Source organism: Rhodococcus sp. SJ-2, from assembly GCF_053750035.1.
Map to the genome: position 1 here is coordinate 171,647 of NZ_CM132340.1, position 114,062 is coordinate 285,708.

Below are 114,062 nucleotides of genomic sequence, written 5' to 3' on the forward strand. Positions count from 1 at the left end.
AATGACCGGCAGCCCTGCTGCGGACGCCTCCAGGAACACGATGCCCAGACCTTCCTCCTCGAGCCCGGCCCTTCGGGTGCGGCACGGCATCGCGAAGATGTCGGCCGCAGCGAGCACTGCGGGGATCTGAGAGTGCGGAAGACCACCCTCGATGGTCACCGCATCGGATACGCCGAGCCGTCGGGCGAGCGTCCACAGGTCACGACGTCGAGGACCGTCGCCGACCAGCACGAGTCGGGTGTCCGGGTGACGGTCACGGATCATCGGCATCGCCCGGATCAAGGCGTCCTGCCCCTTCCTGCGCACCAGTCTCGCAACACACACGATCACAGCTCGCCGTGTCCGATCGGAATCATGCCCACTCGGCACCGCGAACAGGGCGGGGTCGACACCCGGCCGCAGTTGCGTGAAGCACGTCCGGTCGGGCACGACAGGTCGCAGCGCTGCCGCGGTGTGATCGCTGATATACGTGAAGACATCCACACTGCCAGCCATGTGCCGCAACCATGCCCGAGTCGGTGGCAATGTTGCCCACCATGTTTCGTGCCCGTGACTGGATGCGACGATGCGCTTCACACCCACCTCACGCAGCGAGTGTGCAAGAGACGAGAGCGGGGCCGCAGCGGCGAACCAGACACGATCACACCCGTGCGCGACCGCGATCGACTGCACCGTCCGTGCCACACGACGAGTGGGGACAAGCATGCGCGAACGATCTCGGATCACCCGAAACGGCATCTGGGCGTCGAACCGAGACGCGCCGGGTTCCGCAGAGGTATAGACGACCACGTCGGACGGATCGAAACGACGTACCATCTCGAACGCGAACGTCTCGATACCACCCAGCCTGGGAGGAAAATCGTTGGTCACGACCAGGATGCGGTTCTGCGTGTTCACCACGCCGCCGCCCGAATGATATTCACTGGTGCCCGCTTCGGGCGACAGGTCGATTCGAGGGCGATCACTGCGGCAACTCCACCGAGCATCAGCGGGTAGACGAAGTACCCGAACCGGGAAGTGGGTGCAAGCAGGAAGAGGACCGTGAGGCCGACAGAGGCGAACCCGGCGGCGCGCACGAAGGAGTCCGGAGGATTCCGCACAAGCATGACAGCGGCACAGATCCCCGCCCCGACCAGAACGACCAACGCGAGCGTCGCGCCGTACGACACCAGACGAGCGAGTGCTCCACCGACGAGCGAGTGTCCGGCCGGTGTCACGACATCCGTGCGCCCGAGCGGAAAGAACAAAGTGTGCTGCACGAATGCCGCCGGATCGGTGAAGGCCGGAACGTGAAACACTATTGCCAGCGCCGCACACGCCGACCCTGCAGACAGGGCTGTTCGTCCGCCATGGCGCGTAGCCAGCAGGGCGAGTGCGACCACGAGGACCGGAACCGCGAGCGGTTTGAGAGCGCACGCGAAGGCGAACGAGACCACCGTCGTCGCTACGCGCCCTCGGGTCGCCGCCGCGAGACCGAGGAGCGCCGCACCGACAACCGGAAGGTCGACTCCGCCGACTGCCATCGGCAGTGCGATCACCGGTGACGCGATCAGCACAGTGAGCCGGACCCAGGAGTGGTGCGTGAGCGGCCGCGCCAGGATCATCTTCGCGGTCAGCAGGACACACGCAACGAAGAACAGCGCGAACCAGATTCGCGGGTCACCGATCCTGTTCTCCGGGAACAGTTGCGAGGGTATGCCGAAGAGCGTCATCGCCGGGCCGTACGGGTTGTACTGGTCGAGCACCGACGGATCCGGAGCGTAAGGGCTACCCGTTGCGACCAGAGATGCGGCCGACTCTGCGACCACCGACACCTCGAGCTGGGCGGTGTTCGTCGCGATCAACGCCGTTCCCGGCACGAGAACAGCACCGATCGCGGCGGACACGGCAGCTGCCGTGATGCGTCCTTTCACCGTAAGCATGGCCGCGACCACGTATCCGGCGACTGCCCACAAAGCCCATACACGATGCGGATGCAAGTGTGTGAGTGCCGCGTAAGCGAAAGTGCCCACGGACATGGCCCCGTACATCAGAACCCAAGGGCGAGCAAGGAAAGCCGCCGGAACGAAACGTACCGGGCGGCGATAATGTGCGTGCTCGAGAAGCATGCGGGAAACGCTACGGCGGTAGAGTCACCCGAACATCCCCTGTGACAGCGATTTTCGATCTAGCTCGATCGAGCTACAGCAGCTCGGTCAGACTCGCCCCTGGAGATGCTCGAAGTAGAACACGACCGCCTGGGTCCGGTCGCGCAGGCCCAGCTTTCCGAGAATCCGGCCGATGTGGGTTTTCACCGTCTCCTCCGCCACCGACAACTCCGACGCGATCTCCGGGTTCGACATGCCGCGCGCCATCACCTGCAGGACCTCCCGCTCCCTCGGCGTCAACACCGACGCCCGAACGGATTCCACGACCGCAGTGCCCCTGCGCCTGGTGAATTCGGCGATCAGACGGGTGGTCACCGACGGTGCGAGCATCGACTCCCCCGCCGCGACGGTGCGGACCCCGGTGATGAAGTCCGATGCGGGCGATTGTTTCAACAGGAATCCACTTGCCCCGAGACTCAGTGCATCGTAGACGTAGTCGTCGAGGTCGAACGTGGTCAGCATCATCACCCGGGTGCGATTGTCCGGTCGCGTGAGTACCGCTTCCGCTGCCCCGATACCGTCGAGCCTGGGCATCCGGATGTCGAGGACCACGACATCGGGTTCCAGTGCCGCGACGAGTTCGACTGCTTCCGTACCGTCCGCGGCACTGCCCACCACTTCGATATCGTTCTGCGAGTTCAGAACCGCGGCGATTCCGTCACGGACGAGTGCCTGGTCGTCGGCCACGACCACTCGAATCGTCACCGCTTCTCCCCGAGTTCGTCGTGTGTTCCCGCAGGATAATCGAACCCGACATCGACGACGAACCGTCCGCGATCGTCGGGACCGATCTCCGCGGTGCCCCCGTACGCTGCGGCTCGCTCCCGCATTCCGATCAACCCGTGCCCACCACCGTCGTGCACCGAGTGACCGGACACGATGGCGTTACGCACCGTGAGACGCGCGCGTCCGGCAGCGATCCGAACTTCTATGGTCACAGGCTGCCCGGCCGCATGCCGATGCGCATTGGTCAGCGCTTCCTGGACGATGCGGTACATCGCGGACGAGATCTCCGGCGGCACGGTTTCCGGCGCGCCGACCATGCACACGTCCACCTGCCTCCCCGACGATCCGCGCCAGCCCGCTATCAGGTCGTCGAGCCGGTCGAGTACGGGGGCTTCCGATCCGCCCTCGGCTTCGGGCTCTCGGAGGACGTCGACGACGCTGCGCATCTCGGTCAACGCGGTCGCGGCAGCCGTGTGGATATCGTCGAATGTGCGGTGGACACTCACAGGCAGCTCCGGATGCGTGAACGTCGCGGCCTGTGTCTGAACAGCGATCATCGACATGTGGTGGGCAACTACGTCGTGCAGCTCTCGCGCGATACGAGTGCGCTCGCGGGTGATGGCTTCGCGGTGTTCCTGCTCACGGCGCAGGCCTCGTTCCACGACCAGATGCGTCTCGGCGGCGCGCAGCCGCCGAAAGACCGTGCCGGCAGCCACGATCCCCGTGGCGGCAACAGCGATCATCGCCACCGCATGCAGCGGCAGGCCGACCGTCCACATTGCAGGAAGGACGACCAGGATCAGTGAAGTCGATGTTGCTGCCGATACCATCCGAAGCGGCCGGCCCAACGCGAGTGCGATCAGTGCCACGCCCGCCGAGATGCAACTCGCGACCGGCCACGGCACAACTTCGTCCTGGACCAGTCCCGAGACCGTGCCCGCGACAAATCCGAAGGTCATCAGCTGCCATGTCACCAGCGGGCTCGCGAACACGAACACCAGCGGAAGCACTTGTACCGCCCCGAGCAGGTACGCGGCCACGACCCACGGCACCATGTCGGTCAGCTGCCCGACCGACGTGCCGAACAGTACGGTCAGCAACAACACGGAGCCGACGAGTCCGATCGTTCCGCTGGGCCCGCGCGGGCGCAGCGGAGCGTACGACCTCTCCGGTGTCCACGCCTCGACAGCGGCCTGGACCAAGGCACGGGAGACCACCCGGACACGTGACGACGCGGCGGCCGCCCTCGATCTCGTATGGAGCACACCCGACACTAGAGCGAGTGTTCGCTGTCGGACATCCCTCTGGAGAGCTATTTCCTTCGCGAGGGGTTCGCCTCGCGAAGGAGCTATACGGCCGAGCCGAGCACGAGGTTGGTGAGTACCCGCACACCCACAGGGAGTGCCCGCTCGTCGAGATCGAACGTCGGCTGGTGGATGTCGAGTTCCGGGCCCGACCCCGACCACACGCCGAGCCGCCCCATCGCACCCGGGATCTGTTCCAGGTACCACGAGAAATCTTCCCCGCCGCCGGATTGCGGCGTATCGGAGAGCATGCCGGGGCCGGCAGCGTGAATGGCATCCTCGAACATCCGCGCGGAAGTTTCGTCGTTGACGACGGGCGGGACACCGCGGCGGTAGTGGAGTTCGTAGCTCACTCCAGTGGGAGCGAGAAGGCCGTGCACTATCTCGCGGACCATCGGTTCGAGCAACTCCCAGGTCTCGTGGTCGCCCGTGCGCACGGTACCCGCGAGCATGCCGGTGCGTGGGATGGCGTTCGGGGCCTTGCCCGCGCTGACCGCACCCCACACCATGACGGTGCCGGTCCGCGGATCGATGCGCCGGCTGAGCATACCGGGGAGTCCGGTGATCACGGTGCCGAGCCCGTAGACGAGATCGCCCGTCAGGTGTGGACGCGACGTGTGCCCGCCGGGTGAATCGAGCACGAGTTCGATGGTGTCGGCCGCCGAGGTGATCGCCCCGACCCGCATCCCCACTTTGCCGACCTCGAGCCGCGGGTCGCAGTGCAACGCAAAGATTCTGGACACCCCGTCGAGACCTCCGGCCGCGACGACATCGAGCGCACCACCGGGCATGACTTCCTCCGCGGGCTGGAACACCAGCCGGACACCGACAGGGAGTTCGGGAACCGACGCGAGCGCCAGACCCGTCCCGAGCAACACGGTGGTGTGTGCGTCGTGCCCGCACGCGTGCGAGACGCCGGGAACGGTCGACGAGAAGGTAAGACCTGTCATCTCCTGAAGCGGGAGGGCATCCATATCGGCGCGCAGGGCGATGCGTGGCCCGTCCTTCGGCCCGAGATCGCAGATCAGACCGGTTCCCCGTGGGAGCACCTTGGGTGCGAGTCCGGCAGCGGTCAGCTCGGTCGCGACGAGTTCGGTGGTGGCATACTCCTGCCTCGCCAACTCGGGGTTCGCATGGATGTGGCGACGCCACGCGATCAGATCGCCGCCGTGCTCGTCGAGCCACTTCTCCACGTAGGGGTTCATCGGCGGCCCGCCCCTTCGAGCAGCCGCGCACGCTGAGGGGCGTCGATGGCAACTCGGGCTGCGGTCGCGGCGAGTGCACGAGCGCCATCGAGGAGAGCACGGTCGGCAGACTCGGTGATACACGCGGCCGCGAATGCTTCCTGGTGTGTGACGGCGCCACCCGAGTCGAGGCCGATGACGGGGTGTATTCCTGGCACGACGTTCGTCACGTTTCCCATGTCGGTGCTGCCCAGCGGGCGGAACCCTTCCTCTTCGACGGGCAGCGGTACGCGCCCTAGACCGATGATCTCTTCACGATATGCCTGCACCAGCCACGGGTCGGGAGTGAGTTCGGTGTAGGTGGGTGACACGGTTCGGATGCTGTGGGTACAGCCGGCGGCGAGGGCGCCGGCCTCGAAGCAGCGTCCGGCGCGTTCGCGGAGGTCGTCGAGCAGGCCTGCGCTGGTCGCGCGCAGGTAGTAGAGCATCTCGGAGTGCCCGGGCACGATGTTCGGTGCTGCCCCACCGTCGCTGACGATGCCGTGGATCTGCTGTCCCGGCATCAGGTGCTGTCGCATGAGACCTACCGCGACCTGCGCGACGGTCGCGGCGTCGGCCGCATTGCGCCCGTATTCAGGTGCCGCGGAGGCGTGCGCTTCCTGTCCGATGTAGGAGACGGCGATGTCGGCGAGTGCGAGCGAGGTGGCCCCGGTGATGTCGAAGGGACCCGGATGGACCATCAGGGCGGCACCGACACCGTCGAACTCGCCCCGCTCCAGCATGAGGACCTTGCCGCCCCCGGTTTCCTCGGCCGGAGTGCCGATCACACGCACGGTCACGCCGAGTTCGTCCGCGAGCGCGGCCAGTCCGATTCCTGCACCGACCGCCGCGGCCGCGATGATGTTGTGTCCGCAGGCGTGCCCGATGCCGGGGAGCGCGTCGTATTCGGCGCAGAACGCGAGCACGAGCTCACCGCTGCCGTATCGGGCATCGAATGCGGTGGGGAGGTCGGCGACGCCAGTGCGGACCTCGAACCCGGCGTCGCGCAAAACGTCGATGATCTTGGCGGCGCTTCGGTGCTCGTCGAACGCCAGTTCCGGCTCCGCGTGGATCGAATGCGACAGTGCGATCAAGCTGTCTGAAACAGTTTCGATCGCACTGTCGGATTCGGTCGTCACATTGCCCAGTCTGTCATGTTCGGACAGGCGTGTTCGACGATGCCACGCGATCCTGTCGGGTGGTCAACCCAGGCGGAAGTTCGACTCGTCCGTCTTCGTCCGGAGTGCCTCGATCAGCGGTGCATGCAGCCCTTGCTTGATTCCGCCCAGATTCTTGCCCCGCGTCGAGGTCAGTGCCGCCGCCTTCTCGACAGCGGCGGCAAGGACACCGTCGCCGTCCACGTGCTGCTCGGCGATGCCTGCGGCGACTGCATCGACGCCCCCGAACCGGCGGCCCGTTGTCATCGCGTCGACCGCGGTTTGTATGGGGAGGCGCTCGCGCATCAGGGCGGACATGCCGACGGTGAACGGCATGTTCAGGTTCACCTCGGGCAGGCACCAGAAACCGCGGTCGGCGCGCATCACCCGGAAGTCGTGGGTGAGGGCGAGCATCGCACCCGCTCCGAAGGCATGGCCCTGCACGGCCGCGACCGTGGGTGCCTGGAAGGTCAGGAGCCGCACGAAGAGTTCGTGCACCGAATCCAGATAACCGGGGAGGTCCGCCAAGTTGCCGAAGATCCAGTCGGTGTCCAGGCCGTTGCTCCAGAACTTCCCGGTTGCGGCGGTGACGAGGGCGGTGGGGCCCTCGTGCTCCTCGACCTCGTCGAGCCTGCGGTGCAGTTCGGTCAGCATGTCGGGGTGGAATCGGTTCTCGTTGATCTCTTCGCCCTGGTTGCCGAGATAGAGGACGAAGACGTCGCCGTCACGTTCGAGGTATGGCATGACCACGAGAATACCCCTTCCTTACTCGTGAGTAACTTCTGTTGTGCCGATAGGGTCTGACCTCATGGAAACCCCCGAGATCCTCGATCCCGCCGCCGCGGCGAAGGCCGCAGCCGATGCTGTCTCAGCAGCCAAGACCGCGGCCGACGTCGTCGCCGAACGCACCGGCATCACCGCGCACAGCATTGCCGTCGTCCTGGGTTCCGGCTGGCGCGCCGCCGTCGACCGCTTCGGCGAACCCAACGCGAGCATCCCGATGAGTGACCTGCCCGGCTTCGCACCTCCCACCGCTGCCGGGCACCCCGGTACCGTCCACTCGTTCACGGTCGGGGAGAAGGCGGTGCTCGTTCTCGCCGGACGCACCCACGCCTATGAGGGCCATGACCTGAGCAGGGTGGTCCATCCGGTGCGCACCGCGGTCGCGGCGGGAGCCCACACAGTGATCCTGACCAACGCGGCCGGTGGCATCGATCCCGAATTCGAGGTGGGACAGCCCGTGCTCATCTCCGACCACCTCAATCTCACCGGACGATCACCACTGGTCGGAGCCCAGTTCGTCGATCTCGTCGACGCGTACTGCCCCGAATTGCGCGCACTCGCCCGCGAGATCGACCCCACGCTGCCCGAGGGCGTCTATGCCGGTCTGCCCGGGCCGCACTACGAAACTCCCGCCGAGATCCGGATGCTGCGTGTGCTCGGCGCGGACCTCGTGGGCATGTCGACGGTGCACGAGACAATCGCCGCGCGTGCGGCAGGGGCGCGCGTCCTCGGACTTTCGCTGGTCACCAATGCGGCGGCGGGCATCACGGGCGCCCCCCTCGACCACCAGGAGGTCCTCGCCGCAGGGCGAAACGCTGCGATCCGCATGGGTGATCTGCTGCGCGACCTGGCAGCCAGGTCATGACCCTCCGGTTCGGGACAGCAGGGCTGCGCGGACCCGTCGGCGACGGACCGGACTGCATGAACGTCGCAACCGTCGTGCGCACGACGGCGGGCCTCGCGGCATGGCTGGTCGAGCAGGGCTGCCGCGGCGGCGCAGTAGTCGTAGGGCGCGACGCGCGCACCGGATCCGCAGAGTTCTTCGCCGCGACCACCGAGGTACTCGCCGCCGCCGGGTTCGACGTCGTCGCCCTCCCCCGACCGCTTCCGACCCCGGTCACCGCATACGCCGTTCGCGAGATGAATGCGGTTGCAGGAGTACAGATCACCGCGTCACATAACCCGGCGTCCGACAATGGTTACAAGGTGTACCTGGCGGGAGGAGCCCAGATCGTCTCGCCGGCCGACAGACAGATCGAGGCAGCGATCGACGACACGCCGGAGGCCGACTCGGTTCCTCGTGCAGCAGTGACGACCTCGGGCGACGACATGGTCGACCGCTATCTCGCGCGGGTGTCGACGCTGCCACGCTCGCCGTACCGGAGCCTGAGAATCGCGTTGACGCCGTTGCACGGCGTCGGAGGCACAACCGCGGTCGCTGCGCTCCACGCGGCAGGCTTCACCGATGTGCACGTCGTCGCCACGCAGTTCGAACCCGATCCCGCGTTCCCGACGGTCGTGTTCCCGAACCCGGAGGAATCGGGGGCCGTCGACGCCCTGCTCGACCTCGCCGCAGACGTCCACGCCGACATTGCGATCGCGTTGGATCCGGACGCCGACCGGTGTGCGGTCGCAGTGCCCACCGCGTCCGGGTGGCGAATGCTGCGCGGCGACGAAACCGGTGTGCTGCTCGGCGACCGCATCCTCGAGAACGCACCGGCCGGGTCGCTCGTGGCGACGACCATCGTTTCCTCGACGCTGCTCGGCACGCTGGCTGCCGCGCGCGGAGCCCGATTCGCCCAGACTCTCACCGGCTTCAAATGGCTCGCCCGCGCCGGTGAGGGTCTGGTCTACGCGTACGAAGAAGCGATCGGGCATTGCGTCGATCCCGAGTTCGTGCGCGACAAGGACGGAATCGGTACGGCGGTCGTGGTCGCCGACTATGCGGCCGAGTTGAAGGCATCGGATCGAACCTTCGTCGATGCACTCGACGACCTGCATCGCGAGTTCGGGGTGCACGTGGGCGACCAGGTGTCGTTCCGTGTCGCCGATCTCGCACAGATCGACACGATCATGTCCGGGTTGAGGCACTGCGCCCCGTCCGAACTGGCATCGCAACCGGTGACCGTGACCGACTTCGCCGCCGACCCGGGGCCGTTGAACACCGACGCGCTCGCTTTCGAGGGCGACACGGTCCGCGTGGTGGTCAGGCCCTCGGGCACCGAGCCGAAGCTCAAGTGCTACCTCGAAGCCGTGTCCCGAGGCGGCGATCGCGAGGCCGCGAGTGCCTCGCTGGAGGCATTACGCCACTGGGCAACCGGCCTGATTCCCGAGTAGGCGCGCGTCAGAAGCGGTGCGGTGCACCATAGGTGACGACGACATCATTGGAGGAGGTCACCGCCTTCGCATACGGCCGCAAGGTGACCGGACCGAGCGCACCGGAGACCGAACCGTGGATGCCCGCGAACCGCACTGTGGCCGTGTCGCCGTCGAATTGGTGATCTTCGATGATCGGTATGTCGGTGATACCGCCAGGCTGGAGGTCGACCTCCAGTTCCTGTTCCGGGATGATCGAGGCGTCCCAGCCGGTCGCGGTACCGAGATCGACGCCCACCGCGAGGTCGGGGATGATCTCCACACCCAGGTTGGCGGTATTGTCTCCGCCGATGTTCAGCCCCGGGGTGACGACGTGGGCGACCGCGCCGGGAAGCGCGGCCGGATAGCCGATCTGATACCCGACGGTAAGCTTCGTCCCCGTCGCTCGAGCCGCCTCGTACCCGGTGATCCGGACGGTTGTCGTTCCGTCGGCAAAGAATTCGACGCTGAGCGGTGAGCTGTCGAGTGGGGGGTACCACTGGATGGACGTGTCGGCCTGAGCCACTTCGATTGCGCGGCCACCGTCGAGCGGAAGGACCCTCGCATTGTCGACAGCGGCGCTCGCGGCTGCCGGGTTGGCGAACACTCCGAGAACCGCGGCCGCACCGAGTACGGCCACTCGGAAAGCTGGTTTCTTACATGCGTAGGACAGTCTGTTGCGCATCGCATTTCCCTGTTCCGCAGAGGTAATTCGTCGCAACGGACGTTGCGAACAGCCAGCAGCGTAACGATGTCGCAGCCGCGACATGGCAAAGCCGGTCACCGTTCAATTACGAATCAGAAACACTCTTGCGTCACACCAGACCCATCGAACACATTGGTAACATACCCCCGGCGGTATCAGCGCGGTCCGAACTGCCGGTCGCCCGCGTCTCCCAATCCCGGCACTATGTACTTCGCCTCGTTGAGCCCCTCGTCGATCGACGCGGTCACCAGACGTACCGGATGCCCCGACGCGGCAAGCGTCTCGACTCCCTGCGGCGCAGCCACCACGCACACCGCGGTGATGTCGGTCGCGCCGCGCGACGCGAGCATGTCCAGCGTCTGCACCATCGAGCCACCGGTCGCGAGCATCGGATCGAGCACGAACACCGGCAGCCCCGACAGGTCCTCGGGTAGCGATTCCAGATACGGCACCGGTTCGAAGGTCTCCTCGTCGCGGGCAAGCCCCACGAACCCGACCTGCGCCTGCGGTATCAGGGCGTGCGCTTGCTCGACCATGCCGAGCCCGGCACGCAATACCGGAACGAGCAGCGGCGGTTGCTTCAACCGGACGCCGGTCGTGACGGTGACGGGAGTGCGAACCTCGAACGTCTCGAGCGGGGCCTCGCGCACCGCCTCGTAGATCAACATTTGAGTGAGTCGGCGCAGGGCGTGCCTGAATGCAGCATTGTCGCTGCGTTCATCCCGAAGAATTGTGAGCAGGGAAGCGGCGAGCGGGTGGTCGACCACGAGCGAGTCCATGAATCGAAGGATAGAACGACGGAACCGAAGTGCCGTCCGGTGCGTCGAAACAATGTGACACACATTATGTGACACAGATCCATCGGTGAACGAGGAGACGAGCGGTGCCCCACCCACAGACCGACACTGGAACACTCCATGCTGATACAGCGGTGATCGCGGGCTTCGGTCGCGTCGCCGCGGAACTCGCCGACCAGGTCGACCAGGCCGGACTCCGTACCGGATCGAGCGACCCGGCCGCGCTCATACCCCTGCTCGGACCGGTCGGTGCCGACTTCCTCGCCGCCTTCACCGCCGCATACGACGGTCACTCTTGCGAACTCGATCGGATTCGCGAGGCTTTCTCGGGAATGAGCACGATGGCGACGCTGACCGCGGCCGCCTACGAACGCACCGAGAACGAAACCGTCATTGCCCTGCACGGCAGCACCGACGTGCTGGGCAGCTCCGAGGGCGCCCTGTGATGGCCGGGGTGGGCGCAGACACCCTCATCTCGCCCCTTCATGATCTGCTCGGAACCCTCGGTTCCGACGCGCCTGCAGGCTACGACCCGGGCAGCGGCCTGCGCGCGGGATGCGCGATGGCAGAAGAAGCCCAAGCCGGCTGCCGGAACGCGCTCGCTGAGCTCTCGTGGGGGTGGACCGGCACCGCCGCCGAAGCGGCAATCGGCAGCGCCGAGCGGATTCTCGCCGACACCATCGGCGCCGTCGACCGAGGCATCGAGCTCGCCACGAGCGCGCTCGAGGCGACCGTCACGGTTGCCACCGGGGCGGCCGAGTTGAAGCGCATCATCGATTCGTTCGTCAGGCTCGCCCAGCAGGCAGCACCCGCGCTGGCTCTCCCGCAGGGCCAATTGATGCTGATCACCGCTGCAATCGAGCACATCGTCGAGGGTCTGGACGTTCTCACCCGAGTGACGTCGTCCCTCTCCGAACTCACCGCGAAGGTGACAGCATTGCTCCCCGAGCCACCGACGGGAGTTCTGCCTCCGGCAGAGAGTGGCACCGTACCGGCCGCACCAGGAGGACGGCCGGCGGAGTACGGCGAGATCTCCACGATGAGCGGCTCGGCAGCCGAGGCCGGCGCAGGGGTCGCGGTGGCGTTGCCCGACGGCTCTGTCGCGCATGCTCCGAACCCGACCGCTGCCGAAGCCGTTCGTCGCGCGCTCGGCCAACAGGGGACGCCGTACGTGTGGGGTGGTACCACTCCCGGCCGCGGACTCGACTGCAGCGGCCTGACCCAGTGGGCATACGGGGAAGCCGGTGTCGCGATTCCGCGTCTCGCACAGGAACAGGATGTCGGTACGCCTGTCGACGCCGGGTCCGTGCTTCCGGGCGACCTCGCGGTCTGGGACGGGCACGTCGCAATGGTGGTCGGTGGCGGGATGATGATCGAAGCAGGCGACCCCGTCTCGGTGACCCCGATCCGCACCACGAACGGTGGGATGGGCTTCCAGGGCTTCTATCGGCCCACCGAGTGACCGAACCTTTCCCTGGCCCGGTGGGAACCGATACGCCGCCTGATGCGTCCAACCGTGTATGGACACCAACAAGACAGTCCCGGTGACAGCAACAGCACAGAACACTGCAGGCACGATCCGAGTCCGCTCCACCGACGAAGGCCTCCCGATCGATCTGCGGATCGACCCGCGTGAACTGCGGTTCCCAGCCGCACAACTCGCCGAAGCCATCGTGGCGCTCAATCGCCAGGCAGCGCTCGAAGCGGCGATTCTGCGGCGCGAGCAACTCTCGGCACAGGGCGTTCACAGCGACGTCCTCGACCGGATGGGCATGCCCACCCGCGCCGACCTCCCCGATATCGAACGCGACCACGAAGGTCACGGCCCGCACCCGGCCTTCATCCACCGCCCTCTGTGACCGGCAACCCGGCACCACGAGTCCGAAGGACAGCAGCTCATGAGTGAACAACAGGTCGAGCAGATCGTCGACCGTGTACGCACACAGCTCGGCGCGCTCGAGCACACACTCGACGGACTCCGCACGGTGCGGGGTTCCGCGAAGAACGTGGACGGCAGCATCGTCGCGCACGTCGACGGTCGCGGCGCCTTGACACGCCTGGAACTGGCAGAATCAGTGACCCGGCGCGACGCGGCCGCGCTCGGATCCGAGATCCTCGCGACCGCTCACGAGGCCGCGCGCCGAGCCGGCGCGGAACGTGCCCGTCTGCTCCAAGACCTGCGGAGTGCACTCGCGTGACGCTTTTCTCCCCTCCCCCGCTATATCTTCGACGCCGCAATGGCTAGGCTTCGCGCCATGGCTGGAGACATCGTCCCGATCGAACTCGGTCTCACCCACGGCGACCTCGTCACCTTGTGGGCGCCGAAGTGGCGCGAAGGTGATGACGAGTGGGAGGCCTTCCTCGGCCACGGCGACGACCTGTACGGGTTCCCGTCGGTCGCGCACCTCGTCGCGTTCGTGCGTGCGAACAACGACAACGATCTCGTCGAGCATCCGGCGTGGCCTGTCGTGTCGAAGCTCGCCGCCGTCGAATTCGAGCCCGACGAGGCCCACGCATTCGATCTGGTCGGAGTCCCGGAGCTGGTAGCGGGCGACCTCGACCCGGTCTTCGTCTCGGAGCTCCAGGACACCTTCGACATCGTCAGCATTCTCGGCGACGTGTGCGAGCTCGATGTGGTCACCAAGTTCTTCGAACGGCCCGAAGTGGACACGGTCCTTCGCTACGGTGTCGCGGCGTTCGACGACCGCACCGGCGCGGATCTGTGGAACGAGCTCGGTGCCGCGGTGGTCCAGGATTGGGACGACGTGATCGACGCACTCGACGCGGTCGTCACGACCCCCGACACAGATGAGGCAGCCGTCTCGGAGATCGAATCCGAACTGGTCGCGGTCGACGAGAACGATGTCGAGGCGGACGACGCGGTCGATGATGCCGAGGACGACGAATACGAGTACGTCGACGACGAGGCGGGCGACGACTTCTGGACGTCCGTGGGCATCGATCCCATCAAGATCATCACCAGCGAGGGCACGTGGTTCACGCTGCGGTGCTATCTAGACGATGACGCCGTGTTCCTCGGCTCCGAGGGCTCGATCCTCGTATTCGGGTCCGAACGCGCGCTCGGCCGGTACCTTGCCGACAACCACGACCATGATCTGGCACCGCTGGAGACCTACGAGACCATCAGGCACGCCGCCACCGACGGCTCACTCGAGGTCGCGGTCACCGAGGACAACGTCTACGTGCTCACAGGCATCGCCGACGACATCGTCGAAGGCGTAGCCGCGGTCGATCCCGAGCAGATGGAACTCGCCGTCGAGCTGTTCACCGATGCCGCGAACTATGTCGGCGAGGACGCAACCGACGCCGCCCTTGCCGGGTCCACCGAGCTCGGCTGGTTCGTCAACTACGTGATCGAACCGGATGCAAGCAGGCCCGCGCCGAGCGCCCCGTTCGATGCAGAGGCCGTCGCGTGGCGCGACCTCGAGCGTGAGTTCGAGGCCCATCTACGCAAGCTGTGAGGCTCTCCGCGCGGACCACGCGGGGCGGTACCTACCGGGTGCTCACCCCACGAGCACTGCGTATCCGGGCTTGATCACCTCGTCGATCAGTTCGAGGCGCTGGTCGAACGGGAGGAACGCCGATTTCATCGCGTTGATGGTGAAACGCTCGAGATCCGACCACCCGTAGCCGAACGCCTCGACGAGCCGAGACATCTCCCGCGTCATCGTGGTGTCGCTCATCAGCCGGTTGTCGGTGTTGACGGTCACGCGGAAACGCAGGCGGGCGAGCAGGTCGAAGGGGTGTTCCTCGATCGTTCGCACTGCACCGGTCTGCACGTTGGAACTGGGGCACAGCTCCAACGGAATTCTCTTGTCCCGCACGTAGTTCGCAAGCAGACCGAGGGTTGCCTCGCCATCCGAGCCGACGGTGATGTCGTCGACGATGCGTACGCCATGCCCGAGACGGTCGGTACCGCAGAATGCGACCGCCTCATGGATCGACGGCAGGCCGAACGCCTCACCGGCGTGAATCGTGAAGTGTGCGTTCGCGGCGCGCGTGTACTCGAAAGCATCGAGATGTCTGCTCGGAGGATTTCCGGCCTCTGCCCCCGCGATGTCGAATCCGACGACCCCGCGGTCGCGGTACCGCACGGCCAGTTCGGCGATCTCCCGAGAACGGGCAGCATGCCGCATCGCGGTGAGCAGGCATCCCACCCGAATGCGTCGCCCACTTGCCGCTGCTACTTCCGACTCCCCGGCCCGGAATCCTTCGAGGACATGCTCGACCACACGGTCGAGACTCAGACCCCGCTCGAGATGCTGTTCGGGCGCGAACCGCACCTCGGCGTAGACGACGCCGTCGCCCGCGAGATCGACGACGCATTCCCGCGCGACCCGCTCGAGACCTTCGGGAGTCTGCATCACGGCAACGGTGTGCTCGAAGGTCTCCAGGTAACGTTCGAGCGACCCGCTGTCGGCGGAGTCACGGAACCACGAGGCGAGTCCGTCTGCGGTATCGGCAGGCAGTCGATGACCACACTCCCCGGCGAGTTGAAGGATCGATTCGGGCCGCAGCCCGCCGTCGAGGTGGTCGTGCAGGACCACTTTGGGCGCGATCCGGAGCCGCGCCCCGCTCGGCTGCTCGTTCATGTCTCGGACGGTAGTCGCCTACTCGGTGATCCGCTCGATGACGAGCGGGCGCCGCTCCGGCGGCTCTGTTCCGATCTGCACTCCGTCGCGCAAACTCGTGAGCGCGGTCGGGAACGCCTGTGGCGTGTCGGTATGGAGTGTTGCGATCGGCTGGCCCGCACGGACCGAATCGCCGAGTACCACGTGCAGTTCGACACCCGCGCCTGCCTGCACAGCGCTGCCCTGATGCGTGCGGCCCGCACCGAGCCGCCACGCGCAGAGTCCGACGGCCATGGCATCGAGGCCGATCAGGATCCCGTCCGACTCGGCGTACACGGTCTCGGTGCAGGACGCGGTCGGTAGCGACGCATCGGGGTCACCGCCCTGAGCGACGATCATCGAACGCCAGCGGTCCATCGCAGACCCGTCGCGAAGCCGATCGGCGGGGTCGATATCGTCGACGCCCGCCGCTGCGAGCATGTCGCGGGCGAGCGCGAGCGTCAGTTCGACGACGTCCTCGGGACCACCGCCTGCAAGTACCTCGATCGCCTCGCCCACTTCGAGGGCATTACCCACGGTGCGCCCGAGCGGTGTGTCCATCCGAGTGAGCAGGGCAGTGGTGCTCAGACCGGCATCGGATGCGAGTTCCACCATCGTCCTGGCGAGCTCGCGGGCTTCTCCGAGTTCCTTCATGAACGCCCCGCTGCCGACCTTCACGTCGAGAACGAGTGCTCCCGCGCCTTCGGCGATCTTCTTGCTCATGATCGAACTGGCGATCAGTGGGATCGATTCGACGGTGCCGGTCACGTCGCGCAGCGCGTAGAGCTTCCGGTCGGCAGGCGCCAGATCCGCGCCGGCGGCGCAGACGACGGCCCCGACGGCAGGGTCGGTGAGGATCTCGGCCATCTCGGCGGTGCTCAGCTCGGCACGCCACCCGCGAATCGATTCGAGCTTGTCGAGCGTGCCCCCGGTATGTCCGAGACCGCGACCCGACAGCTGGGGCACCGCCACGCCGCACGCGGCCACCAACGGAGCGAGCGGCAAGGTGATCTTGTCCCCCACCCCACCGGTCGAATGCTTGTCGACAGTACGCAGCCCCAGGCCGGTGAAGTCGAGCCGCCGGCCCGAGTCGATCATCGCCGTTGTCCAGCGCGAAGTCTCGGTGCGACTCATTCCGCGGAAGTAGATGGCCATGGCAAGCGCGGACATCTGCTCGTCGGCGACGATCCCGTGAGTGAACGCTTCTATCACCCAGTCGATTTCGGATCCGGTCAGTTCGAAGCCGTCGCGCTTGCTCCGGATGATCGAGGCGATCTCAGGCATGGCCACCCCCCTCGGGGCCCACCGCGGCGAGGTGCTCGGGACCGAAGGCATCGGGAAGGAGTTCCGACATCGAGCGGGGACCGGTTGTGGTGTCGATGAGCAGACCGGGGCCACCATGCTCGAGAAGGACCTGCCTGCATCGGCCGCATGGCACCAGTATTTCCCCGCGACCGTCGCACACGGCGACCGCTCGAAGACGCCCTCCACCACCGGAGATCAAGTTACCGACGAGTACGCATTCGGCACAAAGACCCAATCCGTGTGAGACATTTTCCACATTGCACCCGCTCACAGTCCGGCCGTCCACAGTGAGAGCCGCAGCCCCCACCGGAAACCTCGAGTAGGGAGCATAGGCACGAGCCATCACCTCATGTGCTTTGGCGCGCAAGGACTTCCAGTCAATTTCCGGCACGGTTTCCCATCCTTCCATGGTGGCCTACGCAACGCTTCGACGCCCCCACCGCCCGTGATCACAGTTGGAAAGGCAAACCTAACTTATGATTTCACCCCCGTACGAATCAGCCGGGAGATTAGTTCCCGGCTTTGCGATGGGTTTAGAGTCGAGCCAAGTCGGTTCAGGTTTCACGTCGGGCCCGGTACTGCGGATTTCCACAGCGAGAGCGGCTCGACGCGTCCACCATTGACGTTGGAGGCACAGCACTCGATGAGCAGCACGACTGAAGCCGCCCCCGCACCGGCGGGGCGCACACGGTCGCTATACCGGGGGGACCCCGGCATGTGGTCCTGGGTTCTACACCGGATCACCGGCGTGGCGACGTTCTTCTTCCTATTCGTCCACGTCCTCGATACCGCACTCGTCCGGGTCAACCCCGAGACCTATGACGCGGTCATCGACACCTACAAGAACCCGATCGTCGGCCTGATGGAGCTCGGCCTGGTGGCCATGGTGCTCTACCACGCTCTCAACGGCTTGCGCGTCATGCTGATCGACTTCTGGTCCAAGGGCCCGAAGTACCAGCGCATGATGCTCTGGACGATCCTGGCGATCTGGTTCGTGGTGATGATCCCCGCGACCATTCGCATCTTCTACAACATGTTTGCGGGGCACTGACATGACCGAAGCGAAGACCCTGGGCACGTCGTACGACCGCCCGGCCAGCCTCGACAATCCGCGGTCTCCGCGTCGCGCAGCGAAGAACAACTTCGAGCTGTACGCGTGGATGTTCATGCGCCTGTCCGGCGTCGCACTGATCATCCTGGTGCTCGGCCACCTGCTGATCATGCTGATGCTCGACGACGGCGTGCACCGCATCAACTTCGCCTTCGTCGCGGGTCGATGGTCCAGCCCGTTCTGGCAGGTTTGGGACCTGTCGATGCTGTGGCTCGCACAGCTGCACGGTGGCAACGGACTGCGCACCGTCATCGCGGACTACGCACGCAAGGACTCCACCCGGTTCTGGCTCAACACGATCCTGGTCGTGTCGATGATCCTGATCATGGGTCTGGGTACCTACGTGATCTTCACCTTCGATCCCAACATCGTTGCGAGCTAGGGGAGCCAAGACTTCATGCAGGAACATCGTTACGACGTGGTCATCGTCGGCGCAGGTGGCGCCGGAATGCGCGCCGCGATCGAAGCAGGCCCCCGGGCCCGCACCGCGGTTCTGACCAAGCTCTACCCCACTCGCAGCCACACCGGCGCCGCACAGGGTGGCATGTGTGCTGCCCTGGCGAACGTCGAGGAAGACAACTGGGAGTGGCACACATTCGACACCGTCAAGGGCGGCGACTACCTCGCCGACCAGGACGCTGTCGAGATCATGGCGAAGGAAGCCATCGACGCGGTCCTCGACCTCGAGAAGATGGGCCTTCCGTTCAACCGCACGCCCGAGGGCAAGATCGACCAGCGTCGATTCGGTGGCCACACCCGTGACCACGGCAAGGCCCCGGTCCGTCGTGCGTGCTACGCAGCCGACCGCACAGGACACATGATCCTGCAGACGCTGTACCAGAACTGCGTCAAGCACGACGTCGAGTTCTTCAACGAGTTCTACGCGCTCGACATCTCTCTGACGGAGACCCCGGACGGGCCCGTCGCGACCGGCGTGATCGCGTACGAACTCGCCACCGGTGAGATCCACGTCTTCCACGCGAAGTCGATCGTGTTCGCGACCGGCGGTTCAGGCCGCATGTACAAGACGACGTCCAATGCCCACACCCTCACCGGTGACGGCCTCGGCATCATCTTCCGCAAGGGCCTGCCGCTCGAGGACATGGAATTCCACCAGTTCCATCCGACAGGACTCGCGGGCCTGGGCATCCTGATCTCCGAAGCCGTCCGCGGTGAAGGTGGCATCCTCCGTAACGCCGATGGCGAACGCTTCATGGAGCGCTACGCCCCCACCATCAAGGACCTCGCACCCCGCGACATCGTCGCGCGCTCGATGGTGCTCGAGGTACTCGAAGGCCGCGGCGCCGGGCCGAACAAGGATTATGTCTACATCGACGTGACCCACCTCGGCGAGGAGGTGCTCGAGGAGAAGCTTCCCGACATCACCGAGTTCGCACGGACCTACCTCGGCGTCGACCCCGTCACCGAGCTCGTTCCGGTGTACCCGACCTGCCACTACGTCATGGGTGGTATCCCCACCAACGTCCAGGGCGAGGTCCTGCGCAACAACGACGAGATCGTCAGGGGTCTGTACGCGGCCGGCGAATGCGCATGCGTGTCGGTGCACGGCGCCAACCGTCTCGGCACCAACTCGCTGCTCGATATCAACGTGTTCGGTCGTCGCGCCGGAATCGCTGCCGCCGAATACGCGAACAGCTCCGAGCACGTGGATCTGCCTGAGAACCCCACGAAGTACGTCGACGACTGGCTCGACCTCATCCTGCACCAGGGTGGCAGTGAGCGCGTCGCCGATATCCGCCGCGACCTCCAGCAGTCGATGGACAACAACGCATCGGTGTTCCGCACCGAGGAGACGCTGACACAGGCGCTCAATGATGTCCATGAGCTGAAGAAGCGCTACAAGGAGATCACCGTCCACGACAAGGGCAAGCGCTACAACAGCGACCTGCTCGAGGCCCTCGAGCTCGGCTTCCTGCTCGAAATGGCCGAGGTGACCGTCGTCGGTGCCCTCAACCGCAAGGAATCGCGCGGCGGTCACGCCCGCGAGGACTACCCCGACCGGGACGACGCGACCTACATGAAGCACACCATGGCTTACAAGGTGGGCGAGGACCTGATCTCCGACATCCGCCTGGACTACAAGCCGGTGGTCCAGACCCGGTACGAGCCCATGGAGCGTAAGTACTGATGACAACTATCGAGAAGAACGACAGCGTCTCCGCGTCCGAGCTGCCTCCCGTGCCCGAGGGCGCGACCATGATCACGCTCAAGATCGCCCGGTTCAACCCGGAGGACGGCAAGGGCCAGCACTGGGACTCCTTCCAGGTTCCCGCGCTTCCCACCGACCGCATGCTCAACCTGCTGCTGTACGTGAAGGGCTACCTCGACGGCACCCTCACGTTCCGGCGCAGCTGTGCACACGGTGTGTGCGGGTCCGACGCGATGCGGATCAACGGCGTCAACCGCCTGGCCTGCAAGATCCTCATGAAGGACATGCTGCCCAAGGACGGCAAGCCGGTCACCATCACGATCGAGCCCATCCGCGGCCTGCCCGTCGAGAAGGATCTCATCGTCGACATGGAACCGTTCTTCGACGCGTTCCGTGCCGTCAAGCCGTTCCTCATCGCGACCGGCAACGAGCCGACCCGCGAGCGCATCCAGTCACAGCACGACCGCGCACGTTTCGACGACACCACCAAGTGCATCCTGTGCGCTTGCTGCACCACCTCGTGCCCGGTGTACTGGAGCGACGGCAGCTACTTCGGTCCCGCTGCCATTGTCAACGCTCACCGGTTCATCTTCGACTCGCGTGACGAAGGTGCCGCCGAGCGGCTGGACATCCTCAACGACAAGGAAGGCGTGTGGCGCTGCCGCACCACCTTCAACTGCACCGACGCATGCCCTCGCGGCATCCAGGTGACGAAGGCGATCCAGGAAGTCAAGCGCGCGCTGATGTTTGCACGCTGACAGCAGACCACCACTGCAGCCCCGACGAAGGCCCGCACACTCGTGTGCGGGCCTTCGCTGTATCTGAAACCATGTCCTCTCAGCCGGGAACGACTACGCCTCGGCCGAGGATGGTGCCCTCACGCAACCTCCGGTACGCCTCTGGACCTTCGTCGAGGGTGAAAGTCTCGGTGTGGATGTCGAGCCTGCCGGCTCGCGCGAGGGCGATCACCTCCATCAGTTCAGTACGTGACCCCCAGTACGGGGTCACGACGGAGGCACCGAACGGAACGAGGAAGAAACCGACCTTCGCGTGGGCGCCGGAGTGGATTCCGACGATCGAGATGTGACCGTCGATCGCCACGACCTGCTGGGCCATGTCGATCGTCGCCTGGGCTCCGACGAAATCGAACACCGCGGTCGCGCCCTGCCCACCGGTGAGGTCGCGGATCGCAGCGGCCGCTCCCGCATCGGATCGGATCGCGGCATCGGCGCCGACGGTGCGGGCCAGTGCGAGCCGGTCGTCGTCGAGATCGACCGCGACGACCCGGGCCGCGCTGATCGCCCGCAGGATCTGGATACCGACGTGACCGAGTCCGCCGACACCGACCACCACCGCGGTGGACCCGGGTCCGAGGAGCGGCAGCACCCGGTTGATCGCGTGATACGGGGTCAGACCCGCGTCGGTCAGCGGCGCCGCGGTGACCGGGTCGAGATCACCGATGGGCACGAGGTGCCGGGTCGAATCGACGATCATGTATTCGGCCATGGATCCGGGGAAACCGAGCCCCGGCGGGGTGATCCCGAGGTCCGAAGCACGGGCGCAGTAGTTCTCGCGGCCGCGGGCACACGCATGGCAGTCACCGCACCCCCACGGCCCGTACACGGCGACCGCATCGCCGACCGCGAGGTTGCCGACTCCTGCACCCAGTTCGGCGACGGTACCGGCTCCCTCGTGGCCGAGGGTCAGCGGCAGCCCGTATCCGTAGGCATCGGTGGGGAGATCCATTACGAAGATGTCGGAGTGGCACAGGCCCGCAGCGGTGACCTTCAGCAAAACCTCGCCGGGACCAGGGGAAGGCGTGGGAATCTCTACGACGACCGGTTCCGCACCGATCTCGGTGTACTGGACGGCTTTCATGGTTTCGACGGTACGGCCGATCGGCAGCGGTGGCAGGTGATCTCACCGAATCGACCGGCCCTGTTCATCGAAGCGGTGCGTAGGCAGTCGGGGCCGCAGACCTGAATCCGGCGCCTAACCGCGCGAACGCCGGTTCCGGACCCGCGATCCGAGCAGTGCGCCACCGAGGACACCGGCCCCCACCAGCGCGATCCCGCCGCGCACCCCTGTCCCCTCGTTGACCTGTACACGCGGGGTGATGATCGCGGAATCCGGCGCCGGGACATACGCGAGTGCCAAGTTCGCCTTCGTCGACGCGGCGAATGCGGTGCAGAACAACACCAGTCGCGCAGTGATGTTTCCGAAAACCAGGATGCCGAGTATCGGACCGAACGCGACACCTGCGGGGCCCTGGAGAACACTCTCGAGGTAGATCGAGCCGGCCTGTTTGAGGATTTCGAAGCCGATTCCCGCGATCACACCGCCGAGGATCGCGCTGCGGAAGGTGACCGGCTCACGGGGCAGCCGGGCGATGACCCACGTGAACACCGCACTCGTGGCAGTGACCGCAATGAGAAGAGCGACGATACGCAGAAGCACACCCACACCGACGATGTTCTCGATGTTCAGCAGTTCCACGATCCACCGCATCACCGGCCCGCTGCTGACCGCGGACAATCCCAACGACACGACCATCGCCAAACCCAGGCTGATCAACGCACCGCCGTCCTTGAGCTTGACGACGAGAAAGTTCCCCTTCTCGCGCGGATGGTCCCACATCGCGGTGAGGGCATCCCGCAGGTTCGCCATCCAGCCCAGGCCGGCGTACGACGCGGTGATCAGACCGATGACCCCCACCGCGCCGCGGGAATCGATCGCGGAATCGATGATTCCCTGGACGGTGCCACCGAGTTCACCCGGAATGTTCTCGGTGATCGCCGCGCTTATCTGCTCGAGCATCTCGGGCCGACCGGCAAGGACGAAACCGGCTATCGAGAACCCGACCATGATGACCGGAACGATCGCAAGAACCGTGAAGTAGGTCAGGCCCGCAGCGTAATAGTCGCCCTTGTTCTCCTGATACCGCACACCGGACCGCACCAGATGGTCGAGCCACGGTCGGGCCGCACGCTGACGCTCGAGAAAACTCGGCTTCTTGTCGCCGTCCGGCTCACCGACCATCTGGGTCTCCTTACGGGTCAATTCCGGGGTAGGAATCCCACCTTGTCATAGACCTGCGTCAGCGTCCGGGAAGCGACCTCGCGTGCCCGCTCCGCTCCGTTCGACAGGATTCGGAGCAGTTCCGCTTCGTCTGCGAGGTACTCATCCACCTTCGCGCGCAGCGGAGTCACGAACTCGGTGAGGACCTCGGCGGTGTCCCCCTTCAGATCGCCGTAGCCCTTGCCGTCGTACCCGGCGACGAGTTCGTCGACCGAGCGGCCCGACAGTGCTGATTGGATGGTGAGCAGGTTGCTCACGCCCGGCTTGTTCTCCGGGTCGAATCGGATCTCACGGTCGTTGTCGGTCACCGCCGACTTGATCTTCTTCGCCGAGATCTTCGGGTCGTCGAGCAGATTGATCAGGCCGGCGTCGGTGGCCGCCGACTTGCTCATCTTCGACGTCGGGTCCTGCAGGTCGTAGATCTTGGCTGTGCCCTTGACGATCTGAGGCTCCGGAACGACGAAGGTCTTTCCGAACCGCTTGTTGAAACGCTGCGCGAGGTCGCGGGTGAGCTCGAGGTGCTGGCGCTGGTCCTCACCGACGGGGACCTTGTGGGCGCGGTAGAGAAGGATGTCCGCGGCCATGAGCACCGGATAGGTGAACAGGCCGACGCTCGCATGATCGGACCCCTGCTTGGCCGACTTGTCCTTGAACTGCGTCATGCGGCTCGCTTCACCGAAACCGGTGAGGCAGTTGAGCACCCAGGACAACTCGGCATGCTCGGGAACCTGGCTCTGCACGAACAGCACGGAGCGCTCCGGATCGATCCCGATCGCAAGCAGCTGCGCTGCGGCAACGAGGACCCGCTGCCGCAGCTCCTTCGGTTTCTGCGGCACCGTGATGGCGTGCAGGTCGGGGATGAAGTAGAAGGCGTCGTTCTCGTCCTGCGCCGGAACCCACTGCTGCAACGCCCCCAGAAAGTTCCCGAGGTGGAACGAATCCGAGGTGGGCTGGATGCCCGAGAGCACCCGGGGCCTGGCGGCCGGCCGGGAGTCCTGCGCTGTGGTGTTCTGATCTGGCGTCGACATGGCCTCGATACTTTCACGCACCGGATCCGGCCGCCGCAGGAGGTGTCAGTGGAATCGGACGGTCACCGGCGCATGATCGGACCAGCGTTCCGCATACGTCGCGGCGCGTTCGACCCGGGCGTCGACGACCCGCTCCGCCAGCGCGGGCGTCACGAGGTGGTAGTCGATGCGCCAGCCGGCGTCGGTGTCGAAGGCCTTACCGCGGTAGGACCACCAGGAGTAGGGGCCTGCGACGTCGCCGTGGACGTCACGCACGACGTCGTGCCATCGGCCGGTGGCGAGCAGATCGCCCACCCAGTCGCGTTCTTCGGGCAGGAAGCCCGATTTCTTGACGTTGCCCTTCCAGTTCTTGATGTCGCGCTCGGTGTGGGCGATGTTCCAGTCGCCGCACACCACCATGTCCCGACCGGCCGAAACGACGTCGGAGGCGCGCTCTCCCAGATACGCGGAAAAACCCTTCATGAAGCGTTCTTTGTCGTCCTGCTTCGGGGTTCCGGCTTCCCCAGTGGGCAGGTAGAGGCTGCCGACCGTCACGGCCCCGAAATCCGCCTCGATGTAGCGGCCCGAGTCGACGTACTCGTCGACGTCGAAACCCACGCGGACGGCGTCCGCCGGCGTGCGCGAGAGGATCGCAACCCCCGCGCGTCCCTTCGCGGACGCCTCTGATCCCGTGACATGCCAACCGGCGTCCAGGGCGGGCGCGATCGCGGCGTGGAACTGCTTCTCGGTCGCGCGTACTTCCTGGAGGCAGACGATGTCGGCAGCGGAGGTTTCGAGCCAGGCCAGCAGGCCCTTTCCTGCCGCAGCGCGCACGCCGTTGACATTCACGGTGGTGATGGTGAGGGACACGCCGCACACCGTATCCGACTCCACAGACAGAGCGGAAAGCACGGGATGTCCCCGATGGGGCGGCCCGTCTCGTCGCGCGTACTGCTCGTCGACGCGTCGGTTCTCGACGCGGCAACGCTACTGCGAGGCGCGGGCCTTCTGCAGGTTCTCGTCGAGCGTGCCGAGGAACTCCTCGGTGGTCAGCCACGATTGTTCGGGACCGACGAGCAGTGCAAGGTCTTTGGTCATGCTGCCTGCCTCGACGGTCTTGATGACGACGTCCTCGAGTGCCTGCGCGAACTCGATCACCTCGAATGTGCTGTCGAGTTTGCCGCGGTGCTCGAGACCGCGTGTCCACGCGAAGATCGACGCAATGGGATTGGTCGATGTCGGCTTGCCCTGCTGATGTTGCCGGTAGTGCCGGGTGACGGTGCCGTGTGCGGCCTCCGCTTCGACGGTCCTGCCGTCCGGAGTCATCAACACGGAAGTCATGAGTCCGAGCGAGCCGTAGCCCTGCGCAACAGTGTCGGACTGGACGTCACCGTCGTAGTTCTTGCAGGCCCAGACGTAGCCGCCTTCCCACTTGAGGGACGACGCCACCATGTCGTCGATCAGGCGGTGCTCGTAGGTCAGTCCGGCAGCGTCGAATTCCGCCTTGAACTCGTCCTCGTAGATCCGCTGGAACTCGTCCTTGAACATGCCGTCGTAGGCCTTGAGGATCGTGTTCTTGGTGGACAGGTATACCGGGTAGTTGCGCTGCAGACCGTAGGACAGCGAGGCGCGTGCGAAGTCCTGGATGGATTTCTTGTAGTTGTACATACCCATGACGACGCCGCCGTCCTCGGGGATCCTGCACACCTCGTGCTCGATCGGTTCGGAACCGTCGTCCGGCGTGTAGGTGATGGTGACGGTGCCTGCGCCGGGGACCTTGAAGTCTGTGGCACGGTACTGGTCGCCGAATGCGTGACGGCCGACGATGACCGGCTTCGTCCAACCCGGAACCAACCTGGGCACGTTGGAGATGATGATGGGTGCACGGAAGATGGTGCCGCCGAGGATGTTACGAATAGTGCCGTTGGGTGACCGCCACATCTTCTTCAGGCCGAACTCCTCGACCCGCGCCTCGTCCGGGGTGATGGTCGCGCACTTGACACCGACGCCGTGCTTCTTGATGGCGTTCGCGGAATCGATGGTGACCTGGTCGTCGGTCGCATCACGGTTCTCGATGCCGAGGTCGTAGTACTCGAGATCCACATCCAGATAGGGATGAATGAGCTTGTCTTTGATGAACTGCCAGATGATGCGCGTCATCTCGTCGCCGTCGAGTTCGACGACCTTACCCTCAACCTTGATCTTGGACATACGCGGTTCGTGTCCTCCTTGGACGGCAGTCGAGTCCCCGAGCGGCCGCACTTCCGGAATGCGACCGCCTTCAGCTCAGGCGTCTGAGCATGGCTCCGCACGCGTCGGGTACGGAGCCAAACAGAACAAGCGTACTGCTATTCGATGCACGCACAACCCCGGCTGCGGCCCCCCAAGCGCTACTGACCGGTAACTTTCTTGCTGCTCGGGCGCAGGCGGAGGGAAGGTCGAGAGCCGCGTGTCGAGCCCTAGGATCCAGCCGTTAGACTGCCGACGAGGTCATGAGTGCCAGCGCGAAGCCCCGGCTTGCTGGTCGGCAACCCTCCGGCCAGGGTGGGGTGCTCCGGGTGAGGACACGGTCGTCGGCGCACCGCAGACGACAAGCCGGCTCTTGGGAGGTTCGAAATGCTGATGGACTGTCGATACCGGCTCTCGTCCCAGTGCCCCGACATGGCAAGCAGGACACATTGACCATCACCACTGGCCTCGAGGCGGTCGCATCTTGACAACAGGTACCAACCGTCGACGGATCGAGCTTCCCGCAGAAGACGGAAAGCTCGACACCATCGACATCGGCAGCATCACCCTCGAAAGCGGTGACATCCTTCCCGATGTCACCGTCGCTCTGCAGCGGTGGGGCGCGCTGTCACCCACCCGCGACAACGTCGTGCTCGTCGAGCACGCGCTGACCGGGGACTCACACATCACCGGACCGGCCGGACCGGATCACCCGTCGCCAGGCTGGTGGTCCGGCATGGTCGGCCCCGGCGCGCCGATCGACACCGACCGGTGGTGCGTGGTGGCCACGAACGTCCTCGGCGGATGCCAGGGCACCACCGGCCCGGGCAGCACCGCGCCCGACGGCAAACCGTGGGGCTCCCGTTTCCCGCGGATCACCATCCGCGATCAGATCACCGCGGAAGCTGCCCTTCTCGACGCCCTCGGCATCGAGACATTGGCCGCGGTGACGGGTGGATCGATGGGCGGCATGCGTTCGCTCGAATGGGTCGTCTCCCACCCGAGCCGGGTGCGGGCGGCACTGGTCCTCGCGGTCGGCTCCCGCGCAACCGCCGATCAGATCGGTGTCCAGAGCACCCAGATCGCTGCCATCATGGCGGATCCGGACTGGCAGGGCGGCGACTACTACGAGACCGGCCGCCGACCCGAGGCCGGGCTGGGTATCGCGCGGCGCATGGCCCATCTCTCGTATCGCAGCGAGGAAGAACTCGACTCGCGGTTCGCCAACCTCCCTCAAGACGACGAGGATCCGTGGCGTGACGGACGCTACGCCGTGCAGAGCTACCTCGACCACCAGGCAGCGAAGCTCGTCAAACGGTTCGACCCCGGGACCTACGTGGTACTGAGCGACGCGATGAACCGGCACGACGTAGGCCGCGGTCGCGGTGGCGTCGAGGCCGCATTGGCGAGCACGCAGGTACCGACGATCGTCGCGGGCGTCGATTCGGATCGTCTCTACCCGATTCGATTGCAGCAGGAGATCGCAGACGGTCTCCCTCATTGCGCCGGGCTGCGCGTGCTCGAATCACGCGACGGACACGACGGCTTCCTCACCGAGGCCGACGCGGTCGCGAAGCTGCTCGTCGAGTTGATGGAGCTGGCGAGCGCGTAACAGCGCTCGCCGGCCTGTTCCCCCTACCCTGTGCCCAGGGGGTCGATCGAGACAGCCAGTCCGACGATCGCCCCACCCATGGCGAGCATCGCTGCCACGTCGAAGCGTTTGCTTCGCACCGCGAGCACTCCCACCTGATCGGAGTCGAGAGCCCAGCGGAGAATCCCCGCGAGGATCATCGCACCACCGAACACGAAAGCGCCTCGGCGCCAGCGATCGGCCAGCACGAGGACCACCGCTGCGGCGATCACCAGGGTGACCGCCAGCAGCGGCAGGTTCAGTCGTGTGAGTCGCACCGAACTGTCCATCTGCTGGTTGCTCAGAGACCGGCGTCGTGCTCGGCGCGTTCGACGACGTTCGTCAGCAGAAACGCGCGGGTGAGGGGTCCGACACCACCGGGATTGGGCGAGAGGAACCCGGCAACGTCGCGGACGTCGGCGGCGACGTCGCCGCGCAGGCCGTCGGCTGTGCGCGAGACACCCACGTCGAGCACTGCTGCACCGGGCTTGACCATGTCGGCGGTGATCAGACCGGGCACACCCGCTGCGGCAACGACGATGTCGGCGCGCTTCACCTCGGCGGCGAGGTCCTTGGTGCCGGTGTGGCACAGCGTCACTGTCGCGTTCTCGCTGCGACGGGTCAGCAGGAGCCCGATCGGGCGGCCCACGGTCACGCCGCGGCCGATGACCACCACATGGGCGCCGTTGATCGGCACCTCGTAGCGGCGCAGCAGGTGGACGATGCCCCGCGGGGTGCACGGCAACGCCGCCTCCTTGCCGAGCACCAGACGTCCGAGGTTGACCGGATGCAGTCCATCCGCATCCTTGGCAGGGTCGATCCGCTCGAGGGCGGCGTTCTCGTCGAGGTGCCCGGGCAGCGGAAGCTGCACAATGTACCCCGTGCATGCGGGGTCGGCGTTGAGTTCGTCGATCGCCGCTTCGAGCTGTTCTTGGGTGATGTCGGCGGGCAGATCCTTGCGGATCGAGGTGATGCCCACCTTGGCGCAGTCGTTGTGCTTGCCGCGCACGTACGCCGCCGATCCGGGGTCGTCGCCCACCAGGATCGTGCCGAGGCCGGGCGTGATGCCCTTGTCCTTCAGCGCTGCGACGCGGACCACCAGGTCCTCGAAGATCTCGTCGCGGGTTGCTTTGCCGTCCAGGATGGTCGCAGTCACGTCACTCATTCTTCCAGGTATCCACTCGCTCGCGGCGGGCGGTGCCACATCGTTCCGGACGGGGAACAACCGCGAGAGTCCACCTGATTGCCGTCGGGGGCTCCGGCGCGGTACAGATCTTCGAACGCCGACGCGAGACGGCGTTCGTAGTCCTCGGGGTCCGGCATCGACGAAACACTCACCAGGAACGTCAGATTCAGAGTATTTCCGAGCGATGTCACCGAATGGACGAGGGCGGAGGTCCGGCTGAGCATCGGTGTCCCCAGCGCTTCCACCACCGGGCTGCCGCCGAAACGGAGGCCCCCGACCCGGCCGCGGGGCACATTGGTCACCGCGGTGTTCGCCAGAGCGACGACGTCGCCGCTCGACTCGATCTTCCGGTTGCGGGCACGCCGAATCGACACCTTCAGGTCCACTGCGGGCGAAGCATCGACGGGTGCGGTGGTTGCCGCCGTCTCCGGACGCGCGACACGCTGCTTCTCCAAGTTCGACGATTCCCGGACGAGGCGGAGTCGCTCGAGCGGGTCCGCATGGTCGGTGTGCAGGTCGACGTACATGAGCGTGACCTCGTTCGCCGCACGGGTCTTCCCTCCCTCGACGCCGGACCTGCGCCGGGTCGACCGGGGGACGATCGCCGCGAGCGACGCCGGCGGGATTTCTCCGTGCTGCTCGAGATACGAGTGCAGACCGCCCGAGACCACGGACAGGATCACATCGTTGACGGATGTTCCGGTGGAGCGAGCGACGGCCCGGACGTCGCGCAGATCCATGCGGACCCGGCCGAACTGCCGCGACCCGCTGCCACCGGTATCGAAACGCGTTCGTGGACGGCACGGCGCCGGTGGGGTGATCGTTCCCGCTGCGGTCAGCGTGGTCAGCGCCTTCCGCGCGCGGAGCGCAGCGAGCACAGCAGGTACCATCCGCATGAACCGGAACGGCAGTGCCGATACCGCCCGGACCACACCGGGAACCGAGGAGAGCGCCTCGGTGCCTGCCGGCTTCGCGTCCGGATCGTCGAACAACGCGCGGGCGATCTCGGCTGCTCCCAGTCCGTCGGTGAGCGAATGGTGTATTCGCAACGCGACGATGGTCGACGCCGCAGGCAGCTCGTCGACCCCGCTGACATCGGTCAGGACATGCACCTCCCAGGGTGGCCTTGTCAGGTCGAGGGGCGCCTCCTTCATCGACGCCAGGCGCCTGTGCAGTTCGGTGCGGGAGGTGTGGCCGACCATCGTGAAACGAATGTGGTGCTCGGGGTCGACGTCCGCCTCGACCCAGTACGGGTAGTCGAGATCGGCGGGAACTCGATGCAGGCGGCGACGAAGCGCCGGCGTCCGTTCCAGCCGATCGAGGAACCAGGTCACCGCCTCGGCGTTGGTGCCGATCGGATTCGCGTCCTGTTCCGTGTCGCACACATAGAAACTCAGCATTACCGCAGGTGGGTCTTCTGGGTTCGCCTCCTCGACGAACACGTGGAGGGCGTCGCGCGGAGCCAGACGGACCCCGTATGTGCGTGTCATCGCGATGGTTCGCCTCCGCGGTCTCGCTGTGCGTCTGCCCGTCCGATTGAAACAGCTCTCGGCCGAGGCCGCATCCCCCCGCGTGTGTCCGGTCTCGAACCGGCTGGCAAGCTGGAACGAGTGTTCCGAGTGATGTTCCATGAGCCCTGTATCCCCCCGAATACGGGTAATGCGATCAGGATGGTCGCCGCGACCGGCGACGAGCTGCACCTCGTGGAGCCCCTCGGATTCGATCTGTCCGAGCCGAAGCTGCGGCGGGCCGGGCTCGACTACCACGATCTGGCGTCGGTGACGGTGCATGCCGATCTGCAGGCGGCGTGGGAAGCACTGAAACCGGAGCGTGTCTTCGCGTTCACGGCGCACGCCACGACCAGCTACGCCGACATCGAGTACCGCTCGGGCGACGTCCTGTTGTTCGGTCCCGAACCGACCGGGCTGTCCGGCGAGGTGCTCGCCGATCCGCATGTCACCACACAGGTCCGCATTCCGATGTTGCCCGGACGCCGCTCGCTGAACCTGTCGAACGCCGCCGCGGTGGTGGCCTACGAGGCGTGGCGCCAGCACGGGTTCGACGGCGCAGTCTGACCGGTCTGTTTCAGCTGCTGACCACCGGCAGAATCGCCCGATCCATGACATCGGCCAGTTCGTCCCAGGGAACGGTGATGTCCACGAGTCCGATGGCGTGCGGGCCCACTTGATAATCGCCGAACCGGATCTGCATACCCTCGGGCGTCGGGAGCCAGTCGGCGAAGTTGTTCTCCTCGGGTGCGATGCCCTCGCGGACGTAGTCCGGACCGGCCGCGGTCTCCGGAAGGAGCAGCGCCGACTGCTCGGACAATCGGTCGAGTCCGGCCTGCAGGTCCGGGAACAGGTCCTGCAGCGTGACGGGGGTGGCGTTGTCGGTGTCGACAACAACGGTGGACACGAGTGCTGTGGGGTGCGCGCCGGGTGGATTCATGTTGTAGGACGTGATCAACAGTCCGGCGACGACATGCTCACCGATCCGGGTCACCTCCTGTGTGCCCGTGGCGAGCGTGTAGCGCTCGGTCCCGCGGCCGTCGATCAGGTCCTGCAACGCGGCCTGCATGGACTCGTTGAACTCGTCGACGACCGCGGGGTCCCCGCCACCGATCTGGGGGATCTCGACGGCATAGTCGACGCGATCGGTCGATCCGGACACGAGAAGGGTCTCTGCACGATACGGCTGCTGATCGGCTTCGGTGGCCGTTGTGGTGCCGATCGAGGTCGAGGTGTTCTCCGTGATCTGCGGAGATGCCGTCGAGGATCCCGCCACTGCAGTACCGCTCTCGGCGGTGCATGCCGTCAGCACCAGAACGACTACAGCGCAGGCACCGGCAAGGAGCGGGAGGCGGCGATCACGCATGTCGAACGCACTGCTCACACCGGACCTGCACTGACGCTCAGGCACCACTCTCGACGGGGCGGCCCGACTGCTGCCAGCCGTCGGTGCCACCGGCAACGGAGACGGCGTTGATGCCGCGACCGGACAGATAGTCGGCGGCCTGCAGGCTGCGTCCTCCCACCGCACAGATGATGTACACGGTCTCGGCCGCGGGGATCTCCTCGACCCGTGCCACGAACTCGCTGAGCGGTATGTGCGTCACGCCAGGAACCCGCACCTGGATGTACTCGTCGAGTTCGCGCACGTCGATGACGGGCGCACCCTCGGCGAGTGCGGTTTCCAGTGCAGCCAGATCGACTTCACGCATCGTTGTCGGTCCTCTCGTCGGGGGCCTCGCCGGGATTTCCGGCGGAAGACCGTCCCGATCGGGCGATCCACCGGACCACCAGGTAGATGATTCCGGCGCACACGATCAGGAACGCCAACCACGGTAGCGCGATACCCGCTGCGACCACCGCGGCCCCCAGGGTCGCCCACAGGCCGTTCCACCCCTCGACGATGCCGTCCCAGAAACTGTCACTGTCCGACGGGCGCTGCTGTGTGCTGATGTCGACGGTGAGAGTCGACAGGTCGACCATGTCGGCCAGCTGCCGACGCTGGGCTTCGAGGCTGTCGAGGTCGGCCTGCCGCTCGGCAAGGGCGTTCTCCGCTTCGATGATGTCGGCTGTGTTGTCGGCCGACTCGATGAGAGTACGCAGCCGGTCGACCGAGGCGCGGAGCGCGCCGACGCGCGCCTCGAGGTCGGTGTACTGCAGGGTGACGTCGTCGCGGCTCGTGGTCAGGCTCGTGACGCGTCCGAGCTGCCGCACGTCGTCGATCACGGCGTCGAGCCCGTCCACAGGGACACGGACGGTGAGCACACTGCTCGACTCGGGTCGTTCGGTGATCGAATCGATACGGCCGTCAGAGTCTTCCACGATGGTGACCACCTCGCGACCGGCTGCGACGGGATCGTCCGCGGTGAGCATGATACGTCCGGTCATGACCTCCTTCCGGTCCGGCTCTGCCTCGTCTGCGGGCGACGAGGAACGGGCGCCGTCGGTGAGCGCCGGCGCAGATTCCGACATTGCAGGCCCCGAATCCATCGCAGGTCCCGAATCCCTCATCGGCCCCGAGCCACCGTCACCTCCCTCACCGCACGCAGCGGCGACGAGCGCGACCAGCGCGAGGAGCGCAACCATCAGCAGGCGTCTCATGGGGCGCGATGCTATCGAAAGTCGCGGGATTTCACCGGTGTCCGTAGATCCATCTGCTGCAGTCGGTCGGCCAGCACCGTCACGACACCGTCCGCGTTCTGGACTCGTCCGCGCACCAACAGCGCGGGGGCAGTGTGTGCGAGGGTCCGGTATCTCGCCCACAACCCCACCGAGCACACCACATTCACCATGCCGGTCTCGTCCTCGAGGTTGAGAAAGGTGACACCGGCTGCGGTCGCCGGACGCTGCCGATGGGTGACAGCACCGCCGACGAGCACCCGAGTCCCGTCCGGGATCTGCAGCAAGCGCGACGCGGGGATCACCCCCAGCGTGTCGAGCCGGTCGCGCAGAAACTGCGTCGGATAGCTGTCCGGTGAGACTCCGGTGGCCCACACGTCGGCGGCGGCGAGCTCGACATCGCTCATGCCGGGCAGGGTGGGGGCCGGGGCGGACGCACCGATGCCCGGCAGCCGGCCCGCGCGTTGCGTCGATGCCGGACCGGCCGCCCACAGCGCTTCTCGCCTGGTGACGCCGAAACTCGACAATGCACCGGCCGTCGCGAGGGCTTCGGTCGCAGCCGTGGAGAGTTCGATGCGGGCGGTCAGGTCGAGCAGGGAGAGGTACCGGCCGTGTGCCTGTCGTTCCTCGATGATGCGTGCGGCAAGATCGTCGCCGATGTGTCGCACCTCCCCCAGCCCGAGGCGCACTTCCTGGCCTCGATTCTCGACGGTGGCGTGGGCAAGGCTCGCGTTGACGTCCGGTCCGTGCACCACGACACCGTGTCGCCGGGCGTCGGCTACCAACGATTGCGGCGAGTAGAAACCCATCGGCTGAGCTCGGAGCAGACCCGCACAGAATGCCGCGGGGTGATGCAGTTTGAACCAGGACGAATAGAACACCAGCGAGGCGAAACTCTGCGAATGGCTTTCGGGAAATCCGAAATTCGCGAAGGCGTACAGCTTTTCGTAGATGCGATCGGCGACCTCCCCTGTCAGTCCGTGCAGCTCTCGCATGCCCTGATAGAACCGCGCGCGCAGACGTTCCATCTTCTCCGGGGATCTCTTCGACCCCATCGCGCGACGCAGCTGGTCGGCTTCCGCAGCGGTGAAACCGGCGACATCGACGGCCATCTGCATCAATTGTTCTTGGAACAGCGGGATCCCGAGAGTGCGTTCGAGCGTTTTCTCGAGGCACGGATGGTCGTAGACGACGGGTTCGAGGCCGTTGCGCCGCCGGATGTACGGGTGCACGGATCCGCCCTGGATGGGTCCGGGGCGGATCAGCGCCACCTCGATGACGAGATCGTAGAAGTGCCGCGGTTTCAGCCGTGGCAGTGTCGCCATCTGCGCGCGCGACTCCACCTGGAACACGCCGACGGAATCCGCGCGGCGCAGCATCTCGTAGACGGCGTCCTCCGACAGATCGAGCTGCGCGAGATCGACGGGGATGCCTTCGTGTTCGGCGACGAGGTCGATCATGTAGTGCAGCGCAGAGAGCATGCCGAGGCCGAGCAGATCGAATTTGACCAGTCCGGCGGCGGCGCAGTCGTCCTTGTCCCATTGCAGGACGGTGCGACCGGCCATCCGTGCCCATTCGACGGGGACGACATCGGCGACGGGACGGTCGCAGATCACCATCCCGCCCGAGTGGATCCCGAGGTGTCGCGGCAGACCCTCGATCTGGGCTGCGAGCCGAAGCACCGGATCGGGGATATCGGTCGCGGTCGCGGTCTCGGATCCGGGGCCCACTCCGCCCCAGCGGCTGACCTGCTTGCTCCACGCGTCCTGCTGGCCCTGCGCATAGCCGAGCGCCCGCGCCATGTCGCGCACCGCGGACTTGCCACGGTAGGTGATGACGTTGGCCACCTGCGCGGCATGGGTGCGCCCGTATTTCTCGTAGACGTGCTGGATGGCCTCTTCACGGCGGTCGGATTCGATGTCGAGATCGATATCCGGTGGGCCGTCACGTTCCGGCGACAGGAACCTTTCGAACAACAGACCGTTGCGGACGGGATCGACGTTGGTGATGCCGATCGCATAGCACACGGCAGAATTCGCCGCAGAACCTCTTCCCTGACAAAGGATGTCGTTGCTCTTACAGAACTGCACGATGTCGTGGACGACGAGGAAGTATCCCGGAAAACCCAGTTGCTCGATGATGGCGAGTTCGTGTTCGATCTGCCGGTAGGCGTCCCGGTAGCGTTCCGGGGGTCCGTATCGGCGCAGGGCTCCGCCGTAGGTGAGTTCGCGAAGCCATGACTGCTCTGTGTGTCCGTCGGGTACATCGAACGGCGGCAGTTTCGGTGCGATGAGGCTCAGGTCGAAGGCGCATTCGCGGCCGAGGTCAGCGGCGGCCTGCACAACACCGGGAAACGCCCCGAACAGACGTGCCATCTCCGCGCCCGATCGCAGGTGGCCGCCGCCGACCGGGGGCAGTCTGCCCGCAGCGGCGTCGAGGCTCTGCCGGTCGGAGATCGCCGCCATGGCCATCGCGAGCCGTCGCCTGCCCGGAACGGAGAAGTGCGCAGCGGTACTCGCCACGCACGAAAGTCCGTATCGTCCGGCAAGTTCCGCGAGGACGGTGTTGCGTTCATGGTCGTCGGGCAGGCCATGCCAGGCGAGTTCGACGGTGACGCGCTCGGTTCCGAAGCGGTCGACGAGTTCGCGCAGCGCACGGTCGGCGCCATCGGGGCCGTCCGCGTCGAGGGCCTGCCGTACATGCCCCCTGCGGCATCCGGTGAGGATCTGCCAATGTCCGCAGGCAGCGTCGGTGAGTGCGTCGTAGTCGTAGCGGGGCTTGTTCTTCTCCCCGCCCGCCAGGTGCGCGGCGGCGATCTGTCGCGACAGGCGCCTGTACCCTTCGCTGCCCCGCGCGAGGACCAGCAGGTGCGCGTCGTCGAGACCGAGTTCGGCTCCGAACACGGTGCGCATGCCGAGTTCCCGCGCGGCCTCCGCAAACCGCACGACGCCGTAGAGGCCGTCGTGGTCGGTGAGCGCGAGGGCATCGAGGCCGAGACGAACAGCCTCTTCGACGAGTTCTTCGGGCGTAGAGGCGCCGTCGAGGAAGCTGTACGCCGAGTGCGAGTGCAGCTCGGCGTACGGCACGACGGGGCCGCGCGGCAGCTGCACCTTCCCCTCGTAGCCGGGGCGAGTACGGGACCAGGCAGGGGCGTCGTTGCCGTCGCCCGGATGCATCGGAGCGGAGCGGCCGGACAGGACACGTTCCATCTCCGACCAGGTCGGCGGACCGTTGTTCCACCCCATCTTCACCTCCCGCGACACCGACATTCCTATCGTACACATGTTCGAATAGTAGGGAGCGAGCCAAATTGATGCCAAAATGAGCCATAAACCATTGCTCTGGTGCCAAGCGTGTGCCACACTGGCATCATGGATTTGAACTCGTACGTGAACAATCTCGGACGCGAATTCGCCACCCTCGCCGAAGCCGGCGGCGACGAATCCCGGGCACTGGTCGAGCGCCTGACAGGATCTCTCGAATCGGCAATCCGGATGACCATCCTCGAAGCACTGTCCGCCGCCGCCGACGAGATCACCCTCGACCTGGCTCCCGGCTCGGTGGAACTACGACTCCGCGGCCGCGATCCGCAATTCGTCGTCACCGCACCTCCCGCCGAACAGGTAACCGTGGCCGACGAGACCTCGGCACCGGCGAGCAGTGCGCCGATCCCCGAAGACGGGCCGACCGCGCGGATCAATGTACGTCTCCCCGAGCAACTCAAGACCGCAGTCGAAGAGGCCGCGGCCGAGGAAGGCCGCTCGGTCAACGCCTGGCTGGTCCGCGCTGCATCGTCCGCACTACAGCAACCGACCCGCGACCAGCACAACGACATCCGGAGCAGACCGACCAAGCAACGATTCACCGGTTGGGTTCGCTGACCGCACCACTACCACCACACCGCATCTCCGGCCTGCGGAGATGCTTCACCCACCTATGACCAGGGGACAACTATGCCCATTTTCGAGACACCGGAACCGATCTCCGTCACGGTCGAACTCAGCGTCGGCAACGTACGGATCACTGCGAGCGACCGCACCGACACCGTCGTCGATGTCCGCCCGAGCAACGAATCAGATGAGTCGGACGTGCAGGCCGCGCAACGAATCCGCATCGACCTCGAGCACGGCGCGCTCCGGATCACGGGGCCGAAGGCGCGCCTCTTCGACTTCTCCAACAAGACCCGATCAGTCGAGATCTCCATCGACCTACCCAGCGATTCACGGCTGTCCGGTGAGGTGCAAGTGGGAAACCTCAGTGGCACAGGTCGGCTCGGGGAGTGCCGATTCACGACCTCCGCAGGGAATGCCCGGCTCGAGCAGACCGGCCCGCTGCGCGCCGACACCTCGGCCGGTCACATCACCGCCGACCGTGTCGCGGGGAACGCCGAGATCCGTACCGGCACAGGAGAAATCCGCGTCGGTGAGATCGACGGCTCCGCAATCGTGAAGAACAACAACGGAGACACCGTGATCGGCGAGGTCACCGGCGACGTCCGGGTGCGCTCGGCGAACGGAGACATTTCGATCGACCGGGCCACCGCACATGTCGAGGCGAAGACGTCCAACGGCAGCATCCGCCTCGGCGAGATCGTCCACGGCTCGGTCGAACTCGGCACCGCAATGGGTGACCTGGAGATCGGTATTGCCGAGGGCACCGCTGCATGGCTGGACGTGAACACCGGATTCGGGCAGGTACACAACCTGCTCGACGACGCCACCGCACCCGAACCCTCCGACGCGACCGTCGAGGTTCACGCTCACACCTCGTTCGGAAGCATCACGGCCCGCCGTTCCTGATCCAGCTCACACATCGAGGGAGTACCCATGACCACCACACATTCCGTACCCGCAATCGAGGTGACCGGGCTACGCAAGTCGTTCGGAGACCACGTCGTACTGGACGGCATCGACCTCACCGTGCCGCAGGGAACAGTGTTCTCCCTGCTCGGCGCCAACGGTGCAGGCAAAACCACCACGGTCCAGATCCTGTCCACCCTGATCAACGCCGACGCCGGGTACGTCAGCATCACGGGCCACGACGTCGCCCACGAACCCGACGCGGTCCGAGCCGCGATCGGCGTCACCGGTCAATTCTCAGCGGTCGACAACCTGATGACCGGACGGGAGAACCTGCAGTTGATGGCAAACCTGCAGCACCTCTCTCGCAGCACCGGGCGACAAGTCGTGGCCCAGCTGCTCGAACAGTTCGACCTGATCGACGCGGCCGGCAAGCCGGCATCGACCTATTCGGGCGGGATGCGGAGGCGACTCGACCTCGCGATGACCCTGGTCGGCAGTCCGCAAGTGATCTTCCTCGACGAACCGACCACCGGCCTGGACCCGCGCAGTCGCCGGAGCATGTGGAAGATCGTCCGCAACCTCGTGTCCACCGGGGTCACCGTCTTCCTGACCACTCAGTATCTCGAAGAAGCGGACGAACTGTCCGATCGGATCGCGGTCCTCGACAACGGCAGGCTGGTCGCAGAAGGCACCCCCGACGAGCTCAAACGCCGCATTCCCGGTAGCCACGTCCGCCTGCGATTCGCCGACCCGAGCAACCTCGACAAGGCCGAACGCATCCTCGACCAGGCCTCCCATGAGCAGGACGCGCTCGCCCTGCGGGTGCCCGGGGACGGCAGCATGCGCTCCCTCAAAACCCTGATCGACCGTCTCGACGACGAATCCATCGACGTCGAGGAACTGTCCGTACACACACCCGATCTCGACGACGTCTTCCTCGCATTCACCGGCGGCACCCTCGACGACAGTGCCCTCAACGACAAGGTGACCCACTGATGAGTACTCCAACACTTACCGGGAAGACCCCCGCCGATCTCTCGTTCCATCCCTTGCGTGACTCGGCAACGATGCTGCGTCGCAACCTCAGGCACATGCAACGATATCCTTCGATGACCGTAACGCTCATCGGGATGCCGATCGTGTTCCTGCTGCTGTTCGTCTACGTGTTCGGCGGCACACTCGGTGCTGGGATAGACGGAACATCCAGTGGCCGAGCCGAATACGTCAACTATGTCACGCCCGCAATCATCCTGATGACCATCGCCGCCGCGGTCCAAGGAACCGCAATTTCTGTCGCGATGGACATGACCGAAGGCATCATCGCCCGGTTCCGCACCATGCACATCGCCCGCGTCTCGGTGCTGACCGGACATGTGCTCGGCAGCCTCGTCCAGACCATGCTCAGTATCGCGGCCGTCCTCGGTGTCGCGCTGCTCATCGGCTTCCGGCCCACGGCCGGACCGGGCGAATGGCTCACCACGGCCGGCTTCCTGATCGTGGTGGCGTTCGCGCTCATCTGGCTCTCGGTCGCGCTCGGGCTGGCGAGCAAGAGCGTCGAGGCCTCGAGCAATGTCGGGATGCCGCTGATCCTACTGCCCTTCCTCGGCAGCGGGTTCGTCCCCACCGACTCCATGCCCGCGGGGCTGCGGTGGTTCGCCGAGTACCAGCCGTTCACCTCGATCATCGAAACCTTGCGCGGTCTGCTGATGGGCACCCCGATCGGAAACCACGGGTGGATCGCGCTCGGCTGGTGCGCGCTGATCGCCCTCGGCGGGTACTTGTGGTCGAAGAAGTTGTTCAACCGTGAATACACACGCTGATCGAATCGCGCTCTGGTCTTTCCTCCAGTTCCAAGGGTTTCTGCACGTTCACGACCAACGGAAACCCGTGGGGCAGGAGGAAGGTTCAGTTGACTCTCAGTACCCGGCGCTCGGCTCGACCCGAGCGAGCAGCTCCTCCCCCGCAATGAACCTGCGCACGTTCTCACGCAGCGTCGGCGCGAACGCCGCGGTCAGACCGCTTCGAGTGTTCGCAATGTGCGGGGTGATCACGACGTTGTCGAGATCCCACAGCGGGTGTCCATCGGGCAGGGGCTCGGGTTCGGTCACGTCGAGGACCGCCCCTGCGATCTTCTCCGCGCGCATCGCGTCGACGAGTGCATCCGTGTCGACCAGGTTGCCGCGCGCAACGTTGACGAGCCATGCAGTGTCAGGCATCGCCTCGAGCACAGCGGCGTCGACGAGCCGATCGGTGTCCTCGGTTGCCGGAGCCGCAATCACGAAGTGATCGGCCATGGACCACACTTCCGCGGTGCGACTCGACGGCAGTGTCACCTTCGCTCCGTCGACCGGCCGACCCGAACGGTTGACCGCCACCACTTCCACACCGAGAGCGTGCAACCGCGGGATCATGGCGCGGCCGATCCCACCGGCTCCCACGATTGCCACGGTCGACCCGTGGAGCGTCCGGACCCGCGGATCGATCTCGTCTTTCCGCCAGCTCGTCGCTCCGAGTGACGTGTGGAACTGGCGCAACCCTACGAGCAGCCCCCCGACGGCGTATTCGGCGACGTTGTCGGCGTACACGCCCGAGGCATTCGCCCAGATGCGCCGGTCGTCGATCAGCCCGGCCCGGAAGAACGGCTCGATGCCTGCGTAGGTGAGCTGCACCCAACGGATGTGATCGGGCAAATTCTTCGGGAAATCGTCGGGACCACCGTCCCACACCAGTGCGTCGGCGTCGTCGAACTCGGCGAGCGCGGCACCGCCGTCGACGATCGCGGTCGCAAGGTGATCATCGTGACCGGGTCCCAGGTGAATGCGCATGGATAGAACCCTATCCCCGCGCGGCGCCGTCATCGAGACAAGGACGCACCGGAGGTGTTCCGGACGTCCTATTTGTCGCTCACACCCAGACTCCGGCTCAGTGCGAGCACTGCGTCGCGGCGGCCCAAGGCGCCGAACGGTGAGCCGCCGGTCGGGTTGTCGGCACCGCAGATCCACGTGGGTCCATCGGACAGGTGCTCGAGCGCTTCCTCCGCGACGTCGTGGGGGTCTGCCAGATCGCGGCGCGCTTCACCCGCAGCGCCGAGCGCTCGATGCATCGACGGGGTGTCGGTCGCGCCGAGTACGAGTCCCAGAACATCGACCCCGCTACCGCGCCACTCGGCCCACAGACTTTCCGCAAGGATGAGATCGAACGCCTTCGTTGCACCGTAGGTCGCGAGGGTGGGGCCCCCGACCCATGCGGCACCTGAGGTCACGAGGACGACGGCCCCCCGACCCCGCGCCACCATCGGGCCGCCGAACCTGTAGGTCGTTTCGAGCACACTCGTGCAATTGCGATGGACCAGCGACAGGTGGGTATCGAGATCCTTGTCGAGGAACGCGCTACTGCGATCGTCACTTCCTGCGTTGTAGACGAACAGCCCGATTCCGAGATCGGCTGTCGCGGTTTCGAGCCGTGCCGGAGCGTCGGAAGTGCTCATGTCGAGCGCGACCGTGCGCACCTCGACACCGTGCCGCGCTCGGATTTCGGTGGCACACTCCTCCAACACGGTTGTTCGTCGTGCCACCAGCACAACGTTCATGCCCCGGCCTGCCATGCCGTGAGCGAACGCGGCACCGATCCCGTCGGAACCGCCGACGACGATGCCCCAGTGCCCGTACTTGCCTGCCAAGTCTGTCGTCATCGTTCAGTCGCTTTCGGTGGACGGGGTGAGCATCTCCCGGTGTTCGGCGGTGCCGTCGAGATTGGCGTTGATCCGTTCCTCGATCCGCCAACCTTTCGGCGTACGCACCCAACGCCAACTGTTCGCAGAGACTCGCGCCACCCAGAATCGGTCGGCGTCGGCATCCCAGCGGATGTTGAGCGCGTAGCTACGGCCGGTGGCGTGGTCACCGTCGACCACGATGTGCGGCACGGTCAGGACATGACCGCATCCGTCTCGGAGCAGGCTCTGGTGGCCGTCGCCGTGAACCATGCCGACGATCTCCTCGTGCCCGCGCATCCGCCGCTGCGGAACGGCGTCGAAGATACCGTCGTCGGTCCAGAGTGCAGCCGCCGCCTCCCCTGACCCGCTGTCGACCGCGGGTCCGTACTGGGCGACCAGCTGCATGATCTCGACCTGGTCACTGAGCGCGCGAACCTCGGCGGCCAGCGCGGCGACCATCTCGCGCAGTTCCTCGACATCGCTCATCGACAGTCCTTTGCGTCGAAATGTAGGCCCGATGCGCAGATGCGACACGCCAGAGATCGGACGAGGAGTTCGCCCGATCCGGATACTGAATCGTCGACGACCCGGGTTTCGGCCCTTCCATCTCGCAACCCAGCAGCACGCATCATCTTCTCCCTCCGAAGGATTCGGTCCTGCCATGCACGGTAGCGACTCCGCCTCAATTACAGAAGAGCTTCTCCTGTAATTGAGGCGGAGTCGGACGAGGACCGAGGGTTCTCCCCCAGTCGAAGATCAGGCTCCGGACCTGATGTGCTCCCGCTCTCGGACGACCACGATCGAGCACGTGAAACTACTGGTGCGGATCGTGTCGGCCCTGTTCGCCCTCGGCGTGGCGCTGATTCTCGGCGCGGCGGGTGCCGGGCTCTTCTTCTGGAACACAGCCTCGATCGACACGACAGGACAGGTGGCATTCGACCGGCCGCTGCATGTTCCTCCACTCGCCGACAGCACGGTGGCCGATGACGGCACCCGCGTGTTCGACCTGACCCTGCAGCGCGGTACCAGCGACCTCGGGCACGGCCCCGACACGGAGACCTGGGGTGTGAACGGCAACTACCTCGGCCCGACACTGCGCGCCACGCGCGGTGAGAACATCCGCGTGAACGTGACGAACGAGATCGGCGAGACGAGCACCCTGCACTGGCACGGAATGCACCTTCCCGCCGCAATGGACGGAGGTCCTCACCAGAGAATCGAACCCGGTGCCACGTGGTCGCCGCACTGGGCGATCGACCAACCTGCTGCGACGCTCTGGTACCACCCGCACCTGCACGGCTCCACGGCAGCGCACGTGTACCGCGGTCTGGCAGGCATGTTCCTCGTCGACGAGCAGGGCGGCCCCGCACTCCCGGACGAGTACGGGGTCGATGACCTTCCGGTCATCGTGCAGGACAAGAAGTTCGACGGCACCCGGCTCGACGAGGACAACACGATGTTCGCCAACGTCGGAACCCTGGGCGACGAAATCCTCGTCAATGGCACGCCCGGCGCTTTCCTGGACGTGACGACCGAACGCATCCGGCTGCGGCTGCTCAACGCATCGAACGCGCGGATCTACAACTTCTCGTTCGACACCGGTCTGCCGTTCCGTCTGATCGGCACCGATGGCGGACTATTGGAGGCACCGGTGACACTCCGCAGTCTTCAACTCTCCCCCGGCGAACGAGCCGAGATCGTCGTCGAGGCGCCCGCCGGAACCCGGAACGTGCTCCGCAGTACCCCACCCGATCTACGCGCCGATCTCTGGCAGACCCGATTCTCGGGCGGAGACGACAGCGTCGACGTTCTCGAACTGCGCGCCGCCGACACTCTCGAACCGAACGAACTGGTCCCGGCACGACTGGCGACGCTGGACGATCTCGGCGAACCGACCGTCACGCGCACCTTCGACCTCACCAGCGCAACCGAGATCAACGACCTCCCGATGGACATGAACCGCATCGACGAGGTCGTCGTTGCCGGCACCACCGAATTGTGGGAGGTGACCAACATCAGCGGGATGGTCCACAACTTCCACATCCACGACGTGCAGTTCCAGGTCGTCGAGGCGACCGGGATGCCTGCCGACCATCCGACGCTGACCGGCAGGAAGGACACCGTCTACGTCCCGCCCGGCGCCACTGTGCGACTGCTCATGCGGTTCGGCGACCACGCCGACCCCGACGTTCCGTACATGTACCACTGCCATCTGCTCCGGCACGAGGACGACGGCATGATGGGCCAGTTCGTGGTCGTCGGCGCCGAGGAAGTCGATCAGGTGGGCGTCCTTCCTCTCGGCTCGGCCCACGGCAGCGCGAGGCACAGCGCAGAGGACCACAGCGGGTGATCGCGTGTGGGCCTCGTCGCACAGTGGAGGCTCCGGAATAGATCCTCGCGCGACCGCGTTGACCCATTCGGATCGGCGCGCCGGTACGCCCCGGAGCCAATGTGAATTGCCTTCGTGGAATACCGTCCGGCTGGAACCACGTTGCGCCCCGTGCCGTGAGGCACCCGACGCGCCGGTCCGCCTCTCTTCTCCGCCCCACCGACGATCACCTGCGTCCTGCTCGCGATTACAGTTGCCGTTCGGCAACACCGAGCAGACCGGGAGAACGTATGAATCGCTGGGCCGAGATCGTCGTGACAAGAAGCCGGTGGGTCCTCGCCCTCGTCCTACTCGTCGTTCTCGTTGCAGGTGCATGGGGCATCGGTGTCTTCGGCAAGCTCTCCAGCGCCGGCTACTACGTCGCCGACAGCGAAGCCATGCAGGCGCAGCAGATCATCTACGACACGTTCGGGTCGCAGACTGCCGACATCATCGCGATGTACACCGCCCCCGAGGGCAGGACCGTCGACGACATCCGGCCCGACATCGAGCAGACGCTCGCCGCGTTCGACGAGCAGTATCCGTCCGAGGCCATCACGACCTACTGGACGGCACCGCCACCGACGAATCAGCTGTTGCTCTCGACAGACCAGCAGAGCGTGGCGGCCACCATCACGCTCGGCACGAGCTCGGGTGTGACGTCGGCCGACTTCCAATCGGCCCTCGACAAACTCGAGGTGCCCGGCGTCGAGTCCCAGTTCGCGGGCAACACCGTCGTCTCCATCGAGTTCACTCACACGCTCGAGCGCGATCTCGTCAAGGCCGAGGCCATCGCGATTCCGATCACGCTCATCCTGCTCGTCCTCATCTTCGGCGGTGTCGTAGCCGCGGCTGTCCCCGTCTTCGTCGGGGTGCTGGCCATCTTCTCCTCCCTCGCGACGCTACGGCTGCTCTCGACGGTCACCGAAGTGTCGTCGTACGCCCTCAATATCACCTCACTGATCGGCCTGGGGCTGGCGATCGACTACGGATTGTTCATCGTCAGCCGATACCGCGAGGAACTCGCCTCCGGATCCGATCCTGCTGCCGCGACGAAACGAACGATGCTGACGGCGGGCCGCACCGTGATGTTCTCGGCGGCCCTGCTCATCTGCGCATTCGCGGGCATGCTCGTCTTCCCACAGGCTGTCCTCCGATCGCTCGGTCTCGGAGCGATGGCCTCGGTGTTCAGTGCCGCCGTCCTGTCGCTGACGGCGGTGCCTGCCGTGTTGGCGCTCCTCGGGCACCGCATCAACGCGTGGACCTGGGATCGCGAGGCGTCGACACGCAGCGAGGCCCGTGCACGCAAGTTCTGGGGCAGCGTCGTACACAAGGTGATGAAGCGACCCGCCCTCATCGCAATCGCCATCACCGCGGGCCTGCTGTTCCTCGCCACCCCGGTCCTGAAAGCTCAGTTCGGCGAGGTCGAGTACACCGCGTTGCCCGAGGACAGCGCCGCACGCGCGGCGACCCAGACGCTTCTCGACGAGTTCCCGAGCACGGGCAACGGCCCGACACTCGTCCTGCGCGACGACGGCGGACAGGCCGTCGACGCCGATGCCCTCCGCACCGTGTCGCGTGAGGTCGCAGGCATCGAGGGGATTTCGCAGGTCGTCACCGTCGGGCAGCAGGACGACGTCGCCGTGGTGCAGGCCATCTACGCACAGGGCGTGGACGGTACCGACAGGGCCAGTGAGATCACCGACGAGTTGCGGTCGATCCCCGTCCCGGACGGCTCGGAACTGCTCGTCGGCGGCAGCCGGGCGTTGGTCGACGACGCCAATACCGCGGTCTCCGACGCACTGCCGTGGATGGTCCTGATCATGGTGGTCTCGACCCTGATCCTGCTGTTCCTCGCGTTCGGATCGGTGGTACTGCCGATCAAGGCCGTGCTGATGGCAGGTCTGAGTCTCGCCGCGACCTTCGGCGTGCTCACGTGGGTGTTCCAGCTCGGGCACGGCGCATCGCTGATCAATGTGGTGCCCAACGAGTTGGAGCCGACATTCGTCGTGCTGATCCTTGCTGTGGTGTTCGGGCTGTCCACCGACTACGAGGTCTTCCTGATGTCGCGCATGGTCGAAGCGCGTGCAGCAGGGGCAACGACTGTCGAGGCCGTCGAGTACGGCATCTCACGCACCGGACGTGTGGTCACGTCCGCGGCCCTGCTGCTGATCGTGGTGACCGGAGCATTCACCATCTCGGGATTGTCGATCATGCGATTCCTCGGTGTCGGCATGATCATTGCCCTGATCATCGATGCGACCGTCGTGCGCATGCTGCTGGTGCCGTCGCTGATCAAACTGATGGGCGAGACGAACTGGTGGGCTCCGCAGTGGATGAAGAAGGTCCACGAGAAATTCGGGCTCGGGCACTGAAAGGTTCGTCGGCCGAACTTCCTACAGTTGCGTGAGCTTCGTGGCCACCACGGGCCGCACTGGCTTGGGCGCGGCACCGCAACTCGCGGGTCGCTCCGAGAGCTCCCTGACCTCGACGTCGACCCGCCATTCCCGTCCGTCACGGTGCCGCACGAGCGGTTCGGTTCCGGTCTCGTCGACGGTGAAGGCATCGATCGACAGGTCGCCCACAGCACCCCGTACCGCGAGTTCGGCAACCTGACCTGCTGCTCCCCACGTGCTGCGGCCACGCGCACCGAGCGCGGGAACCTCACCGCGTACGGCCGCGCGCACCACCTCGACGCTCTGCTCGGCGTCGAGACGACCGTATGAGTAACCGGTAGGCAGCAGGATCATCGACGGAGCGAATCGGTGCCCGCCGGTGTGCGAGCATTCCCAGACCGCGTCCGAGAATTCTTCCTTCAGCGCCGACGCGACAGGGCGTCCGAGCACCGCACAACACTGGTCGCGCTTTCCGTGCGCGCAGACGAGTACGGTCGGGCCGGACACCGCCTCTCCCAGCCTCGGCGGGGGGCCGGCCACCACGCGCGGCACGATATCGAGTAACTCCGCCGGGTCGGTGATCTCGAGTCGTTCGCACCACGCATTGCCCGGCTCGGTACGAGCGAGGAGGACGGTCTTCGTCGGTCGCGGGACATCGCGGCCCGGACGCCGGATGAACATGATCCGTGCCCCCGCCGCAGCCGCGCGGGCCGAGAGCTCACTCGACAACTCTGCGCCGAGCGCGGTGCCGTCGAGTACGTCGCGACCCCACGCCGACGGGAACTCCAGACATACATAGCCGGGGGCTGTCGCGGTGGTGCCGGGCAAAGGCTCGTCGACGGCGGACAGCGCAGAACAAGTGGAGGCAGCGGTGGTCACGCCGCCATTGTGTCCCGCCCGCACATCCGAAGAAAGGCGGGCGGCGACGGTGTCAGCGGGTGCGCCGCAGTCGCCTGATCCCCGCCTGCGTCCAGATCCTGAGGAAGCCCTGGGACAGATAGGCGAGGCAGCCGAGGGCGAGCGTCCACTTGGTGACGCTGATCGTGGATGCGGCGCGCACCGTGTCGTCGGTGATCTTGTCGCGGTGGTCGAGCAGGTACAGGCCGGCGACATTCTCCGCGTAATCGCCTGCCGCAGCGATCACGGGCGCGGTGAGCAGAATCCTGCGCACGGCCGGCGACAGCGGCCGATGGTGGTCGAGTGCGCGCGCACCGGCCCGCAACGCCACAGCGAAGGTCAGCGGATGAAACATGTCCCAGTAGTAGTGCTCCCGATAACGGGAGAGTTCGGCTGGTCCGAGACTATCGAGGATCTTCCGGTACTTCGATGCCGAGAACGTCGTCTGCACCGTACCGACGGTCAGCGCGGTGGAACCGAGGACGCGGGCGATGTTCGCCTGCGAGACGACGAACAGAGCGGAGGTCGCGAGAAGCTTCCGGTCGGGCGAGGACAAGGACATGACCCGATCGTATGCCAGTCCACTCCGAGGCGAGTGACTGAAGAGTGCCCGCGTCGGAGGGACCGTCTCGTGAGCTCGGCGCAGAGTGTGCGCTATCGTGTTCGCACTGTCAACGGCCCGGGGGGGGGAGACGATGGAAGACACCATCAGAGCCGACATCGACGAGATGCGTGTGGTATCTCATTCTTTCGATTCGAATGCGGAGGTTGTCAGCCGCATCGACACACGCGGGGTGGTCGCGGGAGCGGCCGACGGATTTACCGGTGGCGCGGCAGTGGTGACGGCGCTGGGCTCGACCGAGGCCGCGATGCGGCGCGCGATCTCGATGATCGCCGATCGCGCGTGGTCGTTGGCCGATACCCTCGATCGCGTCAGTGCGGATTACGAGCACACCGACGCATACTTGGCCGCGGAACTCGCTGCGGCCGTTCCTGAATGATCCCACAGCTCGGTCACGCCCGACGCTGGGCCCCTTCCGTGCTCGCCGACTGCGCGAAAGCCGTCGACGACGCGGCCACCGGCCTCGACGCGTCCCGCACCCGACTCTCCGGAGTCTCGTCGGCTCTGTGGCACCACTGGGAGGGTCGGGCAGCCGAGGCATGCGAACGCCACCTCGACCACGAACAGCGGCACATCGGCACCGTAATCGGCGAATTCGAAGCCCTGGCCGCGCTGATCCGCAGAGCGGAGGAGTCGCTGTCATGGATGATCCTCACCGTCCACAACGCGATTGCTGACGCCGAACGTGCCGGTTTCACTGTCGACGACTCCGGTACGGTCACCGGAGGGACTGCTGATCCGGAACCCGGTGAGCGCACGGCCGCGGAGCACTCCGACGCAATTCGCACCCACCTCGTCGGCCTCGGAGAGATCGACGACCACTATGCCGCGCTCATCGTTCAGGCGGTCTCCGAACTGATAGACGTGACACCACGAGCCGCCACCTTCTCACCGGACGAAGCAGCGCGCGACTGGAAGATGTTCGACGACGGCGAGCTCACCGACGGGGAGGTCGGCCGCCTGCTATCCAACCTGACGGCCGCAGGACTCGATCCTTCTGCGCTCGCCGACCTTGCGGCAGGGAAGGAGATCCGCACGCTCCCCACCGGAGCAGTCCAGTACCTCGAAGACCTGTATCGGGAGGGCGGTGTCGACGGATTCCTGGCCCTCCATCGCGCCCTCACGGACGACGGTGGGCCGCAGGCGGTAGCTGCCGCGGAAGCCTTGAGTTCGGGTGTTCTGATCGTGTCGCACGAGCAGGTCTTCGACGCGGACGGCGCACAAGGCGGCTGGGAGCGACTCCCGGACGATGTGCGAGCGCTGACCCAACTGAGGCCGTCCACACCAGCTGCCACGACACTCGGCGAATTCCTCGAATCCGTGTCGCCGTTCGAACGCGAACGACTCGAATCCGTACCCGGCGCAGCCGCAGCCGCACACGCCGAACACCTTCTGGATCCCGACGGCACCTACGCCCGCCGGGTGGGGCAGCAGAACGATTTCTGGGCGGCCGTCGCGGCGTCCGAGGCGGTACCCGGATCGCGCCTCGGCGTCGAACTCGTCCAGGCGGCCTCCACACAGGTGGGTTTGTTCGATGCGCCGGACCACACTCCGTTCGCGTCCACGTCACGATCGGCACCGGCCGGTCTCGGCGAACCCCTGCTCGATGTGGCCACCCGCAACAATGACGTCAACACACGAATCCTCACCGGAGATCTCGACGGCGACGGTATCGCTGACACCCAACGCGACGACATCCTCACCCCGTTGTTCACCCACGACTGGGAGGACGACGGCGCAGCACTCGGCCGAATGACATCGTGGATGACGGATGAGGCCATCGGTGCGACCGACCCGAATGACGCCGACACGGTCGCACGGCGAGACCAGGCCGACCGCGCCGCACTCGGACTGGCGCAGTACATCTCGCACGCCGAGAATTACGAGCGGCTCATGGATGTTCACGGTTCCGACACGTCCGATCTGGGTGAGGCGAACCCTGCCCTGCTTCACGCCATGAGCAGCGGTCTTGTCGGCTACATCCCGCACCTCGCCGGAATCGATACGGACAGCAGCGAATGGACCTTGCGCGCAGTCGAATCCAGCGACGACGGAGACAAGCGGTTCGTCCACGCTCAGCGCGTCTTCTCACTGATGTCGACCGGAGCCGATGCGAACACGACATTCATGGGTGGTGCGTTGACGTTCCAGGAAGCATACGACCGGGAGTTCGTGCGCAGCCTCGTCGAACCCGACAAGTACGGCATGATTTCACCGAATACCGCCGCGGCCGGGAACACCGCCCACATCCAGGCTCTGATCGACACCGGCATCTACAATGCCGCCCTCGAACAGACCCGAGACCAAGAGAACATCCAGAATCTCGTCGCGGAACGCCGCAATCAGGCATACGACACCGGCTACACGATGATGCGCAACACGATCGCATCGTTCGTTCCCGCAAACTTTACAGCCGGCTTGACGATGGACATGCTGAACCCGATGGTGCGCGACCACTTCACTATTCCCGAAACACCCACAGAGAACAGCGCGTTCACGCTGAACGACTCGACAATATCCGCGGAGAACGATATGAGAATTACGCGCTATCTTGTCGAAACAGATGGAATCCCCTCACATCCGTCCGCAGTCGAGAATCTCGCCGCAGCGGGGATCCTCTCTGCCGACGGAACACCAGCTACAGAACGCACTGATCCCCTCAGTCACCCCACTCAGGAAATTCGAAAGATGATCACGACTGCACTGAATGCCGAATACGGCACTGACTATTCGAACAATTACAACGAGGAGTATTTGATCAGTTACCGCGATGTTGCGCCCACCGTCAACTTTGTCCGGTAATTCCACATGAAGTGGATCGTGAAAGTTTCGGGTACCTGCGCAGTTCTCCTTTGCGTTGGATGCTCCCCGGTCGAACCCCCTCCAGGGATTCCATCGAAGCCCTCCGATACTGCGGGTTTCGAAGCACAGAACCTCTCGCACCGATGGACCGCCGGCCCTGGAGTCAGTTTGGAATCCCCTGAGATCCAGACCGTCCGTGCGTTCCAGGAGTCGGAGGATTTCTACTACAGTTCAGGAAGCGCCTCTTCCACATATCCCGGCTTCGTCGACGCCGCGCCATACAATGTGCCCGAAACTACGCAGGCATTTCCCCGAACCGGAACCATTCACAATCATATCATCGACATCAGGGCACTCACCGACCGGATGGGACGTGATACCACCCGCGTCACCTTCTGCGAAGATCGGTCGGGCACGGCCGAACCCACGCAAAATACATGGACCGTGCGAGATCCGGGCAGCAGCATAACGGTTATCGCAGTCACCCGAACCGATCCCCCGAACGTGGTACCAATACTCGATCACAATATGAGAACTGCCCATCCGAATTGGAACGCACTGAAAGGATGGACCATCGAACAATCTGTCGATTTCGACGACTGGTTCTTCGATACCCGCGATCCGGTCGACCGACAGCTGGTCGACTACTGCACAGACGTATTCCAACGGTCCGACCCGCTCGCCTTCCCTGGCGACGTCCTCACCACCGCGCCGGAGGTCGAGCCCTTCACACCGGGTTGGCCAACCGCCCTCGACAGCACCACCGAATGAGCAGACCGCCACACCCGGATGGTCAGTCGGCGAGAAAGGGCAGCACCGTCGCCGCGAATTCTCCCGACCGATCGCGATGGATACTGTGTCCGCACAGAACCTCCCGCACCACACCTGAGTTGGCTCATCTCGTTAGTGCGTGAGTCACTGGCCTGAAATCCGGTCCAGAATCTCGCGGATCTCGGGCTCGACCTGCGGTGGGAACGTATGCCGGGTGCCGTTGATCGCGATGGTCGCCGAACGCAACGGGCGCAGCTTCTTGACGACGTTGCCGATCGCCAACCCGGTACGTTCCTGAACCAGACGCGAGACGGCCAACGCCGCGAACACGATCGTCAGATGCGCCTCGATCGAATCCTTCGTGCGGTGAAAGATCGGCCGAGCCCGCAGATCGGTTTTCGACATTCGGAACGACTGCTCCACATGCCACAGATCATGATATTTCGCGATCACCTCGCCCGGATCCATCAGTGAGGCAGGAGCATTCGTCACGTACCCTTTCAAGCCCGAGAGGGAGCGAGCACGTTCGAGGGATGCGGTATCGAGGCTGCGGCCCTGCGCGGTGGTCTTGACGAACCGTGTCGACTTCGGCGGTGTACCGCCGTCGACGACGGCCCGGGCGCGGGCTTCCTGCGCATTCAACGTCTTCTCGTCCCGCGCCGCTCGTGCGGTCGAGTACTGCCACACCGCCCGCCACGCATTCGGATGATCGGCCGGACTCCACACCGGTTCGGCGCGTTTGCGGACGTTGTTGACCTTCGATCGACCGTGCCTGGGGGTGATCGTGTCGACGATCTGACCATTGGTGAAAGCATTGCCGTGCCAATGGAAGTGGGAGTCGAGATCTCCGGGTGCTTTCGTCACCCGGGAACCGACGATGAACTTCAGGCCCGCGTCATCGAGATCGGACAGATTCGACGCCGACAGCATCCCGGCGTCGGCAGCAACGACCATCTCCACACCGGTGATGTCGTGGCGTTCCTGGAACTGGCGCACGATCGGCACAATGGTGTGGGTTTCGGCATGGTTGCCTTCGAAACATCCGATTTCCAAGGGAAATCCGGTGCGGTCCACCAGGAGCCCGACCACGATCTGCGGGTCCACACGTCGTTCCTTGCTGTAGCCGACTTTCCGTAGGGCGTCTTCTTTTTCGGCTTCGAAGTACAAGGTGGTGACGTCGTAGAGCAGCAGACTCAGACCTCCGGTGTCGGCGGCGTGGGCGAAGCACCGCTCGGCGATGACGGCCCGGTAGTCCTTGTCGAGGACCAAACGCAGGTGGCGTTTGATGGTGGCGTAACTCGCTGGGGTGGCGCCGAGGTCACGCAGGACTCGGCCGGCATCGAGTTTCGAGCCGGGTTCGACGATGCGGGCGATCACCAGGTCCCGGAACACCTCATCGTCGATCCGGTCGAATCCGAGCTGGTCGTAGGCGGTGCGCAGGGCTTCCCGCAACAGCACCGACGCGGTGGTTTCGGTTCGGCCCGGCGCATCGAGCACCGGTCGTTGTTCGTCGATTGGTGCCGGCAGCAACGTTCCTTGCCCGGTCGGAAGGGTGTTTTCGACGGGCAGTTGTGGGGTGATGCCCAGGTCGAGGGCCTGTTGGTCGGGTTCGAGCCAGGCTCGGGCGCGTTCGAGGAGCATGCCGAGTTCGATGTCGGTGTGGGCGGATCCGATGTGTTTGACGATTTCCTGCCGGCCGCCGGTGTAGCGGGCGATCTGCACGGCGGTGGCTCCGGACTTGGTGCGGACTCGCCTGATGAACGCCACTCGATGAGCGTAGACGGGCTCGGTTAGTGCGTGAAATCAGCCATTCAGCGTCGAGAAGCACCTGGTCACAGCGCTGTGGTCAAGATTCTCGGCCTGGAGTGAGCCAAGTCAGGAGGGCAGCACCGTCGCCGCGAATTCTCCCGACCGATCGCGATGGATACTGTGTCCGCACAGAACCTCCCGCACCACACCGTCCGGAAGCAGCGCAAGGGCCTCGGTGAGCAGTCGCGGGTCGACCATGCTTCCACGGCGCGCACCGCGCAGCAGCATCGTCGGAGACTTCATCGACGGAAGTTGTTCCCACCACACCGGATTCGACGTGTGGAACTGAGATACCACGGAGTCGATCATCGATCGGTCGAACGAGAACACTGCCCGCGGGTTGAGCACCATGCTGGTGGCGGCGTGCCACAGTTCGGCGGGCGTCGGGCGGTGCGCAGGAACTTCGGGAACCGGATCGCTCGCGCGCAACGGTAGCGGCGCCTCCTCCAGGACGAGCCGTCGCACCAGCCCGGGCTGCTGCTGCGCCACCAGCGAACCGGCGTGGCCACCGAGGGAATGCCCCACCAGATCCACAGTGTCGAAACCCAGGTGCTCGCACAGGCCTGCGATATCGGCGGCGAACTCCGAGAACCGGTACGACGTCGCGCGAGCGCTGCGGCCGTGTCCGCGCAGGTCCACAGCGACCACCCGGCGCCCGGCGGCGGTGAGCCGCCGGGTGAACCCGTCCCAGGTGCGCGCGTCGCCGCCCATGCCGTGCACCAGCACGACCGGCACCCCCTCAGCAGTTCTGCGAGGCGCCGAATCCCGGTAGGCGATCGCGACATCGTTCGGCGTCGCGGTGAGCACTGAGGTAGCCACGATATCCAGCCTAATCAGCCGGTCTGCTCAGTCGTAGACACCCTCCACACTCCACCCGTCTGCTCCGTGGACGATCAGCAGGGCCCGGCCTCCATCGAGCTGCACCTGCAGTCGCGCGATGTCGCGGGCGGTCTCGGGATCCCACCAGTATTCGTCCACCGGCCAAGGTCCCGCCCATCCGGTCACCTGCCAGCTGCGACTTCCCCATCGCAACTGCGTCGGCCGACCGCTGAGCAGACCCCGTTCGGTGATCGTCACCTCCTCACCCACGTCGTCGTCCAACGCGATCGGCGGCGGCACGTGCATCACCATGGCCGGGGCCGGGGGCGGTAACCGTCCGGGCCAGGGCGCGTCCGGATCCGACGAGGGCACCGCCTCTTCCCCCACCGGGACGAGAGTGATTCGCTCAACGGGTCCGCGTCCACCGCTGAGCACCCCCACCCGGACCGCATCACCTCCGAGCAGACCCTGCACTCGGACCAGTGCCCTCCGTGCCCGTTCGTCCTCCTCGCCGATACCGCCCCACAGGCCCAACTGCAAAGTGCCGGAATCCACCACTTCCACGGGCTCGAGACGCAACATGGTGATTCCAGTGGTGGCGCGATCGGCGCTGCGTCCGGTAAGCCAGCCGTCGAGTTGCCAGCGCACCCGGTCCGCGGTCCCTTCGGGGGTCAACGGCCCGGCGCAACGCCACGTCCGCGCCAGTTCTTCACCGCTGCCGGCGTGGGCCGACACGAGGAGCCGCGTGCACGCCACACCGGCCGCAGCAAGTCGGGTGTGCAACAGTTCGGCGAGCATCCGGCCGAGGAACGCCGCGGTGTCCACCCGCTCGATCGGGGGATCGCACACGTGCTCCACCGTGAGATCGGGAGGCACCGCACGTCCCGACGGCGGACGCTCGGGTAGTCCACGCGCACACCGGTGCGCCACCACTGCGTCAGCGCCGAACCTCGATGCCACATCGGATACCGGCAGCGCCGCAAACGCCCCGATCGTGCGCACCCCCAGCCGACGTAGCAGATCGACCAGGTCGGCACGCTCCGGCGCAGCCAGCGCCGGTTCCACTGCCAACTGAGAAATCGGCAGCGGAGCAAGGAACGCAGGGCCGTCGCCGCTCGACACCAACGCAGCCCGACGGGCAGCGAGCACTGCGGTGGACAGTTCGTCGGCAACACCGACCTGGCATTCCACTCCCACGGAAGCGACCTCGTCGACGAGACGTTCTGCGGCGGCCTCTTCCGATCCGAACCATCGCACGACGCCGCGCGCCGCGAGTACAACGAGGCCCGGGCGCAGCACCTCGGCGCCGGGAGCGGCCGCATCGATCGCCGCGACCACCGGCTCGAAGAGCCGAGCATCCCGATCCGGATCGTTTTGTGCCACATGAAGTTCAGGGCATCTTCCTTGAGCTTCACGACGCACCGAGCCACGGACCACACCGGCCGCTCGGGCCGACGCCGAACATGCGACCACCCGATTCGCGGACACCACAGCGATCGGTGTGGTGGCAGGAATGCCTGCCGCCGCAGCCGCAGCCACCGGGGGCCAGTCCGGGCACCACACCGCCACGACACGCGACGTCGACCGGCCACCTCTGGTCACTGGATCATCCCTGATCACTGGGCCACCACGAGGTTCGGAACGGAATCGACGGTCGACACCGCATCTGTTCGCCGCCGCTCACCGGATACCCATCGCACGCCATCGGACTCGGCACAGACATCGATACGCGCAGTTCGGGGACCGGCGGCACGTCCCGAGGCCCGCACCGACAACCCGATACCGCACAACCGCGCCCGTCCCGGTCCTGTCAGTCCTTCGTAACCACTCACCTGTGCCTCGAGGCGCACCTGCGCGCCGTCCCAACGCCCGTCGGTGACCACCAAGACCGCACCTTTGCTCCGCACACGAGCCGCGACGACGCGGGTCCGCGACGGCGGAACCGACCTTCCTCCCAAACCGAGCACCACCAGGTCCAGCCCATCGAGCAGCACGGCCGCGACCTCCACCGGATCGGGCCCTGGGTCGGGGATCATCGCCACCCGGCTCAGCCGGGCTCCCATTTCCGCCGCCGCGAGCAATCCGAGTCGCCGCTGACCGATGACGGCTGCGTGCCCACCCGCTGCGGTCACCGCCGCCACCATGCCCAGCAGCAACGATGCCGACCCCGACACGGACACCACGGTGCCGCGAACCAATCCTCCACGTGGGAGCAGTTCGGTGAGAGGTTCGGGCACCGGCAGCACCCGCTCGACCGGACTGTGCACCGGAGCAGGCGCGGAGGTCTCCCCTTTCGCCGGAACCGCGGAGATCTGGCGCCTCAGCGCCTCGATCCGCTCCGTTCTACTCGGCCCTCCACTGTCGCCGACCGTTTCTTCATCGACCGGAAATTCGGCCACTTCACCCACATGCACCCCTGTCATCCGCCTGCCGCATTCGCTCACGACCTGCCGACCACGGGGAAGACGTGGCCCAGCCCGAATTGAATTCGAACGTATTTTCGAACTTGTCCAGTAGACCCGATGCCGGCACCTGCCGTCAAGTGATCGCCCCCACCGTGATCCGTCGACCCGCCGAGGTATCCGGCGGGATCGATTACCCTCGTGAGGTGGCAGAACGGGAACGAGAGGGAAGGGTCGTCGGTCCGGATCACCTGGTGGCCGGACGATATCGACTCGATTCCAAGCTCGGTGGCGGAGGCATGGGCGCCGTATGGCTCGCCCGCGACAATCGACTCGGGCGGAACGTGGCCGTCAAGCAGGTGATCTCCACCGCAGATCTCGACCCTGCCGCCGCCGAGGAGATCCGCAGGCTCGCTCTCCGCGAGGGCCGGGTCGCCGCCCAGCTCACCCACGAGCATGCGATCTCCATGTACGACGTCGCACTCCACTACGGCGAACCGTGGCTGGTCATGGAGCACCTGCCGTCCCGCAGCCTCGCTCAGGTCATGAACGCGATCGACATCTTGCCGCCGTACGTGGTCGCGCAGATCGGTGCCGATGTCGCCGATGCTCTCGCAGCCGCCCACGAGGCAGGCATCGTGCATCGCGATGTCAAGCCGGGCAATATCCTCATCGCCGAACGCGGCAACGACGCAGGCGTCGTGAAGATCAGCGACTTCGGCATCGCCCGCGCCAAGGGCGACAACGATCCGTCCAGTGTGATCATCGGTACCCCCGCCTATTTCGCACCCGAGGTCGCCCGGGGAAGCGATCCCACCGAGGCGAGCGACGTGTTCTCCCTCGGCGCCACCCTCTACACCGCAATCGAGGGACAGCCACCGTTCGGCTACGAAGCGGACTCGATCGCACTCCTGCACCGCGTCGCCCGTGCCGAGATCATCCCTCCGACCAGAACCGGGCTCCTCACCGACACCCTGCTCGCCATGCTCGAACCCGACCCGGCACGCAGGCCGACGATGGTCGAGGCACGCAATCGCCTCACCGAAGTGGTGCTCGGCCCAGGCGGAAACCCGGCTGTGCTCCGCGGCAGGCCCATCGTGTCCCAGGACGGCACCGTTCCGTCCTGGGCCCAACGTTCGACTCCGGCCGACGACCAGACACGCCCCCGAAGTTCGTTCATGGATCAGCCTTTGACCATGCCCACGACACCGAGGGCCGGAGGCACCGGCTCGCCGTCCTCGTGGCCGGCCTCTGTACTCGACCGTCTGATTCCCAAGGGTGACCTCCCGGAATCGACGCAGGAGAAGGTTCTCGCATATGCACCCATGGCGATGGCGGTGATGGGGGCGATCATCCTCATCGCGCTCGTCATCGCGCTGGTCATCGCGTTCCTCGTGGCCTGATCCCCGCCGTGGCCTGATCCCCTGCAGCGTGTCGGTGCCGTGTGCCACTGTTCGTCAGCCCGGCGAAACCAGCACGAGGAGACCCAATGACCACATCCGATCCGACCACACCCGATCCGACCATGGCCGCCATCACCGAAGCCGTCACCACGGGCCGCTCCGGCGACACCGTCGCCGCGCGTGTCCGTCTCGAAACTCTGTGGGAGGAAATCGGACCCGAAGGCGACGCGCTGCACCGCTGCGCTCTCGCGCATTTCCTTGCCGATCTCTACGACGATGCCACGATTTCCCTCACGTGGGACGCCCGGGCACTCGAGGCCGCCGATTCTCTCGACGACACCCGAGTGCAGCAGGAGCACGCGTCGCTGCAGATCCGTGGGTTCTACCCGTCGCTGCATCTCAACCTTGCCGACGATCACCGCCGCCTGGGCAATTTCGATGCCGCTACCGAGCACCTCACCGCAGCACGGATCTACCTCGACGCCCTCGCCGACGACGGGTACGGCGCCACCGTCCGATCCGGCATCGACAACGTGACACGAGCGCTCGCGGAGAGGAGCACCGAACGCCTCGTCACACATTGACGGGCTTGACCGACTCCCCGCCCTTTATCAGTCGATACGCCGTCGATGCGCCCACCGGGTAAGCGCATTGCGGTTGGACTGCTGGGTTTTGCGCAGCACATTCGACGCGTGCGTCTCGACGGTCTTCACCGAGATCACGAGTTCCTCGGCAATCTCGCGGTACGTGTATCCGCGGGCGAGCAGTCGCAGCACCTCGAGTTCGCGCGGAGTCAGTGAATCGAGTTCGGGATCGAGCGGGGGCTCCGGCGCAGTCGACCTGCCGGTGAACGAATCCAGCACGAACCCGGCCAAGCGTGGGCTGAAGACCGCGTCTCCCCCCGCCACCCGTCGTACCGCGTCGGCGAGATCCGGGCCGGAGATCGTCTTGGTGACGTAGCCGCGTGCTCCCGCCCTGATCACCGCGATGACGTCCTCGGCTGCATCGGACACGCTCAGCGCCAGGCACACCGACGCCGGATCGATACGGCTGAGCACTGCGACACCGCCACCGTCGGGCATGTGCACGTCGAGCAGCACCACATCGGGTTTCGCGGCGCCGATCCCTGCGACAGCCTCCGCAACACCGCCGGCCTCACCGACGATCTCCATGTCCTGTTCGCGTCCCAGTTCGGCTCGGACGCCGGACCTGAACACCGCGTGGTCGTCGACGAGAAAAACCCGGAAACGCCGGGTCGGTTCGGAGATCTCGGACGGTGTCGCCGAAGTCGAACTCACTGGGGCTGCTCCTCGTGGTGGGGCTGTGTCGCCTCCCACTCTAGGGTCGCCTCCTCCGTACCTGCCCTCTGCGGGGTCGTCTCTGTGGCGTGTCCCCCACCGGATCGGGGCATATGAATGCGGACCTCCGTGCCCTTCCCGAGCGCGGTCTTGACCACGGTGCGTCCACCGCGTCGCTCGATCCGCGCGGTGATCGACCGCGCCAGGCCATGCCGGTCTTCCGGCACCGCGTCCGGGTCGAAACCGACACCGCGATCGCGGACGAACACACTGATCTCGTGGGGTTCGACCTCTGCGAACAGGTCGATGTTGTCCACTTGCGCGTGCTTCGCTGCGTTGACAAGGGCTTCCCGTGTGGCACCGAGCACCGCTGTGAATGCCTCCGCTGATACGTCCTCGTCATCGGGCGCCACGTCGCCGACGATCACGGGAGCCACGGACACGCCGCGCTGGTCCTCCACTTCCCCGGCGATGGTGCGCAGTGCTTCGGCCAGGGACGTACGCGGAGTTTCGTCGCCGCCGAAGAGCCAGCGCCGCAACTCACGTTCCTGGCTGCGCGCGAGCCGCACGACCTCCTGCGGACTGTCCGCCTGTTTCTGGATCAGCGCCAACGTCTGCAACACGGAATCGTGCAGATGCGAGGCGATCTCGTCGCGTTCCTCAGTGCGGACCCGTGCCGCGCGCTCGGTCTCGAGGGCTCTCCACATGCGAATCCACAACGGCACGGACAGCAGGGCGGCCCCGACCAACGTGACGATGACAGCGAGCAGCGACGATCGCAGCGCCTCGACGTCCACCTGAGCGAGGACGACGACACCGAGGCCGGTGACCACGAGGGTGAGACCTCCGAGGACGCGCGCCCACGCGAGCACTGTCGGTTTCGCAGGCAGACCGAACACCGAACGGGGCCCTTCGGCGTCGAACTCCCGCCAGACGAGGGCCGCGCCCACCGACACGACGACGACCGGCGCAATCGCCGAGGCCGCACCTCCGCTGAACAACCACGACAACCCGATGGCAAGCGCGATACCCATGACTGCGAGTCCCACGGCGCGACGGCGTTCCGTTCCGGACGGCCGATCCGTGTCGGCTCCGGGCGGAACGAACATCCACAGCAGTCCGTAGGCGACGATGCCCAGTCCGCCGAGCGCGGCGAGCACCGTGAATGCGACACGTACCTTGGTGACGTCGATATCGAGATGGTCGGCGAGGCCGCCTGCGACCCCACCGACGACTCGACCGCCGACCCTCCGTTGGAGGCGATCGACAGGCACGGGTAATCCGGATACAAGGTCCACTCGTCGATACTGACACGATGTAGCGCCCCGGGGCATCGGGGAACGACCCTGAGGTCGAAGCCTCCACCAACGGTCACGAAATCAGGGTTCGCCCCTGATGTGCGGAACGACCCGGACCGACAGGATGGAGGCCATGACCACGCGAACCTTCCCAGAACAACTCACAGATATGTGGCGCACCCGCCCTGTGCGGTTGCCCGAGCAGGGACACGTCGCCGGTGTGTGCGCAGGTATCGGTGTGCGGTACGGCATCGACCCCGTGCTGGTGCGGATAGCGTTCGTCGTGTCAGCGCTCTTCGGTGGTGCAGGCATCGTGCTGTACCTGGCGGCGTGGGTACTGTTCACCCGGCACGGCGACCAGGTCTCGGCGATCGAATCACTCGTCGGCCGCGGCCACAGCTCCGATTCGAGCAGCAAGGTGATCGTCCTTCTCGTCGCACTCGCCATCGCTGCGAGCGCGGTCGGCCCGGTCGGTGTCGGCTCCGGCGGGTCCGGCTTCATCAGCATGGTCCTGATGCTCGGTGGTTGGTGGTTACTGTATCAACGCCGACCCGAGCCTCCCGTCCTTCCGCCGCCGGCCACCGGGTTCTCGTTCCACCGCAACATGTTCCCGGCGCCGCCGTTCGGTCAGCCGTTCCAGATGCCGTTCACAGATCCGACGTTCACCCCGCCCTCCCCGTCACCGGACACATCCGAAACGACGACCCGGCGTGACGACATCGGCGGTACCACCGACGGTCCCGGCCCCGGCATCCCGGAGAACGACAACACCGTCTCGTTGTCGAAATCGAAGGACGCCCCCGCGCCGGAGGGCATCACACAGACCCGGGGGGAACAGCCGTTCCAGTCCGGCAGTGCCACACCACCCGCTTGGGATCCGCTCGGTGTCGCGCCGTTCGCGTGGGACCTCCCCGAACCGGCACCGACGCACTCACCTGTCCCCGTCGAGAAGAAGCCGCGTTCGCGTCTGACCACGACAATCCTCGGGTTCGCCGTGTTGGCAGCGGCAGCTGCCGGGACGGTCGCCGTCTCCACCGACGTCCAATGGCTGACCCCGGCACGGATCGCGGCGATCGCTCTTGCGGTGATCGGTCTGGGTCTGCTGCTCGGTGCGTTCCTGCACCGCGGATACGGTCTCCTCGTGGTGACCGGTCCGCTGATGGGGTTCGTCATCCTCGGATCATTGGTCGGGCCGCTCGACATCCAGTCGTCGGGCGAGCAACGATTCGAGGCGCGTACGGCCGCCGAGTTGAACTCGGAGTACTCCGTCCAGCTCGGAGACCTACAGCTCGATCTGACGAACCTCGATCTGACGCAGGACCACGCGATCTCGATCGACACCCGGCTCGGCGACTCGCAGATCTTCTTGCCACCGAACCTCGACGTCGACATCACGTGCAGCTCGACCGCCGCGTCCCCGTGTGCCATGCAGGGATTCGACGGTGGAGACGACGGCCCCGGAGGACCGGTCCTGTCCATCGACATCGACACCGTCATGGGAAACACGGAGGTGCATCGTGGCTGATTTCGACACCACATTCGACGCTGGAACCGACGACGCCGGCGCAACCGACAAGGCACGACGCGGGCCTTCGATCCTGCTTCTGCTCTCTGCGATCGCAGCGCTGGTGGTCAGTGGATGGGCCCTCATCGGTCCCTTCTCCCTCGACTTCCTCGGCGCATTCGACACCGGATGGATTCTCGTCGGTGCCGCGATCGTCATCGGCGCAATCCTCGTGCTGATTCCGGGGCGCCGGAAGAACCACCACTAGGAATGACAATGCCTGTGCCCCGGACCGTGACGGTCCGGGGCACAGGCATCTCTCACGACACCTGCGGTGTCGTCACTCCCACTCGATGGTTCCCGGCGGCTTGCTCGTCACGTCGAGGACCACGCGGTTGACGTCGGCCACCTCGTTGGTGATACGCGTGGAGATCCGCTCGAGGGTTTCGTAGGGCAGGCGCGTCCAGTCGGCAGTCATCGCATCCTCACTGGAGACCGGACGCAGCACTATCGGGTGACCGTAGGTGCGTCCGTCGCCCTGAACGCCGACGCTGCGCACGTCGGCGAGCAGCACCACCGGGCACTGCCAGATCTGACCGTCCAGACCTGCAGACGTCAGTTCCTCGCGGGCGATCGAATCGGCATGGCGCAAGATCTCGAGACGCTCGCGGGTGACCTCACCGATGATGCGGATACCGAGACCGGGGCCCGGGAACGGCTGACGGCCCACGATCTCCTCGGGCAGACCCAGCTGACGACCGACCGCGCGCACCTCGTCCTTGAACAGCAGGCGGAGCGGTTCGACGAGTTCGAACTGCAGGTCTTCGGGGAGCCCACCGACATTGTGATGGCTCTTGATGTTCGCGGTTCCGGATCCTCCGCCGGATTCGACGACGTCGGGGTACAAGGTGCCCTGTACAAGGAACTCGACCTTCTCGCCCTTCGAGGCACCTTCACCCAGGACCTCCGACACTGCACCTTCGAAGCTACGGATGAACTCGCGACCGATGATCTTGCGCTTCGTCTCGGGATCGGTGACGCCGGACAGTTCACTCAGGAACGTTTCGGACGCGTCGACGGTGATGAGCCGAGCCCCTGTCGCTGCGACGAAGTCGCGCTCGACCTGCTGCCGTTCCCCCTCACGCATCAGACCGTGATCGACGAACACACAGGTCAATCGGTCACCGATGGCGCGCTGCACGAGCGCCGCAGCCACTGCGGAATCGACACCGCCGGAGAGCCCACAGATCGCGCGTCCGTCACCGACCTGCTCGCGGACCTGCTCGACGAGTGCATCGGCAATGTTGGCGGCGGTCCACTCGCCGGGGATGCCCGCGATCTCGTGCAGGAACCGGCTCAGAACCTGCTGGCCGTGCGGTGAATGCAGCACTTCAGGGTGGTACTGGACGCCGGCGAGACGACGCGCACGGTCCTCGAATGCGGCGACGGGTGCGCCTGCACTCGTGGCGGTCACCTCGAATCCCTCGGGTGCCACGGTCACGCCGTCGCCGTGGCTCATCCACACGGGTTGCGTCGCGGGCAGACCGTCGTGCAACACACCGCCGGACACGGACAGGTCGGTGCGGCCGTACTCACGGGCTCCGGTGTGCGCGACAGTGCCGCCGAGCGCATTCGCCATGGCCTGGAAGCCGTAGCAGATGCCGAACACCGGAATGTCCAGGCCGAACAGTTTCGGGTCGAGTTGCGGAGCACCGTCCTCGTACACGCTGGAGGGACCACCGGACAGGATCACCGCAAGGGGTTCCTTGGCCGCGATCTCCTCGATGCTCGTGGTGTGCGGGACAACTTCCGAATAGACATTGGCCTCGCGCACACGTCGTGCGATCAGCTGTGCGTACTGGGCTCCGAAGTCGACGACGAGTACGGGTCGGGACTGCTGGGTTTGCGACACCCGAACAGTCTAAGCGGCCGCGCCCGGACATCCGGACGCGGCCGCTCAGGTCCTGCACAGATCACATCTGCCGTGGTGCTCAGGCCGCTCCCGAACCGCCGGTGATCTCGACGATCGGCAGGGACAGCGCGCCGGGCGCACCTTCTGGAACGACGGGGTTCTTCGGCGCGATCGGCTGCAGCCGACCGTACGATTCACCCTGTACGGGACGCAGATCCTGCTCACCCTTGTTCGGCCACAGCGACGCCGCACGTTCTGCCTGTGCCGCAATGGTCAGGGAGGGATTGACGCCGAGGTTCGCGGAGATGGCAGCCCCGTCGACGACACTCAGCGTCGGGTAGCCGTACACGCGGTGGTACGGGTCGATGACACCGTGCTCCCGGTCGGCTCCGATGACTGCGCCGCCGAGAAAGTGCGCTGTCAGGGGGATGTTGACGATTTCGCCCCAGGTGCCGCCGGCGATACCATCGATCTTCTCCGCCATCCGGCGGGTCGCCTCGTTGCCCGCCGGGATCCACGTCGGGTTCGGCTCCCCGTGGCCCTGCTTGCTGGTCACCTTGCGCCGTCCGAACACATTCTTCTTGGTGTAGGTAGTGATGGAGTTGTCGAGGTTCTGCATCACCAGCGCGATGATGGTTCGCTCACTCCAGTCCTTCACCGAGAGCATCCGCAGCATCCTGGTGGGGTTCTTCGCGACCTGACCGAGGAACTTCACCCAGCGCGGGACCGGGCCGTCGCCGTCGGTCATCAGCGTCTGCAGCAGACCCATGGCGTTGGAGCCCTTGCCATACCGGACGGGTTCGATGTGAGTGTCCGAGGTGGGATGGAACGAGGAGGTGATCGCGACCCCGTCGGTCAGGTCCATCTCGGGATCGACCTTCAGTTTGCCCGCTCCGACGATGGACTCGGAGTTGGTGCGGGTGAGCTCCCCGAGGCGGTCGGACAGTTTCGGCAGGGCCCCGGTGTCCTTGAGATGGTGCAGCAGATGCTGTGTGCCCCAGGTCCCTGCAGCGAGCACGACGTGCGATGCTGTGAAACTCCGTTTGCCCTTGCGCACCAGCGCGCCGGTGCGTTCGGTGTGTACTGTCCACGTGCCGTCCGCCCCTTCGCTCAGATCGGTCACGGTGGTCATGGGGAGGATGTCCGCACCCGCACTCTCGGCAAGGCCGAGGTAATTCTTGACGAGGGTGTTCTTCGCTCCGTGGCGGCACCCCGTCATGCATTCGCCGCATTCGATGCAACCGGCACGATCCGGGCCTGCGCCGCCGAAGTACGGATCCGGGACAGTCCTCCCGGGTTCACCGAAGTACACACCCACCGGCGTCTGGATGAACGTGTCGCCCACGCCCATGTCGTCGGCCACTTCCTTGATCACCTTGTCCGCCGCGGTCATACGGTGGTACTGCACGACGCCGAGCATGCGTCGCGCCTGGTCGTAGAACGGGGTCAGTTCGTCGTGCCAGTCGGTGATGTCCGCCCACTGCTGGTCCTGGAAGAACGCGGCGGTCGGCTTGTACAGCGTGTTGGCGTAGTTGAGCGATCCACCGCCGACACCCGCTCCGGCGAGGATCAGGCAGTCGCGGAGGAGATGGACCCGCTGAATGCCGAAGCATCCGAGTTTCGGTGCCCAGAGGAATCGCTTCAGATCCCAGCTGGTCTTGGCGAAGTCGGCGTCGGCGAACCGGCGACCGGCCTCGAGAACGCCGACCTTGTATCCCTTTTCCACCAGTCGCAATGCGGTGACACTGCCACCGAAACCCGACCCGACGATCAGGACGTCGTAGTCCGTGACCCGCTGTCTACCCATTGGAGTACCTCCGCCGAACCTGCATTGTTACCGGCCAGTATGCACGCCCCGCATGTGACTACGCACACAAGGGCATCCTAACTGTTACGGATGGTTGCAGAAACTGCAGGTCACTCGAGGCAAAAGTGGCCGGATGCGACATCTGTGCACTACAACGCACAGATTGTCACATCCGGCCACAACGGCACGGCGGATTCGGTCAGGCGCGCACAGACAACCCGACCTTCTGGAATTCCTTGAGATCCGAGTATCCCGACTTCGCCATCGCCCGTCGCAGACCACCGACGAAGTTCAGCGAACCGTACGGATCGTCGGACGGCCCGGTCAGCACGCGCTCGAGGCTCGGCCGCTCGTCGAAGGCGACCTGGAGTGCGGTACCCCGAGGAAGGGACGGATGTGCGGCTGCGGATGGCCAGTACCATCCACTGCCCGGCGCCTCCGCAGCAATGGCGAGCGGGGCACCCAGCATCGCAGCATCAGCACCGCAGGCGATCGCCTTCGCGAGGTCGCCGGAGGTCTCGATGTCGCCGTCGGCGATGACGTGGACGTACCGGCCCCCGGTCTCGTCCAGGTAGTCGCGGCGGGCCGCAGCAGCATCCGCGATCGCGGTGGCCATGGGGACACCGATCCCGAGCGATGCACTCGTGGTGGTGGCTCCGTGCGTCGACCCGAAACCGACGATGACGCCCGCGGCGCCAGTGCGCATCAGGTGAAGAGCTGTGCGGTGATCGCTCACGCCCCCCGCGACCACCGGCACATCGAGTTCCGAGATGAACGTCTTCAGGTTGAGCGGTTCGCTCTCGCCGTGCGCCACATGCTCTGCCGAGATGATCGTGCCGTGCACGACCAGAAGGTCGACACCCGCCTTGACCAGCTCCGGCGTCAGTGCCCGGGCATTCTGCGGACTCACACGCACTGCGGTGGTGACACCCGAGTCGCGCACCTGCGCGACGGCCGCGGCAAGTAGATCGCCCTGCAACGGCGCTGCGTGCAGCTCCTGCAGGTATGCGATCGCTGCGCTCGGATCCGGATCGCTCTCGGCGATGTCGACCAGCCGGGCGATCACGGCATCGACATCGGCGTGCCGCCCCCACAGCCCCTCACCGTTGATCACACCGAGGCCGCCGGCCTTGCCGAGTTCCACCGCGAACGCCGGGGACACGAGCGCGTCTGTCGGATGTGCGAGCACAGGAATGTCGAACCGATAGGCGTCGAGCTGCCACGCTGTCGACACCTCCTTGGACGAGCGGGTACGACGCGACGGCACGATGTCCACATCGTCCAGCTCGTACGTGCGGCGGGCTGTCCGGCCCATGCCGATTTCAACGAGGTCGCGCACGCGCGCCCCTTTCTCGTGAGAATGCGGTTGCCCCGTCGACCGAGACGAGACCTACTGCGAACGCACCGAACCTAGCGGGCAGCGTAGTTCGGTGCCTCCGCAGTGATGGTGATGTCGTGCGGATGGCTCTCCTTGAGCCCCGCGGCGGTGATCTGTACGAACTGGGCGCGCTGCAGTTCTTCGATGGTCGAGGCCCCGGTATAGCCCATCGCGGCGCGCAGACCACCGATGAGCTGATGGGTGACCTGCTGCAGTGGCCCCCGGAACGGAACGCGGCCTTCGATTCCTTCCGGAACCAGCTTGTCCTCCGACAGGACGTCGTCCTGGAAGTAACGGTCCTTGGAATACGACTTGGCCTCGCCGCGGCTCTGCATCGCGCCGAGCGAACCCATCCCGCGGTAGCTCTTGAACTGCTTGCCGTTGACGAGAATCAGTTCGCCCGGCGATTCGGCGGTACCAGCAAGGAGAGAGCCCAGCATCGCGGTGGAGGCGCCTGCAGCGAGAGCCTTCGCGACGTCGCCGGAGAACTGCAGGCCGCCGTCGGCGATCACAGGAACGCCGAGAGCGTTCGCAGCCGCGGTGGCCTCGAGAATCGCCGTGATCTGCGGTGCGCCGACGCCGGCAACGACGCGGGTCGTGCAGATCGAGCCGGGCCCGACACCGACCTTGACTGCGTCGACGCCTGCTTCGATGAGCGCCGTGGCTCCCTCGCGGGTGGCGACATTGCCGCCGATGATCTGGACTCGGTCGCCTACCTCTGCTTTGAGCTTCGAGATCATGGACAGCACTCCGGCGGAGTGTCCGTGAGCGCTGTCGACCACGAGCACGTCGACGCCTGCGTCGGCGAGCGTCATCGCACGAGACCAGGCCTCGTCGCCGACACCGACCGCGGCACCGACGAGAAGTCGCCCGTCGCGGTCCTTCGTGGCGAAGGGATGTTGCTCGGTCTTCACGAAGTCCTTGACCGTGATCAGACCGGTGAGCTTGCCCTGTCCATCGACGATCGGCAGCTTCTCGATCTTGTGGCGGCGCAGGAGCCCGAGTGCGGCCTCCGCGGTCACGCCTTCGCTTGCGGTGACGAGCGGAGCGTGGGTCATCACCTCGGCGACCTGGCGGTTCTGGTCCACCTCGAACCGCATATCGCGGTTGGTGATGATGCCGACGAGCTGACCTGCGTCGTCGGTAACCGGAAGGCCCGAGATCCGGAATCGCGCGCACTTCGCGTCGACCTCGGCGAGGGTGTCGGTGGGCTTGCAGGTCACCGGGTCGGTGACCATGCCCGCCTCCGAGCGCTTGACGGTCTCGACCTGCGCGGCCTGTACCTCTGCAGGCATGTTGCGATGCAGGACGCCCATGCCACCGGCGCGTGCCATCGCTATCGCCATACGTGATTCGGTGACCGTGTCCATGGCAGAACTGACCAGGGGAATCCGGAGGCGGATTTCGCGGGTGAGCTGACTCGAAGTGTCGACCTTGCTGGGGACGATGTCCGAGGCCGCGGGCAGCAGCAGCACATCGTCGAAGGTCAGACCGAGCATTGCGACCTTGTTCGGGTCGTCACCGCCGGTGTGCACGTGCCCTCCGGTACTACTCATGCGGTTCGGACCCTCCGTGATGATCGATGGGGGCGGACGGACGGACCGTCCGACAGTGGGATTGTGTGAACGACAACGTCACAGATGGCGAAGCCGTCGACGACCATGGTATCTGTTTGCAACCGCGTGACTCGCCGCAACCCGTGCAGGCGTGGTCGAGATCTCCCGAATACCCCCCGTTCGTCGGCGTGTCCACCCCCGACGGCTGGCGCGGACCCCCTCGAACTGCGTACCGTGGTGGCGTGCGTGATCAGTTGCCCCCCGGTCTGCCACCGGATCCGTTTGCAGGAGATCCCGACGATCCGTCTGCCGCATTGGACGCGATCGAACCGGGTCAACCCTTGGACTCTGCCGAACGCCTCGCGGTCGAAGAGGATCTTGCCGACCTCGCGGTGTACGAAGCGTTGTTGGCTCCCCGCGGTGTCCGCGGACTCGTCGTATGTTGTGAGGATTGCCACCAGGAGCACTACCACGACTGGGACATGCTCCGCGCAAACCTGCTCCAACTGCTCGTCGACGGCACAGTTCGCCCGCATGAGCCCGCATTCGACCCGTCTCCCGACGCGTACGTCACGTGGGATTACTGTCGCGGCTACGCCGACGCATCGATGAACGAGGCGATGCCGGTCGACCCGTACGGACTCGATCCCTGACGATCCGAACGTCACAGCGAAGAACGACAGATAGGCCCGGCAGCGCGCGCTGCCGGGCCTATCTGTCGTTCTTCGCTGTCAGGCGCCCCCCGCCGTCGACTGGTCGACGTTCAGGTCGGCCGACGAAGGTTGCGCGGTACTCGACCCCTGCGTATCCGCTGCGGTCGAGGTACTCGGCTCCGGCGCGGACACCGTGGTCGTCGGAGCGGGCTGGGTCGTGCCGGTCGAGCTGTCCGGGGCGGGCGTCCCGGTAGACGGCGGCACGGATGGGGAAGTGGTCTCCACCGGCGACGTAGGCGCGTCCAGGATGGTCGGATCGACGCTCGAACCCGGATTCGTCGTGGGTTCGACGGGCGCCGACGGCTGCGGTGTACCCGGAACGCTCGGCTGCACGGACGGCACTGCTGCTGCTTCCGGCCCGGCAGGCAATGGCATCCCCGGCAGCGGCGGCGGCACCGGCAGCGGCGGAATCGCTCGGTTCATCTCTTCGGTGAGCCGCTGCAACCAATCGCCGAGTTCGTTACGTTGGCCCGCATCCCTGACCTCCGACGACCGCACTTCCGCCGATCGGAGCAGTTCGGTCGCTGCCTCGGTCTCGCCGCCTGCGATCAGTTCTTCGGCCTTCTGCAAGGTCGAACTGGTATCGATCCTCGCCATGGTCGACTCGGCCTGTTCGCTGAACACGACTTCCTTGACGCCCCACAGTGCGTCTCCCGGCTCCGCACTGTAGGAGACGGTGGCAGCACCACCGAGGGCAGCCGCGATGAGTGCGGCGGCTCCGGCAAGTGGACGGATCAGCCGGAGCTGACCCTTGGAACGCGCCGGCGGTTGCGCCGCCAGGGCCTCACGGGCACCGAGCTCACGGTTGACTGCAGCGACGACCTCGTCGAAATCAGGGCCTGCGGGTAGCGGATCTGCCAGGATCTCGGCTCGCCACCCCGCGAGCATCGTGGCGAGCTCGTACTCTTCGGTCGACTGGGTCTCCACTGGACCATCGCCCGAGATCGCATCGATGAGGGCGTCATCGCGCCGCACTGCCGCGATGTCCACGGGGGTGCCGTCGTCGGGAAAATCGTCGGATATGCCGTGCCCCGCGCCGCGCCTCCTACCCATTCCTCTCACCTGCTCTCGTCACTTCCTTCTTGAGTTTCGCGATGGCCCGGTGCTGGGCCACCCGGATCGCACCTGCAGTACTCCCGAGTGCAGACGCCGTCTCTTCGGCCGACATCCCCATGACCAGACGCATGATGAGGATCTCCCGTTGTTTCTCGGGCAGCGTGCCGAGCAGATCCTTCATCTGCCTGCTCGCTTCGGAGTTCAACGCGTGGTCTTCGGGACTGTCGTCGAGCGACATCACCTCGGGTACATCGGCTACCGGATCCGCACGATTGCGCGCGGAGTTGCGATGCGCATCGGCGACCTTGTGTGCGGCAATGCCGTACACGAACGCCATGAAAGGACGCCCCTGATCCTGGTAACGGGGCAACGCCGTCATCACCGCCAGGCACACCTCCTGCGCCACATCGTCTGCCGAAAGCTGTCCACGCTCGGCAGATCCGACCCGTGCCCGGCAATACCGGACGACGAGAGGCCGAATACTTGCAAGTACTCGAGCGAGAGCAGCCCGATCGCCCTGCGCAGCCGCAGCAACGGCGGAGCCCAACTCCTCACCCATAACAGTCATCGAATGCGCAAGTCCTGGCGTTACAAGTGGCACGGTCCCCCAACCGGGCGTGCTTCCACCTGGCAGTGGAACGTCTCCAGAGTAACGACACCCCGTGACGAACAATCGCGGGCGGGCACCGAACTAGGGCCGGATCGTTGCGAACCGGCCTCCACCGCGCGCCACGGCGGTAGCGCATTCATCACGCATGCGCTCGGCGCCGGCCCCCGCACCCAGACCGACGAGCAACATCGACGCTGCCCACTGCAGCGGAATCAATCTGTGCACAGCGGCCCTGCCACACACCTCGGTCGCAAGCTCGAGGGCTGGAGTCGGGTCCGGTGCATCGGTGAGTGCGGCAGCACGAAGGAGGTCCGACTTCACTTGATGGCGTACCGACGCGAAAGTTTCGGAGGCGGTCGCAGCACGATCCGCGAACACACGCGCGGTCTCGAAGTCGCCGGATGCCAGGGCAGTCTCCGCAGTGACCCACGACAACCGGATCCGCTGACGCAACAGTGTGTCTTCGCCGTGCAGTTCGTTGTTGCCCGACCGTGGCCTGGCGAGAACCTCCGAGCATCGCTCGAGTAGTCGACGCGCCTGTGCGAGTCTCCCCCGGCCGAGCGCGTCAGCGGCCAGACCGGTCAGTGCATCGCAACGTGCCTCCGCGAGTCGCACGCCCAGATCGGCACTGCGGGTGTCAACGGGTATTCCTGCGACTGCGGCCAGGGCGCGACCATCGTGCACTGCGGCAGCGCGGTGCCATCCGAGTTGCCTCAGGAACGATGCTTCGGTGCTTGCAGCGAGCGACGCCCACACTCCTCGCGAACCCGACCGATTCACCACTGCCAACTCCGTCCGGGCGGCGCTGTAGCGACCTTGTGCCCCGAGCGCGACCGCACGCATCCAGCGTTCTTCGATCACAGGAGTAGCCGCTGTGGGCACGTGAGCCGGGCTCCCGCCGAAGGCCGCCACACGAAACGAAGCTGCATCACCCGGAGGCGCCGCGCCGATTTCGGGTTCCGAGTTGCTGAGGATCGACATAGGGAGAATCATTGCACTGCCACTGCAAAGTTTCCCATTCCCTCGGATTCGAGAATTTCGCACTGAGGGCGCAACAATTCCCAAACAATGGATTCAGGCATTTCTCCAGTCCTGAAACCGACATCCAGTTGAACAAAAAATGAATTGCATACATGGTGCATGTAGGTTTGCGTGAGGTGAATCGTGATATTGCACGTCGATTATCACAGCCCAGCACACCCCGCATCCTGAACGAAACCCCTGTTCAGGGTCCTTAACCGGTCGGCATCCCGGCGCAATCTCAGCCTTGCGCCCGCCGTCGTACCCGTACTGCGATCATGATCACCGGCCAATGTAAATATTTTCGCCGTTAATTCTTTCCATTTTCGTTATGGACTTCCCCACTGACCGAAGGCATTGACGAATAATCGATACCACTTTTACGGTGAGAGAGCCGGACATTACTGGGGTCCGGTTCGGAAGGACGCCTTTCCGAACGATGGTCCGCTCCCCTCCTCGGGTGAGCACGCTGCAAAGGAGTGCACATGCCCGCACCTCACACCCTGCCCGGTCCGAACGCCGACCTCTGGGACTGGCAGATGCATGGTAAGTGCCGAGGCGCGGACTCCTCCGTCTTCTTCCACCCGGATGGCGAGCGCGGTCGCGCCCGAAGCCAGCGCGAGAACCGTGCCAAGGAACTGTGCCAGAGCTGCCCCGTCCTCATCCAGTGCCGCGAGCACGCCCTTCGGGTCGCGGAGCCGTATGGCATCTGGGGCGGAATGTCGGAAAGTGAACGTGAGCTGTACACGCGACACCATCGCCGTAAGGTGGCGGTGTGAGCGCCGCCTGGGCCGAAACTCCGCCGCGCCCGCTGCGGGGCTGACAGCCGGTTCCTGGATGTATGCCACCGAGATACGACGAAGCCCCGCACGGAGAAATCCGTGCGGGGCTTCGCACATCGTGGCCTCCCGAAGCTCTTCGGAGGGCCTGTACTACCTAATGGGCGTGTCCGTGCCCGTGGCCGTCGTCCTCGACCGGCTCGGGCTTGTCCACGACAGCACTCTCCGTGGTCAGAATCATCCGGGCCACCGAGGCAGCGTTGACGACCGCCGACCGGGTCACCTTCACGGGGTCGACTACACCGTCGGCGAGCAGGTCGCCGTAGGTGAGCGTAGCCGCGTTGAAGCCGTGCCCCTTGGTCGCCTCGGCGACCTTGCTCACCACGACCGCACCATCGAGTCCGGCATTCGAGGCGATCCAGTAGAGCGGTGCCGTGAGGGCGGTCCGCAACACTGCGACACCGGTGGCTTCGTCACCGGACAGCGAGGCCTCGAGCTCGGCGAGCGCCAACGACGCCTGCACCAGCGCGGAGCCACCGCCGGGCACGATGCCCTCCTCGACGGCAGCCTTCGCGGCGTTGACAGCGTCCTCGACACGGAACTTGCGTTCCTTCAGATCGGTCTCTGTGGCAGCACCGACCTGGATGACGGCGATTCCACCTGCGAGCTTGGCGAGGCGCTCCTCGAGCTTCTCCCGGTCCCAATCGGAATCGGTGTTCTCGATCTCGCGACGCAGCTGAGCTGCGCGGTTCTCGATGTCCTCGGCCGAGCCTGCACCGTCGACGATCGTGGTGTTGTCCTTCGTCACCACGACACGACGGGCCGAGCCGAGCAGATCGAGTCCGGCTTCCTTCAAGGACAGGCCGATGTCGGAGTTGATCACGGTACCTGCGGTCACGACGGCAAGATCGTCGAGGAACGCCTTACGACGGTCGCCGAAGAACGGGGCCTTCACCGCGACAGCCTTGAGCGTCTTGCGGATCGAGTTGATCACCAAGGTCGAGAGCGGCTCGCCCTCGATGTCCTCTGCGATGAGCAGAACCGGCTTACCGGATTCGGCGATCTTCTCGAGCAACGGCAGGAAGTCGGGCAGCGAGCTGATCTTCTCGCGGTACAGCAGCACGAGGGCGTCCTCGAGGACTGCTTCCTGAGCGTCGACGTCGGTGATGAAGTAGGGCGACAGGTAGCCCTTGTCGAACTGGACACCCTCGGTGACGACGAGGTCGGTGCTCAGGGTCGAGGATTCCTCAACCGTGACCACACCGTTCTCTCCCACGACGGTGAGCGCTTCGCCCACCATCTCGCCGATCTCGGCGTCACGGGAGGACACCGTGGCGACCTGAGCGATGGCCTTCTTTCCCTCGACGGGAGTCGCCGCGGCCACAAGCGCCTCGGAGACCTTCTCGGCCCCCTTGGAGATCCCCACGCCGAGTGCGATGGGGTTGGCACCCGCGGCAACGTTCTTCAGGCCGGCCTTGACGAGCGCCTGCGCGAGGACGGTGGCAGTGGTCGTGCCGTCGCCTGCAACATCGTTGGTCTTGGTGGCGACACTCTTGACGAGCTGGGCGCCGAGATTCTCGAACGGATCCTCCAACTCGATCTCGCGAGCGATGCTCACACCGTCGTTGGTCACCGTGGGACCGCCGAACGCCTTGGCGAGCACCACATGCCGCCCACGGGGGCCGAGGGTGACCTTGACGGCGTCGGCGAGCTGGTCGACACCGCACTCGAGGGCACGGCGCGCGGTTTCGTTGAACTCGATTTGCTTGGACATGTTCTCCGACTACTCCTGGGTTCGGATGATCCCCAACAGATTCCGCCCCGGGTCCGTTACGGAACTCCGGGGCGGAACAGTTGCGGCCTACTTTGCGACGACAGCCAGAACGTCGCGGGCCGAAAGGATCAGGTACTCCTCGCCGGCGTACTTGATCTCGGTTCCGCCGTACTTGCTGTAGATGACGACGTCACCTTCTTTGACGTCCAGCGGGATGCGCTTGTCGCCATCCTCGTCCCAGCGGCCGGGGCCGACGGCGACGACGGTGCCCTCCTGGGGCTTTTCCTTCGCCGTATCAGGAATGACCAGGCCGGAGGCAGTCGTCGTCTCGGCCTCGTTGGCCTGGACGAGGATCTTGTCCTCGAGCGGCTTGATGTTCACGCTCGCCACGATGAGCCCTCCACTTTCAGGGGTACTTGGGTCCGAGGCTCTCGTCGTCCTCGAACTCGGTTTTGTTCAGTCACCAGAGTGACTCCTCGCGCAGTCCCGTCGTCGCGGGTGCCGGGCCGACGCTCGGTGTCACTAGCACTCTATACATGCGAGTGCCAGCGCTCAAGGGCTGCGGGTGCTGACACGCGGAGAGCGAACAAGACGGCTCGCATGTTACGGTTCAATAACGGAAACCGAGAGCGTGACCATTCGGTGATCACGGCGGCGAGCGAACCTCGCCCCGACGATCGCCAGTCACGCACGAGAGGTGAACAATGCCAACGTCGCTAGGGATCTCCGTCGGCGCCTCCGGCGTCGGCGCGGCCCTGCTCGTCGACACTGCCACCGGGCTCACATCCGAGTACCGCAGGCTGGCGGTCGATTCCGACCACCACCGTGATGTCGGCGATCTCGTCTTCGATGCAATCTCGTTGATGACCACACAGGTCGTGGATCAACCGGTCCCCGACGCCATCACCGTCGCCTATCGCACCGAAGAGCAGGCAGACGCGATCCGTACCGCTGCAGAGCGCCGAGGCAAGCTCGTACGGCTCGTTCCTGAGACCACCGCCCTCCTGACGTACCTCCGCACCGTCGGAGTGCGCACCGAGCCCGGCTCGATCGCTATCGCCGATCTGGGCGCGTCCGGCACCACCGTCTCGGTCCTCGATCAGGAATCCGGCACCGTACTGCGATCTGCGCGGACAGACGACGTGAGCGGCAATGCGATCGGCACCGTGATCTACGACCACGTCTACCGCGCGACCAAACGCATGCGAACGCGCATGCAGGTCGATCCCGCGCTTCTGAAAGCACGCTGTCAGGGCGCCCAGGAAGTACTCACCACAGCCGAACGCACCCGGATCGACATTGCCGAAGCAGGGCCCGATGCCTCGGTGACCCTTACCCGCACCGATCTCGCGACGCTCGCCGCCGACCTGTCCGCTACCGCCGCAACGTTCACCCGTCAGGTCACGACCCAGTCGTTGCCACGTCCGCGCACACTCGCCCTCGTCGGCGGTACTGCGGCAGTTCCCGCGTTGACCGACGCCGTCACCGACAGCTTCGACGGCCACGTCATCACAGTTCCGGAACCCGCGTCCGCAGCCGCTCAGGGCGCTGCGCACCTGTCGGGTTCCGCGCACTTCGGCGGTTACGACGTCGTCGGTTCAGTGAACGCTTCCTCGACGTCGGCGGGAGCGCGCATGTCCGGCGCTGTGGCAGCCGCCCTGGTGCTCGCCGCAGTCGTCGCCGGATTCGCCACCGACAAATTCACCGACCGGTCCGCCAGCACACCGGTGTCCCCTGCCGGAACCAATGGTGTGGTCCTCACGGAAGACCCGTCGCAGCCACCGCATCCGGAGGAGACCGACATCCCGTCGGCCGATCCCGACCCCTCCCTCTCATCGACGCGGAGCACCGAGGGCCGGCTGGAGGGAACGCCACTTCCCACTCCGCCACCGTCCACTGTTCCGCAAACGGATATCCCGGTGTCGAACAGCAACCCCACGGCAACTCCGACCCCGATCGACCAGGTCCAGACACTCGAGGCCGCACCCGACGAGACCACCGACAGGTGGCAGCCGCACCGCCCCGGCGACTCGACGACCTCACCGCAACCGACCCCCACCGATCCGACCGGTCCCACAACCCCTACAGATCCGACGGATCCCACGACACCGACGGACCCAACCGATCCGACCGATCCGACCGATCCAACGGACCCCACCGATCCGACCGACCCCACTACACCCACAGACCCCACGGATCCCACGACACCGACCGAGCCAACAGAGACAACAGAGCCCGACCCGGCGCCGGGCGTCTCCCCCGCGCCGTCATCTCCGGCACTGACCACCCGGCCCGGACTCATCTCGACGACACCGGCCATCGAGGGACAGTCGACCCCCGAGAGCAACGACACCAGCGGAGATCCGACCCCCTCGGACACCTCGACAACGACCGGGTAAGAAGTCCGCCGCGCCGTTCTGGCTGAGATCAGGCCGATACCTGTGCCACCGACACCGACAGCCCAGGGTCCGTTCCCACGGACAGCGACGAGGGAGTCGCTCCCCCCGCGATGAGGTGCGCGCCCAGCGCCGCGATCATCACGCCGTTGTCGGTGCACAACCGCGGCCGGGGTACACGCAGGGTCATGCCGGCTTCCGCGCAACGTTCCTCGGCCAGCGCACGCAATCGAGTGTTCGCAGTCGCGCCTCCGCCGAGCACCAATGTGTCGACACCGAGATCGCGGGCCGCACGCACCGCCTTCATCGTGAGCACATCGGCCACGGCCTCCTGGAAGCCGGCTGCGACATCGGCAAGTGGCACCGGCTCACCGGCACGTTCCTTCGCTTCGACGAACCGTGCGACAGCCGTCTTGAGCCCGGAGAACGAGAAGTCGTTGCGGGCATCGCGCGGGCCTGTCATACCGCGCGGGAAGACCACCGCGTTCCGGTCTCCCTCTCGTGCGAGCCGATCGACCTCCGGGCCTCCGGGATAGCCGAGTCCGAGCAGACGCGCGACCTTGTCGAACGCTTCCCCCGCCGCGTCGTCGACGGTGGTACCGAGCTCGACGATCGGCTTGCTGAGGTCCTCGACGTGTAGGAGGTGCGTGTGCCCGCCCGAGACGAGCAGTGCGACACACGGCGGCATCGGCCCGTGTTCGAGCGTGTCGACGGCGACGTGTCCGGCGAGGTGGTTGATCGCGTAGAAGGGAATGTCCCACGCCGCTGCATATGCCTTGGCTGCGGCAACTCCGACGAGGAGCGCCCCCGCCAAGCCGGGGCCGATCGTGACGCACACCGCGTCGGGCTTGGAGATACCGGCCGAGGCGAGTGCCCGCTGCATCGTGGGCACCATCGCCTCGAGGTGTGCGCGGGAGGCGATCTCGGGAACCACACCACCGAATCGGGCATGCTCGTCGACGCTCGAGGCGACCTCGTCGGCGAGAAGCTCGAGCGTGCCGTCACCGACGAAACGGACAATACCGACTCCGGTCTCGTCGCACGAGCTTTCGATCCCCATCACGATCGGTCCGGTCACCGTCGTAGCTCCTCTCGCCGATCCGGGCGACGCATGGTGTACGCGTCGGCCCCACTCGGCTGGTAGTAACGTCTTCTCGTCCCCACGACCTCGAAACCCTCACCCCGATACAACGCAATCGCGGCGTCGTTGTCGGTGCGGACCTCGAGGAACACGGGCCCACCCCATCGATCCGCGACGTGCAGCAGCGCGGTCAGCAGTGCGCTACCGATCCCGCGGCGCCGGGCGCCGGGATCCACGCCGATCGTGTGCACCTCGGACTCCGGGTCGACTCCGGTGCCGAGCCGTGCCAGCCCGGCGTAGCCGAGGAGAGTCCCCGACTCGTCGCGCGCAGCTACGTAGTAGTTGTGGGACGAGGCCAGTTCCGAACGAAACGCGTCTGCGCTCCACGGGTCGTCTCCCGGGAACAATACGGTTTCGAGTTCTGCGCACCTGTCCACGTCGTCGCTGCGGAGTGCATCGATCCGCACACTCATCTGTGACGATCCGCAGTCGCAACGGCATCGGGCCGGCGCAGGTACAGCGGTACCAATGGCTCTGGATCCCGTCCCGCACGCAGAGCCGGCGAGACCGCGGCAACCAGACCCGCAGGCGACGGCGAGTACACGGGTACTGCGGGAAGCGTGAACAGAGCAACGTGCTGGGCCGACCCGGCAACCCGGCGCGAGGGCTCGGAGGGCACCTCCGCAGGCTTGCGTACATCAGGGCCCTCGGTACGGCGGCAGAATCCGTCGTACCGAGCGAAGTACACCTCCCGGCGTCGCGCGTCGGTGACCACGAGCAGGTCGCCGCCGTCGGGTGTTTCGCCGTGCACATCCTGCGCGAGTGCGTCGAGGCTGCAGACACCGTGGACCGGAATGCCGAGGGCATCACCGAACGCCGCCGCGGTGACCATGCCGACCCGCAGGCCGGTGAACGGACCCGGTCCGACACCCACGACGATGGCGTCGAGATCGGCGGGTGTGTATCCGGCCTCGTCGAAGCACTCGAGGATCTGCGGAGTGAGGATCTCCGCGTGAGCCCGGGGGTTGTCGGTCAGGCGCACGGCGAGCGTGGAGATGTGGGCTGCGTCTCCCTCGCTGCCGAGTCGGACGAGACCCGAGGTCACGACGGGCGTTGAGGTATCGACGGCGAGCACAAGCACGATTTCCCAGGATACCCGGTCCCCAGCCCTCTCGAGTTTCGAGCCGTCCCAGCGTCCCGGTCCTCTCCCGGTTCCGGCCCTATCCGGATCTCGGAGCGTGTCGGCCCACCCAGGTCCATTCCGCACGGCGCACATCGGACTCGGGATCACGACGCAATCGCACTCGCAGGTGCCGGTCGGTGAGCTTCTCGACGAGCCCTCCACCCCACTCGACCACCACAACGGCCGCGTCGAGGTCGGTGTCGAGATCCAGTGCATCGAGTTCGTCGAGGGCGTTCGGGCCGTCGCCCAGCCGGTACGCATCGACATGGACCAGACCCACCGGTGGCGCACCGTCGCGCTGTCCCGGCCGATGCTCGCGAGCGATGACGAATGTCGGCGATGTCACGCGGCCCTGTACCCCGAGCCCGGCTGCGAGTCCTCTCGTCAGTGCGGTCTTGCCCGCCCCGAGCGGACCGTCGAGCACAACGAGGTCCCCGGCGCGGAGATCTTCTGCCAGTCGGCGGCCGAACGCTTCGGTGTCCTCGACTGTCGGCAGTTCGACGTGCTGTGCCGAATCAGACAATTGCGGCTCGTCTGGTAGAGACGTCATGCGCGAAACCTCGCTGGATCAGTCGGTCGATCGCACTGTTGACGATCTCCGGGAACTCGAATTGGACGAGATGCCCGCCCCCACGGACCCGCTCGAGTTCGGCTCCGGGAAGCGCCTCGGCCAATGCCTCCGAGCTCGAGAACGGGATCACCATGTCTGCGTCGCCACAGAGCACGAGAGACGGCACCGACCCCAGCACGGGGAGCGCAGCGGATTCATCATGCAGTTCGAGAGTGCGCAAGAAGTTCACGATCGTCAGGACCGAAGTCTCGTCGAGCATCCGGTCGGACAACTCGACGAGTCGCGGGCTGACCACCGTCCCATACGACGCCGCACGCAGGATCGGTGTGACCACCGCGCGCGCCATACCGCGTGCTGCCTGCACGAATCCGGGTGCGGTCCGCGCGGCGTACCGGAACGCGTCGATGACGGGGTTCTCGAGGTTGCGGCCGAGCCCGCTCTTGTTCAGGCCTGCTGCCGTGGTCGCGAGCAAACCCACGCCCACGATCCGGGACTCGAACAGGTCCGGCCGCTGGGACGCAAGAGCGATCGTCGTCATGCCGCCCATCGAGTGACCGATCACGACGACCGGCCCGCCTGGGGCGCTCTCGTCGATGACCTGGCCGAGGTCGCGCCCGAGTTGCGCGATGGTGCACGAATTCCGGCCGGGCATACCGGACTCTCCATGACCGCGCTGGTCGTAGAAGACCATCCGGACATCCTCGCCCCACCGCTCGAGCACGTGCCGATACTGCAGATGCCACGACTGCATGCGCAGGCAGTAGCCGTGGACGAAGACGACGGTCAGCGGAGCGCGTGGCGATCCGGATTCGCGCACCACGAGGGGGATGCCGTCGTCGGTCAGGACGGTCCGCTGGGTCAGCCGCAGCAGAGCGTCGAAGTCCTCACCCCGGTACATCTCGTTGGCGGGCATTCCGGCGCTCCGCACGGCATACAGACCCGCCGATGATGCGAGTGTCACCAGACTGGCGCCCAACAGCCCCATTCGACCCATCAGCGTCATCGCAACACGCCTCCTTCACCACCTACATAGGTGCGGACGGTTCGGCCACCGATCCCGGTCACGATCTCGTAGTTGATCGTGTCCAAGAGCTCGGCCCAGTCCTGGGCTCCGGGTTCTCCGAGACGTCCGTCACCGAAGAACAACGCTTCGTCGCCCTCCTGTACTCCCCCGCCGTCCGGGCCGAGGTCGACGACGACCTGGTCCATGCACACGCGGCCCACCTGGGGGCGACGCCGCCCGCCGAGCAGAACATCGATTCGGCCACTGAGATTGCGTCGGATCCCGTCGGCGTAGCCCATCGGCAGTAGCGCCACCGTTGTGTCGGCCGGGGCGACCCAGCGGTGCCCGTACGACACGCCCGAACCTGCCGAGACCTTCTTCACCAGCGCCACCCTCGTTCGCAATGTCATCACCGGCCGCAACCCGAAATCGCCCTGCTCCGGGATCGGCGTCAGCCCGTATATCGCAATTCCGGGCCGAACCATGTCGAATCGCAGGTCAGGTCGGGTAACGGTGGCAGCAGAGTTGGCCAGATGGACGACCTCGGGAGTCAGCGCGGCGCGCCGGAGGTCGTCAGCGGCCTGGTGGAGCCTGTCGCGTTGCACATCGATCTCGGGATGGCCGAGTTCGTCGCCGTGGGCAAGGTGTGAGAACAGTCCGCGCAACCGGACTGCGCCGCTCGCCTGCGCACGGGCGACATCGCGCACGAACTCGGGCCACTCGTTGCGTGCCACACCGTTGCGGTTGAGCCCCGTGTCGACCTTGGCGGTGATGACTGCGGTTTCGCCGATGCTTCCCGCGGCGGCAACTATGGCCGCGAGGTGGCGCGGCGACGAGACACCGAGTTCGATCCCGGCCGCGATCGCCGGTGCGTAGTCTGCGTCGACCGTGTGCAGCCATGACAGGATGGGCGCGTCGATTCCGGCGGCGCGCAACTCGAGCCCTTCGGCGAGCGTGGTGACGCCCAGTTCGCGTGCGCCGGCGGCGAGCGCCGCGCGGGCGACAGGGACTGCCCCGTGGTTGTAGGCGTCGGCCTTGACGACCGCCATGATCGCTGTGTCGCCGACGTAATCCCGAAGGCGCCTGACGTTGTGCGCGACCGCGTCCAGATCGATGATCGCTTCTGCTTGAGGAAGCGATCGGCCGGTGGACGGGGTGCGTTGTAGGGCGGTCACATGAATTGATCCTGCCACCGCGACGATCGGCGCCTTCGGGGAGCCCGGGTGTGTCCGATCACGATTCGGATGCGTGGGTCCGCAGAATTCGCACCGCGGCGCGAAGATGTTCGGCGATGGTGCTTGCCGATACCGGTGCGGTTCCGACACTCTCGCCGTCCTCACCACGCGCTGCGAGATTCGCGGCAAGTGAGTGCGCGCGTGCGCCCGCAGCGGCAGCAAGCTCGATCGGCATGCCCGACGACACGAGCGCTCCTACGACTCCGGCCAGCAGATCCCCGGCGCCCGCGGTCGACGCCCACGATCCACCCGCATCGTTGACGAACGTGTGTCCGTCGGGTCGGGCGATGAGCGTGGTGCGTCCCTTGAGAAGCACGTGCACCTGTAAGTCCGCAGCGAGGCTGCGCGCAGCACCGAGCCGGTCCGACTGCGGGTCGCTGCCGGTGAGACGCGCGAACTCCCCGGCGTGCGGAGTGAGCAGGGTCGGCGCGGGACGACCCCGCACGAGTGACGGGTTGCGCGCGAGGATCGTCAGGCTGTCGGCGTCGACGAGTACCGGTAGATCGGTCGACAGAACGTCGCGCAGCGTGTTCTCCGCACGTGCGTCCGTGCCGGCGCCCGGCCCGATCACCCATGCCTGTACCCGGCCCGCAGCATCGAATGTGGGCGCCGCGACGACCTCCGGACAGTGCGCGAGTACCTCTGCTCCCGCGCTGCCGACGTAGCGCACCATGCCGGAGGTTGCGGCCACCGCAGCGCCCGTGCACAGCACCGCGGCCCCGGGATACCGCGCGCTGCCTGCCACGATGCCGACCACGCCCTGGCTGTACTTGTCGTCGTCCGCCCCGGGGACCGGCCAGATCGCGCCCAGCTCGGCGGGGTCCGCCGATACCAGGTCCGACGGCGGCAGGTCGAGACCGATGTCGACCAGTTCGACGCGACCGCATCGCGTCGGGGCAAGGACGTGCACAGGTTTGCGTGCACCGAACGTGACTGTGAGCGCGGCGGTCACCGCCGGGCCGTCGATCACCCCGGTGTCGGGATCGACACCGCTCGGCGTGTCGACCGCGACGATCGGCGCAGTGACCGCATCGACGAGGGCTGCCGCCGCCGGACGCAACGGGCCGCGGCCCGATATTCCGACGATACCGTCGAGCACGAGGTCGGGATCGCCGAGATGCTCGGGCGTCGCGGTTGCCGTGCGGCCCCCCTCCGCGCGCAATGCGGCGAGTCCCGCAGGATGCGCACGATCCGGAGCGAGCAACATTGCGGTCACCGCGACCCCGCGCCGACGCAGGAACGCACCGGCCCACAGAGCGTCGCCGCCGTTGTCGCCCGAACCCACGAGCAAGGTCACCGCCCGCCCCGCGACGGCACCTGTGCGCGCGCGAAGTTCCTCGGCCACCAGTCGCGCGAGCCCGAACGCGGCTCGGCGCATCAGCGTGCCCTCGGGCAGGACCGCCAGGTGTTGCGCCTCCGCGGCACGAACCTGCTCACATGGGTAGTAGCTGCGCATCGGGACTCCCGATCGATCGGTCTGCGCTTCTCGCGACTATTCGACGGTGACGGACTTGGCGAGATTACGGGGCTTGTCCACGTCGTACCCGCGCGACTGCGCAACTTCCGCAGCGAACACCTGCAACGGCACCGTCGACAACAACGGCTGCAACAACGACGGCGACGCGGGGATCTCCACGAGATGATCCGCGAACGGACGCACCGTCTCGTCACCCTCCTCCGCGATGACCACGGTCACCGCACCACGGGCCTGGATCTCCCGGATGTTGCTGAGCAACTTACTGTGCAGAACAGCACGCCCCTTGGGCGACGGCATGACGACGATGACGGGCAATCCGTCCTCGATCAACGCGATCGGCCCGTGCTTGAGCTCACCTGCGGCGAAACCCTCCGCATGCATGTACGCCAGCTCTTTGAGCTTGAGCGCACCCTCGAGCGCCACCGGATACCCCACATGCCGACCCAGGAACAGCACCGCAGGCGACGCCGCCAACTCCCGCGCCAACTCCCGCACCGGCCCCATCCCGGACAGCAACTGCTCGATCTTCGCGGGCATCGCCTCGAGATCCTGATACTCGCGCGCCACCTCATCGGGATACTTGGTGCCCCGCGCCTGCGCCAACGCCAACCCCACCAACAGGTTCGCCGCCATCTGCGCCAGGAACGCCTTCGTCGAGGCAACCCCGATCTCCGGACCGGTCCGCGTATACAACACCGCATCGGCCTCACGTGGAATCTGCGCACCGTTGGTGTTGCACACCGCAAGCACCCGTGCTTTCTGATCCTTCGCGTGCCGCACCGCCTCGAGCGTGTCGGCGGTCTCCCCCGACTGCGAGATCGCCACCACCAGCGTCGACCGGTCCAGCACCGGATCCCGGTACCGGAACTCCGATGCCAGCTCGACCTCGACGGGCAACCGCGTCCAATGCTCGATCGCGTACTTCGCCACCAGACCCGAGTGATAGGAGCTGCCACACGCAACGACGAACACCTTGTCGATGTCACGCAGTTCCTGATCCGAGAGCCGCTGCTCGTCGAGCACGATCCGGCCGTCGACGAAATGCCCGCGCAACGTGTCCGCAACCGCGGCGGGCTGCTCCTCGATCTCCTTGAGCATGAAGTAGTCGTGACCGCCCTTCTCCGCGGCCGCGAGATCCCAGTCGATGGTGAATGGCTGCGTCGGCACATCGGTATTGCCGTCGAAGTCGGTGACCACATACGAATCCTTCGTGATCACCACGACCTGGTCCTGGCCCAGCTCGACGGCGTCGCGGGTGAACTCGATGAATGCCGCCACATCCGAGGCAATGAACATCTCACCGTCTCCGACGCCGACGACCAGCGGCGTCGAGCGGCGGGCCGCGATGATCGTTCCCGGATGATCTGCATGCACGAACACGAGCGTGAACGCGCCTTCGAGGCGGCGCAGCACACTGCGGGCGCTCTCGACGAAATCACCGGCCGTAGGCCCGTGCGCGTACGCGCGGGCAACCAGGTGGACCGCGACCTCGGTGTCGGTGTCGGATTCCAGTTCGACGCCTGCCGTTTCGAGTTCGGCACGAAGCGGCGCGAAGTTCTCGATGATGCCGTTGTGGACCACCGCGATCCGGTCGCTCGCATCGCGATGCGGATGCGCGTTGCGGTCGGTGGGACGACCGTGCGTCGCCCACCTCGTGTGTCCCATCCCTGCCGTACCGTCGAACCGGTCCTCACCGATCTCGGCGAGTTCCGCTTCCAGGTTCGCGAGCCGGCCGGCCTTACGTTCGACGGCGAGCCCACCCTCGCCGTCGAGGACGGCGATACCGGCCGAGTCGTAGCCTCGGTACTCCATCCGCCGAAGGGCCTCCACCACGACGTCGAGGGCACGGCGGTGCCCGACATACCCCACGATTCCGCACATGGTTAGCAGGGTACTTGGCACGCTCGGCTCATCGACAATGCGCTGGTGACCAGGTTGTGCACGGTACACAGAGCAGCTGCGGCACGCCCAGCCCGATCACCGCACCCGTCTCCCACGACGATCGGCTAACGTTCTCGCCGTGGCGGCGAACCCGAAATCCCTGGCTCGGCAACTCTCGAAGCGCGGCCCGCACACGGTGCTGCGCGGCGACCTCGCGCTCGCCGGTCTCCCCGGCATCGTCTACACACCTGCGGAAGGCTTCAACCTTCCCGCGGTGGCGTTCGGTCACGGCTGGCTGACCGGCATCGGCAAGTACTCGGGGCTGCTCGAGCATCTCGCCTCATGGGGGATCGTGGCTGCAGCGCCCGGCACCGAACGCGGCCCGATCCCTTCCTCCGTCGGATTGGCCACCGATCTGCTGACCACCCTCGACATCTGCACGGGCGTCCGACTGGGCACCGGTCGCATCAGCGTGCATCCGCACCGGCTTGCTCTCGTCGGGCACGGCCTGGGCGCCGGTGCCGCGATTCTGGGTGCGGCGCAGCGCAGGGTGGGCGCTGTCGCGGCGCTCTACCCCGCCCCCACCTCTCCCTCAGCAGCCGAAGCCGCCGCCCGCGTCACAGCACCCGGGTTGGTGCTCGTCGGAGAGAAGAGTTTCGGCTCGATGAACAGCGACGCGGTGTCGGTGGCCCAGAATTGGGGCGGCGAGGACGTGCAATTGCGCGTCGTCGACAAGGCCGACGACCAAGGGCTCGTGGAGGGCCGTCGCCTACTCGGCGCTCTCGGGTTCGGCGGGGCCGAGCGGAAGACACAGGAGCGCACCCGGGCGCTCCTGACCGGATTCCTTTTGAATCGACTCACCGACGACAAGACCTACGCGGTGTTCTCCGATTCCACGACCGAAATTCCCGGTTCCACCGCGATCACGGATCCCGCTCTGGTCGAGGAGGATCTCGGTAGCCGCATAAACAAGCTGCTCAGCGGCTAGATCCCGCGACGTCACAACGGTCCCGCCTCGGCGAGCACGACTCCGTCGTCCTCGGGCGACTCCGTGTCGACGGGGTCGGTTGCCGCGGCACCCGAATTCACGCCCGTTCGACGGTTGGCAGCTCGGCTTTCGGTCGGCGCCTGAGCGACCATGGGCCCGGCGGGTGGCCACGCATCCTGCGACGAAGGCGGCTCCTGCGGTGTGGACGGCGGCTGTGGAGCCGGGCCGGACTCTGCCGACTTCGGCACGAACACCGCCGGGCCGGCCGGCCCTGCCTGCACCCCCGCGTCCGCCGGCCCTGCCTGCACCCCCGCGTCCGCCGGCCCTGCCTGCACCCCCGCGTCCGCCGGCCCTGCCTGCACCGCCGCGTCCGCCGGCCCTGCTTGCACCGCCGGGCCCGGTGGGGGCTCGAAGCCCTCGACGCCGGGCCGGGAGATCCCGGACGCGACAGCCTCGGTGAAGACGGCTGCTCCCTCTGCCGCGGCCGTCGCGAGTTCGGCTACTGCGCTGGTCAGATCCGCAACGGCACCGACCAGCTCTCGACCGGCATCCACGAGGTCTGTCGCCGCTCCGAGGATGTCATCCGGCCCTCCGGTGGTATCGGCCGTACCGAGGGGGCCACCGCCGAGCTGTCTCGCCGGCTCGGACGCCGGTACAGGTGTGTCAAGCAGGTCGAAGGAACGGGCGATCGCGCCGAGGTGGCGGTCGACGGTGTCGTGGGCGCTATCGCACACCTCGATGAACCGATCGATCCTCGACTGCATCGTCGGCGCGAACACCTCGTCCAACCAGCGCTCGCACCACGCCGCGACTCCGGCCGGCTCAGGAGCGGGTGTGCCTGCCTCCGCGCACCACAGTGCCACCTGCCCGATAGTGGGGCCGCCGTCGCCGCCCGTTCCGGCGATGATCGTGCCGATGTCCTCCGGGGTCCGGCCGGCGACCGACATATCCGCGAACCGTCCGATGGCGTTCGCCTTCTCGTCGACCGCACGGGTGATACTTTCGACCGCATCCGTGCAGGTTCGGGCCAGCGCATCTACCGTGTCGTGCAGCATCGCACCGCGCTGCACGGCTCGATGCAGATCGTCGTGGGCGAGATCGCCGACATCTCCCTGCCACGCCGAACGTAAGGCGCGCACTCCGCCCGATTGCTCCGTGACCAGGCTGTCCAAGTCGCTCGCGAGTCGGGTCAGCACGGCCGCGTCGTCGGCGAGTACCGACATGTCGAGTCCGATCTGCTCTTCGTAGCGTGCGCGCAAACCTTCAACGGTGATCCGGTCTGCGATGCCGGCGCTGTGAGCGTGCGGAAGGTAGGCGGCGAAGAAACCCAGACCGCGTGCACCGGCCTCGAGCGACGCGGTCGGACCTGTCCTCGGTGAGTTCACCGAGGGAGGTCCGTCCGGGTGCCGCAGAGTGCGTCGAAGGTGGCCTGTTCCTGGTCGCGGTATCCGTCCGCGGCTCTCGCCGCGGCATCGGAAGACCAGTTGGTCTCCGCCGTCCATTCGTCGAGCGCACGCCGCAGGCGCCGATACCCCTCTTCGACGGCGACCCCTCGCGATCGATACGACTCGCCTGCGTATCGCGGCCCGAATTCCAGGGCGCCGAGCGCACGGCGACATGTCCTGTCCGCTGACATCGCAGAACCGGTCACCGTCGAAACGACAGCCCGGACAGCTGTGCCGTCGAAATACAGCTCGGCTCGTGGCTCCACGCCCACTCCTTCACGTGTCGGTCGACACCGTCACAGAGTTTGACGCAGCGGCAGCCGATCCGGTTCCCCGTTCGACGAAAAGAACTGCCCCCGCCGCTCGGCGATCGTCTTCTCCTCAGACGCCGGCAACGACCTTCGCCAGTCGATCGGCGACAGCCTGTGCGTGCGTGTTCTCCGACGCCTCGACCATGACGCGGACGAGCTGCTCGGTGCCGGATGGGCGCAAGAGCACTCGTCCGGTATTGCCGAGTTCCCGTTCGGCTTCGGCAACAGCATCGGCGACCGCCCGGTTCGCCGCGACCGCGGCTTTGTCCGATACCGGGACATTGACGAGGACCTGCGGGAGCGACCGCATCACCGCGGCCAGGTCTGCCAGTGACGTTCCGGTCACTGCCATCCGTTCCATCAACCGCAGTCCGGTCAGAACGCCGTCACCGGTCGTGCCGTGTGCGGGGAAGACGATGTGTCCGGATTGCTCTCCTCCGAGGGAGAAGCCGCCACGACGGAGTTCCTCGAGCACATACCGGTCGCCGACTCCAACTGTCACGACCTCGATTCCGGACTCCCGCATCGCCAGGTGCAGACCGAGATTGCTCATGACGGTTGCGACGAGTGTGTCGTCACGCAGCTCGTCGCGGTCTCGCATACTCAGTGCGAGCACTGCCATGATGGCGTCACCGTCGACGACCGCGCCGGACGCATCGACCGCGAGGCAACGATCCGCATCGCCGTCGTGTCCGAGGCCGAGATCGGCGCCGTGCTCGATCACGGCTTTCTGCAAGGACGCGAGATGCGTCGACCCGCAACCGTCGTTGATGTTGAGGCCGTCCGGTTCGGCGCTGATCGCGATCACCGTGGCGCCGGCCGCGGCATAGGCGGCGGGACCGACGTGTGAGGCCGCGCCGTGCGCGCAGTCGACCACCACTGTGACACCGTCGAGGGACACGCTCGTCGCGCTCGCGAGGTGCGCCAGATAACGATCTGCCGCGTCGTCTGCGGTTCGGATCCTGCCGACACCGGCTCCGGTCGGGCGGGCCGGAGGCGTCTCGTCGTGCAGTGCCGCCTCGATCCTGTCCTCGGCTGCATCGTCGAGTTTGTGACCGCCTGCGGCGAAGATCTTGATTCCATTGTCCGGCATGGGATTGTGTGACGCCGAGATCATCACACCGAGATCCGCAGCGTAGTCACCGGTGAGATACGCGACTGCCGGAGTGGGCAGCACACCGACCGACACGACGTCGACGCCGGCTGCGGCAAGCCCCGCGGTGACGGCGGCTTCGAGCATCTCGCCACTCGCACGCGGATCACGACCCACCACGGCAACCGGGCGACGACCGGCACGGGCGGGCGCGAGCACGGTCGCCGCCGCTCCTGCGAGCCGCATCGCCAATTCCACCGTCAATCCGGCGTTCGCCATCCCGCGAACCCCATCCGTGCCGAACAACCGGGCCATACACACGTCCTCACGTCGAGTCTTCGGAAGACAGGACCCTCATGGACACTGTCACCGGAATCAGAATGCACGAAAGCAGGCACCGGTAGTAGTTCTCTACCGGCGCCTGCTCTCGTGGTCGAACAGGTACCGAAGCTGACGAGGTCAGCGCCGGCGACACATCAGCGCTTGGAGTACTGAGGTGCCTTACGGGCCTTCTTGAGACCGTACTTCTTACGCTCGGTCGCACGCGGGTCACGCGTGAGGAAGCCTGCGCGCTTGAGCGCCGGGCGATCCTCGGGGGTGACCTCGGTCAGCGCACGCGCGATGGCGAGACGCAGAGCGCCGGCCTGGCCGGACGGTCCGCCGCCGTGCAGGCTCGCGTGGATGTCGAACGACTCGACGCGCTCGACGGTCACCAACGGCGACTTCACGAGCTGCTGGTGCACCTTGTTCGGGAAGTAGTCCTCGATGGTGCGTCCGTTGAGCACGAACTTGCCGGAGCCGGGCACGAGGCGGACGCGAGCGACCGCCTCCTTACGGCGACCGACGGTCTGGATCGGACGATCGAACACGATCGGCGCGACGGGTGCCTCGACGAAGTCCTCGGCAACCTCCTCGACCACGTATTCGTCCGCGGCAACCTCGACGTTGTCGGCGTACTCTTCGGGGTTCACGTTCTGCTCCTCCGGCGCCGTCACTGGGCCACCTGCTTGATCTCGAACGGCACCGGCTGCTGCGCGGCGTGGGGGTGGTTCGGGCCCGCGTAGACCTTCAGCTTCTTGGCGATGGCGCGGCCGAGCTTGTTCTTGGGGAGCATGCCGGTGACGGCCTTCTCCACGAGGCGGTCGGGGTTCTTCTCGAGAACCTCACCCACGGAACGAGCGCGGAGACCACCCGGGTGACCGGAGTGGCTGTAGAGGAACTTGCCTTCGCGCTTGTTGCCGGAGATGGCGACCTTGTCGGCGTTGATGATGACGACAAAGTCACCACCGTCGACATGCGGGGCAAAGGTGGGCTTGTGCTTGCCGCGGAGCAGGTTTGCCGCCTGCACCGCGAGGCGGCCGAGCACCACGTCGGTGGCGTCGATGACGTGCCACTGATGGGTCACGTCGCCGGCTTTCGGTGTGTACGTAGACACAGATCTTCCTCGTCTATCGTTTCGCTGCTGGCCCGCGTGCCGCGCATAGTCGACCTCGGCGGCCAGTTGAGACCCGAGAGACGACGCTTGCCGCGCACATGGCTACGACAGCGTGCGACACGCCGATCGCACACAATACCCGTCGGAGGGCGGCAGGGTCAAAGCGCGGCAGCTCCGACTTCCCGGGCACGCAATGTCCCGGCGGCCTCTCCACCCCCGGGACATCGCGCAGCGGGGTCCCCCCGCCCCGCCTGGCGGGCAGGTTTCACCCGGGGAAACGTCCCTTGTTCAGCACCTCGGTGTCGCGCATCCTGTCGTTGCCGCCGGCAACGGCAGTGTTGATCTCGAACAGGACCTGATTGAGTCCGAGTTGCGCCTGATTCCAGCGTTCCTGTGTGCCTCGGTAGGTTTCCTGGGCGTCGCCGCCCCAGGTTTCGATCAGTGGAGCCACCTGGCGCGCAATGCTGTCGAGCGTGTCGTTCATGTTCTTCTGCAACGTGGAAAGTCCCGCGTGCAGATCATCTATGCCGCCGAAATTCTGATAGATCTCGCCATCGGGCATGTGGGGTTCCCTGTCTGTTCGAAGTGGTCCCTGCTGGAATTGCCGTCCAGCGGGCTGCCGACGTACGTCGGTCGATCAGTAAGATCCGTTCAGTGCCGACCCGGATCCCGGATCGACGCGGTTCAACGCCGCAGATTGCTCCTGTACTGCTTCCTCGTAGGACCGGCCACTGCTTCGAATACCTTCTGCCAGTTCGTCGAGTGCCAGGTTCAGCTGTCGGCCATTGCGATCCCAGCGCTCCATGATTCCCGCGAATTGATTCGCTGCCTTGCTTCGCCACACTTCGTCGACCGCCGCGACCCGCGCACGAAGCGCCTGGATCGTGCCTTCGAGTTCGGTTCGCGAGTCCTGCAGCTGACTCGCGACCACTTCCATGGTCACGACGTCGGTAGTGACCTGCCCCCCGCTGCCGGTTCCGCCCTCGCTCATCGCGTACCCCTCCATTGTTCCGCGTTGCGGTTCCCTCGGCCCCCGTTGGTCCGACCGCTTCGCCCCTACACCTGATTCGACGCAGCCCACGCCGGATCGGTTCCGCTCGATCCGAACTATGTCGAAGATTTCTCACACCGGCTCCACCGTGTGCACAGCCTGTTCGCATTCATTTCTGATTCCGGTCCATTCGTCGGCGAGGAACTGGCAGCCGATCGAAACCTGAATACCGGGCATGACGACGACCGACCACCGCACCGTGGAGAACTCGTCGGGCACCTCGACGTAGGAGATGACCGGACGATCACCGAAGCGTGTGTCCGACTCGATATCTCGGATGACATCGCTACGCGCCGCCGCGCGCGCCGCAAGACTGATCGCCACCGCATCCGAATCCATCCCGTCCGCGAGATGTGAGTACACGACCACGATCCTTCGGTCGGGCCCCGAACCCGGCAACAGCTCGATCCGTCCCGGCTGCTGTACGTCGGAATCACGTATACGCCAAGACGATGGGAGGTCCAGGCGCACGGGCCCCAGATCGATCGTGGCGAACTCGGGGTCGTCCGCCTCCGGCGAGGCCGGGGCGGAAGGACTGTCGGAAGCTTCGGCCACGCCGGCACTGCCGGAGACACCGGTGTCCGCGACGGTCTCGCCGGTGCCCTCACCACCCGATGTGAGCACCATTGCGGCAACGACGACGACCACGAGCAGCGCCCCCGCGAGTGCCCAACCCAGGACCGGGGCGCGCGACGGCTCGGGCATCGGGCCACGGACGTCCCGCAGCCATTGCGCCGTCGACGTCCCGGCATCGCTCTCCGCGGCCCCGGCCTGCCCCTCTCTCGGCTCGGACACCCGCGTGAACGGTGCAAGCATCTCCGATGCTGCGACGGGAACAACCCGGATCCCGCGTCCGATCCGCACGCCCAACCGCGTGCACAATTCGACACCCGCAGGTTCACCTGGAACGCCCGTCACCAGCAGGACATCCGGATCGACTCGTCCGGAGACCGCTTCGATCAGAGATCTGAGGCATGTGGTGCCGTCGTCGGAATCCACCTCCCCGGCCGCCAGCCCCGGATCCCTCGCAACACGGTCGATGACAGCACGCCCACTGCCACCCGGTTCGAGCGAGGTCGCTGTGACCCCGTCCGTCTCGACCTCGAGCGTCACACATCGTTCGTCCGTAGCCACCTCGACTGCGTCGCATGCCGCGACCGCAGCCGGTATCAACTCCGCATTGCGTGCAACGTTCCGAACGGCGGTGTACAGCGCGTCACGCCGCCGCGCACTCCACTTCGTCGGATGCACCGCGACGACCGTTCCCGTACTCGGGGGCGCACCGACCGCTGCAGCGGCATAACGCATCAGTCCTGTGAGCATCTCGACGGAGTCATCTGCAAACACGTCGGTCGTCTCCAGCGCCGCCGCGGCGTCTCCGAAAACCCACCCGTCGCCCAGCCTCCCAGCGATGGCAGGCACGTACCGGATGCGTTCGCCACGGCGCGCACACACGCCTGACGATCCGATGTGGAGTCCCAGCACATCCGTGCTCACGACGGTTGTGGCCGTGCTGTCTGGATGAGTTCGTTACCGTTGCGTCGCACGAGGATTCCTCGGCCGGGCGGCATCGGACCGGGCCGTGCAGTGCCGATGAGCGCGCCTTCGTCGCGACTTCCGCACATGATCAGGCCCGGGGTGGACAGTTCCCGCAACCGTGCGATGACCGGTTCGTACAGCGCGCGACTCGCACCGCCCGCGCGCCTCGCGATGATCAGGTGCAGACCGATATCCTTCGCCTGCGGAAGATACTCGAGCAGCGGCGTCAACGGATTCTGACCGGATGACGCAACCAGGTCGTAGTCGTCGACGATGACGAACACCTCGGGGCCCGTCCACCATGTGCGGTCGCGTAATTGCTGCTGGGTGGTGTCGGCGCCCGGAAGCCGTCGTTCGAAGATCCCAGCGAGTTCGACGGCCATCGTCGACAACACGGACGCGCTCGGCGCGTAACCGCCGAGATGGTCGCCTTCGACTACTCCGAGCATGGTCCGGCGGTAGTCGCCGATGATGATCCGTGCCTGCGCCCCGGTGTTCGACTCCATGAGGCTCCGGCAGATCCCGTGGAGCAGCGTGGTCTTCCCGCACCCGGAATCTCCGAACACCAGCAGGTGGGGACTCTCGGCGAAGTCGAGGGCCACCGGAGCCAGCTCCGCCTCGTCGATCCCGATCGGCGTGTGCAACCGCTGCGCGACCGGTGCGCTGGTCGAGACCGGCCAGCCGCCGGGAAGCGCAGCGAGCACGGCCGCGCGGTCGACCTCCTCGGGCAGCATCCTGACAGCGGGCGCATGGCCGCCCGGAGTTGCAGCAGCGATCGCGGCGACAGCCGCGGCCACGCCCTCGCTGAGATCGTCGACACCTGCACTGCCGTCGACCCGTGGCAGTGCAGCCAGTACGTGAAGTCCGTCCCGGTCGATTCCTCGGCCGGGCCTGCCCTCGGGCACCAGCGCCGCCTTCTTACGCCCGTATTCCGAATCGGCCGGGTCGCCGAGACGGAGTTCGAGGCGCGTTCCGAGGTGGTCACGCAGTGCCGGCCGGACGTCCCACCACCGCGGTGCACTGATCACGACATGGATTCCGTAGGACAACCCGCGCGACGCCAGGACACCGACACTCTGCTCGAGTGGCTCGAAGTCCTCCCGAATGCTGGGCCAGCCGTCGATCACGAGGAAGACGTCGCCGAATGGCTCTGCGGAGACATGCGGGGCACCTTCGGCACGCAACCGTCTCATCTGCGACATCGATTCGAGCCCCCAATCGCCGAACTGCTGCTCTCTCCGACGCAGTAGCCCCATCAGTTCCGCGACGGTGCGGCGAACCCGGTCCGCGGCGAGACGATTCGCCACGGAACCTACGTGCGGGAGACCTGAGATCCCGGCAAGAGTGCCGCCACCGAAATCGAGGCAGTAGAACTGGATCTGCTCAGCTGTGTGGGTAGCGGCCAACGACACGATCAGGGTGCGCAGCAACGTCGATTTACCCGATTGCGGACCTCCGACCACGATGGCGTTGCCTGCAGCTCCCGACAGGTCGACGACCAAAGGGTCCCGACGCTGTTCGAAGGGCCGGTCGACGATCCCGATCGTCGTCCGCAAAGTGGACTGGCGCAGCACATCTCCGGTGAGCAACGAGTGTGACAGGACTCTGTCGAGGCTCGGAGATTCGTCCAGCGGCGGAAGCCACACCTCGTGTGCTGGGGTGCCGTGACCACGGACCCTGCCGACCACGACGTCCAGGACAGTGCGGCCCCCGTCGGCCGTGGTCGCCCCCGTTTCCGGGGTCGGATCGCCTGCCGTCGGGACCGGCAGGGGGGCTCCCCGATCGGCAGGTACATCGCGTGCCGTGAACACGCGCGGGCCGGCAGTTCCGGCAGCCGCCGTCCGACTCCTGCGCGCCGGCCTGCCGGGTTCGTACGGTCCCGAAACGTAGGCTGCATCGAAACGCACGATCTCCGCGGAATCGCATTTGAGGTAACCGGCACCTGGTGTGGGTGGCAGGCTGTATGCATCCGGAACACCGAGAACACTGCGGGATTCGTTTGCGGAAAAGGTCTTCAGTCCGATGCGATAGGACAGGTGGCTGTCCAGACCACGCAATTTTCCTTCGTCGAGCCGCTGGCTCGCCAGCAACAAATGCATGTGCAGCGACCTGCCGAGACGGCCGATCGCCGCAAAGAGGTCGGCGAATTCGGGCTGCTGGGCGAGCAGTTCCGAGAACTCGTCGACGACGATGAACAATGCCGGCAACGGTGCGAGCGGAGCACCTGCACTCCTGGCTCTTTCGTAGTCACCGACATTCGCGAAGTTGCCTGCCGCTCGCAACAGCTCCTGCCTGCGGGTCATCTCGCCCTCGAGTGCGTCTTTCATCCGTTCGACCATCGCGAGCTCGTCGGCCAGGTTGGTGATGACTGCTGCAACGTGCGGACTCCGATCGAGCCCGAGGAAAGTCGCGCCGCCCTTGAAATCGATGAGTACGAGGTTGAGTGCATCCGGTGAGTGCGTTGCGACAAGGCCGAGCACGAGAGTCCGCAGGAACTCGCTCTTTCCCGAACCCGTGGCACCGATGCACAGGCCGTGCGGACCCATCCCGTTCTCCGCAGACTCCTTCAGGTCGATCTCGACCGGAGCGCCGTCCACACCGACACCGATCGGGACTCGCAGCCTGTCGCGACCGGATCTCGGTGCCCAGGCCTGCAACGGATCGAGTCGTGCGATGTCGCCGAGTCCGAGCAGGTCCTGCCAGTTCTCGATACTGCCGGTGTCGGCTCCGTCGTCCGTCGCGAATTGAGTAGCGGCGCGGTACGGGGCGAGGCGGCGCGCCAAGGCCTGCGCTTGCGGGGCACCGATGCCGTCGGCCTCCGCAAAGGTTTCCACCGAACTGCCCGTTCTCGCGCCGAGACGACCGTTCTCCACGACCAGCTGCAGCCCACGATGCGCCGCGAGCCGCGGCGCGAACCCGGAGAGGTCGAGCAGTGTCACCGAGTCGAGCCCATCGTCGAGGAGCCCGGAACCGGATCCGGAGACCCCGCCGTCGATGACGATCAGCAGTTGCGGAACTGTTTCGACGGCGGGTGTGTTGCGGACGAACCGCCCGCGTGAGGACAGGTGAACACCGAGGACCGTCTCGAGTTCGAGTACGGAACCGAACACCATGCGGGCGCTGCCTGCCCCGTCGCGCGCCTCGGGATGCTGCGCGTGAGGGAGCCACTTGACCCACTCCCATTCCGCAGCGGTGTCCGGTCCGCATACGACGGCGACCTGGAGTACATCGGGTGCATGAAAGGTGCACAGTTGAGCGAGCATCGCCCGGGCCAGCTGCTGCGCGGCCTCACGGTCGCCACTGATACCGACCGACGCGAATCCACGCATCGATACAGCCGTCGGGAGCGCAGGCACCACCGAGTGCGCGCGCACGAAGCGGCGCAACGACACCGCGGCGACCGGTTCGAGATCCTCGACCGGGCCGGTCTCGGGAGCGATCAGCTTCGTCGCGAGTCGCTGTCCCCCCAGGCCCACCCGCACGTGGCAGAAGTCCGCGTCGGAAGTGCGGCGTTCCCACATCCGGACCGTCCCGACGAGAGTCCACAACAGCGCCGGGTCCGGGTGGGTCCACTCGAGGGACCGCCGCTGCGCCGAACCCGTCTCGGCGACGTCGCGCCGCAGGGTGTCGAGGTAGCGCAGGTAGTCTTTGCGATCCTCGTTCGCCTCGGCAGTTTTCGCGCCGCCTCCGCGACCGCTGTTGGCGAGCATGCCGATCATCGACACCATCATCATCAGCGGGAAGACCAAAGCCATGGGACTGCGCGCCATTCCGGAACCGAACATGAGCGCGACCATGCCTATCATCGCCGCAACCATCACCAGAGGCAGCAGCTTCATGAGCAAGTTGCCCGGTGTGGCTCTCGGAATATCCGGCGGCGCCTGCAGACTCACTTCCCCACCGGGTGCGCGTGGCGCATCCCGACGCACTCGACGCGCAAAACGAACCGTGCTCATTCCCCAACCCCCCCCGTACACACCGGCCGCCGACAACGACCTCCCCCCACGGTCGTGGAAGAGTAGCGCACCGCAACAACTACATCCACGGCGATGTCGTAAGGTCTGCGTCGTCGAAAGGTCCGCGCCGCCTTCGGTCTCCGGGTCGGTGCACGAACGACGGGGGGAACAATCGATGACGGCTGCACCGACGAGCCCGAACGTACCCGGTGCGGTAGCGGCGCCGGAACTGTGCCGGATCACAGTGCTCACCAAACATTCCGGGGTCGATCTGGCGCTGCCACTCGGCGTGCCGGTTGCCCTCCTTCTGGCCGGAATCGTCGACCTGGTGGCTGCTCACCGTCCCGACAACGACTTCGACCGCACCCCCGAACGGGTCGAGCCGGAAACCTGGACTCTCGCCCGGATAGGCCAGGCGCCGCTCGCAGGTGCGTTGAGTCTCGACGAGCTCGGGATCCGCGACGGCGAGGTGCTCGTCCTCGCAGAATCGTCCGCGCCCTCGTCGCCGCCATTGTTCGACGACGTGATGTACAACGTGGCGGTTGCGGGCCGCGACGGATTGCATCGTTGGTCCGATCGCACCGCGGCTGTGGTCGGGGCCGCGGCCGCGTCGGCCGCGATCACCCTCGGGTGCGGCGTGTTGCTCCTGTTGCCGTCGTCCGGAAGCGAGCGAATGGTCGCGGGAATCGCCACTGCCGTGCTGGCACTCCTGCTCGTGACCGCAGCCGCTGTCATCGCACGTATCTACCTCGACCGGCAAATCGGGCTGCTGCTCGCGGTCTGCGCGGCCCCCGCGTCCTTCGTCACCGGGATGCTGTTGGTTCCCGGCGATTTCGGTGCCCCCCACCTGCTGTTGGCCACGATCCTGACCGGCGCGGTCGGCGTGGTCACGGTGAACGTCACGACCGTCGGACTCTCGACGTTCACTGCGATCTCGACGATCTCGGCGGTTGCGACGATCGCACTGATCGTCGCCACGGCCACCGACACGCCGGTACATGCGCTCGGCGCAGGTATCGTCGTGACCGCGCTGCTACTGGTGACGTTCGCCGCCCGCGCGGCCGCGCTCCTCGCCCGCCTCCCCCTTCCCCCGGTTCCGGCGCCCGGCACCTCCCTCGACCCCGTGGTTCCAGATCCGGACGACGAGAATCCGCCGCCCACGTTCGAGGAGCTCGAAGCGAAAACCGCGCGTGCGCGAGCTCATCTGACAGGGTGGATCTATGCGGTGGTCGTGCTCGCGGCGGCCGGTGCATGGTGCGCAGCGTGGCCGATGCAGGAGGCAGGTGTCTCCTGGCCCGGGGTCGCAGTGGCGGTCGCGACGGGGATCCTCCTGATGTTCCGAGGCCGCACGTACATCGGGGCAGAGCAGGCGGCGCCGATGATCGTCGGTGGTGCAATCCTCCTCCTCGGCCTGGTGGTCGGTGCCGGGCTTTCCGGAAGCGTTGCCCCACAGGTGCTCTTCGGAGTCACTGTCGTCATGTTCGTCGGCGCCCTGGTTCTCGGGGTCGTTGTTCCGCGGCGCACGTTCACGCCGGTGCAGCGGCGGATCAGCGAACTCACCGAGTACACCGTCATCGCCACGATCGTGCCGCTGGCCTGCTGGGTTGCCGGCCTCTACTCCGCGGTCCGTGGGTTGTGAGCGACCTCCCGGCGCTCTCGCGGCGGGCGACGCATCGTCGGCGGCTCACCGCTGCCTCACTCGTCACCGCTCTGATCGTCACGATCGCGGCTGTCGGACCGGCCGCGGCAGCTCCCCCCGTCCCCGACAGCGCACTGCTGCCCGCCGCAGGCGAGCCCGCTGCCCCGGAAGCGACCGAGCAGCGCAATCTGTGCACACGGGGCAGGCCTGTCTCCGACAGCCTGCAACGACCGCTCGCACAACGCATCATGAACTTCGAGCGGGTGTGGCCGCTGACGCGCGGCGCAGGTCAGATCGTGGCTGTGATCGATACGGGAGTGAACCCGCATCCGCGACTCCCCCACCTCACCCCGGGCGGCGACTACGTGGCTACCGACGACGGCACGGTCGATTGTGACGCGCACGGGACCCTCGTCGCCGGTCTCATCGCGGCGCAACCGCTCGCGGGGTCGGGATTCGCGGGTGGTGCGCCCGACGTCGAAGTCATCGCCATCCGTCAATCCAGTCGCAACTACTCCGACCGCTCCGCCGGCGACGAAGACGCCGCGCAGAACTCCCCCGGTTACGGTGACGTGCTCACCCTGGCGTCTGCGGTGCGACATGCCGCAGACCTCGGGGCCACCGTCATCAACATTTCAGAGGTCGCGTGCACGCTCGCGAGCGACGGGATCGCCGACGGACCGCTCGGCGCGGCAGTCCAGTACGCCACCGACGTCGAAGACGCGGTGGTGGTCGCGGCGGCAGGGAACAAGGATGTGTGCCGGGCGGGGAACCCCCCTGCAGCGAATCCGCTCGACCCGCTGGCAGATCCGTGGGATTCGATCACGACGATCGCCTCCCCCGCCTGGTATGACGACTATGTGCTCACAGTCGGCTGGGCCGAAGCCGACGGCACACCGTCCGACGAGAGTGTTCCCGGGCCGTGGGTGGATGTCGCAGCGCCCGGGACCGGCATCATCTCGCTCGACCCGTTCTCCGACGGTCTCGTAGACGCACAGATCAGCGCCCAGGGCCCGGTGCCGCTGTCCGGAACGAGTTTCTCCGCACCACTGGTGTCTGCAACAGTCGCGTTGGTCAGAGCCCGCCATCCCCACCTCGACGCTCGCGCCGTGATGGACCGCATCGAATCGACCGCCCACGCCCCTGCGGAGGGCTGGAACCCGCGGGTCGGGCACGGTGTGATCGACCCGTTGGCCGCGGTCACCGCACCACTACCGGCCGAGCAGGACAACCCTGCGGCCCCTAGAGAGATAGCCGGTCCCGCGCACGTAGAACCTCCCGACCCGACCGCACGACTCATTGCATGGAGAGGCGGTGCCGCGGTCCTCGTCCTACTCCTCGCCGCGCTGCTCGCCGCACTGCCCCTTCGGGAGCGTGCACGTAGGCGGAGACATGCGAGCAACCCTCATTCTCCTGTCCCGATCGGTGCAGGTCGTGGGTCCGGGGCGACACCATCGTGAGCGAGTAACGCCTCGGCGCGCCCGAGCGAAGGCCCGGGGGCGAGCAAGCCGACGATCTGCCACGGCGCTCTAGCCGGGTCCCCCTCCAACCCGAGTGCCTTGGCCGCCTCTGCATCGGCTACGCCGTAACGGACACCTGTGTCTGCGACGTAGAACAGCGCATCCCGGCGTTCACTGTCGGGGACGACCGACGTCGTCTGCACGAATGTGCCACGCCCCGGAGGGATATGGACGGCATCCACGTTCGGTCCCGGTCCGTCGGCCTGTGCGGGTTCGACCGGGATCGCGTCCTCGGCAATCGGCAGGACCTCACCCGCCGACAGCACCAGACCCGATCGTCGCTGATCTTCGGGTCCCGCTTCCGGTTCCCATGTCAGACATCCGACGGGCCTGTCAGCGGGCCCGAGGATCGTGGGCACGACCGTGGGAAACGTGCCGACCGCAAGGTGCTGTACCGTCGGCGCGTCCTTGAGAGTGTCGGGCGGAACGATCGGAATCTCGGCGATGCCTTGTGAATCCGACGCATGAATGATCTGTGCAGTCGCGCTCGACACCTCCTGCACGCCATCGCTCAGTACGACGTAATAGCGCTGGCCGTTCGGTTCCGCGAGTCCGACAACAGATCCGACGCGAACACCACCTACCGGCACTCGCGGCATGCTCCCTGCATCCGGGATGACGGGTGCGGTGAGCTCCGGTAGTTCCGGGAGTGCCGCGAGCAATCCTGCGCCTACGGGCCTGGCCGACCCGAGATCGAGTCCCAGGACCCGCGTCAGTGCGCGATCCTGCGGATCGATCTCGGCCCTGCCGTCTCCGTAGACGAGGTGATATTCACCGTCGGAGGTCATGAGGAGCGCTTCGTCGTCGTCGAGCGGACCACCTACACCGGAATACTCGGGCACGCCTGCCGAGACCGCAGTCGTGACAAACTGCCGTCCGCCTGCATCGACCGTGTCGCACACCGTCCAGGGCGTGTCGTGTCCGACGTACGCCAGGGACGACGGAGCCCCAGGAATGCCGACGAGCGGCCCTCTGGGGCGGGCCTCCAGTTCCTCGTCGGCTACGACTGTCGGTTCGACAGGGTCGTCGAGCACAAGCCGCGCGGATGCGAGATTCATCGCGGGATGGAATGTCCCGTCGATCGCAACGTAGAGCGCACCGGAATCCCTGCCGACCACGAGCTTCGCATTACCGATCTTGTCCTGGGGCCGGAACAGGGCCAACGCGGCGCACCCGGCAAGGACCAGGCAGGCGATCACCACCCCCACCATCAACGAGCGCGACTGTGAGCGCATGGGGTCATGGATCATGCGCACGTCTCGGCGAACGAGCGCATGCTCCATCCGTCTCATCAGAAATCGGTAACCGCTTACCTGCCATCGAGTGGTGGGTTGCGATGCCATATGTCCTCCCCCGTGCGGCACGCTCACTGCCGCAACACAGTACAGTTGCAACTCGGGAAGTTCGGGCGCGCACCCACAGGGCCGCCCGATCGGTGTCGGGGGGAGTGCTGTGCATCGAACTGTGTCCGAGGTCGTGCGGGAAGGGTCCGTGTACGAACGGCCCCGCCTCATCTCACGGATCGTCATGGCGCAGTGCGCTGCACTCGCGGTCTGGATCGCAGTGGCCGCATCGGGTGCGCCCGCATGGGCGGCAGCGGCCGCAGCGGCTGCCATCGCGGTTCTCGTGCTGCTCCGGGTCCGCGGCCTCAATGCGATCGACGCTGCGATGACGCTGTTGCGGTACAGATTTCCGAGAGCACACGTCCGCGCGGAGATCCGCGATGCAGCACAGCCGACCGGCCGGCCGATCGGTTTACGGTGGGACGGAACACGCGTGACTGCGGTCGTCGAGGTGCTCGCACCTGCTGGGCTCGTCACACTGCTGGGACGAGATCGTGCCGACTCGTCGCTGCCCCTGCCCTTGGGCGCGCTTTCCGGCTGCCTGCGCCGACACGACGTGACCCTCGACGGAATCGACGTCGTCGTCCACGGCCGACGCGTATTGGACGCAACGCCCGCGGGTCAGGTCTATGCCCAGCTGATCGGCCCCCTGCCCGCTGCCGCGATGCGCACGGTGTGGCTTGCGCTACGCCTCGACGCGTCGACGTGTCGCGACGCCGTGGACCGGCGCGGCGGTGGCGTCCAAGGCGCAACCCGCACGATCACCGCGTCGGCCCTGCGAGTGGTGCGTGTGCTGAGTGATTCCGGCTGCGAGGCAAGGCTGTTGACCGCGCAGGAGATCCGATCTGCTGCCCTCCGGATCACTCACGGCGCCGATCCGCTGACGGCAGAGGAGTCCTGGCGTCATGTCCGCCTTCCCACCGGCTACAGCACGGGCGGGGTACTCGATCCGCGGCGATTCGACGCGAGCACCCTGACCCGGGTCTGGACCCACCCGTCACTGTCGTCGACGGTGACGGTGCGCATTCGCCCTGGATCCTTCGGCACGACACGGGTCGGAGGCCTCGTCCGGTACACCACCCGCACCCCCGACGGCCCGCTCACCTCCGGTGTGCGCACTGTCCACGGGCGCGAGCGTGAGGTGTTGCTCGCATCCCTGCCGTATGCGGCGGACGGGCTCGAGACCGTCACCGATCTGCGCAGCGTCAGCCGCGGATATCTCGACGAGTTGGCACTGCCCGTCGCAGGCTGCGGTCAGCTGATCGGCTCGGACGAGTCCGGGCAAGCAGTCGCGGTACGCCTCACCGGCCCCGGAGTGGACTCGGTCCATGTGGCGGGCGAGTTGTATCTCGCACAGCAGATCGTGTTCCGCGCGGTGGCGGTCGGCGCGCGCGTGGTGATCCACACCGATCGCGTCGATGCCTGGCGCCCCTTGCTGAACGGTGCCGCATCACCGGATCGGCTGCGAATTGCCGGCGAGTATCCCGACGACCGCGAGTTCGACACCGTCGTCTTCGACGGAGTGCGGCCGACCGGCAGGCGGCACCCCGGCACCATCCACGTGCATGCGCATCCGGATCAGTGGCCCCGCGAATCTCCCACCGTTGCCATCGAACAGCCGAACGGATTCGGCAATCGGGTTGTGCTCACCACACATCGAAAGCGGATGACACTGACGCTCGTCACCATCGCGGCCGAGTCCGCCCACATCGGACGCCCCCGCACCATGGAGTCCGTTTCGTCGCGTTGAGTGTCGCGCGGCATGGGTCGTCGATCCATGTGACGACGCTTCGAACACTGTTCTGGACCTCCTCCCGACCGAGAGCGACCGGGCTTGCGCCGAAACAGCGCGGTCAACCCGGGTAGGTGCATAATCGCCGGCCACATCTGACCGCGTGCACCCACCACTCCAACTGCCGGAGCATCCGCTCGGCGGCGTCGATGGCCGCACCATCGCGCGTCGTACCGTCTGCGGCGAAGGCGTGCTTGACGCGGTGGAAACTCACGGACTCCCGCACAGGCACCATATGAACCTCCACGACGACCTGCCGTAACTGCTCGACCGCACGGAGCCCACCGGACAACCCGCCATAGGACACGAATCCGACCGGCTTCGCGCGCCACTCGTGCTTGACACTGTCGATAGCAGTCTTGAGCGCTGCCGGATAACCGTGGTTGTACTCGGAGGTGACCACGACGAATGCTTCCGCCGCGTCGATCCGCCGCGCGAACGCCTCGACTTCGGATCCTCCCGAAAGCTCCTGCGGCAACGGCGTCCGAGCGAGATCGATGATATCGATGTCGAATTCCTGAGCATCTGCCGTCGAATGGTGTCTCGCCGTCTCCGCGAACCAGTTCGCGACGACAGGGGCGACCCTCCCCTCACGCACACTCGCCACGATGATCCCGAGCCGGATCGGTGCCTGCAGCTTCTGGTCCATGCCCCGATCGTAGGGTGCCTCAGGTCGTCATACCGTGGGTCAGAAGCGCCGCGAGTTCACGGTAGGCCTGTGCGTCGTCGAGACCGGTCTGCTGCGCCACCTGCCGCTGCTGGATACGCACCATCACTGCAGCAATGACGTCGGCAACAAAGGCCGCGTGCACGTCGCGCAGCTCGCAGGCATCGACGCCGTCCGAGATCAGTGCCCGGATCCGGTCGGCTGCGAGACGTGTGTTGCGCTCGTACACTTCCCGCGCGACCGGTGTTGCGGCGATGTCCTCCATGAAGCGGACCGATGCGGGTTCGAGCTGCCTTCCTACGGATTCGAGGTAGGTCCGGATCCGCGTCTCGGCTCCTGCGGCGTCCGCGATGTCGGCCTCGACACGCTCGGTTGCGCCTCGAAAAAAATGGACGGTGACGGCGTAGACGAGTCGGTCCTTGTTCTCGGCGAGGGCATAGAGCGTCGATTTCGAACACCGCAGACGGGCTGCGATGTCGTCGAGAGTGAAGTGCGCGAATCCTTCGGCCAGGAACAACTCGACAAGCTGGTCGAACAGCTGCGCCTGCCGTGCAGTGGTGCGCCGTACCCCTACTCTTGCCATACTCGCTACAGTACTGCAGTATCGCTGTTAGTACTATCTTGGTGAATCCGTCTTCTGCGAGGAGTTCTGCCGTGCCCGTCGAGCGCCTGTTACCCACCCCCGAGGCCCACGACCTGATCGAGCTCACACGCGACGTCGCCGACAAGGTACTCGCACCCCGCGTCGTCGAACACGAACGCAACGAGACATTCCCGGAAGGCGTGTTCCCCGCGCTCGGCGCAGCCGGGCTGCTCAGCCTCCCCTACGCGGAAGAGTTCGGAGGTGGAGATCAGCCGTACGAGGTGTACCTCCAGGTTCTCGAGGAACTCGGCGCACGGTGGGCCGCAGTCGCCGTTGCCGTGAGCGTGCACGGCCTGTCGTGCTTCGCACTCGCGACGCACGGCACCGACGAGCAGAAATCCCGATGGCTACCCGACATGCTCGGTGGCGAGACCATCGGCGCCTACAGCCTGTCCGAACCTCAGGCCGGCTCCGACGCAGCGGCACTGACATGCCGGGCCCAGGCCGTCGAGGGCGGATATCGAATCAACGGCTCGAAGGCGTGGATCACCAACGGCGGCAAAGCGGACTTCTACACCTTGTTCGCGCGGACGAGCGACACCGGCAGCAGCAACACTGGCAGCAAGGGCATTTCCTGCTTTCTGGTGCCCGACGGTACCGACGGCCTGACCTTCGGGAAGCCCGAGGAGAAGATGGGTCTGCATGCGATCCCGACCACCGCAGCCCATTACGACGATGCTTTCGTTCCCGCCGAGCGTCGCATCGGCGCCGAGGGGCAGGGTCTTCCCATTGCGTTCAGCGCTCTCGATTCAGGACGACTCGGCATCGCTGCCGTCGCGACCGGACTCGCTCAGGCCGCTCTCGACGAAGCAACCGCATACGCGAAGGAACGGAAGGCCTTCGGCAAGGCGATCATCGACCATCAGGGTCTCGGTTTCGTTCTGGCCGACATGGCTGCCGCCGTCGACTCCGCGCGCGCAACATACATCGATGCCGCTCGACGTAAGGACGCAGGTCTTCCCTATTCACGTCAGGCCTCGGTCGCAAAGCTGGTAGCCACGGACGCCGCGATGAAGGTTACGACCGACGCCGTACAGGTCCTCGGTGGGTACGGCTACACGCGTGACTTTCCCGTCGAGCGGTTCATGCGCGATCCAGCGACTCGTGATCGCACGGTCGCTGGCGAGCTGATCCGTGACCCGAGCTGAAACACCAGCTCACACGGCATTCTCGCCGCTCGAACGGCCCTCGTCGAACCTCTCCTCGGCGGGGGCCGCTTCACTGTCTGCGTTCTCGCTCGATCCGGCGGTCCCGACCTGGTCCCGGTCCAGCGCCGCGTCCACCGCCGAGCGAGTCCGCTCGTCCTCCCCCGGCCACAGATGCGCGTACACCTCGAGCGTCGTCGTCGGCGACGAATGCCCCAGACGCTCCTGCACCGTCTTCACGCTCGCGCCCGCCTGAATCAGTGTCGACGCATAGAAGTGGCGCAGGCTGTGCCAGGTGATCTCGTCGCTCAGGCCTACGCGGTCACGCACGGCCTTGAACGACTTCCCCAGCGTCGACGACGACCACATCAGTCCGGCCGGTGTCCGGAAGATCGGCATCGACCGGTCCGTGCACGGGTTGTCCTCGAGCTCCTTCGCGAGCGCCTTGATCGCGGCATCCGGGAGCGGGAGTCGCCGGGTCGTCTTCGTCTTCAGCGGTCCCCACGAGAACTCCGACGTCCCCGACTTCGATTGCTCGGTGATCATCGCCTCCTTGCGTAGGAAGTCGACCGACCGGATCCGCAGCCCGGCGAGTTCCCCCGCACGCAGGCCGGTTGCGGCGCCGACGATGATTGCGCGCGCGAGCGACGGGTGGGGAGCTGCCCATCCCTTGCCCTTCACGCCCGCACGTGCCGCGTCGACCATCTTCCACACCTCTTCGCCCGTGAGGAGCTCGGCGCGCGTAACGGCTTTGTCTTCGCGTCGCTTCGCTGTGGCCCCAGCGCATGGAGACTTGCGTAGGAGCCCGTCGGCGACGGCCATGTTCATGCACCCGGCGAGCTGTCCGGAGAAGTTCCGTACGGTGATCTCTTCGAGGGTGGGGCGCTTGGGGAGCCACGAGCGTCCGGAACGTAGTTCGTGTTGCCAGTCGCGGACGTGGGAGGCGCGTAGTTTCCCGATCGGGATGTCCGCGAGTGGTCCGAGGTTGCGCCCGACCTGTTCGCGCACCTTGCGGGTGCCGTCGGTGTGCGCGGCCTTCTCCCAGGCGCGCCACACCTGGGCGACGGTGGTTTCCTGCGATTTCGGATCGATCCAGTCGCCGTCGCGGACTTCCTTCTCGCGGTCGGACACCCAAGACTTCGCGTCGCGCTCGAGGTCGAAGGTCTTCGTGCGTTCGCGGCCGTCGGCGCCGACGTAGCGGGCGACCCAGCGGACCTTGCCGCCGCGGATGCGTTTCTGTGGCTTCATGCAAGTCTCCAGCGGGGGGTCGGTGGTGTGTGTTTCACTGCCTGTACTCGAACAGATGATCGAACGGAGATAGCGATGCGGATGCCGAACGCGGATGACCTGGTTATGGAAGCTCGCCGACTCGGAGTCGATGCCGGCGAGCTTCTCGGTTCAGTCGTCCGATTGTGCGGCCCGAAGAATGTCTCCGGGGTCGATCCTCAACGCTGTGCAGAGATCGATTAACTGGAGGATGTCGAGGCTTCTCTCTCCGCCTTCTACTCGCACGATCGTGGATGCCGATACTCCTGACATCTCCGCAAGCTGATTGCGCGATAGATCTCTTCGCGCCCTGGCCGCTCTGAGTTCGGCTCCCATGCGCTTGCGTACTTCCTGCTGTTCTTCGCTGATCTCCACCTGACAAATATATGTCCGTTCGGACAAAACCGCAAGTCGTGAACCAGTCCACTATCAACCCTTGCGCTTTGTCCGAACGGACTATATTGTTCTCCGCATGGACAAGATGAACCAGCGAATCGCCACCGCGGTCCGAGCAGCAATCACCACCGCGGGCCTCAACGAAAACGCCGTCGCCGACGCAACCGGCATCCCCCGCGTCACCCTCCGCCGCCGCCTCAACGGCTCCGTGCCCTTCAACGCCGACGAGCTCGTCGTGCTCGCACGAGTCACCGGTGCCGACGTCAACGACTTCCTTGCACCGATCCGGCAGGCCGTCGCATGAGCCCCGTACTGCGCCTCGACGGCGACGAGAAAGTCGAGATCCTCGACTACTTCATCGGAGTCGAGGGCGACCACCTCGCCGAAATCTGCATCCCCAAGACCGAGGGCACGTGCGACGAGGACCAGATCTACCCGGTCCCGGTCTCACGACTCACCCTCACCGGCAAGTAAATCGGCCGCCAGCTGGGCAAACAGCTGACGGCCAAAGACAGAGAAAGGGAATCTCGAATGTCTTCTCAGATCGTACCCGATAACCAGACTGCCACCATTTACTCCCTCATCGTCGAAGCACTCGACGACCACGGCCTGGTCGACCCCCGCGACATCGCAGAGAAGGTCGCCGCTGTCACCCCAGACGATGTGATGCGCTCCCACTTCGCGACCGCACTAGTCGGGGAGGTCCGGTCGATCATCTCCGATCGCCGCTCCCGCGCCATCACCAACGCCCTCGCGCCGAAATCCCGCAAGGTCGCCGGCATCCGCGACTGGTGGGCCGAAATGCTCGCAGCCCGAGTTCATGTCGGTGAGTCCAAGTGGATGACTATCGGTGAGTGTGGCGCGAAGGAACTCCGGTTCGCCGCCGACGAGCGCCGCCGCGACGCTGAGCGTGAGTTGAAGCGCGCCGAGGCTTTCGATCAGCTGCGCTCATTGCTACGTCAGCACAAGACCGAGACGGTTGCTGATCTTCCTCGTGACGCTGCTGCCGCGATCATTCACGAGGTGGTGGCATGACTACCACAATTCTTCCCCAGGGCCAGAGCGCCGTTGACACCCAAAGTACGCCCGCCCTGGGGGCTCAACTTCCCGCCGGCCATGTTGTTGCCGACACCCAAATGCGTCACGTCGGCGGGACCCTACTTGCCCCGAGTCAATTCAGCAACGATACCCAAGACTGCACCACTCGGGGCATCCAAACTTCCGACACCGCCATTGAAGGCACGAAGACCCATGGGTTGACTGCGGTGTCGGATTCAACTTCCACCGGGTCGGGCCAATTCATGGACGACTCCCACACGAGCCCCGCTCGTCCCGGTGGATTCCTCCGCGACCCGATCCTCGGACTCCTCGCCGAAGTCGTCGACGACCTCGAGTCCGTACGCATCGCCAACTCGAACCGCGTCCGCATCCTCACCCGAGACGAAGCGGACAGCGACGGAGAGGAACGCGGATTCGGCCTAACCGCCGACCACCCCGAAGTCGCCAAACTCCTCGCCACCGTCGACGTCATGTCATCGGGAGAGAAGGACGCGATCAAGAACCTCGAGAACGCGATGAAGAAGCATGCGCTCGGGAAGTTCGTGAAGGCGACGCCCGGACTCGGGCTGAAGCAGACCGCACGCCTCCTCGCGGCGATCGGCGACCCCTACTGGAATGATCTGTACGACCGACCTCGCACTGTGGGCGAGCTGTGGGCGTACTGCGGATTCCATGTCATCAAGACTTCCGGCAGCGGCCATGTGCGGCATGATCCCCAAAATCCCGTCGCCGCTGCCGGATCCAGCTCCACCCCCACGTCCAGATGTCCTTCGGAAATCCAACTACCTCATGACGTGGGGGTGGCCCCAAAGCGCACTCGAGGCCAGAAATCCAACTGGTCCGAGACCGCACGCAAACGAACCTGGGTCATCGCCTCCGCGATCCCCAAGTTCAAGACGTCACCCTACGAGCCTGTATACCGAACTGCCCGCGAAAAGTATGCCGACACCGTGCACCCGACCGTGTGTGTCCGATGCGGCCCCGCCGGGAAGCCTGCCCCGATCGGATCGCCTAGATCGGCCGGCCATCAGAACGCGATGGCGATCCGGCTCGTGGCGAAAGAAATCCTCAAAGACCTCTGGATTCAATCCCGAGAAATCTACGAAGGCAGTGCGGCATGACTGCGACGCATATGTCCGTGAAGGACCTCGCCGACCGCTGGAACTGCCCACGAAGCGCCATCTACCAGCAGATCCGCTCCGGCGGTCTCGCCGCCCTGCACATCGGCCAGACCATCCGTATCCCCCTCGCCGAGATCGAACAGTTCGAGGCCGCGAACACGACCCAGCGGCGCATCGCATGACCCCCACCACGTCTTCCATCTTCCGTTACTACGCAAAGGATCTCACTCGCATGAACAAGAAGCGCGCATCGATCATCGTCGGCGGATTGTTCGCCGGTGGACTCATCGCCGCGGCCTGCACCGCCACCGACACGAAGGTGGAGGGCACCGCGACACCGGCTGCTGAGTCGGTGAAGGCCGCGCCGGTCGCCGCGACGTACACCGCTCCGTCCGGGGCCGCCGACGAGGACCGGTTCATCACCCTCCTCGAGTCGCAGGACTTCAACTACGGCGGCGACAAATCGCTGGTGATCGACACCGGTCACGCGACGTGCGACGCACTGGACCGCGGTGCGGGTGTCGGGCAGGTGATCTCGGTGATCGTCAGTGAGGGCTACTCCGGCTATGACGCGGGCACGTTCCTCGGTGCGACGGTGTACGCGCTCTGTGACGAGCACGTGCCGACGGTTGAGGCGTTCCTCGACGAGTTCGGTGGTCAGTGATGCGCGGCCTGGTGTTCGGTCTGCCGCTCGCGCTGGTCCTGTGGGTCGTGATTGTCGGTACCGCTGCTCTCGTCTTCGCGGTGTTGTCGTGAATGCCCGCCAGTTGTTGCTGCATCTGCTGTGGGTGTTCGTCGCCACGGAGATCGCGCGCGGTTACGCCGACTTCGACGACTACGACTCCTGAAACTCCGGTGCGCCTCGTAGGGGTTGCGGGGCGCACCGGCTCCAAACGGAAAGAAGCACACAATGACTCTCCCCATCTATCAGCAGACTCGGCGTGATGTGCCGTGCGAGTGGGTGTACGACGACGACCTGGACGACCTGCCCACACCGTCCCGCTGGGATGCGTTCGTCGCGCACTTCTGGTGGATCGCCGCCGGCATCGTGTTCGGCACCATCGGCTACCTCGCGGTGATGCTGCCATGAGCGAACCGAAGATCTACGTCGAAATCGACGGCACCCCTGTCTCCATCGACGAATGCACGTGGGTGCAGACCGCGCCCTGCGGATGCGAATCCGGCTGGATGGTTGCCCGCTACTACCCGACCTACGAGCAAGCACTCGACGGATTCTGGGACTCGAAGAAGCAACGTGCCCAGAAAGAGAAGCTCGGATTCAAGGTGAAGATCGTCCGCCACAAGGACATCAATATCAAGGACGACTGCACCCACACTCCGAAGTGGGGCGTCGAGCCAATCGTCACCCCTAGTGCAGAGGACCGGTTCGGTAGACGTGTCCGACTCGAGCGTGAGGCACGAGGATGGACTCAGGCAGATCTTGCGAAACGTATTGAAGTAGCGGGTGTTTCACTCCACCCATCCGCCATTGCGAAGATCGAATTGCGCGACGTGGAGAAGCCTCGGGCGATTCGTCTCGATGAGGCTCAGGCAATAGCTGACGCGTTCGGCCTGTTTGTCGACGAGATGTGGGAGACGGAAGACCATCGCATCCGATGGCTCGACAACCTCATCCCGATACTCGAGGAAGGCCGCGAGCTTATCGAGTGTGTCTACTGTGAGCGTGCAGCGAAGAAGGTGGTCCGACCATGACGCTCACGCCGACACCTCACTCCGAACCGCCCCAGCAGATCGACGCGGGCATGGCCCGCTACATCGCCGACATCGCCGCCGGCCTCGTCGACACCCTCGTCGGCCACGCGGGCCGAGATCATCATCACCGCGAATACAACATGCGGTGCGCCGAAATCGGGTCCCGCATCGCCATCAACATGCGCACCTACGCAGCCCTCGTCGAAGCCGACGACTTCCTCGAACCCCGAGGCGGCACCCGATGAGCCTCAAACCGCACGGCACCTACGCCGCATGGAACCGGCACATGAAAGCACACGAACCACCATGCAAACCCTGCGCCGAAGCACAACGCGAATACCAACGGGAACGCCGCCGACGCCACGGACCCGGATTCGACTACCGCGCCAAATCCGTCACCGTCCCCAACACCCTCTTCGCTGAGCTGTACCTCAACGCACCCATCGAGCTACAAGACCGGCTCGACAAGGAAATCGGCGCCACCCGAATCAACCGTTGCGTCCGACTCTTCGACGCGCAGGAGAACGCATCATGACCGACCTACTCAACCACCGTGACCTGTCTACCGCTCTCGACGATTGGGCATCCTCCATCCCGAACAAGCCGCCTCTGCAACGAGACCCGCGATTGTGGGAACTGTTCGAAGAGGATCGGCGAATCCATGGCATTTATTCAGAGAACGGACGTAGGGGTGGTCGGCCCCGGAAGGACAGTGTCCCGATCGTCGGAATCGAGGAGGGTGGCTGCAAACAGTGCAACCGGCTGATGCGCCCCGTGAAGTCCACGCTCGCGTCGTTCCCGAACACGGTGGCATACGCCGCCGGTGGACTGTGCAGCGGTTGCTACGTCCGACCATCAAGGTCGAAGAGGTACGCATCATGACCACCTCGAACTCGCAGATCGTCCACGACGACCGTGAACTGTGGGAACTCAAGCCGAGCACGAAGGTGCGGGAACTGTACGGGCCGCGCAGGGAACTGATCATCGGGCTCACCCCCGGTCGTCTGTGGCACGGCGAACATCCCATCCCCATCCACGACATCGAAATGCCCGTGGAGGTGAACCCGTGACGGACACCTACTGGGATCACTACATCCCCGAGCTGGTGAACCAGGCGCACCTGAATCAGTGCCCCGGCTGTCACCGCTGTCAGTGGATCACCAACCCGATCGAGAAGGGCCCCCGCACCTGCTGTGGGGCCGCCATCAGATGCACGAATTGCTTCAAGGAGTCAGCCATGAAGTTCGAGGACGGACACAACGCGGGCACGGTGGGCGCGGACCCATGGGATGGCCGGGTGGTGTTGGAGTGGGCGGACGACGAGATCACGCAGACGCGGGTGTCGTTGTCTCCGGATGTGGCTGAGGCGTACGCGAACGCGGTGTTGGCTGCGGTCGAGGAGGCCCGGAAGTGAGCGTCGACGCAGAACTGGCTGCGCTCGCGGAAGCCGTCGCTGAGGTGGAGGAGATCCGCTACACGCGCTCCGTGTTCGGGGCTGGTCCTCGGAACACCTGGATCTGCAACTCCTGCGAGGCGGTGCGCCAGGCCCCGTGCGGTCCGGTGTGCCTGCCTGCCGACCACTACGACCCCCGCGAGCACCGAGAGGCAGCGGCGGTCGCCGATTTCGAGGAGGATTTCGATGAGTGACATTGAGCAGATCGTGAAGGATCTGGCGGCGATTGCCGCGGTGAAGAAGTTGGTTGCGGATGCGGAGAAGACCGCGAAGTCTGCGTTGCAGGAGCAGTTGCAGCGCGGCACGGTGTACGCGTTCGTCGACGGCCAGGAGTTGGGGTGCGCGAATGTGCCGAAGCCGTCACAGCCCCGCCCGGTCGTCCAGGTTGTGGACGAGTCCCTCGCGTTCTGCTGGATGGTCGAGGAGTTCGGTGAGGGCTCGGTGGAGACGGTGGTGCGGCTGACGGAGCAGGGTCGCAAG

General features: G+C 65.9%; 114 protein-coding genes and 1 riboswitch (2 of these 115 running past the window's edge). Of the genes, 48 read left to right on the forward strand and 66 right to left on the reverse strand.

Features of this window, described 5'->3' with window-relative positions; translation table 11 throughout:
• The 7 genes from ACSYG9_RS00845 to ACSYG9_RS00875 all read right to left on the reverse strand — a co-directional run.
• A protein-coding gene (locus ACSYG9_RS00845) for a glycosyltransferase family 4 protein (protein WP_454840742.1) crosses the window boundary here: on the reverse strand, positions 1-897 show its 5' portion. The gene continues 207 nt to the left of window position 1, outside the view; only the first 897 of its 1,104 coding nucleotides appear in the window; its start codon is at positions 895-897; the stop codon falls past the left edge of the window.
• Positions 894-2,108 (reverse strand): glycosyltransferase 87 family protein, encoded by a 1,215-nt coding sequence (locus ACSYG9_RS00850; protein WP_454840744.1) that lies wholly within the window; start codon positions 2,106-2,108, stop codon positions 894-896. Before ACSYG9_RS00850 ends, ACSYG9_RS00845 begins: the two co-directional genes overlap by 4 nt.
• Before the next feature lie 87 nt (positions 2,109-2,195).
• Positions 2,196-2,852, reverse strand: a complete 657-nt coding sequence (locus ACSYG9_RS00855; protein ID WP_454840746.1) for a response regulator transcription factor — start codon at positions 2,850-2,852, stop codon at positions 2,196-2,198.
• Complete coding sequence (locus ACSYG9_RS00860; protein ID WP_440125419.1) at positions 2,849-4,090, reverse strand: histidine kinase; 1,242 nt, start codon at positions 4,088-4,090, stop codon at positions 2,849-2,851. Before ACSYG9_RS00860 ends, ACSYG9_RS00855 begins: the two co-directional genes overlap by 4 nt.
• Before the next feature lie 131 nt (positions 4,091-4,221).
• Entirely contained in the window at positions 4,222-5,382 is a 1,161-nt protein-coding gene (locus ACSYG9_RS00865) for a M20 family metallopeptidase (protein WP_454840748.1), read from the reverse strand.
• Positions 5,379-6,539 carry an amidohydrolase gene (locus ACSYG9_RS00870; protein WP_440125421.1) on the reverse strand — a complete coding sequence of 387 codons (1,161 nt, stop codon included), beginning with the start codon at positions 6,537-6,539 and terminating at the stop codon, positions 5,379-5,381. Before ACSYG9_RS00870 ends, ACSYG9_RS00865 begins: the two co-directional genes overlap by 4 nt.
• Positions 6,540-6,602: 63 nt before the next feature.
• Complete coding sequence (locus tag ACSYG9_RS00875; RefSeq protein ID WP_454840749.1) at positions 6,603-7,301, reverse strand: enoyl-CoA hydratase/isomerase family protein; 699 nt, start codon at positions 7,299-7,301, stop codon at positions 6,603-6,605.
• A 64-nt stretch (positions 7,302-7,365) separates the two neighbouring features.
• On the opposite strand from ACSYG9_RS00875, the gene ACSYG9_RS00880 reads away from it, so the two are divergent.
• Together ACSYG9_RS00880 and ACSYG9_RS00885 are read left to right on the forward strand one after the other, a co-directional pair.
• Entirely contained in the window at positions 7,366-8,205 is an 840-nt protein-coding gene (locus ACSYG9_RS00880; protein WP_440125423.1) for a purine-nucleoside phosphorylase, read from the forward strand.
• Positions 8,202-9,677: a phospho-sugar mutase gene (locus ACSYG9_RS00885; protein ID WP_454840750.1), complete on the forward strand. Its 1,476-nt coding sequence runs from the start codon at positions 8,202-8,204 to the stop codon at positions 9,675-9,677. Before ACSYG9_RS00880 ends, ACSYG9_RS00885 begins: the two co-directional genes overlap by 4 nt.
• A gap of 7 nt (positions 9,678-9,684) precedes the next feature.
• On the opposite strand, the gene ACSYG9_RS00890 is transcribed toward ACSYG9_RS00885, so the two are convergent.
• The gene (locus ACSYG9_RS00890; protein WP_440125425.1) at positions 9,685-10,380 is read right to left on the reverse strand and encodes an MspA family porin; all 696 of its coding nucleotides are present in this window, start codon (positions 10,378-10,380) and stop codon (positions 9,685-9,687) included.
• Between the two features lie 176 nt (positions 10,381-10,556).
• Complete coding sequence (upp, locus tag ACSYG9_RS00895; protein WP_440125426.1) at positions 10,557-11,180, reverse strand: uracil phosphoribosyltransferase; 624 nt, start codon at positions 11,178-11,180, stop codon at positions 10,557-10,559.
• Positions 11,181-11,284: 104 nt separating this feature from the next.
• Here upp and ACSYG9_RS00900 point away from each other — a divergent pair, with 104 nt between their 5' ends.
• The 5 genes from ACSYG9_RS00900 to ACSYG9_RS00920 all read left to right on the forward strand — a co-directional run bounded on the left by ACSYG9_RS00900 (position 11,285) and on the right by ACSYG9_RS00920 (position 14,680).
• On the forward strand, positions 11,285-11,644 hold the full coding sequence (locus tag ACSYG9_RS00900) for a type VII secretion target (protein ID WP_440125427.1): 360 nt from the start codon (positions 11,285-11,287) through the stop codon (positions 11,642-11,644).
• Entirely contained in the window at positions 11,644-12,660 is a 1,017-nt protein-coding gene (locus tag ACSYG9_RS00905) for a C40 family peptidase (RefSeq protein WP_454840752.1), read from the forward strand. The genes ACSYG9_RS00900 and ACSYG9_RS00905 overlap by 1 nt, the downstream gene beginning before the upstream one ends.
• Positions 12,661-12,742: 82 nt before the next feature.
• Positions 12,743-13,057, forward strand: a complete 315-nt coding sequence (locus ACSYG9_RS00910; RefSeq protein WP_454840754.1) for a hypothetical protein — start codon at positions 12,743-12,745, stop codon at positions 13,055-13,057.
• A gap of 39 nt (positions 13,058-13,096) precedes the next feature.
• Positions 13,097-13,396 carry a YbaB/EbfC family nucleoid-associated protein gene (locus tag ACSYG9_RS00915; RefSeq protein WP_440125430.1) on the forward strand — a complete coding sequence of 100 codons (300 nt, stop codon included), beginning with the start codon at positions 13,097-13,099 and terminating at the stop codon, positions 13,394-13,396.
• 57 nt (positions 13,397-13,453) lie between these two features.
• Positions 13,454-14,680, forward strand: a complete 1,227-nt coding sequence (locus tag ACSYG9_RS00920; protein WP_454840757.1) for a primosomal protein — start codon at positions 13,454-13,456, stop codon at positions 14,678-14,680.
• Between the two features lie 42 nt (positions 14,681-14,722).
• On the opposite strand, the gene ACSYG9_RS00925 is transcribed toward ACSYG9_RS00920, so the two are convergent.
• Genes ACSYG9_RS00925 through ACSYG9_RS00935 form a run of 3 tightly spaced genes read right to left on the reverse strand, consistent with a single transcriptional unit; the run spans position 14,723 to position 17,477 of the window.
• Positions 14,723-15,811 (reverse strand): adenosine deaminase, encoded by a 1,089-nt coding sequence (locus ACSYG9_RS00925; RefSeq protein ID WP_440125433.1) that lies wholly within the window; start codon positions 15,809-15,811, stop codon positions 14,723-14,725.
• A gap of 18 nt (positions 15,812-15,829) precedes the next feature.
• Positions 15,830-17,113, reverse strand: coding sequence for a thymidine phosphorylase (locus ACSYG9_RS00930; protein WP_454840759.1), 1,284 nt, complete (start codon positions 17,111-17,113; stop codon positions 15,830-15,832).
• Positions 17,106-17,477, reverse strand: coding sequence for a cytidine deaminase (locus ACSYG9_RS00935; protein ID WP_440127493.1), 372 nt, complete (start codon positions 17,475-17,477; stop codon positions 17,106-17,108). The genes ACSYG9_RS00930 and ACSYG9_RS00935 overlap by 8 nt, the downstream gene beginning before the upstream one ends.
• A 372-nt stretch (positions 17,478-17,849) precedes the next feature.
• Here ACSYG9_RS00935 and sdhC point away from each other — a divergent pair, with 372 nt between their 5' ends.
• Genes sdhC through ACSYG9_RS00955 form a run of 4 tightly spaced genes read left to right on the forward strand, consistent with a single transcriptional unit; the run spans position 17,850 to position 21,173 of the window.
• Positions 17,850-18,185, forward strand: a complete 336-nt coding sequence (sdhC, locus tag ACSYG9_RS00940; RefSeq protein WP_454840761.1) for a succinate dehydrogenase, cytochrome b556 subunit — start codon at positions 17,850-17,852, stop codon at positions 18,183-18,185.
• Between the two features lies 1 nt (position 18,186).
• Entirely contained in the window at positions 18,187-18,627 is a 441-nt protein-coding gene (locus tag ACSYG9_RS00945; RefSeq protein ID WP_440125436.1) for a succinate dehydrogenase hydrophobic membrane anchor subunit, read from the forward strand.
• Positions 18,628-18,642: 15 nt separating this feature from the next.
• The gene (sdhA, locus tag ACSYG9_RS00950) at positions 18,643-20,394 is read left to right on the forward strand and encodes a succinate dehydrogenase flavoprotein subunit (RefSeq protein WP_454840763.1); all 1,752 of its coding nucleotides are present in this window, start codon (positions 18,643-18,645) and stop codon (positions 20,392-20,394) included.
• Positions 20,394-21,173 (forward strand): succinate dehydrogenase iron-sulfur subunit, encoded by a 780-nt coding sequence (locus ACSYG9_RS00955; protein WP_440125438.1) that lies wholly within the window; start codon positions 20,394-20,396, stop codon positions 21,171-21,173. The genes sdhA and ACSYG9_RS00955 overlap by 1 nt, the downstream gene beginning before the upstream one ends.
• 79 nt (positions 21,174-21,252) lie before the next feature.
• Here the strand turns inward: ACSYG9_RS00955 and ACSYG9_RS00960 are convergent, their stop codons facing one another.
• From ACSYG9_RS00960 to ACSYG9_RS00980, 5 genes are all read right to left on the reverse strand, one after another.
• Positions 21,253-22,293, reverse strand: coding sequence for an NAD(P)-dependent alcohol dehydrogenase (locus tag ACSYG9_RS00960; RefSeq protein WP_440125440.1), 1,041 nt, complete (start codon positions 22,291-22,293; stop codon positions 21,253-21,255).
• Positions 22,294-22,407: 114 nt separating this feature from the next.
• Positions 22,408-23,454 (reverse strand): inner membrane protein YhjD, encoded by a 1,047-nt coding sequence (gene yhjD / locus ACSYG9_RS00965; RefSeq protein ID WP_440125441.1) that lies wholly within the window; start codon positions 23,452-23,454, stop codon positions 22,408-22,410.
• A 17-nt stretch (positions 23,455-23,471) separates the two neighbouring features.
• Positions 23,472-24,521, reverse strand: a complete 1,050-nt coding sequence (gene trpS, locus ACSYG9_RS00970; RefSeq protein ID WP_440125442.1) for a tryptophan--tRNA ligase — start codon at positions 24,519-24,521, stop codon at positions 23,472-23,474.
• 45 nt (positions 24,522-24,566) lie between these two features.
• Positions 24,567-25,370 carry an exodeoxyribonuclease III gene (locus ACSYG9_RS00975; RefSeq protein WP_440125443.1) on the reverse strand — a complete coding sequence of 268 codons (804 nt, stop codon included), beginning with the start codon at positions 25,368-25,370 and terminating at the stop codon, positions 24,567-24,569.
• A 117-nt stretch (positions 25,371-25,487) separates the two neighbouring features.
• Positions 25,488-26,711, reverse strand: coding sequence for an NADP-dependent isocitrate dehydrogenase (locus ACSYG9_RS00980; protein ID WP_440125444.1), 1,224 nt, complete (start codon positions 26,709-26,711; stop codon positions 25,488-25,490).
• Positions 26,712-26,988: 277 nt separating this feature from the next.
• Positions 26,989-27,103: riboswitch (SAM riboswitch) on the forward strand.
• Between the two features lie 110 nt (positions 27,104-27,213).
• Between ACSYG9_RS00980 and metX the strand changes: the two genes are divergently transcribed.
• The gene (gene metX, locus ACSYG9_RS00985; RefSeq protein WP_454840765.1) at positions 27,214-28,341 is read left to right on the forward strand and encodes a homoserine O-acetyltransferase MetX; all 1,128 of its coding nucleotides are present in this window, start codon (positions 27,214-27,216) and stop codon (positions 28,339-28,341) included.
• A gap of 23 nt (positions 28,342-28,364) precedes the next feature.
• Here the strand turns inward: metX and ACSYG9_RS00990 are convergent, their stop codons facing one another.
• Genes ACSYG9_RS00990 through ACSYG9_RS01000 form a run of 3 tightly spaced genes read right to left on the reverse strand, consistent with a single transcriptional unit; the run spans position 28,365 to position 31,035 of the window.
• On the reverse strand, positions 28,365-28,649 hold the full coding sequence (locus ACSYG9_RS00990) for a DUF3017 domain-containing protein (RefSeq protein WP_454840767.1): 285 nt from the start codon (positions 28,647-28,649) through the stop codon (positions 28,365-28,367).
• Positions 28,650-28,660: 11 nt separating this feature from the next.
• A complete protein-coding gene (locus tag ACSYG9_RS00995) occupies positions 28,661-29,515 on the reverse strand; it encodes a bifunctional methylenetetrahydrofolate dehydrogenase/methenyltetrahydrofolate cyclohydrolase (RefSeq protein ID WP_454840769.1) in 855 nt (284 codons plus the stop codon).
• A 5-nt stretch (positions 29,516-29,520) separates the two neighbouring features.
• Positions 29,521-31,035: a wax ester/triacylglycerol synthase domain-containing protein gene (locus ACSYG9_RS01000; RefSeq protein WP_454840770.1), complete on the reverse strand. Its 1,515-nt coding sequence runs from the start codon at positions 31,033-31,035 to the stop codon at positions 29,521-29,523.
• 120 nt (positions 31,036-31,155) lie between these two features.
• Here ACSYG9_RS01000 and ACSYG9_RS01005 point away from each other — a divergent pair, with 120 nt between their 5' ends.
• A complete protein-coding gene (locus ACSYG9_RS01005) occupies positions 31,156-31,620 on the forward strand; it encodes a TrmH family RNA methyltransferase (RefSeq protein WP_440125449.1) in 465 nt (154 codons plus the stop codon).
• Positions 31,621-31,630: 10 nt separating this feature from the next.
• Here the strand turns inward: ACSYG9_RS01005 and ACSYG9_RS01010 are convergent, their stop codons facing one another.
• From ACSYG9_RS01010 to ACSYG9_RS01025, 4 genes are read right to left on the reverse strand one after another with little or no spacing between them, the layout of a single operon-like run.
• Complete coding sequence (locus ACSYG9_RS01010; protein WP_454840773.1) at positions 31,631-32,437, reverse strand: RsiV family protein; 807 nt, start codon at positions 32,435-32,437, stop codon at positions 31,631-31,633.
• Between the two features lie 19 nt (positions 32,438-32,456).
• Complete coding sequence (locus ACSYG9_RS01015; protein ID WP_169685656.1) at positions 32,457-32,765, reverse strand: rhodanese-like domain-containing protein; 309 nt, start codon at positions 32,763-32,765, stop codon at positions 32,457-32,459.
• Positions 32,758-33,654, reverse strand: coding sequence for a DUF4349 domain-containing protein (locus tag ACSYG9_RS01020; protein ID WP_454840775.1), 897 nt, complete (start codon positions 33,652-33,654; stop codon positions 32,758-32,760). Before ACSYG9_RS01020 ends, ACSYG9_RS01015 begins: the two co-directional genes overlap by 8 nt.
• Before the next feature lie 11 nt (positions 33,655-33,665).
• A complete protein-coding gene (locus ACSYG9_RS01025; protein ID WP_454842829.1) occupies positions 33,666-36,917 on the reverse strand; it encodes an error-prone DNA polymerase in 3,252 nt (1,083 codons plus the stop codon).
• A 126-nt stretch (positions 36,918-37,043) separates the two neighbouring features.
• On the opposite strand from ACSYG9_RS01025, the gene ACSYG9_RS01030 reads away from it, so the two are divergent.
• The 4 genes from ACSYG9_RS01030 to ACSYG9_RS01045 all read left to right on the forward strand — a co-directional run bounded on the left by ACSYG9_RS01030 (position 37,044) and on the right by ACSYG9_RS01045 (position 40,294).
• Positions 37,044-37,553, forward strand: coding sequence for a YlcI/YnfO family protein (locus ACSYG9_RS01030; RefSeq protein ID WP_454840777.1), 510 nt, complete (start codon positions 37,044-37,046; stop codon positions 37,551-37,553).
• 72 nt (positions 37,554-37,625) lie between these two features.
• Positions 37,626-38,471, forward strand: a complete 846-nt coding sequence (locus ACSYG9_RS01035; RefSeq protein WP_454840778.1) for a DUF4097 family beta strand repeat-containing protein — start codon at positions 37,626-37,628, stop codon at positions 38,469-38,471.
• A 27-nt stretch (positions 38,472-38,498) separates the two neighbouring features.
• Complete coding sequence (locus tag ACSYG9_RS01040; RefSeq protein WP_440125454.1) at positions 38,499-39,470, forward strand: ATP-binding cassette domain-containing protein; 972 nt, start codon at positions 38,499-38,501, stop codon at positions 39,468-39,470.
• Positions 39,470-40,294, forward strand: coding sequence for an ABC transporter permease (locus ACSYG9_RS01045; protein WP_454840780.1), 825 nt, complete (start codon positions 39,470-39,472; stop codon positions 40,292-40,294). The genes ACSYG9_RS01040 and ACSYG9_RS01045 overlap by 1 nt, the downstream gene beginning before the upstream one ends.
• A 96-nt stretch (positions 40,295-40,390) precedes the next feature.
• Here ACSYG9_RS01045 and ACSYG9_RS01050 read toward each other — a convergent pair whose 3' ends face one another.
• The 3 genes from ACSYG9_RS01050 to ACSYG9_RS01060 all read right to left on the reverse strand — a co-directional run bounded on the left by ACSYG9_RS01050 (position 40,391) and on the right by ACSYG9_RS01060 (position 42,672).
• Positions 40,391-41,299 carry a D-isomer specific 2-hydroxyacid dehydrogenase family protein gene (locus ACSYG9_RS01050; protein ID WP_440125456.1) on the reverse strand — a complete coding sequence of 303 codons (909 nt, stop codon included), beginning with the start codon at positions 41,297-41,299 and terminating at the stop codon, positions 40,391-40,393.
• Positions 41,300-41,367: 68 nt separating this feature from the next.
• Complete coding sequence (locus tag ACSYG9_RS01055) at positions 41,368-42,165, reverse strand: SDR family NAD(P)-dependent oxidoreductase (protein ID WP_440125457.1); 798 nt, start codon at positions 42,163-42,165, stop codon at positions 41,368-41,370.
• 3 nt (positions 42,166-42,168) lie between these two features.
• Positions 42,169-42,672 (reverse strand): nuclear transport factor 2 family protein, encoded by a 504-nt coding sequence (locus tag ACSYG9_RS01060; RefSeq protein WP_440125458.1) that lies wholly within the window; start codon positions 42,670-42,672, stop codon positions 42,169-42,171.
• Positions 42,673-42,958: 286 nt separating this feature from the next.
• On the opposite strand from ACSYG9_RS01060, the gene ACSYG9_RS01065 reads away from it, so the two are divergent.
• Together ACSYG9_RS01065 and ACSYG9_RS01070 are read left to right on the forward strand one after the other, a co-directional pair.
• Positions 42,959-44,536 carry a multicopper oxidase family protein gene (locus tag ACSYG9_RS01065; protein ID WP_454840784.1) on the forward strand — a complete coding sequence of 526 codons (1,578 nt, stop codon included), beginning with the start codon at positions 42,959-42,961 and terminating at the stop codon, positions 44,534-44,536.
• Positions 44,537-44,805: 269 nt separating this feature from the next.
• Entirely contained in the window at positions 44,806-46,929 is a 2,124-nt protein-coding gene (locus ACSYG9_RS01070) for an MMPL family transporter (RefSeq protein ID WP_440125460.1), read from the forward strand.
• A 21-nt stretch (positions 46,930-46,950) separates the two neighbouring features.
• Here the strand turns inward: ACSYG9_RS01070 and ACSYG9_RS01075 are convergent, their stop codons facing one another.
• A complete protein-coding gene (locus ACSYG9_RS01075; protein WP_454840786.1) occupies positions 46,951-47,829 on the reverse strand; it encodes a sucrase ferredoxin in 879 nt (292 codons plus the stop codon).
• Between the two features lie 52 nt (positions 47,830-47,881).
• Positions 47,882-48,409 carry a hypothetical protein gene (locus ACSYG9_RS01080; RefSeq protein ID WP_440125462.1) on the reverse strand — a complete coding sequence of 176 codons (528 nt, stop codon included), beginning with the start codon at positions 48,407-48,409 and terminating at the stop codon, positions 47,882-47,884.
• Between the two features lie 133 nt (positions 48,410-48,542).
• On the opposite strand from ACSYG9_RS01080, the gene ACSYG9_RS01085 reads away from it, so the two are divergent.
• The 3 genes from ACSYG9_RS01085 (at position 48,543) to ACSYG9_RS01095 (ending at position 52,042) form a co-directional block, all read left to right on the forward strand.
• Positions 48,543-48,848 (forward strand): hypothetical protein, encoded by a 306-nt coding sequence (locus ACSYG9_RS01085; protein ID WP_454840788.1) that lies wholly within the window; start codon positions 48,543-48,545, stop codon positions 48,846-48,848.
• Entirely contained in the window at positions 48,845-51,271 is a 2,427-nt protein-coding gene (locus ACSYG9_RS01090) for a TPR repeat region-containing protein (protein ID WP_440125464.1), read from the forward strand. Before ACSYG9_RS01085 ends, ACSYG9_RS01090 begins: the two co-directional genes overlap by 4 nt.
• Positions 51,272-51,439: 168 nt before the next feature.
• Positions 51,440-52,042: a hypothetical protein gene (locus tag ACSYG9_RS01095; protein WP_440125465.1), complete on the forward strand. Its 603-nt coding sequence runs from the start codon at positions 51,440-51,442 to the stop codon at positions 52,040-52,042.
• Between the two features lie 144 nt (positions 52,043-52,186).
• On the opposite strand, the gene ACSYG9_RS01100 is transcribed toward ACSYG9_RS01095, so the two are convergent.
• From ACSYG9_RS01100 to ACSYG9_RS01115, 4 genes are all read right to left on the reverse strand, one after another.
• Positions 52,187-53,809, reverse strand: coding sequence for an IS1634 family transposase (locus tag ACSYG9_RS01100; protein WP_454840790.1), 1,623 nt, complete (start codon positions 53,807-53,809; stop codon positions 52,187-52,189).
• A gap of 108 nt (positions 53,810-53,917) precedes the next feature.
• Positions 53,918-54,670, reverse strand: coding sequence for an alpha/beta fold hydrolase (locus ACSYG9_RS01105; protein WP_454840792.1), 753 nt, complete (start codon positions 54,668-54,670; stop codon positions 53,918-53,920).
• Positions 54,671-54,697: 27 nt separating this feature from the next.
• Positions 54,698-56,272: a DNA polymerase Y family protein gene (locus tag ACSYG9_RS01110; RefSeq protein WP_454840794.1), complete on the reverse strand. Its 1,575-nt coding sequence runs from the start codon at positions 56,270-56,272 to the stop codon at positions 54,698-54,700.
• 14 nt (positions 56,273-56,286) lie between these two features.
• The gene (locus ACSYG9_RS01115; protein WP_440127495.1) at positions 56,287-57,078 is read right to left on the reverse strand and encodes a hypothetical protein; all 792 of its coding nucleotides are present in this window, start codon (positions 57,076-57,078) and stop codon (positions 56,287-56,289) included.
• 248 nt (positions 57,079-57,326) lie between these two features.
• Between ACSYG9_RS01115 and ACSYG9_RS01120 the strand changes: the two genes are divergently transcribed.
• Both ACSYG9_RS01120 and ACSYG9_RS01125 read left to right on the forward strand, forming a co-directional pair.
• Entirely contained in the window at positions 57,327-58,475 is a 1,149-nt protein-coding gene (locus tag ACSYG9_RS01120) for a protein kinase domain-containing protein (protein ID WP_440127496.1), read from the forward strand.
• Between the two features lie 86 nt (positions 58,476-58,561).
• Positions 58,562-59,059, forward strand: a complete 498-nt coding sequence (locus ACSYG9_RS01125; RefSeq protein ID WP_440125468.1) for a hypothetical protein — start codon at positions 58,562-58,564, stop codon at positions 59,057-59,059.
• A 27-nt stretch (positions 59,060-59,086) separates the two neighbouring features.
• Here the strand turns inward: ACSYG9_RS01125 and ACSYG9_RS01130 are convergent, their stop codons facing one another.
• Both ACSYG9_RS01130 and ACSYG9_RS01135 read right to left on the reverse strand, forming a co-directional pair.
• Positions 59,087-59,773 carry a response regulator gene (locus tag ACSYG9_RS01130; RefSeq protein WP_454840796.1) on the reverse strand — a complete coding sequence of 229 codons (687 nt, stop codon included), beginning with the start codon at positions 59,771-59,773 and terminating at the stop codon, positions 59,087-59,089.
• Positions 59,770-61,107, reverse strand: a complete 1,338-nt coding sequence (locus tag ACSYG9_RS01135) for a PspC domain-containing protein (protein ID WP_440125470.1) — start codon at positions 61,105-61,107, stop codon at positions 59,770-59,772. The genes ACSYG9_RS01130 and ACSYG9_RS01135 overlap by 4 nt, the downstream gene beginning before the upstream one ends.
• A 97-nt stretch (positions 61,108-61,204) precedes the next feature.
• Between ACSYG9_RS01135 and ACSYG9_RS01140 the strand changes: the two genes are divergently transcribed.
• Together ACSYG9_RS01140 and ACSYG9_RS01145 are read left to right on the forward strand one after the other, a co-directional pair.
• Complete coding sequence (locus ACSYG9_RS01140) at positions 61,205-62,596, forward strand: PspC domain-containing protein (protein ID WP_440125471.1); 1,392 nt, start codon at positions 61,205-61,207, stop codon at positions 62,594-62,596.
• Positions 62,589-62,843 carry a hypothetical protein gene (locus ACSYG9_RS01145; protein ID WP_454840798.1) on the forward strand — a complete coding sequence of 85 codons (255 nt, stop codon included), beginning with the start codon at positions 62,589-62,591 and terminating at the stop codon, positions 62,841-62,843. Before ACSYG9_RS01140 ends, ACSYG9_RS01145 begins: the two co-directional genes overlap by 8 nt.
• Positions 62,844-62,915: 72 nt before the next feature.
• Here the strand turns inward: ACSYG9_RS01145 and guaA are convergent, their stop codons facing one another.
• From guaA to guaB, 4 genes are all read right to left on the reverse strand, one after another.
• Positions 62,916-64,487, reverse strand: coding sequence for a glutamine-hydrolyzing GMP synthase (gene guaA / locus ACSYG9_RS01150; RefSeq protein ID WP_440125473.1), 1,572 nt, complete (start codon positions 64,485-64,487; stop codon positions 62,916-62,918).
• Between the two features lie 79 nt (positions 64,488-64,566).
• The gene (locus ACSYG9_RS01155; protein WP_454840800.1) at positions 64,567-66,294 is read right to left on the reverse strand and encodes an FAD-dependent oxidoreductase; all 1,728 of its coding nucleotides are present in this window, start codon (positions 66,292-66,294) and stop codon (positions 64,567-64,569) included.
• Between the two features lie 199 nt (positions 66,295-66,493).
• Positions 66,494-67,633 carry a GuaB3 family IMP dehydrogenase-related protein gene (locus tag ACSYG9_RS01160; protein WP_440125475.1) on the reverse strand — a complete coding sequence of 380 codons (1,140 nt, stop codon included), beginning with the start codon at positions 67,631-67,633 and terminating at the stop codon, positions 66,494-66,496.
• A gap of 71 nt (positions 67,634-67,704) precedes the next feature.
• A complete protein-coding gene (gene guaB, locus ACSYG9_RS01165) occupies positions 67,705-69,228 on the reverse strand; it encodes an IMP dehydrogenase (RefSeq protein ID WP_169685619.1) in 1,524 nt (507 codons plus the stop codon).
• A gap of 242 nt (positions 69,229-69,470) precedes the next feature.
• Between guaB and ACSYG9_RS01170 the strand changes: the two genes are divergently transcribed.
• A complete protein-coding gene (locus ACSYG9_RS01170) occupies positions 69,471-69,881 on the forward strand; it encodes a DUF5319 domain-containing protein (protein ID WP_440125476.1) in 411 nt (136 codons plus the stop codon).
• 78 nt (positions 69,882-69,959) lie between these two features.
• On the opposite strand, the gene ACSYG9_RS01175 is transcribed toward ACSYG9_RS01170, so the two are convergent.
• The 3 genes from ACSYG9_RS01175 to ACSYG9_RS01185 form a co-directional block, all read right to left on the reverse strand.
• Positions 69,960-70,994, reverse strand: a complete 1,035-nt coding sequence (locus ACSYG9_RS01175) for an anti-sigma-D factor RsdA (protein WP_440125477.1) — start codon at positions 70,992-70,994, stop codon at positions 69,960-69,962.
• Complete coding sequence (locus ACSYG9_RS01180; protein ID WP_169685613.1) at positions 70,987-71,565, reverse strand: sigma-70 family RNA polymerase sigma factor; 579 nt, start codon at positions 71,563-71,565, stop codon at positions 70,987-70,989. The genes ACSYG9_RS01175 and ACSYG9_RS01180 overlap by 8 nt, the downstream gene beginning before the upstream one ends.
• A 123-nt stretch (positions 71,566-71,688) precedes the next feature.
• Positions 71,689-72,489 carry a hypothetical protein gene (locus tag ACSYG9_RS01185; protein WP_440125478.1) on the reverse strand — a complete coding sequence of 267 codons (801 nt, stop codon included), beginning with the start codon at positions 72,487-72,489 and terminating at the stop codon, positions 71,689-71,691.
• 623 nt (positions 72,490-73,112) lie between these two features.
• Here ACSYG9_RS01185 and ACSYG9_RS01190 point away from each other — a divergent pair.
• A complete protein-coding gene (locus ACSYG9_RS01190) occupies positions 73,113-73,406 on the forward strand; it encodes a WhiB family transcriptional regulator (protein ID WP_054719026.1) in 294 nt (97 codons plus the stop codon).
• Between the two features lie 157 nt (positions 73,407-73,563).
• Here ACSYG9_RS01190 and groL read toward each other — a convergent pair whose 3' ends face one another.
• Positions 73,564-75,180 (reverse strand): chaperonin GroEL, encoded by a 1,617-nt coding sequence (gene groL / locus ACSYG9_RS01195; protein ID WP_454840804.1) that lies wholly within the window; start codon positions 75,178-75,180, stop codon positions 73,564-73,566.
• Positions 75,181-75,267: 87 nt separating this feature from the next.
• Positions 75,268-75,570, reverse strand: coding sequence for a co-chaperone GroES (gene groES / locus ACSYG9_RS01200; RefSeq protein WP_006550071.1), 303 nt, complete (start codon positions 75,568-75,570; stop codon positions 75,268-75,270).
• 314 nt (positions 75,571-75,884) lie between these two features.
• Here groES and ACSYG9_RS01205 point away from each other — a divergent pair, with 314 nt between their 5' ends.
• The gene (locus ACSYG9_RS01205; RefSeq protein ID WP_440125480.1) at positions 75,885-77,579 is read left to right on the forward strand and encodes an Hsp70 family protein; all 1,695 of its coding nucleotides are present in this window, start codon (positions 75,885-75,887) and stop codon (positions 77,577-77,579) included.
• A 28-nt stretch (positions 77,580-77,607) separates the two neighbouring features.
• On the opposite strand, the gene tsaD is transcribed toward ACSYG9_RS01205, so the two are convergent.
• The 8 genes from tsaD to glmS form a co-directional block, all read right to left on the reverse strand.
• On the reverse strand, positions 77,608-78,636 hold the full coding sequence (gene tsaD / locus ACSYG9_RS01210; RefSeq protein WP_440127497.1) for a tRNA (adenosine(37)-N6)-threonylcarbamoyltransferase complex transferase subunit TsaD: 1,029 nt from the start codon (positions 78,634-78,636) through the stop codon (positions 77,608-77,610).
• A gap of 14 nt (positions 78,637-78,650) precedes the next feature.
• Positions 78,651-79,130 (reverse strand): ribosomal protein S18-alanine N-acetyltransferase, encoded by a 480-nt coding sequence (rimI, locus tag ACSYG9_RS01215; protein ID WP_454840806.1) that lies wholly within the window; start codon positions 79,128-79,130, stop codon positions 78,651-78,653.
• Entirely contained in the window at positions 79,127-79,798 is a 672-nt protein-coding gene (gene tsaB, locus ACSYG9_RS01220) for a tRNA (adenosine(37)-N6)-threonylcarbamoyltransferase complex dimerization subunit type 1 TsaB (RefSeq protein ID WP_454840808.1), read from the reverse strand. The genes rimI and tsaB overlap by 4 nt, the downstream gene beginning before the upstream one ends.
• A 79-nt stretch (positions 79,799-79,877) precedes the next feature.
• The gene (gene tsaE, locus ACSYG9_RS01225; protein WP_454840810.1) at positions 79,878-80,390 is read right to left on the reverse strand and encodes a tRNA (adenosine(37)-N6)-threonylcarbamoyltransferase complex ATPase subunit type 1 TsaE; all 513 of its coding nucleotides are present in this window, start codon (positions 80,388-80,390) and stop codon (positions 79,878-79,880) included.
• A complete protein-coding gene (locus tag ACSYG9_RS01230; protein WP_454840811.1) occupies positions 80,356-81,414 on the reverse strand; it encodes an alpha/beta fold hydrolase in 1,059 nt (352 codons plus the stop codon). The genes tsaE and ACSYG9_RS01230 overlap by 35 nt, the downstream gene beginning before the upstream one ends.
• Positions 81,411-82,589: an alanine racemase gene (gene alr / locus ACSYG9_RS01235; RefSeq protein ID WP_454840813.1), complete on the reverse strand. Its 1,179-nt coding sequence runs from the start codon at positions 82,587-82,589 to the stop codon at positions 81,411-81,413. The genes ACSYG9_RS01230 and alr overlap by 4 nt, the downstream gene beginning before the upstream one ends.
• A gap of 58 nt (positions 82,590-82,647) precedes the next feature.
• Positions 82,648-84,105, reverse strand: coding sequence for an NAD(P)H-hydrate dehydratase (locus tag ACSYG9_RS01240; RefSeq protein ID WP_440125486.1), 1,458 nt, complete (start codon positions 84,103-84,105; stop codon positions 82,648-82,650).
• A 36-nt stretch (positions 84,106-84,141) separates the two neighbouring features.
• Positions 84,142-86,007, reverse strand: coding sequence for a glutamine--fructose-6-phosphate transaminase (isomerizing) (gene glmS, locus ACSYG9_RS01245; protein WP_440125488.1), 1,866 nt, complete (start codon positions 86,005-86,007; stop codon positions 84,142-84,144).
• A 139-nt stretch (positions 86,008-86,146) separates the two neighbouring features.
• Between glmS and ACSYG9_RS01250 the strand changes: the two genes are divergently transcribed.
• Positions 86,147-86,995, forward strand: a complete 849-nt coding sequence (locus ACSYG9_RS01250) for a hypothetical protein (RefSeq protein WP_440125489.1) — start codon at positions 86,147-86,149, stop codon at positions 86,993-86,995.
• An 11-nt stretch (positions 86,996-87,006) separates the two neighbouring features.
• Here ACSYG9_RS01250 and ACSYG9_RS01255 read toward each other — a convergent pair whose 3' ends face one another.
• From ACSYG9_RS01255 to eccCa, 9 genes are all read right to left on the reverse strand, one after another.
• On the reverse strand, positions 87,007-88,380 hold the full coding sequence (locus tag ACSYG9_RS01255) for a hypothetical protein (RefSeq protein ID WP_454840815.1): 1,374 nt from the start codon (positions 88,378-88,380) through the stop codon (positions 87,007-87,009).
• On the reverse strand, positions 88,377-88,706 hold the full coding sequence (locus ACSYG9_RS01260; RefSeq protein WP_454840817.1) for a hypothetical protein: 330 nt from the start codon (positions 88,704-88,706) through the stop codon (positions 88,377-88,379). Before ACSYG9_RS01260 ends, ACSYG9_RS01255 begins: the two co-directional genes overlap by 4 nt.
• 115 nt (positions 88,707-88,821) lie before the next feature.
• Complete coding sequence (glmM, locus tag ACSYG9_RS01265) at positions 88,822-90,159, reverse strand: phosphoglucosamine mutase (RefSeq protein WP_440125492.1); 1,338 nt, start codon at positions 90,157-90,159, stop codon at positions 88,822-88,824.
• A gap of 161 nt (positions 90,160-90,320) precedes the next feature.
• Entirely contained in the window at positions 90,321-90,839 is a 519-nt protein-coding gene (gene rpsI, locus ACSYG9_RS01270; protein ID WP_169685583.1) for a 30S ribosomal protein S9, read from the reverse strand.
• Positions 90,836-91,279 (reverse strand): 50S ribosomal protein L13, encoded by a 444-nt coding sequence (gene rplM, locus ACSYG9_RS01275; RefSeq protein ID WP_054714919.1) that lies wholly within the window; start codon positions 91,277-91,279, stop codon positions 90,836-90,838. The genes rpsI and rplM overlap by 4 nt, the downstream gene beginning before the upstream one ends.
• A gap of 265 nt (positions 91,280-91,544) precedes the next feature.
• Entirely contained in the window at positions 91,545-91,841 is a 297-nt protein-coding gene (locus tag ACSYG9_RS01280; protein WP_440125493.1) for a WXG100 family type VII secretion target, read from the reverse strand.
• A 75-nt stretch (positions 91,842-91,916) separates the two neighbouring features.
• On the reverse strand, positions 91,917-92,270 hold the full coding sequence (locus tag ACSYG9_RS01285; RefSeq protein ID WP_440125495.1) for a WXG100 family type VII secretion target: 354 nt from the start codon (positions 92,268-92,270) through the stop codon (positions 91,917-91,919).
• Positions 92,271-92,402: 132 nt separating this feature from the next.
• The gene (locus ACSYG9_RS01290; RefSeq protein ID WP_440125496.1) at positions 92,403-93,827 is read right to left on the reverse strand and encodes a type VII secretion-associated protein; all 1,425 of its coding nucleotides are present in this window, start codon (positions 93,825-93,827) and stop codon (positions 92,403-92,405) included.
• Complete coding sequence (gene eccCa, locus ACSYG9_RS01295) at positions 93,824-97,825, reverse strand: type VII secretion protein EccCa (RefSeq protein WP_454840820.1); 4,002 nt, start codon at positions 97,823-97,825, stop codon at positions 93,824-93,826. The genes ACSYG9_RS01290 and eccCa overlap by 4 nt, the downstream gene beginning before the upstream one ends.
• 175 nt (positions 97,826-98,000) lie before the next feature.
• Between eccCa and eccD the strand changes: the two genes are divergently transcribed.
• Positions 98,001-99,464 carry a type VII secretion integral membrane protein EccD gene (gene eccD / locus ACSYG9_RS01300; protein WP_454840822.1) on the forward strand — a complete coding sequence of 488 codons (1,464 nt, stop codon included), beginning with the start codon at positions 98,001-98,003 and terminating at the stop codon, positions 99,462-99,464.
• Positions 99,461-100,924 carry a type VII secretion-associated serine protease mycosin gene (mycP, locus tag ACSYG9_RS01305; protein WP_454840824.1) on the forward strand — a complete coding sequence of 488 codons (1,464 nt, stop codon included), beginning with the start codon at positions 99,461-99,463 and terminating at the stop codon, positions 100,922-100,924. Before eccD ends, mycP begins: the two co-directional genes overlap by 4 nt.
• On the opposite strand, the gene eccB is transcribed toward mycP, so the two are convergent.
• On the reverse strand, positions 100,870-102,327 hold the full coding sequence (gene eccB / locus ACSYG9_RS01310; RefSeq protein ID WP_440125500.1) for a type VII secretion protein EccB: 1,458 nt from the start codon (positions 102,325-102,327) through the stop codon (positions 100,870-100,872). The two genes, mycP and eccB, sit on opposite strands and share 55 nt — an antisense overlap.
• Before the next feature lie 148 nt (positions 102,328-102,475).
• Here eccB and eccE point away from each other — a divergent pair, with 148 nt between their 5' ends.
• A complete protein-coding gene (gene eccE, locus ACSYG9_RS01315; RefSeq protein ID WP_454840826.1) occupies positions 102,476-104,077 on the forward strand; it encodes a type VII secretion protein EccE in 1,602 nt (533 codons plus the stop codon).
• A 103-nt stretch (positions 104,078-104,180) separates the two neighbouring features.
• Here the strand turns inward: eccE and ACSYG9_RS01320 are convergent, their stop codons facing one another.
• A complete protein-coding gene (locus ACSYG9_RS01320) occupies positions 104,181-104,768 on the reverse strand; it encodes an NAD(P)H-dependent oxidoreductase (RefSeq protein ID WP_440125502.1) in 588 nt (195 codons plus the stop codon).
• Positions 104,769-104,787: 19 nt separating this feature from the next.
• The gene (locus tag ACSYG9_RS01325) at positions 104,788-105,369 is read right to left on the reverse strand and encodes a TetR family transcriptional regulator (RefSeq protein ID WP_440125503.1); all 582 of its coding nucleotides are present in this window, start codon (positions 105,367-105,369) and stop codon (positions 104,788-104,790) included.
• 71 nt (positions 105,370-105,440) lie between these two features.
• Here ACSYG9_RS01325 and ACSYG9_RS01330 point away from each other — a divergent pair, with 71 nt between their 5' ends.
• Entirely contained in the window at positions 105,441-106,577 is a 1,137-nt protein-coding gene (locus ACSYG9_RS01330) for an acyl-CoA dehydrogenase family protein (RefSeq protein ID WP_454840828.1), read from the forward strand.
• 9 nt (positions 106,578-106,586) lie between these two features.
• Here ACSYG9_RS01330 and ACSYG9_RS01335 read toward each other — a convergent pair whose 3' ends face one another.
• Entirely contained in the window at positions 106,587-107,822 is a 1,236-nt protein-coding gene (locus ACSYG9_RS01335; protein ID WP_454840829.1) for a tyrosine-type recombinase/integrase, read from the reverse strand.
• A gap of 150 nt (positions 107,823-107,972) precedes the next feature.
• Entirely contained in the window at positions 107,973-108,215 is a 243-nt protein-coding gene (locus ACSYG9_RS01340) for a helix-turn-helix domain-containing protein (RefSeq protein WP_454840831.1), read from the reverse strand.
• A 97-nt stretch (positions 108,216-108,312) separates the two neighbouring features.
• Here ACSYG9_RS01340 and ACSYG9_RS01345 point away from each other — a divergent pair, with 97 nt between their 5' ends.
• The 14 genes from ACSYG9_RS01345 to ACSYG9_RS01410 form a co-directional block, all read left to right on the forward strand.
• On the forward strand, positions 108,313-108,540 hold the full coding sequence (locus tag ACSYG9_RS01345) for a helix-turn-helix domain-containing protein (RefSeq protein ID WP_454840833.1): 228 nt from the start codon (positions 108,313-108,315) through the stop codon (positions 108,538-108,540).
• Positions 108,537-108,710 carry a hypothetical protein gene (locus tag ACSYG9_RS01350; protein WP_454840834.1) on the forward strand — a complete coding sequence of 58 codons (174 nt, stop codon included), beginning with the start codon at positions 108,537-108,539 and terminating at the stop codon, positions 108,708-108,710. The genes ACSYG9_RS01345 and ACSYG9_RS01350 overlap by 4 nt, the downstream gene beginning before the upstream one ends.
• A gap of 57 nt (positions 108,711-108,767) precedes the next feature.
• Entirely contained in the window at positions 108,768-109,271 is a 504-nt protein-coding gene (locus tag ACSYG9_RS01355; RefSeq protein WP_454840836.1) for a hypothetical protein, read from the forward strand.
• A 266-nt stretch (positions 109,272-109,537) separates the two neighbouring features.
• Positions 109,538-110,416 (forward strand): hypothetical protein, encoded by an 879-nt coding sequence (locus tag ACSYG9_RS01360; protein ID WP_454840838.1) that lies wholly within the window; start codon positions 109,538-109,540, stop codon positions 110,414-110,416.
• Positions 110,413-110,598 carry a helix-turn-helix domain-containing protein gene (locus ACSYG9_RS01365; protein ID WP_454840839.1) on the forward strand — a complete coding sequence of 62 codons (186 nt, stop codon included), beginning with the start codon at positions 110,413-110,415 and terminating at the stop codon, positions 110,596-110,598. The genes ACSYG9_RS01360 and ACSYG9_RS01365 overlap by 4 nt, the downstream gene beginning before the upstream one ends.
• Before the next feature lie 50 nt (positions 110,599-110,648).
• Positions 110,649-111,080, forward strand: coding sequence for a DUF732 domain-containing protein (locus ACSYG9_RS01370; protein ID WP_454840841.1), 432 nt, complete (start codon positions 110,649-110,651; stop codon positions 111,078-111,080).
• A gap of 246 nt (positions 111,081-111,326) precedes the next feature.
• The gene (locus ACSYG9_RS01375; protein WP_454840843.1) at positions 111,327-111,506 is read left to right on the forward strand and encodes a hypothetical protein; all 180 of its coding nucleotides are present in this window, start codon (positions 111,327-111,329) and stop codon (positions 111,504-111,506) included.
• Entirely contained in the window at positions 111,503-112,129 is a 627-nt protein-coding gene (locus ACSYG9_RS01380; RefSeq protein WP_454840844.1) for a helix-turn-helix transcriptional regulator, read from the forward strand. Before ACSYG9_RS01375 ends, ACSYG9_RS01380 begins: the two co-directional genes overlap by 4 nt.
• Positions 112,126-112,374: a hypothetical protein gene (locus tag ACSYG9_RS01385; RefSeq protein WP_454840845.1), complete on the forward strand. Its 249-nt coding sequence runs from the start codon at positions 112,126-112,128 to the stop codon at positions 112,372-112,374. Before ACSYG9_RS01380 ends, ACSYG9_RS01385 begins: the two co-directional genes overlap by 4 nt.
• Entirely contained in the window at positions 112,371-112,664 is a 294-nt protein-coding gene (locus ACSYG9_RS01390) for a hypothetical protein (RefSeq protein ID WP_454840847.1), read from the forward strand. The genes ACSYG9_RS01385 and ACSYG9_RS01390 overlap by 4 nt, the downstream gene beginning before the upstream one ends.
• 343 nt (positions 112,665-113,007) lie before the next feature.
• A complete protein-coding gene (locus ACSYG9_RS01395; RefSeq protein ID WP_454840849.1) occupies positions 113,008-113,199 on the forward strand; it encodes a hypothetical protein in 192 nt (63 codons plus the stop codon).
• A gap of 167 nt (positions 113,200-113,366) precedes the next feature.
• Complete coding sequence (locus tag ACSYG9_RS01400) at positions 113,367-113,543, forward strand: hypothetical protein (protein ID WP_454840850.1); 177 nt, start codon at positions 113,367-113,369, stop codon at positions 113,541-113,543.
• Positions 113,540-113,776 carry a hypothetical protein gene (locus tag ACSYG9_RS01405; RefSeq protein ID WP_454840852.1) on the forward strand — a complete coding sequence of 79 codons (237 nt, stop codon included), beginning with the start codon at positions 113,540-113,542 and terminating at the stop codon, positions 113,774-113,776. Before ACSYG9_RS01400 ends, ACSYG9_RS01405 begins: the two co-directional genes overlap by 4 nt.
• Positions 113,769-114,062, forward strand: partial view of a hypothetical protein gene (locus ACSYG9_RS01410; RefSeq protein ID WP_454840853.1) — the 5' portion only. Its footprint extends 210 nt past the window's final position; only the first 294 of its 504 coding nucleotides appear in the window; it begins with the start codon at positions 113,769-113,771; the stop codon falls past the right edge of the window. Before ACSYG9_RS01405 ends, ACSYG9_RS01410 begins: the two co-directional genes overlap by 8 nt.

Coding starts and splice junctions, on each gene's coding strand:
- ACSYG9_RS01050 (WP_440125456.1), bottom strand. CDS start 41,299: ATGCGCATTCACCTGGGACCCGGTCACGATGATCACCTTGCGACCGCG.
- ACSYG9_RS00915 (WP_440125430.1), top strand. CDS start 13,097: ATGAGTGAACAACAGGTCGAGCAGATCGTCGACCGTGTACGCACACAG.
- tsaE (WP_454840810.1), bottom strand. CDS start 80,390: ATGACGTCTCTACCAGACGAGCCGCAATTGTCTGATTCGGCACAGCAC.
- eccD (WP_454840822.1), top strand. CDS start 98,001: ATGACGGCTGCACCGACGAGCCCGAACGTACCCGGTGCGGTAGCGGCG.
- ACSYG9_RS00930 (WP_454840759.1), bottom strand. CDS start 17,113: ATGCCTGAGATCGCCTCGATCATCCGGAGCAAGCGCGACGGCTTCGAA.
- upp (WP_440125426.1), bottom strand. CDS start 11,180: ATGGACTCGCTCGTGGTCGACCACCCGCTCGCCGCTTCCCTGCTCACA.
- ACSYG9_RS01230 (WP_454840811.1), bottom strand. CDS start 81,414: ATGACGCTGATGGGTCGAATGGGGCTGTTGGGCGCCAGTCTGGTGACA.
- ACSYG9_RS01395 (WP_454840849.1), top strand. CDS start 113,008: ATGACCACCTCGAACTCGCAGATCGTCCACGACGACCGTGAACTGTGG.
- ACSYG9_RS01345 (WP_454840833.1), top strand. CDS start 108,313: ATGGACAAGATGAACCAGCGAATCGCCACCGCGGTCCGAGCAGCAATC.
- ACSYG9_RS00875 (WP_454840749.1), bottom strand. CDS start 7,301: ATGCCATACCTCGAACGTGACGGCGACGTCTTCGTCCTCTATCTCGGC.
- ACSYG9_RS01000 (WP_454840770.1), bottom strand. CDS start 31,035: ATGACACGCACATACGGGGTCCGTCTGGCTCCGCGCGACGCCCTCCAC.
- ACSYG9_RS00955 (WP_440125438.1), top strand. CDS start 20,394: ATGACAACTATCGAGAAGAACGACAGCGTCTCCGCGTCCGAGCTGCCT.
- ACSYG9_RS00885 (WP_454840750.1), top strand. CDS start 8,202: ATGACCCTCCGGTTCGGGACAGCAGGGCTGCGCGGACCCGTCGGCGAC.
- ACSYG9_RS01320 (WP_440125502.1), bottom strand. CDS start 104,768: ATGGACCAGAAGCTGCAGGCACCGATCCGGCTCGGGATCATCGTGGCG.
- tsaD (WP_440127497.1), bottom strand. CDS start 78,636: ATGGGGATCGAAAGCTCGTGCGACGAGACCGGAGTCGGTATTGTCCGT.
- glmS (WP_440125488.1), bottom strand. CDS start 86,007: ATGTGCGGAATCGTGGGGTATGTCGGGCACCGCCGTGCCCTCGACGTC.
- ACSYG9_RS01020 (WP_454840775.1), bottom strand. CDS start 33,654: ATGAGACGCCTGCTGATGGTTGCGCTCCTCGCGCTGGTCGCGCTCGTC.
- eccCa (WP_454840820.1), bottom strand. CDS start 97,825: ATGAGCACGGTTCGTTTTGCGCGTCGAGTGCGTCGGGATGCGCCACGC.
- ACSYG9_RS01080 (WP_440125462.1), bottom strand. CDS start 48,409: ATGTCCTTGTCCTCGCCCGACCGGAAGCTTCTCGCGACCTCCGCTCTG.
- ACSYG9_RS01025 (WP_454842829.1), bottom strand. CDS start 36,917: ATGGGGTGGAACAACGGTCCGCCGACCTGGTCGGAGATGGAACGTGTC.
- ACSYG9_RS01175 (WP_440125477.1), bottom strand. CDS start 70,994: ATGGGTAGGAGGCGCGGCGCGGGGCACGGCATATCCGACGATTTTCCC.
- ACSYG9_RS01030 (WP_454840777.1), top strand. CDS start 37,044: ATGGATTTGAACTCGTACGTGAACAATCTCGGACGCGAATTCGCCACC.
- ACSYG9_RS00865 (WP_454840748.1), bottom strand. CDS start 5,382: ATGAACCCCTACGTGGAGAAGTGGCTCGACGAGCACGGCGGCGATCTG.
- ACSYG9_RS01350 (WP_454840834.1), top strand. CDS start 108,537: ATGAGCCCCGTACTGCGCCTCGACGGCGACGAGAAAGTCGAGATCCTC.
- ACSYG9_RS01040 (WP_440125454.1), top strand. CDS start 38,499: ATGACCACCACACATTCCGTACCCGCAATCGAGGTGACCGGGCTACGC.
- ACSYG9_RS01155 (WP_454840800.1), bottom strand. CDS start 66,294: ATGGGTAGACAGCGGGTCACGGACTACGACGTCCTGATCGTCGGGTCG.
- ACSYG9_RS01325 (WP_440125503.1), bottom strand. CDS start 105,369: ATGGCAAGAGTAGGGGTACGGCGCACCACTGCACGGCAGGCGCAGCTG.
- ACSYG9_RS01140 (WP_440125471.1), top strand. CDS start 61,205: ATGACCACGCGAACCTTCCCAGAACAACTCACAGATATGTGGCGCACC.
- sdhC (WP_454840761.1), top strand. CDS start 17,850: ATGTGGTCCTGGGTTCTACACCGGATCACCGGCGTGGCGACGTTCTTC.
- ACSYG9_RS01135 (WP_440125470.1), bottom strand. CDS start 61,107: ATGCCCCGGGGCGCTACATCGTGTCAGTATCGACGAGTGGACCTTGTA.
- ACSYG9_RS01055 (WP_440125457.1), bottom strand. CDS start 42,165: ATGACGACAGACTTGGCAGGCAAGTACGGGCACTGGGGCATCGTCGTC.
- ACSYG9_RS01285 (WP_440125495.1), bottom strand. CDS start 92,270: ATGAGCGAGGGCGGAACCGGCAGCGGGGGGCAGGTCACTACCGACGTC.
- ACSYG9_RS00905 (WP_454840752.1), top strand. CDS start 11,644: ATGGCCGGGGTGGGCGCAGACACCCTCATCTCGCCCCTTCATGATCTG.
- ACSYG9_RS01090 (WP_440125464.1), top strand. CDS start 48,845: ATGATCCCACAGCTCGGTCACGCCCGACGCTGGGCCCCTTCCGTGCTC.
- guaB (WP_169685619.1), bottom strand. CDS start 69,228: ATGAGTAGTACCGGAGGGCACGTGCACACCGGCGGTGACGACCCGAAC.
- ACSYG9_RS01015 (WP_169685656.1), bottom strand. CDS start 32,765: ATGCGTGAAGTCGATCTGGCTGCACTGGAAACCGCACTCGCCGAGGGT.
- ACSYG9_RS01190 (WP_054719026.1), top strand. CDS start 73,113: ATGCCCGCACCTCACACCCTGCCCGGTCCGAACGCCGACCTCTGGGAC.
- ACSYG9_RS01380 (WP_454840844.1), top strand. CDS start 111,503: ATGAGCGAACCGAAGATCTACGTCGAAATCGACGGCACCCCTGTCTCC.
- glmM (WP_440125492.1), bottom strand. CDS start 90,159: ATGGCCCGGTTGTTCGGCACGGATGGGGTTCGCGGGATGGCGAACGCC.
- groL (WP_454840804.1), bottom strand. CDS start 75,180: ATGTCCAAGCAAATCGAGTTCAACGAAACCGCGCGCCGTGCCCTCGAG.
- ACSYG9_RS01400 (WP_454840850.1), top strand. CDS start 113,367: ATGAAGTTCGAGGACGGACACAACGCGGGCACGGTGGGCGCGGACCCA.
- ACSYG9_RS00960 (WP_440125440.1), bottom strand. CDS start 22,293: ATGAAAGCCGTCCAGTACACCGAGATCGGTGCGGAACCGGTCGTCGTA.
- ACSYG9_RS01205 (WP_440125480.1), top strand. CDS start 75,885: ATGCCAACGTCGCTAGGGATCTCCGTCGGCGCCTCCGGCGTCGGCGCG.
- ACSYG9_RS01085 (WP_454840788.1), top strand. CDS start 48,543: ATGGAAGACACCATCAGAGCCGACATCGACGAGATGCGTGTGGTATCT.
- ACSYG9_RS01390 (WP_454840847.1), top strand. CDS start 112,371: ATGAGCCTCAAACCGCACGGCACCTACGCCGCATGGAACCGGCACATG.
- sdhA (WP_454840763.1), top strand. CDS start 18,643: ATGCAGGAACATCGTTACGACGTGGTCATCGTCGGCGCAGGTGGCGCC.
- ACSYG9_RS00945 (WP_440125436.1), top strand. CDS start 18,187: ATGACCGAAGCGAAGACCCTGGGCACGTCGTACGACCGCCCGGCCAGC.
- ACSYG9_RS01370 (WP_454840841.1), top strand. CDS start 110,649: ATGAACAAGAAGCGCGCATCGATCATCGTCGGCGGATTGTTCGCCGGT.
- ACSYG9_RS01180 (WP_169685613.1), bottom strand. CDS start 71,565: ATGACTGTTATGGGTGAGGAGTTGGGCTCCGCCGTTGCTGCGGCTGCG.
- ACSYG9_RS01375 (WP_454840843.1), top strand. CDS start 111,327: ATGACTCTCCCCATCTATCAGCAGACTCGGCGTGATGTGCCGTGCGAG.
- ACSYG9_RS01045 (WP_454840780.1), top strand. CDS start 39,470: ATGAGTACTCCAACACTTACCGGGAAGACCCCCGCCGATCTCTCGTTC.
- ACSYG9_RS00850 (WP_454840744.1), bottom strand. CDS start 2,108: ATGCTTCTCGAGCACGCACATTATCGCCGCCCGGTACGTTTCGTTCCG.
- ACSYG9_RS00990 (WP_454840767.1), bottom strand. CDS start 28,649: ATGGACAGTTCGGTGCGACTCACACGACTGAACCTGCCGCTGCTGGCG.
- ACSYG9_RS00925 (WP_440125433.1), bottom strand. CDS start 15,811: ATGAACGAGCAGCCGAGCGGGGCGCGGCTCCGGATCGCGCCCAAAGTG.
- ACSYG9_RS01240 (WP_440125486.1), bottom strand. CDS start 84,105: ATGCGCAGCTACTACCCATGTGAGCAGGTTCGTGCCGCGGAGGCGCAA.
- ACSYG9_RS01280 (WP_440125493.1), bottom strand. CDS start 91,841: ATGCCCGATGGCGAGATCTATCAGAATTTCGGCGGCATAGATGATCTG.
- ACSYG9_RS01335 (WP_454840829.1), bottom strand. CDS start 107,822: ATGAAGCCACAGAAACGCATCCGCGGCGGCAAGGTCCGCTGGGTCGCC.
- rimI (WP_454840806.1), bottom strand. CDS start 79,130: ATGAGTGTGCGGATCGATGCACTCCGCAGCGACGACGTGGACAGGTGC.
- ACSYG9_RS00880 (WP_440125423.1), top strand. CDS start 7,366: ATGGAAACCCCCGAGATCCTCGATCCCGCCGCCGCGGCGAAGGCCGCA.
- ACSYG9_RS01125 (WP_440125468.1), top strand. CDS start 58,562: ATGACCACATCCGATCCGACCACACCCGATCCGACCATGGCCGCCATC.
- ACSYG9_RS00890 (WP_440125425.1), bottom strand. CDS start 10,380: ATGCGCAACAGACTGTCCTACGCATGTAAGAAACCAGCTTTCCGAGTG.
- ACSYG9_RS01070 (WP_440125460.1), top strand. CDS start 44,806: ATGAATCGCTGGGCCGAGATCGTCGTGACAAGAAGCCGGTGGGTCCTC.
- ACSYG9_RS01355 (WP_454840836.1), top strand. CDS start 108,768: ATGTCTTCTCAGATCGTACCCGATAACCAGACTGCCACCATTTACTCC.
- ACSYG9_RS01065 (WP_454840784.1), top strand. CDS start 42,959: ATGTGCTCCCGCTCTCGGACGACCACGATCGAGCACGTGAAACTACTG.
- eccB (WP_440125500.1), bottom strand. CDS start 102,327: ATGGCATCGCAACCCACCACTCGATGGCAGGTAAGCGGTTACCGATTT.
- ACSYG9_RS00920 (WP_454840757.1), top strand. CDS start 13,454: ATGGCTGGAGACATCGTCCCGATCGAACTCGGTCTCACCCACGGCGAC.
- ACSYG9_RS01060 (WP_440125458.1), bottom strand. CDS start 42,672: ATGAGCGATGTCGAGGAACTGCGCGAGATGGTCGCCGCGCTGGCCGCC.
- ACSYG9_RS01035 (WP_454840778.1), top strand. CDS start 37,626: ATGCCCATTTTCGAGACACCGGAACCGATCTCCGTCACGGTCGAACTC.
- ACSYG9_RS01365 (WP_454840839.1), top strand. CDS start 110,413: ATGACTGCGACGCATATGTCCGTGAAGGACCTCGCCGACCGCTGGAAC.
- ACSYG9_RS00980 (WP_440125444.1), bottom strand. CDS start 26,711: ATGTCCAAGATCAAGGTTGAGGGTAAGGTCGTCGAACTCGACGGCGAC.
- ACSYG9_RS01385 (WP_454840845.1), top strand. CDS start 112,126: ATGACGCTCACGCCGACACCTCACTCCGAACCGCCCCAGCAGATCGAC.
- trpS (WP_440125442.1), bottom strand. CDS start 24,521: ATGTCGACGCCAGATCAGAACACCACAGCGCAGGACTCCCGGCCGGCC.
- ACSYG9_RS00935 (WP_440127493.1), bottom strand. CDS start 17,477: ATGGCTCGTGCCTATGCTCCCTACTCGAGGTTTCCGGTGGGGGCTGCG.
- yhjD (WP_440125441.1), bottom strand. CDS start 23,454: ATGGTCGGTGAGCCGGACGGCGACAAGAAGCCGAGTTTTCTCGAGCGT.
- ACSYG9_RS01360 (WP_454840838.1), top strand. CDS start 109,538: ATGGACGACTCCCACACGAGCCCCGCTCGTCCCGGTGGATTCCTCCGC.